93 protein-coding genes and 4 pseudogenes (1 of these 97 running past the window's edge) are annotated in these 115,343 nt (G+C 63.6%); 42 read left to right on the top strand and 55 right to left on the bottom strand.

What is annotated here, in order from left to right:
• Both BBG20_RS13210 and BBG20_RS13205 read left to right on the top strand, forming a co-directional pair.
• Positions 1-836, top strand: partial view of a LysR family transcriptional regulator gene (locus BBG20_RS13210; RefSeq protein WP_065904278.1) — the 3' portion only. 49 nt of this gene lie to the left of the window's left edge; 836 of the gene's 885 nt are visible here — the last part of the coding sequence; its start codon lies off the left edge, out of view; it ends in the stop codon at positions 834-836.
• 79 nt (positions 837-915) lie between these two features.
• Positions 916-1,848: a pyridoxamine 5'-phosphate oxidase family protein gene (locus BBG20_RS13205; protein ID WP_065904156.1), complete on the top strand. Its 933-nt coding sequence runs from the start codon at positions 916-918 to the stop codon at positions 1,846-1,848.
• Positions 1,849-1,873: 25 nt separating this feature from the next.
• On the opposite strand, the pseudogene BBG20_RS13200 reads toward BBG20_RS13205, so the two are convergent.
• Positions 1,874-2,299: pseudogene (locus tag BBG20_RS13200) on the bottom strand (Sbal_3080 family lipoprotein); the annotation flags it as partial.
• Positions 2,300-2,524: 225 nt separating this feature from the next.
• Here BBG20_RS13200 and BBG20_RS13195 point away from each other — a divergent pair.
• Positions 2,525-3,865 carry a PQQ-dependent sugar dehydrogenase gene (locus tag BBG20_RS13195; protein WP_065904145.1) on the top strand — a complete coding sequence of 447 codons (1,341 nt, stop codon included), beginning with the start codon at positions 2,525-2,527 and terminating at the stop codon, positions 3,863-3,865.
• Between the two features lie 20 nt (positions 3,866-3,885).
• Here BBG20_RS13195 and BBG20_RS13190 read toward each other — a convergent pair whose 3' ends face one another.
• Entirely contained in the window at positions 3,886-5,403 is a 1,518-nt protein-coding gene (locus tag BBG20_RS13190; RefSeq protein WP_065904142.1) for a DUF2357 domain-containing protein, read from the bottom strand.
• Positions 5,404-5,415: 12 nt separating this feature from the next.
• Entirely contained in the window at positions 5,416-7,665 is a 2,250-nt protein-coding gene (locus BBG20_RS13185; protein ID WP_065904139.1) for an McrB family protein, read from the bottom strand.
• 151 nt (positions 7,666-7,816) lie between these two features.
• Here BBG20_RS13185 and BBG20_RS13180 point away from each other — a divergent pair, with 151 nt between their 5' ends.
• Complete coding sequence (locus BBG20_RS13180; protein WP_065904137.1) at positions 7,817-8,221, top strand: RidA family protein; 405 nt, start codon at positions 7,817-7,819, stop codon at positions 8,219-8,221.
• A 92-nt stretch (positions 8,222-8,313) separates the two neighbouring features.
• Here BBG20_RS13180 and BBG20_RS32450 read toward each other — a convergent pair.
• A pseudogene (locus BBG20_RS32450) lies at positions 8,314-8,445 on the bottom strand (aldehyde dehydrogenase family protein); the annotation flags it as partial.
• On the opposite strand from BBG20_RS32450, the pseudogene BBG20_RS13175 reads away from it, so the two are divergent.
• A pseudogene (locus BBG20_RS13175) lies at positions 8,437-8,724 on the top strand (4-hydroxyphenylacetate catabolism regulatory protein HpaA); the annotation flags it as partial. The pseudogenes BBG20_RS32450 and BBG20_RS13175 overlap by 9 nt on opposite strands.
• Here the strand turns inward: BBG20_RS13175 and BBG20_RS13170 are convergent.
• Positions 8,654-10,105, bottom strand: a complete 1,452-nt coding sequence (locus tag BBG20_RS13170; RefSeq protein ID WP_065904132.1) for an efflux transporter outer membrane subunit — start codon at positions 10,103-10,105, stop codon at positions 8,654-8,656. The pseudogene BBG20_RS13175 and the gene BBG20_RS13170 sit on opposite strands and share 71 nt — an antisense overlap.
• Positions 10,105-10,899 carry a helix-turn-helix transcriptional regulator gene (locus BBG20_RS13165; protein ID WP_065904129.1) on the bottom strand — a complete coding sequence of 265 codons (795 nt, stop codon included), beginning with the start codon at positions 10,897-10,899 and terminating at the stop codon, positions 10,105-10,107. The genes BBG20_RS13170 and BBG20_RS13165 overlap by 1 nt, the downstream gene beginning before the upstream one ends.
• A 479-nt stretch (positions 10,900-11,378) precedes the next feature.
• Between BBG20_RS13165 and BBG20_RS13160 the strand changes: the two genes are divergently transcribed.
• Together BBG20_RS13160 and BBG20_RS13155 are read left to right on the top strand one after the other, a co-directional pair.
• Positions 11,379-17,636 (top strand): non-ribosomal peptide synthetase, encoded by a 6,258-nt coding sequence (locus BBG20_RS13160; protein WP_065904126.1) that lies wholly within the window; start codon positions 11,379-11,381, stop codon positions 17,634-17,636.
• Between the two features lie 288 nt (positions 17,637-17,924).
• Positions 17,925-18,389: a hypothetical protein gene (locus BBG20_RS13155; RefSeq protein WP_141697277.1), complete on the top strand. Its 465-nt coding sequence runs from the start codon at positions 17,925-17,927 to the stop codon at positions 18,387-18,389.
• A 7-nt stretch (positions 18,390-18,396) separates the two neighbouring features.
• Here BBG20_RS13155 and BBG20_RS13150 read toward each other — a convergent pair whose 3' ends face one another.
• The 7 genes from BBG20_RS13150 to BBG20_RS13120 are packed head-to-tail and all read right to left on the bottom strand — an operon-like array spanning position 18,397 to position 27,183.
• Entirely contained in the window at positions 18,397-19,524 is a 1,128-nt protein-coding gene (locus BBG20_RS13150) for an LLM class flavin-dependent oxidoreductase (RefSeq protein ID WP_065904119.1), read from the bottom strand.
• Positions 19,521-20,474: an LLM class flavin-dependent oxidoreductase gene (locus BBG20_RS13145; RefSeq protein WP_065904116.1), complete on the bottom strand. Its 954-nt coding sequence runs from the start codon at positions 20,472-20,474 to the stop codon at positions 19,521-19,523. Before BBG20_RS13145 ends, BBG20_RS13150 begins: the two co-directional genes overlap by 4 nt.
• A 16-nt stretch (positions 20,475-20,490) precedes the next feature.
• Positions 20,491-21,468, bottom strand: a complete 978-nt coding sequence (locus BBG20_RS13140) for an LLM class flavin-dependent oxidoreductase (protein WP_065904114.1) — start codon at positions 21,466-21,468, stop codon at positions 20,491-20,493.
• Entirely contained in the window at positions 21,465-22,445 is a 981-nt protein-coding gene (locus BBG20_RS13135) for an LLM class flavin-dependent oxidoreductase (RefSeq protein ID WP_065904111.1), read from the bottom strand. Before BBG20_RS13135 ends, BBG20_RS13140 begins: the two co-directional genes overlap by 4 nt.
• A complete protein-coding gene (locus BBG20_RS13130; protein WP_065904108.1) occupies positions 22,442-23,356 on the bottom strand; it encodes a 5'/3'-nucleotidase SurE in 915 nt (304 codons plus the stop codon). Before BBG20_RS13130 ends, BBG20_RS13135 begins: the two co-directional genes overlap by 4 nt.
• Positions 23,353-24,690, bottom strand: a complete 1,338-nt coding sequence (locus BBG20_RS13125; RefSeq protein ID WP_065904105.1) for an LLM class flavin-dependent oxidoreductase — start codon at positions 24,688-24,690, stop codon at positions 23,353-23,355. The genes BBG20_RS13130 and BBG20_RS13125 overlap by 4 nt, the downstream gene beginning before the upstream one ends.
• Before the next feature lie 57 nt (positions 24,691-24,747).
• Positions 24,748-27,183 (bottom strand): TonB-dependent receptor plug domain-containing protein, encoded by a 2,436-nt coding sequence (locus BBG20_RS13120; protein ID WP_065904104.1) that lies wholly within the window; start codon positions 27,181-27,183, stop codon positions 24,748-24,750.
• 287 nt (positions 27,184-27,470) lie between these two features.
• Between BBG20_RS13120 and BBG20_RS13115 the strand changes: the two genes are divergently transcribed.
• A complete protein-coding gene (locus BBG20_RS13115) occupies positions 27,471-28,466 on the top strand; it encodes a P1 family peptidase (protein WP_065904101.1) in 996 nt (331 codons plus the stop codon).
• A gap of 120 nt (positions 28,467-28,586) precedes the next feature.
• Here BBG20_RS13115 and BBG20_RS13110 read toward each other — a convergent pair whose 3' ends face one another.
• The gene (locus BBG20_RS13110; protein WP_065904098.1) at positions 28,587-29,933 is read right to left on the bottom strand and encodes a tetratricopeptide repeat protein; all 1,347 of its coding nucleotides are present in this window, start codon (positions 29,931-29,933) and stop codon (positions 28,587-28,589) included.
• A gap of 307 nt (positions 29,934-30,240) precedes the next feature.
• Between BBG20_RS13110 and BBG20_RS13105 the strand changes: the two genes are divergently transcribed.
• The 6 genes from BBG20_RS13105 (at position 30,241) to BBG20_RS13080 (ending at position 37,185) form a co-directional block, all read left to right on the top strand.
• Complete coding sequence (locus BBG20_RS13105; RefSeq protein ID WP_065904090.1) at positions 30,241-31,824, top strand: ABC transporter substrate-binding protein; 1,584 nt, start codon at positions 30,241-30,243, stop codon at positions 31,822-31,824.
• The gene (locus tag BBG20_RS13100) at positions 31,821-32,798 is read left to right on the top strand and encodes an ABC transporter permease (protein WP_065904086.1); all 978 of its coding nucleotides are present in this window, start codon (positions 31,821-31,823) and stop codon (positions 32,796-32,798) included. The genes BBG20_RS13105 and BBG20_RS13100 overlap by 4 nt, the downstream gene beginning before the upstream one ends.
• Entirely contained in the window at positions 32,798-33,625 is an 828-nt protein-coding gene (locus BBG20_RS13095; protein WP_065904082.1) for an ABC transporter permease, read from the top strand. The genes BBG20_RS13100 and BBG20_RS13095 overlap by 1 nt, the downstream gene beginning before the upstream one ends.
• Positions 33,622-35,286 carry an ABC transporter ATP-binding protein gene (locus BBG20_RS13090; protein WP_083221380.1) on the top strand — a complete coding sequence of 555 codons (1,665 nt, stop codon included), beginning with the start codon at positions 33,622-33,624 and terminating at the stop codon, positions 35,284-35,286. The genes BBG20_RS13095 and BBG20_RS13090 overlap by 4 nt, the downstream gene beginning before the upstream one ends.
• Positions 35,283-36,119 carry an alpha/beta fold hydrolase gene (locus BBG20_RS13085; RefSeq protein WP_065904079.1) on the top strand — a complete coding sequence of 279 codons (837 nt, stop codon included), beginning with the start codon at positions 35,283-35,285 and terminating at the stop codon, positions 36,117-36,119. Before BBG20_RS13090 ends, BBG20_RS13085 begins: the two co-directional genes overlap by 4 nt.
• Before the next feature lie 145 nt (positions 36,120-36,264).
• The gene (locus tag BBG20_RS13080) at positions 36,265-37,185 is read left to right on the top strand and encodes an ATP-binding cassette domain-containing protein (protein WP_065904067.1); all 921 of its coding nucleotides are present in this window, start codon (positions 36,265-36,267) and stop codon (positions 37,183-37,185) included.
• A 2-nt stretch (positions 37,186-37,187) separates the two neighbouring features.
• Here the strand turns inward: BBG20_RS13080 and arnT are convergent, their stop codons facing one another.
• Both arnT and pmrG read right to left on the bottom strand, forming a co-directional pair.
• Complete coding sequence (gene arnT, locus BBG20_RS13075) at positions 37,188-38,846, bottom strand: lipid IV(A) 4-amino-4-deoxy-L-arabinosyltransferase (RefSeq protein ID WP_065904064.1); 1,659 nt, start codon at positions 38,844-38,846, stop codon at positions 37,188-37,190.
• A 185-nt stretch (positions 38,847-39,031) separates the two neighbouring features.
• Positions 39,032-39,712, bottom strand: a complete 681-nt coding sequence (pmrG, locus tag BBG20_RS13070; protein WP_065904062.1) for a lipopolysaccharide core heptose(II)-phosphate phosphatase PmrG — start codon at positions 39,710-39,712, stop codon at positions 39,032-39,034.
• A gap of 271 nt (positions 39,713-39,983) precedes the next feature.
• Here pmrG and BBG20_RS13065 point away from each other — a divergent pair, with 271 nt between their 5' ends.
• The 4 genes from BBG20_RS13065 to BBG20_RS13050 all read left to right on the top strand — a co-directional run bounded on the left by BBG20_RS13065 (position 39,984) and on the right by BBG20_RS13050 (position 45,866).
• A complete protein-coding gene (locus tag BBG20_RS13065) occupies positions 39,984-40,643 on the top strand; it encodes an ABC transporter ATP-binding protein (protein ID WP_065904059.1) in 660 nt (219 codons plus the stop codon).
• Positions 40,640-43,102: an ABC transporter permease gene (locus tag BBG20_RS13060; protein ID WP_065904056.1), complete on the top strand. Its 2,463-nt coding sequence runs from the start codon at positions 40,640-40,642 to the stop codon at positions 43,100-43,102. The genes BBG20_RS13065 and BBG20_RS13060 overlap by 4 nt, the downstream gene beginning before the upstream one ends.
• A complete protein-coding gene (locus BBG20_RS13055; RefSeq protein ID WP_065904049.1) occupies positions 43,092-44,156 on the top strand; it encodes a lipocalin-like domain-containing protein in 1,065 nt (354 codons plus the stop codon). The genes BBG20_RS13060 and BBG20_RS13055 overlap by 11 nt, the downstream gene beginning before the upstream one ends.
• A gap of 195 nt (positions 44,157-44,351) precedes the next feature.
• Positions 44,352-45,866: a hypothetical protein gene (locus tag BBG20_RS13050; protein WP_065904046.1), complete on the top strand. Its 1,515-nt coding sequence runs from the start codon at positions 44,352-44,354 to the stop codon at positions 45,864-45,866.
• 59 nt (positions 45,867-45,925) lie between these two features.
• Here BBG20_RS13050 and BBG20_RS13045 read toward each other — a convergent pair whose 3' ends face one another.
• From BBG20_RS13045 to BBG20_RS12975, 15 genes are all read right to left on the bottom strand, one after another.
• A complete protein-coding gene (locus tag BBG20_RS13045; RefSeq protein WP_065904043.1) occupies positions 45,926-47,023 on the bottom strand; it encodes an SMP-30/gluconolactonase/LRE family protein in 1,098 nt (365 codons plus the stop codon).
• Complete coding sequence (locus BBG20_RS13040) at positions 47,020-47,697, bottom strand: sterol desaturase family protein (RefSeq protein ID WP_065904040.1); 678 nt, start codon at positions 47,695-47,697, stop codon at positions 47,020-47,022. Before BBG20_RS13040 ends, BBG20_RS13045 begins: the two co-directional genes overlap by 4 nt.
• An 82-nt stretch (positions 47,698-47,779) precedes the next feature.
• The gene (locus BBG20_RS13035; RefSeq protein WP_065904037.1) at positions 47,780-48,643 is read right to left on the bottom strand and encodes a LysR family transcriptional regulator; all 864 of its coding nucleotides are present in this window, start codon (positions 48,641-48,643) and stop codon (positions 47,780-47,782) included.
• Between the two features lie 974 nt (positions 48,644-49,617).
• Positions 49,618-51,015, bottom strand: a complete 1,398-nt coding sequence (locus BBG20_RS13030) for an amidase (RefSeq protein WP_065904034.1) — start codon at positions 51,013-51,015, stop codon at positions 49,618-49,620.
• A complete protein-coding gene (locus BBG20_RS13025; protein WP_065904030.1) occupies positions 51,012-52,280 on the bottom strand; it encodes a Zn-dependent hydrolase in 1,269 nt (422 codons plus the stop codon). Before BBG20_RS13025 ends, BBG20_RS13030 begins: the two co-directional genes overlap by 4 nt.
• 13 nt (positions 52,281-52,293) lie before the next feature.
• Positions 52,294-52,989, bottom strand: a complete 696-nt coding sequence (locus BBG20_RS13020; protein ID WP_065904026.1) for an ABC transporter ATP-binding protein — start codon at positions 52,987-52,989, stop codon at positions 52,294-52,296.
• Positions 52,989-53,738, bottom strand: a complete 750-nt coding sequence (locus tag BBG20_RS13015) for an ABC transporter ATP-binding protein (protein ID WP_015884778.1) — start codon at positions 53,736-53,738, stop codon at positions 52,989-52,991. The genes BBG20_RS13020 and BBG20_RS13015 overlap by 1 nt, the downstream gene beginning before the upstream one ends.
• Complete coding sequence (locus BBG20_RS13010; RefSeq protein WP_065904023.1) at positions 53,735-54,745, bottom strand: branched-chain amino acid ABC transporter permease; 1,011 nt, start codon at positions 54,743-54,745, stop codon at positions 53,735-53,737. The genes BBG20_RS13015 and BBG20_RS13010 overlap by 4 nt, the downstream gene beginning before the upstream one ends.
• Before the next feature lies 1 nt (position 54,746).
• Complete coding sequence (locus tag BBG20_RS13005; protein ID WP_015884776.1) at positions 54,747-55,607, bottom strand: branched-chain amino acid ABC transporter permease; 861 nt, start codon at positions 55,605-55,607, stop codon at positions 54,747-54,749.
• 61 nt (positions 55,608-55,668) lie between these two features.
• A complete protein-coding gene (locus BBG20_RS13000; protein ID WP_065904020.1) occupies positions 55,669-56,871 on the bottom strand; it encodes an ABC transporter substrate-binding protein in 1,203 nt (400 codons plus the stop codon).
• Positions 56,872-57,081: 210 nt separating this feature from the next.
• A complete protein-coding gene (locus tag BBG20_RS12995) occupies positions 57,082-57,849 on the bottom strand; it encodes a FadR/GntR family transcriptional regulator (protein ID WP_065904017.1) in 768 nt (255 codons plus the stop codon).
• 107 nt (positions 57,850-57,956) lie between these two features.
• Positions 57,957-58,706 carry an alpha/beta fold hydrolase gene (locus BBG20_RS12990; RefSeq protein WP_065904015.1) on the bottom strand — a complete coding sequence of 250 codons (750 nt, stop codon included), beginning with the start codon at positions 58,704-58,706 and terminating at the stop codon, positions 57,957-57,959.
• Between the two features lie 103 nt (positions 58,707-58,809).
• Positions 58,810-60,174: an efflux transporter outer membrane subunit gene (locus BBG20_RS12985; RefSeq protein WP_107338955.1), complete on the bottom strand. Its 1,365-nt coding sequence runs from the start codon at positions 60,172-60,174 to the stop codon at positions 58,810-58,812.
• Positions 60,175-60,217: 43 nt separating this feature from the next.
• The gene (locus BBG20_RS12980) at positions 60,218-62,191 is read right to left on the bottom strand and encodes a MacB family efflux pump subunit (protein WP_065904006.1); all 1,974 of its coding nucleotides are present in this window, start codon (positions 62,189-62,191) and stop codon (positions 60,218-60,220) included.
• Position 62,192: 1 nt separating this feature from the next.
• Entirely contained in the window at positions 62,193-63,362 is a 1,170-nt protein-coding gene (locus BBG20_RS12975; RefSeq protein WP_065904002.1) for an efflux RND transporter periplasmic adaptor subunit, read from the bottom strand.
• 256 nt (positions 63,363-63,618) lie between these two features.
• Between BBG20_RS12975 and BBG20_RS12970 the strand changes: the two genes are divergently transcribed.
• From BBG20_RS12970 to BBG20_RS12955, 4 genes are all read left to right on the top strand, one after another.
• Positions 63,619-64,101 carry a sigma-70 family RNA polymerase sigma factor gene (locus BBG20_RS12970; RefSeq protein ID WP_065904000.1) on the top strand — a complete coding sequence of 161 codons (483 nt, stop codon included), beginning with the start codon at positions 63,619-63,621 and terminating at the stop codon, positions 64,099-64,101.
• Positions 64,102-64,220: 119 nt separating this feature from the next.
• Positions 64,221-65,558 (top strand): lysine N(6)-hydroxylase/L-ornithine N(5)-oxygenase family protein, encoded by a 1,338-nt coding sequence (locus BBG20_RS12965; protein WP_065903997.1) that lies wholly within the window; start codon positions 64,221-64,223, stop codon positions 65,556-65,558.
• A 136-nt stretch (positions 65,559-65,694) separates the two neighbouring features.
• Positions 65,695-66,915, top strand: coding sequence for a putative DNA modification/repair radical SAM protein (locus BBG20_RS12960; RefSeq protein WP_065903995.1), 1,221 nt, complete (start codon positions 65,695-65,697; stop codon positions 66,913-66,915).
• Entirely contained in the window at positions 66,912-67,793 is an 882-nt protein-coding gene (locus BBG20_RS12955) for a TIGR03915 family putative DNA repair protein (RefSeq protein ID WP_065903994.1), read from the top strand. The genes BBG20_RS12960 and BBG20_RS12955 overlap by 4 nt, the downstream gene beginning before the upstream one ends.
• 1,043 nt (positions 67,794-68,836) lie before the next feature.
• On the opposite strand, the gene BBG20_RS12950 is transcribed toward BBG20_RS12955, so the two are convergent.
• From BBG20_RS12950 to ctlX, 7 genes are all read right to left on the bottom strand, one after another.
• Entirely contained in the window at positions 68,837-69,334 is a 498-nt protein-coding gene (locus tag BBG20_RS12950; RefSeq protein ID WP_065903991.1) for an Lrp/AsnC family transcriptional regulator, read from the bottom strand.
• A 5-nt stretch (positions 69,335-69,339) separates the two neighbouring features.
• On the bottom strand, positions 69,340-70,170 hold the full coding sequence (locus BBG20_RS12945; RefSeq protein WP_065903988.1) for an ABC transporter ATP-binding protein: 831 nt from the start codon (positions 70,168-70,170) through the stop codon (positions 69,340-69,342).
• Between the two features lie 3 nt (positions 70,171-70,173).
• Entirely contained in the window at positions 70,174-70,887 is a 714-nt protein-coding gene (locus BBG20_RS12940) for an ABC transporter permease (protein ID WP_065903984.1), read from the bottom strand.
• Entirely contained in the window at positions 70,884-71,585 is a 702-nt protein-coding gene (locus tag BBG20_RS12935; RefSeq protein ID WP_065903981.1) for an ABC transporter permease, read from the bottom strand. Before BBG20_RS12935 ends, BBG20_RS12940 begins: the two co-directional genes overlap by 4 nt.
• Before the next feature lie 169 nt (positions 71,586-71,754).
• Positions 71,755-72,534 (bottom strand): ABC transporter substrate-binding protein, encoded by a 780-nt coding sequence (locus BBG20_RS12930; protein WP_065903979.1) that lies wholly within the window; start codon positions 72,532-72,534, stop codon positions 71,755-71,757.
• A gap of 379 nt (positions 72,535-72,913) precedes the next feature.
• On the bottom strand, positions 72,914-73,960 hold the full coding sequence (locus BBG20_RS12925) for an ornithine cyclodeaminase (RefSeq protein WP_065903976.1): 1,047 nt from the start codon (positions 73,958-73,960) through the stop codon (positions 72,914-72,916).
• Between the two features lie 11 nt (positions 73,961-73,971).
• Positions 73,972-74,898, bottom strand: coding sequence for a citrulline utilization hydrolase CtlX (gene ctlX, locus BBG20_RS12920; RefSeq protein WP_065903973.1), 927 nt, complete (start codon positions 74,896-74,898; stop codon positions 73,972-73,974).
• A gap of 285 nt (positions 74,899-75,183) precedes the next feature.
• Here ctlX and BBG20_RS31790 point away from each other — a divergent pair, with 285 nt between their 5' ends.
• Positions 75,184-76,080, top strand: coding sequence for a GNAT family acetyltransferase (locus tag BBG20_RS31790; RefSeq protein ID WP_083221379.1), 897 nt, complete (start codon positions 75,184-75,186; stop codon positions 76,078-76,080).
• 117 nt (positions 76,081-76,197) lie between these two features.
• Here the strand turns inward: BBG20_RS31790 and BBG20_RS12910 are convergent, their stop codons facing one another.
• The 5 genes from BBG20_RS12910 to BBG20_RS12890 form a co-directional block, all read right to left on the bottom strand.
• Positions 76,198-77,217 carry a branched-chain amino acid aminotransferase gene (locus BBG20_RS12910; RefSeq protein WP_065903971.1) on the bottom strand — a complete coding sequence of 340 codons (1,020 nt, stop codon included), beginning with the start codon at positions 77,215-77,217 and terminating at the stop codon, positions 76,198-76,200.
• A 226-nt stretch (positions 77,218-77,443) separates the two neighbouring features.
• Positions 77,444-78,823 carry a dihydrolipoyl dehydrogenase gene (lpdA, locus tag BBG20_RS12905; RefSeq protein WP_065903968.1) on the bottom strand — a complete coding sequence of 460 codons (1,380 nt, stop codon included), beginning with the start codon at positions 78,821-78,823 and terminating at the stop codon, positions 77,444-77,446.
• 4 nt (positions 78,824-78,827) lie between these two features.
• Positions 78,828-80,084 carry a dihydrolipoamide acetyltransferase family protein gene (locus tag BBG20_RS12900; protein ID WP_065903965.1) on the bottom strand — a complete coding sequence of 419 codons (1,257 nt, stop codon included), beginning with the start codon at positions 80,082-80,084 and terminating at the stop codon, positions 78,828-78,830.
• Positions 80,085-81,143 (bottom strand): alpha-ketoacid dehydrogenase subunit beta, encoded by a 1,059-nt coding sequence (locus BBG20_RS12895; protein ID WP_065903963.1) that lies wholly within the window; start codon positions 81,141-81,143, stop codon positions 80,085-80,087.
• A gap of 1 nt (position 81,144) precedes the next feature.
• A complete protein-coding gene (locus BBG20_RS12890; protein WP_065903960.1) occupies positions 81,145-82,380 on the bottom strand; it encodes a 3-methyl-2-oxobutanoate dehydrogenase (2-methylpropanoyl-transferring) subunit alpha in 1,236 nt (411 codons plus the stop codon).
• Between the two features lie 195 nt (positions 82,381-82,575).
• Between BBG20_RS12890 and bkdR the strand changes: the two genes are divergently transcribed.
• Positions 82,576-83,064, top strand: a complete 489-nt coding sequence (bkdR, locus tag BBG20_RS12885) for a Bkd operon transcriptional regulator BkdR (protein WP_056861361.1) — start codon at positions 82,576-82,578, stop codon at positions 83,062-83,064.
• Between the two features lie 813 nt (positions 83,065-83,877).
• Here the strand turns inward: bkdR and BBG20_RS12880 are convergent.
• Positions 83,878-84,741 carry an MBL fold metallo-hydrolase gene (locus tag BBG20_RS12880; protein ID WP_065903957.1) on the bottom strand — a complete coding sequence of 288 codons (864 nt, stop codon included), beginning with the start codon at positions 84,739-84,741 and terminating at the stop codon, positions 83,878-83,880.
• A gap of 94 nt (positions 84,742-84,835) precedes the next feature.
• On the opposite strand from BBG20_RS12880, the gene BBG20_RS12875 reads away from it, so the two are divergent.
• From BBG20_RS12875 to BBG20_RS12855, 5 genes and pseudogenes are all read left to right on the top strand, one after another.
• Positions 84,836-85,171, top strand: a complete 336-nt coding sequence (locus tag BBG20_RS12875; RefSeq protein WP_053256978.1) for an ArsR/SmtB family transcription factor — start codon at positions 84,836-84,838, stop codon at positions 85,169-85,171.
• 50 nt (positions 85,172-85,221) lie between these two features.
• Positions 85,222-86,466: an NAD(P)/FAD-dependent oxidoreductase gene (locus tag BBG20_RS12870; RefSeq protein ID WP_065903955.1), complete on the top strand. Its 1,245-nt coding sequence runs from the start codon at positions 85,222-85,224 to the stop codon at positions 86,464-86,466.
• Positions 86,467-87,273, top strand: coding sequence for a sulfite exporter TauE/SafE family protein (locus BBG20_RS12865; RefSeq protein ID WP_065903952.1), 807 nt, complete (start codon positions 86,467-86,469; stop codon positions 87,271-87,273).
• A gap of 120 nt (positions 87,274-87,393) precedes the next feature.
• Positions 87,394-88,539: a nitric oxide-sensing protein NosP gene (gene nosP / locus BBG20_RS12860; protein WP_065903949.1), complete on the top strand. Its 1,146-nt coding sequence runs from the start codon at positions 87,394-87,396 to the stop codon at positions 88,537-88,539.
• A gap of 262 nt (positions 88,540-88,801) precedes the next feature.
• Positions 88,802-90,433, top strand: a pseudogene (locus tag BBG20_RS12855) (PAS domain-containing hybrid sensor histidine kinase/response regulator); the annotation flags it as partial.
• 19 nt (positions 90,434-90,452) lie between these two features.
• On the opposite strand, the gene BBG20_RS12850 reads toward BBG20_RS12855, so the two are convergent.
• Positions 90,453-91,118 (bottom strand): response regulator transcription factor, encoded by a 666-nt coding sequence (locus BBG20_RS12850; RefSeq protein WP_065903944.1) that lies wholly within the window; start codon positions 91,116-91,118, stop codon positions 90,453-90,455.
• A gap of 27 nt (positions 91,119-91,145) precedes the next feature.
• A complete protein-coding gene (locus BBG20_RS12845; RefSeq protein ID WP_065903941.1) occupies positions 91,146-91,685 on the bottom strand; it encodes a PQQ-dependent catabolism-associated CXXCW motif protein in 540 nt (179 codons plus the stop codon).
• Between the two features lie 153 nt (positions 91,686-91,838).
• Between BBG20_RS12845 and BBG20_RS12840 the strand changes: the two genes are divergently transcribed.
• The gene (locus tag BBG20_RS12840) at positions 91,839-92,465 is read left to right on the top strand and encodes a response regulator (RefSeq protein ID WP_065903938.1); all 627 of its coding nucleotides are present in this window, start codon (positions 91,839-91,841) and stop codon (positions 92,463-92,465) included.
• Positions 92,466-92,595: 130 nt separating this feature from the next.
• Here the strand turns inward: BBG20_RS12840 and BBG20_RS12835 are convergent, their stop codons facing one another.
• Positions 92,596-93,243 carry a pentapeptide repeat-containing protein gene (locus BBG20_RS12835; RefSeq protein ID WP_065903937.1) on the bottom strand — a complete coding sequence of 216 codons (648 nt, stop codon included), beginning with the start codon at positions 93,241-93,243 and terminating at the stop codon, positions 92,596-92,598.
• Positions 93,244-93,386: 143 nt separating this feature from the next.
• Positions 93,387-95,279, bottom strand: coding sequence for a quinoprotein ethanol dehydrogenase (exaA, locus tag BBG20_RS12830; protein ID WP_065903934.1), 1,893 nt, complete (start codon positions 95,277-95,279; stop codon positions 93,387-93,389).
• Positions 95,280-95,533: 254 nt separating this feature from the next.
• On the opposite strand from exaA, the gene pedF reads away from it, so the two are divergent.
• The 10 genes from pedF to BBG20_RS12780 all read left to right on the top strand — a co-directional run bounded on the left by pedF (position 95,534) and on the right by BBG20_RS12780 (position 106,598).
• Positions 95,534-95,995 (top strand): cytochrome c-550 PedF, encoded by a 462-nt coding sequence (gene pedF / locus BBG20_RS12825; RefSeq protein WP_065903930.1) that lies wholly within the window; start codon positions 95,534-95,536, stop codon positions 95,993-95,995.
• Positions 95,996-95,998: 3 nt separating this feature from the next.
• Positions 95,999-96,742 (top strand): quinoprotein dehydrogenase-associated SoxYZ-like carrier, encoded by a 744-nt coding sequence (locus tag BBG20_RS12820; RefSeq protein ID WP_065903927.1) that lies wholly within the window; start codon positions 95,999-96,001, stop codon positions 96,740-96,742.
• A gap of 2 nt (positions 96,743-96,744) precedes the next feature.
• Positions 96,745-97,671, top strand: a complete 927-nt coding sequence (locus BBG20_RS12815) for a quinoprotein relay system zinc metallohydrolase 1 (RefSeq protein ID WP_065904271.1) — start codon at positions 96,745-96,747, stop codon at positions 97,669-97,671.
• A gap of 29 nt (positions 97,672-97,700) precedes the next feature.
• Positions 97,701-99,221: an acetaldehyde dehydrogenase ExaC gene (exaC, locus tag BBG20_RS12810; RefSeq protein WP_065903924.1), complete on the top strand. Its 1,521-nt coding sequence runs from the start codon at positions 97,701-97,703 to the stop codon at positions 99,219-99,221.
• Between the two features lie 179 nt (positions 99,222-99,400).
• Positions 99,401-99,472 (top strand): pyrroloquinoline quinone precursor peptide PqqA, encoded by a 72-nt coding sequence (gene pqqA, locus BBG20_RS32445; protein WP_106805631.1) that lies wholly within the window; start codon positions 99,401-99,403, stop codon positions 99,470-99,472.
• 104 nt (positions 99,473-99,576) lie between these two features.
• Positions 99,577-100,740, top strand: coding sequence for an alcohol dehydrogenase-like regulatory protein ErcA (ercA, locus tag BBG20_RS12800; RefSeq protein ID WP_065903913.1), 1,164 nt, complete (start codon positions 99,577-99,579; stop codon positions 100,738-100,740).
• Positions 100,724-102,094: an ATP-binding response regulator gene (locus BBG20_RS12795; protein WP_065903909.1), complete on the top strand. Its 1,371-nt coding sequence runs from the start codon at positions 100,724-100,726 to the stop codon at positions 102,092-102,094. The genes ercA and BBG20_RS12795 overlap by 17 nt, the downstream gene beginning before the upstream one ends.
• A gap of 86 nt (positions 102,095-102,180) precedes the next feature.
• Positions 102,181-103,659, top strand: a complete 1,479-nt coding sequence (locus BBG20_RS12790) for a DASS family sodium-coupled anion symporter (protein ID WP_065903907.1) — start codon at positions 102,181-102,183, stop codon at positions 103,657-103,659.
• Positions 103,660-103,806: 147 nt separating this feature from the next.
• Complete coding sequence (locus tag BBG20_RS12785; protein WP_065903904.1) at positions 103,807-105,453, top strand: MFS transporter; 1,647 nt, start codon at positions 103,807-103,809, stop codon at positions 105,451-105,453.
• Positions 105,450-106,598: an HlyD family secretion protein gene (locus BBG20_RS12780; protein WP_065903900.1), complete on the top strand. Its 1,149-nt coding sequence runs from the start codon at positions 105,450-105,452 to the stop codon at positions 106,596-106,598. Before BBG20_RS12785 ends, BBG20_RS12780 begins: the two co-directional genes overlap by 4 nt.
• 39 nt (positions 106,599-106,637) lie before the next feature.
• Here the strand turns inward: BBG20_RS12780 and BBG20_RS12775 are convergent, their stop codons facing one another.
• The 7 genes from BBG20_RS12775 to BBG20_RS12745 all read right to left on the bottom strand — a co-directional run bounded on the left by BBG20_RS12775 (position 106,638) and on the right by BBG20_RS12745 (position 113,700).
• On the bottom strand, positions 106,638-107,495 hold the full coding sequence (locus BBG20_RS12775; RefSeq protein ID WP_065903897.1) for an aldose 1-epimerase: 858 nt from the start codon (positions 107,493-107,495) through the stop codon (positions 106,638-106,640).
• 127 nt (positions 107,496-107,622) lie between these two features.
• Positions 107,623-108,903, bottom strand: coding sequence for a TRAP transporter large permease (locus BBG20_RS12770; RefSeq protein ID WP_065903895.1), 1,281 nt, complete (start codon positions 108,901-108,903; stop codon positions 107,623-107,625).
• A gap of 1 nt (position 108,904) precedes the next feature.
• Positions 108,905-109,432: a TRAP transporter small permease gene (locus BBG20_RS12765; RefSeq protein WP_065903893.1), complete on the bottom strand. Its 528-nt coding sequence runs from the start codon at positions 109,430-109,432 to the stop codon at positions 108,905-108,907.
• A gap of 65 nt (positions 109,433-109,497) precedes the next feature.
• Complete coding sequence (locus tag BBG20_RS12760) at positions 109,498-110,469, bottom strand: TRAP transporter substrate-binding protein (RefSeq protein ID WP_065903890.1); 972 nt, start codon at positions 110,467-110,469, stop codon at positions 109,498-109,500.
• Between the two features lie 50 nt (positions 110,470-110,519).
• Entirely contained in the window at positions 110,520-111,395 is an 876-nt protein-coding gene (locus tag BBG20_RS12755) for an SMP-30/gluconolactonase/LRE family protein (protein WP_065903887.1), read from the bottom strand.
• 30 nt (positions 111,396-111,425) lie between these two features.
• Entirely contained in the window at positions 111,426-112,250 is an 825-nt protein-coding gene (locus BBG20_RS12750) for an NAD-dependent epimerase/dehydratase family protein (RefSeq protein WP_065903884.1), read from the bottom strand.
• Positions 112,251-112,437: 187 nt separating this feature from the next.
• Positions 112,438-113,700, bottom strand: a complete 1,263-nt coding sequence (locus BBG20_RS12745) for an OprD family porin (RefSeq protein ID WP_065903880.1) — start codon at positions 113,698-113,700, stop codon at positions 112,438-112,440.
• 470 nt (positions 113,701-114,170) lie between these two features.
• Between BBG20_RS12745 and BBG20_RS33145 the strand changes: the two genes are divergently transcribed.
• Positions 114,171-114,473 (top strand): IS3 family transposase, encoded by a 303-nt coding sequence (locus BBG20_RS33145; RefSeq protein ID WP_065899480.1) that lies wholly within the window; start codon positions 114,171-114,173, stop codon positions 114,471-114,473.
• Positions 114,470-115,306, top strand: a complete 837-nt coding sequence (locus BBG20_RS12735; protein WP_065899479.1) for an IS3 family transposase — start codon at positions 114,470-114,472, stop codon at positions 115,304-115,306. The genes BBG20_RS33145 and BBG20_RS12735 overlap by 4 nt, the downstream gene beginning before the upstream one ends.
• Positions 115,307-115,343 lie beyond the last annotated feature (37 nt).

The raw sequence follows: 115,343 nt of genomic DNA, 5'->3' as shown, positions 1-115,343 counted from the left end.
CGAGCCTGGCCTCGGCGGCGCGCAGTGTCGCGGTGTCCGGCCCGACCCTGATGCGCGCGGTCGCCCGCCTGGAAGCCCGCCTGCGCGTGGCGTTGCTGGAGCGCAGTACACGCGGCGTCAGCCTGACCGAGGCAGGCCAGGCCTACCTGGCCGACTGCGTGCGCCTGCTTGCCGCCGTGGACGCTGCACAGGCTTCGGCCAAGGGCATGCACGATCAGGCCCAGGGTTATTTGCGCGTGTTCCTGCCGCTGCTCTTCAGCCGTTATGTGATGGCGCCCGTGTTGGCCGGTTATATGGATCGCTACCCCGACGTGCACCTGGTGGCGCACTACCACGACTATTACCCCAACCTGCACGAAGAGGGGCTGGACGTGGCGATTTTGGTGGGCGAGCTGCCCAGTTCATCCCTGGTTGCGCGACCGGTCGGGCACGTGCGGCCGATCCTGTGTGCCAGCCCCGGCTACCTCGCTGCCCATGGCGAGCCGCGGCACCCGGACGCGCTGAAGCAGCATCGACTGATCGCCAGCACCGACCCGGTCGATTGGGCCTTCAAAGGCGGCCCGCTCAAGGCGCGTGCGCGCTTGAGGTGCACCACGGTGCAAGGCGCGATCAATGCGGCCGTGCAGGGGGCGGGGCTGATTCGCTGCCTGAGCTATCCCGTGCATGAGCACCTCCTCAGCGGCGAGCTGTGTCGTGTACTGCCGGACTATGAGCCGCCGCCGTTGCCGGTGCATGTGGTGTACCGCGACGGCCGCCATGCGCCGATGCGCGTGCGCAGTTTTGTCGACCATTGCGTGGCGGCGCTGCGGGGGCATCCGGCATTTCAGTTGGTGTAACAGTCGATTGCCCGGCGTGGGCATTCTCGTGTGGGGTGCCAGCGCGCACCATCGGCGTATCCACTCGGAGGTGAGCAGCATGAACCCCATCGAACATTCCCCCTGGCATGCCGGCGAACGGTATCTCCAGCACAACGCCGGCGCCGCCGAACGCATGGCCGTGGTCGGGCCCAAGGTGATCCGCGATCACTTGCCGGAGCAGCATCGGGACTTCTATCCCCTGTTGCCGTACCTGGTGCTCGGTGTGGTGGATGAACAAGGGCTTCCCTGGGCGACGATGATCGAAGCCGCGCCAGGGTTCGCGCATTCACCCGACCCGCAGACCTTGCAGATCGACAGCGTGCCGTCCGTGAGCGACCCCGCCCGTGCTGCGTTGCATCGCGGCGCCAGCGTGGGCGTGCTTGGCATCGACCTGAACACACGCCGACGCAACCGCCTGAATGGCCGGATCGGCAGCCTGGGGCACGAGGGTTTTTCGATCGAGGTGGTCCACACCTACGGCAACTGCCCCAAATACATCCAGCTACGGCCGGTGGTTGGCGTCGCACGTAGACCCGACACGCGGGTCGAGCGCCTCGACGGCCTGGATGCCGCGGCCCACGCAATGATCCGCAACGCCGACACGTTCTTCGTCGCCAGCTACGTCGACGTCGCCGGCGAACGCTCGGTGGACGTGTCCCATCGCGGCGGCTACCGCGGCTTTGTGCACGTGGAAGGTAATCGGCTGACCATCCCCGACTTCGCCGGCAACCTATTCTTCAATACCCTGGGCAACCTGCACGTGAACCCGGTGGCGGGGTTGTTGTTCATCGATTTCGAATCGGGGGACGTCCTGCAGGTCACCGGGCGCACCTCGCTGATCCTCGACGGACCGCAAGTCGCCCGCTTCGAAGGCGCGCAACGCTTGTGGACCGTCACCGTGGAGCATCTGGTGCGGCGTCCGGCAGCCCTCGCGTTGAGGTGGCGCTTCGTGGAGTTCTCGCCGCACAGCCTGGCTATGGGAAATGGGTAGCCTGGGGATTGGCATAGGAGGCTGCAGGGAACAACTGGTTGGTCATCTCGATGATCTTGTTCTGTGCGCTGATGAACTTGTCCGGACGCCCGCCACCCCAGGTCGCGTCATACAGCGCCTGGCCGACGCGGTGACCGTTTTCAAACACCTGGATGTCGGCAAAGGTCATGTACAGCGCAAAGTCCCAGCTCCAGGTGCCGATGTAGGTGGTCGACAGTGCACAGCTCGCGGGCGGACTGCCCGGCGGCAACTCGCGGGTCTGGAAACCCTTGCTGCGCAGTTGCGCGGTGTAGGTGCTGTTGAACCCGCTGCGCAGGCCTGCGGCGGGAATCATGCAGATTTCAGCGGATTGGGCAGGTGACAAGGCCACCGGGGTAACGGTCTGCGTAATGCTGCACCCCGAGAGGAAAAGGGCGGTCAGCACAACAGCGGAAGCAGATAGCGGGCGCATAGGGACTGTCCATGTCTTGAGTGGTGGCTTAATGATAGCTGATCCCTTGCAGGAGCCCGGCTTGCCGGCGAATGCATCAGGGTCGCTATCGCCAGCAAGCGCGATGGCCCTTCGTGGGCTCAAGGCATTCGTGCCCTGCGGTTAAAACTCAATTGCGCCATCGCCGGTGTTTACCCCCGGGTCATCAGGCAATACTCCGTCGGGATTTTTCCCGAGGTTTCAAGCATGAACAACCCGAGCCGACTGGCGCTCCTGATCACTGCTGCGGCGGTTCTGACTGCCTGTGGCGAATCGTCCAAGCTGCCCTTCCAGGCCGGTGTCGGCCCCACGCCCCAACTGCCGGAGCCCAGCACTTCGTTGATGCCCACGCTCAAGGTGTCCAAGGCCGTGGGCTGGCCCGAGCAGGTGCAGCCGCGTGCCCCCGAAGGCTTCACCGTCACCGCCCTGGCCGACCATCTCGACCACCCGCGTTGGGTCTACACCTTGCCCAACGGCGATGTGCTGGTCGCCGAAAGCAATCACCCGCCGATGCCAGAAGGCGCGACCGATGGAGGTAGCGGCTTGATCGCCTGGGCCCGCCGCACCGCGATGGGCATCGTCATGGGCCGCGTCGGCGCGGATACGCCGAGCGCCAACCGCATCACCCTGCTGCGCGATGCCGATCACGATGGGCATGCCGAGGTGCGCAGCGAGTTCCTCACCGGCCTCGCGTCGCCCTTCGGCATGGCACTGGTGGGCGATGAGTTGTACATCGCCAATGCCGACGCGGTGGTCAAGGTGCCCTATACCCCCGGCCAGACGCACATCGACGCCACCCCGGTGCACGTCACTGACCTGCCGGCCGGCATCAACCACCACTGGACCAAAAACCTGCTGGCCAACCCGGAAGGCACGCGGCTCTACGTGACCGTGGGGTCCAACAGCAATGTCGGCGAAAACGGCCTCGACGCCGAAGCAGGCCGCGCGGCCATCTGGGAACTGGACATCGCCAGCGGCGCGAAACGCCTGTTTGCCAGCGGCCTGCGCAACCCCAACGGCCTGGCGTGGAAACCCGGCTCCACGCAGCTGTGGACGGTGGTCAACGAACGCGACGAAATCGGCAGCGACCTCGTACCCGACTACCTCACCTCGGTGCAGGACGGCGCCTTCTACGGCTGGCCGTGGAGCTACTACGGTGCCCACGTCGACATCCGCGTGCAGCCGCCACGCCCGGACAAAGTCGCCCAGGCCATCGCCCCCGACTACGCCCTCGGCACCCACGTCGCGCCGCTGGGCCTGACCTTTTCCGACGCCCGCAGCATGCCGGCGGCGTTTGCCGATGGCGTGTTCGTCGGCGAGCACGGCTCGTGGAACCGCAACCCGCAGGCGGGCTACAAAGTGGTGTTTATTGCCTTCAAGGACGGCCAGCCAACGGGCACACCGGTGGACTTCCTCACCGGCTTCCTCAATGCCGAGGGCGAAGCCCAGGGCCGTCCGGTGGGCGTGACCCTGGACGCGCAAGGCGCATTGCTGGTGGCGGATGATGTGGGGAATACGGTGTGGCGGGTGGTGCGGGACAAGCCTTGAGGCTGGGGTAGTTGCCCTGCTTAAGAATCAAGCCAGTGCTGAATGTGCGTCGTTAGCCGTTCGACACCTATGCCGCCCTTTGAAAATTCGCTGATCGCACCCACCGCGTTCTCTCTTAAGTACTCCTCGGTCTCCAGCGCAGTGATGCATGCACGGCCCGGAAGCAGCAAAAGACAGGGGTTGGGAATATTGCCGTCCACCCTGAGGCTGTCGTGGTAAATGTGCGCAGACTCCATGGCCTCCAGTACGTTGCTGCGGCCACTGCGCCATTTGGCATCGAGGATCATGCTACGGGTTTTCAGGCTCTGCTTTTGGACGAGCAGGATATCGGGGTAGCGTTCGCGAGAAAGGCTGCGTGCGAACGGCTTATTGAGTTTTGCGATCGACCGGAATCGTGCTTGGAACAGCACCTCCAGAGTGGACGCATCGGGCAGTAGGAACAGGTACGCGAGTTGAGCGTGGGGTACGGGCTTGGAGATTGGCGTAGGCTCGGCGCCTGTTAACCGCGCAATAATTGCCAGCACCTCGATGTAGCACCACGTTTCGAAAATTCCCCACGTGGGCTGACTGTGTAGTCGATCCGCCGGGTTATCGCCAGCCACTCCGGTCATCAGCGCTGCGCAGCCAAGCCGGTAGGCCTTTTGGTATCGGGGGTGGGCAGCTATTTGTGTGAGGCCACTTGCACTGGCACCGCTATCCGACACTTGGCTGAGCGTTGGGCCTTGAAGAAGACTTTGGCTAAGAGAGAAAAAACCGTCGAGGAGCTCCAGGCGACGTTCGCTGCGTGCTGCCTGGTCTTCTTTGGACCCTGCCAATGAGTGGCTGCGAACCTTGATTGCCAGATTTGCGCAGGTGACAGAGAAGCGCTTGAGCAGCGCTCGCAAGGTACGGTTTGCAGGCGTGTCGCAGGTGTGTCTCGAACTGATGCCATGGATGAGCAGATCAGTGTCATGCGTGGGGCCGCTGCCATTGAGCAACGAGACAAGTCGACGGTCCCTCAACGCGTCAGTGGGCAGTCGTCTGATTTGAGCAAGCGGAACGGGTTGGCGGGAAGCACTGAGTCTTTGATGTGGCTCGTACAATGCACGCTCCGCTGCTGTTAGAAATGCCTTTGCATACTGACGCAATCTTGCCAACAGAATAGTGTCGGCCAGCAGAGTTTTTTGAGCCCCGTTGCCGAAGCCCAGCGTCGAGGCGCACTCTCCTAATAGCAGTGCCGGGTCAAAGGTGCGCAAGGCGCCAATCATCTCGTTGAAAACTTCGACAGTTGATTTTTGCGCTTTGGCGTCAACCTGCAGTCGACAAGTTTTGACAGTGCCGCATACGGCAATGACTTCGACCGTAACGTGACCGGCATAGAAACCGGGTTGCCACTCGAAAATACCGCCTTTGGAGAGCAATTCGAGATCATCGATAATCAACCTTGAACCTTGATCAATGCTGATTTGATACCGAAGGTATTCTTCATAGCCCTCCGACAGTTCATCCGCGCTAATCGTGTTCCAAGCTTCAGTACTGTGTAAGCGGATACGTAACATAGTCACGGACGCCTACCGCCAAAACCGTGCAGAACCCGTCACCTGCAAGTCGTCCTGCATACTGCTGACTTTTTCGGCACATCGTGCCAGACCATGGGAGGTGAGACAGTCCAACACTGCGGCCAGGGCTTTCTGAAATGGCGCAATCCCTTCACCGCGAATCTTCGGCAAGACTTTGGCGTAGATAACGTCATCAAGAGCGGTTTCCAGAGACATAGCGCCCTGGTGCTGGAACGTCAAATAGTTGATGACGTCATTGATGGTCCGCCAGCCAAAATGCAAGCGCACCGGCTCAAGCGCTTTGACCAGACTCACCGTTACTTGCTTGAGTTTTGCCAGGTGCTCTGGGGGGAGTGTCGAGGCACTCCAGCCAGGAAACGCGTCGACGTCAATCTTCCAGAATTCGAGGGTGTAGGCGCGGTCGAGCACTTTGTCCGAAAGGCCGTGGGTGGTCTCATCCATATTCACTGTGCCGATAATGGCCAGGTTGGCTGGATAACGCAGTAGTTCCGGGATATGCAGGGTATCGTCGCCCAATTGGTGCAGGTCCAGATCTCCCCCTGTTTCCATCGCCGACAGGATAGGCGCGAGGTATTGCTCGGGATGTGACAGGTTCATCTCATCGAGAATGACCACATAAGGCGTTTGCGGATCCTCGCAGGCTCGCATCAAGACGTCGAGGAACGGCGTACTGCGGTAGGCACTATCACTTAGAGGGTTGACGTAACCCAGAAGCGCACCCGCGTCGTACCATCCGGGCTGGACCGGAATGACTTTTATATTAAGGGACTGCCCTGACGCGCTGGCACACAGCGCATGGGCGTAGTGAAGAGCCAACTGGGTTTTGCCAGAGCCGGATATGCCGGTCAACACGGCGAAGTGTCGTAGCGGATGCGACCACAAACCCGCATGAAGTTGGGCGACAAGCTGTGGGTCAAAAGCCATTTGCTGCTGGGCGGTACGTGCTTGTAGTCGGGAAAGGAGGGCGGGCCAGGCAGGCAGTACCAGGTTTTCATGTTCGTTGGCCTGCGATGGTTCGGCCAGGATCACCAAGCCCTCGGACAGTTTTTCCGGCTTCCAGGTAATCATTTCTGCCCAGCGTCTACCGCGCTCGCTCAACAGTAAATGCTTGTCGCTGTCCTGTTGCACCACCTCCATGCTCGCCAGCCAGTTGAGAATCGAGTACGGAACTGCTGGGGATGTCCAGCCAGGATGCACTGTTTGCAATAGCGCGATCAGCTCAGGCTTGCTGCTGGGTTCTCTACTTAAATGATCAATAACGTGGTCAATACCGAGTATGCGTGTCAGCAGATGGTCCGCCAATTCATCCGGTTCCTGCGTTTCCAGCAAATTCAACCCGCGTGCGTTCAGAATGTAGAGATCACCTTCGCGCTTGCAGATATCCAGTTCGCGTACGATTACGTTTTTTGCTGAAAGTATCGCTCGGTCTCCGGCGTCGGGGCTCAGCACCCTGAGAATGTCCGAAAGCTCACTGCTGGTGACACCCTCATTCAGCTCTGCAAGGATTCCCAATACGCTGGGTAAACCTCCGCCGAAGGGTGTCAATCCTTTGCGGCGCAGTGTGGCCGGCAGGGGAGATAAACCCAGTTCCGTGGGCTCAATCTTGCCTTCCTCCACGGGGTCGGTGGTTGTGTTGAGTTTTTTGTACAACAGCCATGGCAGGCACAGACGCAGTGACCATGAAACGGGTGTGTCGGTCGATTCAAGTGCGCTATCGATGCGAGCCCGAATATGTTGGTGCATTTGCACCGGATGATCTTTCGCGTCTCCGCCCAATTCCCGGTGGAGTTCAGTCAACCTTCCGACGTCAGCGATCGTTGTGTAGTGGTTTGGAAAAAACGCACACATGATTCGGTTGATCTTGAGTCTGGGCGTTCGTTTGCACAGGGCGTGCATACGTTCGCTCATCTCGTTGTACAACGACATCAACGTGCGTTGAACCAACACAGGATCATCAGGTAGCGGGGCGGAAAATTGGGTGGCGAACCACTGCACGAAGTCCGGGTCTTCAAGTGCTGGTTCAATAGTGACGTGCCCGTTACCCGTCTTGCTGAGAGCTTGGGCGTTCCACAGATGACGCAGGAACGTGCGTTCAGTGAGTTGCTCGGGTTTGCCGGCTTCGGCCTTGGCGATAAACGCCTCGACGTTTGAAGCCCATTCCAGGTTGCCTGGCAACATGGCCGGGCCCGCTAGAATCGCCTGCAAGTGAGTATTCAAAACCGCATCGTTCTCGATCTTCACGCCAACATCCTCCCTGGTGGGTGTCGATAGTATCAAAGTGATATCTCGCGAGGCATCAAATAACGTCACAAGTGTTGCGGGATGTTGAACTGTCAGATTGACGACTATTGCTGGGTTAGCCTTGTTTTCCTACTGACAACAAGGATTAGTCATGCAACGAAAGGTCATCAATCCCACGACGGTATTCAACTCCTTGCAATATGGTTTCAGCCAGGCTCTCGAAGTCCCTGACGGCCGGCGCATTCTGCTTTCCGGCCAAGTGGGCGTAGATGCCGAGGAATGCACGATCGGCCTGGGCATTGCCGAGCAGACTGCGACCGCCTTGGACAATATCGAAAAAATCCTGGCCGAGGTCGGCGGCGGCCTGGCCCACGTGGTCATGCTGCGGTTATATATCGTCGAGTCCGCACGTGAGCAGCAGGAGCCGATAGCGCAAGCGTTGCGTGAGCGTTTCCCGCACAACCCGCCGCCCTCGTCGTGGATCATCGTCAGCGGGTTGTCGTTGCCGCAATGGTTGATCGAGATCGAGGCGGAGGCAGTGATTGCGCGCAGGTGAACAAAAAAGCCATGGCAGCGTCGGCTGTGTTCTGTAGTGAGCCCGCTTGCCACACAAAAGCTTTCTTGCCACAGGGGAGCAAGCGCCAGGCCTCAGTACCGAATCATCACCGACTTGAGCTCGGTGTAGTCCTCGATGACCGCACTGCCAAACTCCCGACCAATCCCCGCAGAACGGTTGCCGCCAAACGGTACTGCGGGGTCGAGCAGGATGTTGTGACTGACGCCGGTGCAGAAGGGCATGTGCTGACAGTGCGCCAGCAACGAATGTGGGCCTTGATCGACGCCGACCCCAGCCTGGCCACCGGTGCCGCGTGTGTGGCGCTGACCGCAGACGCCGAAGGCGTGGACGCGCTGTTCGAAGCGCTCAGCCGTGAGATCAACGGCGAGCAACCGGGGCGCGCCGCCGCGCTGGAGAGCCTGACGCGCTTGATCATGATTCGCCTGCTGCGCCTGTGTGCCCATTCGCTGCCGGCGCGCCCGACAAGGCAGTCGGAATTGCGCTGACGTCCCAAGCGCCGCCCAGTGCCGTGTACAGGTTCACTTCGGCCACCAACTGCGCGAGCCGATCGATGATCAGCGCCTGCTGCGAACTGAACAGCGAACGCTGGGCATCGAGGAACGTCAGGTTGCTGTCCACGCCACTGCGGTAACGGTGTTGGGCCAGGTCGTAATAAGCCTGGTTGGCCGCGACGAAGTCGCGTTGGGCCGCGAGCTGGTCGGTGAACGTCTGGCGGGCGGCGAGGCCATCGGCGACTTCCTGGAAGGCGCTCTGGATGGATTTTTCGTACTGCGCCACGCTGATGTCTTTTTGCAGCTTGGCGTAGTCGAGGCTGGCGCGCAGGCTGCCGGCGTTGAAGATCGGCAGGTTGACCTGCGGCTGGAACGTCCAGGTGCCCGAGCCGCCCTTGAACAGCCCCGACAGTTCAGTGCTGGTGCTGCCGGCGTTGGCCGTGAGGGTGACCGACGGAAAGAACGCCGCGCGGGCTGCGCCGATATTGGCGTTGGCCGCCTGCAGCTGGTATTCGGCCTGGAGGATATCCGGACGGCGTTGCAGCAGGTCGGACGGCAAGCCGGCGGGCAGGCGCGCCACCAGTTCGTCGGCGAGTGGGCGTGACGGCAGGTGTTCATCCACCGGGCTGCCCACCAGCAGCGTCAGGTTATTCAGGTCCTGGGCGACCTGGCGCGCGTAGCGGGCCACGCTGGCGCGGGTGCTGTCGACGCTGGTACGCGCCTGCACCACGTCCAGCGCCGAGGCCTTGCCGGCGATTTTACTGCGCCGGGTCAACTGCCAACTGTGCTCGTCGGCGGCCAGGGTTTGCTGGGCCAGGGCCAACAGTTCCTGGTCGGCGCGCCAGGTCAGGTAGGCATTCGCGACATTGGCCACCAGGCTCAGCTGCGTGCTGCGCCGCGCCTCTTCGGTGCCCAGGTAAGTCAGCATCGCCTGTTCGCTGAGGCTGCGCACACGGCCGAACAGATCCAGCTCGTAGGCGCTGAGGCCCAGGGTGGCGGAGTAGTTCGAAGTGATCGCGGACTTGCCCGTACCGGTCACATCCCCCGGCAGTTTCTGGCGCTTGCCGGCACCGGTGGCGGACACGGCGGGGAACAGGTCGGCACGCTGGATACGGTACTGCGCCTGGAAGGCTTCGACGTTCAGCGCGGCCACTCGCAGGTCGCGGTTATTGAGCAGCGCCGCGCCGATCAGTTGCTGCAGCGCCGGGTCGTGGAACATGCCGTGCCAGTCCGAGGTGGGCATGGCGCGGTAGACCCCACCCTGGGGGTACTGCGCCGGCACGGGGGACTCGGGCCGCTGGTACTCGGGGATCAGCGAGCAACCGCCCAGCATCCAGGCCAGCGCAAAGGGGATGAGCGCGGGTCGGTTCATCAGGCGCCGACCATCCATTTGGCCAGGCCGTGTCGGCCGCTCACACCAAGCTTGGCGGCGGCGCGCTTGAGGTAGGTTTCGATGGAGCTGTTTTTCACGCTGAGTTTTTCCGCCATCTGCGGCACGGTGCCGCCCGTCAACAGGCCGAGACACACCTCTTGCTCGCGCGCCGACAGGGTGATGTCGCCCAGGGACAGGCGTTTGTAGAACGCGTGCTGCAACTGCGACTGCTCCAGCAGGGTGTGGGCCGGCTCCAGCGCGGGAGACGGCGCCTGGCGCAGGCTCTGGGCGTGGCACTCGATCAGCGGCAGCAACGTGTCCGACAGGCACTTGAGAAACGACAGCTGCGCCAGGGAAAACCCGCGCTGGGTCGGTGGGCGGTAGAACGAAATCACGCAGCGTCGATTGCCCTGGCGTGACACCAGGTTGCACTGGTGGGAGGTGCCCCGTGGGTGCGCGCTGTCGGCCTTGGCCTTGAGCTGGATCAGCAACGGGTCCTGCATGCCGAGCATGTCGCGCAGCAGCGGGTGGTCGTTGATCGAGTGCAGGGTCAGGGGCGGCGGCAGGTCCTGGTTCTGGCCGGCACTGCCGAGCAATTTGATATCGAGCACGCGGTCGCGCAACTCGTCCAGGGTCCATTCACTGAGGTCCACCAGGTGGATCGGTACCCACTTGTCCACCAGGTGCAGCATGTGGGCAGCAAAATCCGCGTGCCCACAGTTGGCAATCAACTCGCCCATTTCGGCATAAAAATGCGTGCTTTGCGTGTTGGCAAAACTGCTCGTCAAACTCATAGCCATCTCATCCTTGATGTCGAAAACCGTCACAAACTCCCTGGGCCTCTACGGGGCGATCCGTTCTTCATGAAGCAGAGTCGGCACTCGAGCGTGTAGTTAGCCTGGGGATTCGTCCTACGTATGTAGCAGAAACGAGGGACACAACGTGCCATAAAAACATCGTCATTAATTCGACGTTTCTGACGGTCCATTCCGGCCGAGATAAATCGAAAATGGTTTTTAGAGTGAATTAACTAGCTGATAAATAAGATAAAAATAATTCTTAAAAATCATTCCTGAAAAAATGACATCGGCCGGATATAGCCAATTTCCTACAGCCCTTTAATCGTTTCAGCAGTGAGCCATCAGTCAAGCCCGTTTCGCGCCTTCCGGCTGTCCGGGTTTCGGGTGTCAGAGGGCCTGCGGACCCCATGCTCAAATCCGGCCATTTCGCCGTCCCCGAGTGGCCAGCGCCTGATACCCATGAGAAGGATCTTATGAAGCATTCTCCCAGCTTCCCCCTCACCGCCGCCCAGCAGGACATCTGGCTCGACCAACTGCGGGCGGGCGATTCGCCGCTGTACAACATCGGCGGCTATGTCGACTTCGCGGGTGCGGTGGAGCCCGCGCTGATGCAGCGCGCCATCGAGCAGTTGGTAGCGCTGCACAATGCCTTGCGCACCCAACTGCACAGCGACGCCGACGGCTTGCCGCGCCAGACCTTCGCCGCCAGCTTGACGGTGCACGTGCCCTTGCACGACCTGTGCGCCCATGCCGATCCGCAGGCGGCGGCCCAGGCCTTGATGCAGGCGCACATGGCCCGGCCCTATGCCTTGGACGGCGGGCCGCTGTGGCATTTTTTCCTGGTCAAGCTCGATGACCATCACTATCGCCTCGGTACCCAGGCCCACCACCTGATCCTCGACGGCTGGGGGTTCGGCCAGATGCTGCAATCGCTGGCGCAGCTGTACAGCGCGCTGGAGCAAGGCCGGCAGCCTGAGTGCCTGGCACCGTCCTATGGCGACTTTATCGAGGCCGACCAGCGCTACCACGCGTCCGCGCGCTACCCCCGCGACCGTGCCTATTGGCTTGACCGCTACCCGACCTTGCCCGAGCCATTGCTGGTGCCACGCCACGCCACGCCGACAGCCAGTCACACACTGGTCGAGCCGTTCCCGGTGGCGTTGCTGGACCGCATGGAGGCGGTGGCCAGCCGTTACCAGGCCTCGGCGTTCCATGTGCTGCTGGCGACGCTGTATGTGTATTTCACCCGCGCCTACCAGCGCGAGGAGTGGGTGGTGGGGCTGCCGATTCTCAACCGTTCCAACGCGGCTTTTCGCGCCACGGTCGGCTTGTTCACCCAAGTCAGCGCGGTGCGTTTCAGCTTCAGCGAACAGCTGACGTTCGGCGCGCTGGTGCGCGGTGTGCGGGATCAGCTCCAGCAGGATTTTCGCCACCAGCGTTTTCCCCTGAGCGAGATGAACCGCGAACTCGGCCTGCGCCGCAGCGATCGCGGCCAGCTGTTTGATCTGTCGGTATCGTTCGAACAGGACGACCACGATCTGCGCTTCGGCCAGGTCCAGGCGCGTGCCGTCAAAGTCTCCAACCACCATGAAGCGCTGCCCCTCGCCATCCACTTGCGCAGCAACCGCTGCCAGGCCACCGCGAGCCTGCATTGCGTGTACCACCAGGCGTACTTCCAGCACGACGAAGTGCAGGCGCTGGCACGACGGTTTAGCTGGCTGCTGGAACAAGGCCTGGCGGACACCGCGCAGCCGATCGGCGAGTTTTCCCTGCTCACGACTGCCGAGCACGCCCAGTTGCAACGCTTCAATGCCACCGCGCAGCCCAGTGCCGCACCGTACACCCTGCACACCCGTATCGAAGCGCAGGCCGCGCGCGCACCGAATGCCGTCGCCGTGGTGCAGCAGGGCCGGCAACTGACCTACGCCCAGCTCGATCAACAGGCCAACGCCCTGGCCCATCAGTTGCTCGAACATGGGGTGCAGCCGGATGATCGCGTGGCGATCCTGGCGCGGCGCAGCCCGGACACGCTGGTGGCACTCCTGGCGATCCTCAAGTCCGGCGCCTGCTACGTGCCGGTGGACCCCGCGCATCCGGCGGAACGCCTGCATTACCTGCTGCACGACAGCGCGCCGGTGGTGGTGCTGACCCAGCACGCGCTGCGGGCGCGCCTGCCGGCGCTGGACGTGCCGGTAGTCCTGCTGGATCGCCCGGCCTCTCACCGGGCCGGCAATCCGCGCGTAGCGATCAGCGCGGCGAACCTCGCCTATGTGATCTACACCTCCGGTTCCACCGGGTTGCCCAAGGGCGTGATGGTCGAGCACCGCACCGTGGCCAATCTGGTCGACTGGCACTGCCGGGCCTTCGACCTGCACGCCGGCAGCCACACCGCCAGCGTCGCCGGTTTCGGGTTTGATGCGATGGCCTGGGAAGTCTGGCCGGCCTTGTGCGTCGGCGCGACGCTGCACCTGCCACCGGCCCACGATGGCGCGGAGGACATCGACGCGCTGCTGCACTGGTGGCGCGCCCAGCCGTTGCAGGTGGGGTTTCTGCCGACGCCGGTGGCCGAATACGCCTTCAGCCAGCAGCAGGGCCATCCGACCCTGCGCACCTTGCTGGTCGGCGGCGACCGCCTGCGCAGCTTCAACCAGGCGCAGACCTTCGAGGTCATCAACAATTACGGCCCTACGGAAGCCACGGTGGTCGCGACGTCCGGCCGGGTGGAGGCGGGCCAGCCCGTGCATATCGGTGCGCCTGTCGCGAATGCCCGCGTCTACCTGCTGGACGCCCGCCAGCGCCCGGTGCCGATTGGCGCAGTGGGGGAGTTGTACGTCGGCGGCCGGGGCGTGGCGCGTGGTTACCTGAATCGGCCCGAACTGAACGCCGAGCGCTTTCTCGATGATCCTTTCAACGGTGGCCGGATGTACCGCACCGGTGACCTCGCGCGCTGGCTGCCCGACGGCAACCTTGAGTACCTGGGGCGCAATGACGACCAGGTGAAAATTCGCGGCGTGCGCATCGAACTGGGGGAAATCGAAGCGGCGCTGGTCACCCATCCGGCGGTCAAGGACGCGGTGGTGCAGTACCGTGAAGGGCAACTGCTGGCGTGGTTTATCCCGCAGCATGCGATTGCGCCCGAAGCCCTGCGCACCCATCTGCACGCCTCGCTGCCGGACTACATGTTGCCCGTGGCCTATGTGCAGTTGGACGCGCTGCCCCTGACCAACAACGGCAAGCTGGATCGCAAGGCGCTGCCGACACCGACCCAGGCCGCCTTTGTCACGCGCCTGTTCGAGGCCCCGCGTGCAGGCGTGGAAACCACCCTGGCGCAGCTCTGGGCCGAGCTGTTGCAGGTGCAGCAGGTGGGTCGGCATGACCACTTTTTTGAACTTGGCGGGCACTCGTTGCTGGCGGTGCAACTGGTGCAACGCATGCGCCAGGCGGGGCTGCAGGCCGATGTACAGGTGCTGTTCGGCCAGCCGACCCTGGCCGCGCTGGCGGCCGTGAGTGAAGGTCGCGATGAGCCGGTACCGGCCAATCGGGTGCCGGCGGATTGCCTGCGGATCACCCCGCAGTTACTGGTCCTGGCCGAGCTGGATCCGCCGAGCATCGAGCGTATTGTCGCCGGCGTCCCCGGTGGCGCCGCCAATGTGCAGGAGATCTACCCGCTGGCGCCGTTGCAGGAAGGCTTGCTCTACCACCACCTCACCGACGAGCGCGATCCCTATCAGCAACACGCGTTGTTCAGCTTCGCGCGCCGCGAGCAGTTGGACGCCTTCGCGCAGGCGCTGCAACAGGTGATCAACCGCCACGATATCCTGCGCACCAGCCTCGCGTGGGACGCCCTGGAGCAGCCGATGCAGGTGGTGTGGCGCCATGCGCAATTGCGCGTCGAACCGCTGCGCGGACCGGCTGAACCGCTCGACTTGCGCCAGGCCCCGCTGATGGCCCTGGACTACGCCGAAGAGTCCCAGCACCGGCGCTGGATCGCGCGCCTGCGGTTTCATCACCTGATCAACGACGCCACCTCGACCGCCGTGCTGGTGGATGAAATTCGCGCTCACTTGCTCGGTGAACAGGCCCAACTGCCGCCATCGGTACCGTATCGCAACGTGGTGGCGCAGGCCCGCTTGCCAGCGCGCCAGGCCGCCCACGAGGCGTTCTTTCGCGAGCGCCTGGCCGCTGTGGATGAACCGACCCTGGCCTTCGGTGTCCAGGCGCGCCAGGCGGATCGTACGCACATCGACGCCTTCGAACAGCCGGTCGGCGATGCCCTTAACCAGCGCCTCAGGGCCCAGGCGCGTGCGCTTGGGGTCAGCGCCGCCAGTCTGTTCCACCTGGCCTGGGCCCAGGTGCTCAGCCGCGTGGCCGGCCGCGAGGATGTGGTGTTCGGCACCGTCTTGCTCGGCCGCCTGCAAGCGGGCGAGGGCGCCGACCGCGCCCTGGGCATGTTCATCAATACCCTGCCGCTGCGCCTGCGCCTGGCCGGGCAGACAGTCATCGAGGCCGTGCACGACACCCATCGGCAACTCAGTGCCTTGCTGGCCCACGAACATGCCTCGCTCGCCCTGGCCCAGCGTTGCAGCGGTACGACACCGTTGTTCAACAGCTTGCTCAACTACCGCCACACCGGCGCCGACCCACAGCCGAAACTGGTCCCCGGCATCGCCTTGCTCAGCAGCGAAGACATCCTCAGCTACCCGTTGATGCTCACCGTGGACGATACCGCCAGTGGCTTCCAACTCAAGGCCAAGGCGCCGCGCCAGGTCGGCGCCGAGCGCTTGCTGGGCTACCTCGACAGCGCATTGGACGGCTTGGCAGCGGCGTTGGAGCACGCCCCGCAAACGCCGTTGCGCGAGGTGCAAGTGGTGCCCGCCCACGAGTTGCAGACATTGCTGGTGGGCTTCAATGCCACCGCCAGCGACTACCCCGACACCCTTACCGTGCAAGCATTGTTTGAAGCCCACGCGCGGCAAATCCCGCATGCCATTGCGGTGCAGGCCGGCGAGCAGCACCTGACTTATCGACAGCTCAACGAACGCGCCAACCAGCTTGCCTACGCTCTGCGCGAGCGCGGCGTGCAGCCGGACTCGCGGGTGGCGCTGTGCGTCGAGCGCGGGCTGGACCTGGTGGTCGGCTTGCTGGCGATCCTCAAGGCCGGTGGCGCCTACGTGCCGCTGGATCCGGGCTACCCGCGCGAGCGCCTGGCCTACATGCTGCACGACAGCCAGCCAGTGGCGTTGCTGGTGCACGCCGCCACACGCGAGGTGATGGGTGACGTGACAATCCCGGTGATCGACTTCGACCGCTGCGCCTGGAGCCAGGCGCCGGACGGCAATCCACGGGTACCGGGCCTGAGTGTCGCCAACCTCGCGTATGTGATGTACACCTCGGGCTCCACCGGTACGCCCAAGGGGGTGATGATCGAACACCGTGGCCTGGCCAACCTGCTGCACTGGGGCTCGCAGCTGTGCCCGAATGCCGAGGGCGGCGCGGTGTTGCAGCGCGCGCCCTTCAGCTTCGATGGCTCGGTGTGGGAGCTGTTCTGGCCGCTGGCCAACGGCATGCGCCTGGTGCTGGCGCGGCCCGATGGGCATCGCGAGCCGGCGTACCTGGCGCAGGTGATTCGCGAGCAGCGGATCACCGTGATCAAGTTCGTGCCGGCGATGCTGCAGCAGTTCCTCGAACTGCAAGAGTCGGCCCTGTGCACCAGCCTCACCGACGTGCTGTGTGGCGGCGGCGAACTCACTGAAGCCCTGGCGCGTGGCGTGCAGGCGCGTTTGCCCCAGGTGCGCTTGCATAACGTCTACGGCCCCACCGAAGCCACGGTGGACAGCAGCGCGTGGACCCTGGCCCCCGGCGCACCTGTGCCCGCGCGGCAACTGCCGATCGGCCGCGCGATCAGCAACACCCGCCTGTATGTGCTGGACGAGCACGATGCGCCGGTGCCGCTGGGCGTCAGTGGCCAGTTGCATATTGGCGGCGTCGGTGTTGCGCGCGGCTACCTGGGCCTGGAGCAAATGACCGCCGAGCGTTTTATCGACAGCCCGTTCGTGGCCGGTGACCGCTTGTATCGCACCGGCGACCTGGTGCGCTATTTGCCCGATGGCAACCTTGAATTCCTCGGGCGCAATGACTTCCAGGTCAAGCTGCGCGGCGTGCGCCTGGAGCTGGGGGAGATCGAATCGCGCCTGCTGGCGCACCCGGCGTTGCGCGAAGTGGCGGTGTTGATCCGGGATGAACGCTTGGTGGCGTACTTCACCGTGCGCGCCGAGCCGCCGAGCCTGGAGGCATTGCGCGCGCATATGCTGGAGCAATTGCCGGAGGTCATGGTGCCGGCTGCGTTTGTGCAACTCGACACCTTGCCACTCAACCCGGCCGGCAAACTCGACCGCAAGGCGCTGCCGGAGCCAGGGATGGAGGCGGTGGTCAGTCGCGCTTACGAGGCTCCACTGGGCGAGGTGGAAACCTTAATGTCGGGCATCTGGGCCGAGGTCTTGAAGCTGGAGCGGGTAGGGCGCCACGATCATTTCTTCGAGCTGGGCGGGCATTCATTGCTGGCGGTGAACCTGGTGGCGCGCCTGCGCAAGGCCGGGTTGGCAGTCGATGCGCGGACGCTGTTCAGCCACCCAACCCTGGCGCAGCTGGCCGCCGCCACCGTGATCCCGGTGCAACGCGTGGAAGCGCCGCCCACCGCCATCCCCCACCTCAACCGCCGCCGCCGACTCTGACCCAACGACCTGTGGGCGCCGGCTTGCCGGCGATGGCGGTCTATCAGCAGCGAGTAAAGTCGATGACCCGCCGCCATCGCCAACCCACCACCTCCGGCAGGTTGGCCACGGTCGAACGCACCAATACACGCGGCCTGCCTACAGGTCCTATACGTACGAGGATAACTGCCTACGGCGCGCTGAAAGAAATTCGCTTAAAGAACGACAGCTGTCTCACATTCCCGGGAACTATTTCGTCGCCGTCACCAATAACGTGAGCGTCCCTGATGCATTCAGGGGGACGTTCCAGTGCAATTGAACCTTGAAAACAAGGTAGCCATGAGCTTTTATATTAACGATAACCCTGCAATTTCCCCGTTTTCTCAAGTCGCCCAAAACACGCAACCCGGCATCACAAATAATCAGGATAATCCCGACGGTGAAGCGCGCTTGCAGCAGGTCCTCAAGGACAACCCTATTCTGAACCGGGGAATCCTGTCGAATGACGATGCTTTCAGGCCTGACAAGAAAAAGTTGTTTGAGGGTCTAAAAAGCCACGTAGGTGATTTCACCGACGCCAATAAAGATCCAAACAAGCGTGCCGATGCGTTGCAGAAGTTAGCCGATAAAGCCAATGAAATTGATAAAGACTCAAGTCTTTACAGGCATTCGGGCAGCACACCCGGGGATGGTTTTTTGGATCAGAAATCCGAGGTAGACGCACTGCGCAAGTACAGCGAAGAACCCGTGCCGGCCCAGAAACAGTCACAGTAACCCGGTTCTACTGGCGGTCGCCCTGACCGCCAGTGTTGCGCAGCAGCGGCAACACCTCCGCCCCCACATGAATCGCCTCTTCCAGGTGCGGAAAACCGGACAGGATAAAGCTGTCCACGCCCAACTGGTGATACTCCTCGATCCGCTCCGCCACCCGTGCATAACTGCCCACCAGCGCGGTGCCGGCGCCACCCCGCACCAGGCCGACCCCGGCCCACAGGTTGGCTGACACTTCCAGTTCCCGCGCCCCACGGCCACGGCCTTGCATCAACTGGGTCTGCCGGCTCTGGCCGACGGACTCATACGTCGCCATCTGCCGTTGCGCCTGGTCGATGGCGTCCTTGGGGATTTCTTCCAGCAAGCGCTCCACATGCGCCCATGCCGCCTCATCGGTAGGCGCGGCGAACACGTGCAGGCGCAGGCCGAAGCGCAGGGTACGGCCCTGGGCGGCAGCGAGGTCGCGCATGCGCTGGATGCGTTCGGCGATCATCGCAGGCGGCTCGCACCACATCAGGTAGGTTTGCCCATGGGCCGCGCCGACGCGTTCGGCGGCTTCGGACGCGCCGCCGAAGTAGATCGGCGGCGCAGTCGCCCCCGGCGCCATGGGCGTGTGGATGCCGCTGCGGTAATAACGGCCGGGGTGCGTTGGTGGCTGGCCGGCCCAGACGGCCTGGAACACTTGCAGGAACTCGGCGGTGCGCGCGTAGCGTTCGTCGTGCTCGAGAAAGTCGCCGAGGGAGCGCTGCTCGAAGCGGCTGGAACCGGTCACCACGTGCAATGCCAGGCGGTTTTCGCTGAGCAGTTGCAAGGTCGCCGCGCGGTGCGCGGTGTAGGCGGGCAGCTCCAGGCCAGGACGCAGGGTCAGCAGGAATTTCAGGCGACGCACTTCCTGGGCCAGCACGGCGGTGATCAGCCAGGGGTCTTCAAAGCCGCTGGCGGTCGGCACCATGATGCCGTCGAAGCCGGCCTGTTCGGTGGCGCGCACGATCTGGCGCAGGTAATCCAGGGTCGGCGCGCGTTCGCCTTGCTGGAACAGCCCGACTTTGGGCAAGCCGCTGCTGGTGAGGTGGCGCCCGTCGCCATTGGTGGGCAGGAACCAGTCCAGCTGGATCGGTGGGCGTGCATCAGTGTTCATGAGCGCTCCTTGCGCAAGAGAGGGACAACCTGTTCGCCAAAGCGCAGCACTTCGCTGACCGCCGGGCCGCCTTCCAGGATCAATTGGCTCAAACCCAGCCCGTGCAGTTCCTGCAGGCGCGTAGCGATCTGTTGCGCCGTGCCGACCAGGATCAGCGGCTGGCCCGGCGCCAACTGCAGCAGGTTCGGGTGCACTTCCCATTGGCGCAGCGGGTGACGGGCGCGGGGCAGGGTGGCCAGCAGCTCGTCGGGCAACGCCGGCACCGGCAGCAGCGTGGCGGCGGTTTCCCAGGCGAGGTCTTCGCTGTCGCCGAGGATCAGGCCAAAGGTGCAGGCAAATTTGAGCGACGGTTGAATCGCGCGCCAGCCCTGGATTTCCTTGGCCAGCGCCTTGGGAGGGCCGGGCGCAAGCAGGCAGGTCTGGGCATGCGCGGCGAGCAGCGTGTGGCTCTGGCTGTCGTCCAGCACCAGCGCGGGCGCGGGCAACTCACGGCGGGCGACGCCGGCGTTTTCCAGCTGGAAGTAACGGCCTTGGTAGTCGAGGCCGGTGTCATTGGGCGCGAGCAGTTGCTGGAGGATGTCCAGGTATTCGCCGATGCGTTCGCTGCGCTGGTCGCGGTTGAGCCACTCGCCAAACGCGCTGCGCTCACTGTTGGGCAGGTGCAACTGCACACGGTGGTTGCTGATCGATTGCAGGCTTTGCAAGGTCGTGGCCAACGCCGCCGGCAGCATCACCTCGGGCGGCACGCTCACCGACAATTGCACCCGCCGGGTGTGTGCGCACAACGCCGCCGCCACGCCCAGGCTGTCGGCACACAAGGCCCCGCCGGGGATCCACAGGCCGTCGAGGCCGGCGTATTCCACGGCTTGGGCCAGCTGAATCCACTGCCCCGGCCGTGCCGCCCAGTCAGGGGTACACAAGGGCATCAGCCAGCTGAATGCTAAGGGCATGCACACGCTCCACTCTTCATGGTCTTTTCCAACCCAAGGCCGGGGCAATGTCCCTGGCGAGGATTTCCAGGCGCTTGAGAATCTGCGCCTGGGTCGAACTTTCGGCCTGGACGACAGCGATCAGGTCATCAGCATAAGGCAGCAGCGAGGGATCGTGCTGCATGCTTTCAATCACTTCATCGGGATGGCCGTGGTGCACATTCATCAGGCGCAGGTGTTCCTGCAGGTCGACGGCCTGGTCGATCAGGCCTTCGCGTTGCAGGCGCGGGATGTGCCGCTCGATATCCACCGCCAGCTCCGCCTGGGCGCTGGCGCGGTCCGCCGCCGGGAACACCGCGCGGACCACGCCGATACGCGGCGCGCGGCCTGGGTGGGACCAGGCCTTGAGGTACGCATCGGCCAAGGGCTTTTGCACGGTCAGCGGATCATGGGTCGCGGTGCCCAGCAACAGGCCGTTGCCCTGTTCGGCGGTGTAGGTGGCGCCGTCGATGCTGGCGTGGGAGTGCCACAGGCGCTGGCGCAAACCGCGCGCGGGCGGCTGCAGTGTGAGCCCACCCGTCAGTGGCTCGCCCTCCAGCAGCCGTTGAAGCGTTTGCTGGCGCTCGGCGAACTCCGCCTGGCGTCGACTCGGGTCGCGCTCGAACGCGCTGAAATTGTCCAGGTTGGCGCCGCCGCTGCCCAGGCCCAGTTGCACACGGCCGCCGCTCAAGGCGTCGAGCACGCTGGCGTCCTCGGCCAGGCGGATCGGGTCTTCGAACGGCAATACGATCACGCCGGTACCCAGCTCGATACGCTGCGTGCGCTCGGCCACCGCCGCCAGCAACACCAAGGGTGACGGCAGGCGCCCGAAGCCGTTGCTGAGGTGGTGCTGGGCAATCCAGCCGCTGTCGAAACCGAGGGCTTCGGCCACTTCGAATTGTTCGATCAGGTCGCGGTAGACCTGCTGTGGATCATCGCCAAAAGCGTGGCTGAGAAAGCCCAGTTTGAACGTCATGACGGGGTTCCTGTGGGCTGCCAGCCCAGGGCTGGGGCAATGTGTTCGCGGATGATTTCCAGCGCGCGAATGGCATCGCGCAACGGCGTGCTGACGGTCTGCACCTGCAGGATCAGCTGGTCGTGGGCGGTCAGCGCCGGGCCTTGCTGCAACTGCTCGACCATCTGCTGTACCGGGCCGTGCAGGACGCCGAGGCGCTTGAGGGTCGTGTCGAAATCGTCATTGATCGCGCCCTTGAACACGCCAATGCGTTGCTGGCGCTGCACATAGGCGCGGATGTCGTTGCGGGTGGCGTCGTCCGGTGCCGGGAACAGCGCCTGCACCCGCGCGACCCGCGCCGGGGTGCCGTTGTCGCCGGTCCAGGCATTGCGGTAGCGGTTCACCAGGTCTGTGCCGGCGTCGGCGGGCTGGTGCGGGTTGGGCGCCATGATCAGGCCGTGGCCGCGTTCGGCGACAAGCTCCACGCGGGAGGTCGCCTCCCATAACCGATGGCTCAAGCCGTTGGCGCGTGGCAGCAGGCGCGAGCCGCTGTCGGTCAAGGGCGCGTTGCCGAGTGCGTTGAGCAACTGGTGCAGGTGTTGTTCGTAGTCACGGTGGCGCGCGTCATGTTCGCGGCCGAAGGCGAGGAACGTCTCGGGGTCGAAACCTGCGCCGAGGCCCAACTCCAGGCGGCCATTGCTCAGCAGGTCGAGCACCGCCGCGTCTTCCGCCAGGCGCAGCGGGGGTTCCTGGGGCAGCACGATAATCCCGGTGCCGAGGCTGATGTGCCGCGTGCGCTGGGCCACGGCGGCAAGCAATACCAGCGGCGCAGGCAGGCGTCCGTGCTCACTGGCGAAGTGGTGCTGCGCCACCCAGCCGCTGTCGAAGCCCAGCGCCTCGGCGACCTTGAACAGTTCCAGGGTGTCGCGGTAGACCTTGGGGTCAGCGCTGGGGCTGTAGACCCGGCTGAGGAACCCCAGGGAAAAGCCGCCACTCATGGGTTCACCTCCTGCGCCAATTGCTTTTGCAGCGCCGGGCCGGCGCTGACCGATTCCGGCAGGCCACTGAAGGGGCTGATGGTCAGGTAACCCTTGTTCAGCCAAACGGCTTCGTCGTTCTGTTGCGCAGCCGTCGCGGCAGGGCTGTACTGGAAACCGATACCCGGCTTGCCCGGCAGGTTGAACTGCTTGAGGTCGTCGGTGTAGAGCGCCTCGAAACCCACATAGCTGCCGACCCGGGTGAGTTTCACGCCTTTGATCTGCGCGTCCTTGGGCAAGTTAATGTTCAGGCCCAGGCCCGGCGGCAACAGCGCGCCGTTGGGCTGGCGATGTTGATCGAGGGCCTTCACCAGTTTCGCCACCAGCAGGGCGGCGCGCTGCGGGTCTTTTTCCTTCAGGTCGGTACTCACCGCCAACGCCGGGATCCCGGCCTGCAACGCCACGCTGGCAGCATTGAAGGTGCCGGAGGCCATATTGATCGCGCCCAGGTTGTTGCCGGGGTTGGGACCGACGATCACCAGGTCGGGGTGCGGCAGGATTTTATTCAGGCCCATCAGCAGCGCCATCACTGGTGTGCCGCTGATTTCGATCTGCACTTCCTTGCCGGCGCAGTCGGCGCTCTGGCACACGCCTTTTTCAAGGGTGCTGAGGTAATAGCTGTCCGGATAGGCCGGGTCGCTGTCGTGGCCAACGGTCACTTCGCGGCCGAAAAAGAACGCGCCGCCACGTGCACTCTGGTCACTTTGCGGCGCGGCAATCTTGACGTTGTGGCCCTGGGCCTTGAGCTCGGTGTACAGGGCGCGAATATTGGGGTGTTGATAACCGTCGTCGTTGCTCAGCAAAATGTTCAAGGCAAACGCCTTGGAGGCGATCAGGCTGCCAAAGGCGAGCATCCATGCGCTGCGTTTCATGCGGTGGCTCCTTGGGTAAAGCGGTTGGGCGGGCGCGGCAGGCCGAGGTTGTCGCGCAGGGTGGTGCCTTCGTATTCGAGACGGAACAGGCCGCGCGCCTGCAGCAGCGGGATCACCTGCTCGACGAACAGGTCGATGGCGCCGGGAAAGTACGGGAAGAACACATTGAAGCCATCGCAGGCTCGAGCCTGGAACCATCGCTCGAAGTAATCGGCGACGTCCTCGGCGGTCCCGATCACCGGGTTGCCGCCAGCCAGGCGCAGGTACAACTGGCGGATGCTGAGGTTTTCACTGCGCGCCAGTTCCAGCACTTTGTCGCGACGGCTGCCACGCTGGCCCACCGGGGTGTCTGGCAGCGGGCCGTCGAGGTCATGGCCGGACAGGTCGATGTCATCGCCCAGGGTGTCGGCCAGCAGGCGCAGGCCCAGCACCGGGTCGATCAGCGCCTGGAATTCCTCGAACAGCGCCTGGGCCTGCTCGCGGGTGTCGGCGATGAACGGGGTGACACCGGGCAGGATTTTGACGTGGTCCGGGTCGCGCCCGAGGGCGGCGGCGCGTTGCTTGATGTCCTGGTAGAACGCCTGGGCGCTTTCAAGGCTATGGGCGTGGGCAAAGATCAGTTCGGCGACGCGCGCGGCCAGTTGCTTGCCCGGCTCCGAAGCACCGGCCTGTACCAGCACCGGGTGGCCCTGGGGTGGACGTGCCACGTTGAGCGGCCCCCGGACGGCAAAGTGTTCGCCTCGGTGATTGAGGGTGTGCAACTTGGCCGGGTCGAAGTATTCGCCGCTGGCCTTGTCGCGGGTGAAGGCGTCGTCGTCCCAGCTGTCCCACAGGTCCTTGACCACGTCGTGGAATTCTTCGGCGCGCTGGTAGCGGTCGCCATGGTCCACATGGTTTTCCCGGCCGAAATTCCAGGCTTCGTCGGAGACCACCGAGGTCACCAGGTTCCAGGCGGCACGGCCCTTGGACAGGTGGTCGAGGGAGGCGAACTTGCGCGCGATATGGTACGGCTCGTTGTAGGTGGTGGTGGCGGTGGCGATCAGGCCGATATTGCGGGTCACGGCGGCCAGGGCCGACATCAGCGTCAGCGGCTCGAAGTGTTCGGCGCGGGCGGTGCGGCTGAGGGCGTCGTGGTGATGGCCCCACAGCGCGACCACATCGGCGATGAACAGCGCGTCGAACTTGCCGCGCTCGGCGGTCTGCGCGATGTGCTTGAAGTGCTCGAAATCCAGGCTCGCATCGGCCTGTGCGAGGGGGTGACGCCAGGCAGCCACGTGGTGGCCGCTGTTGGCGAGGAAGGCCCCCAGTTTGAGTTGATCGGTGCGGCGGGTCATGAACAGGCTCCCATCGAGGTCAGGCACGGAGCCGGCGAACCGGCCCCGTGGGCTGGGTCAGAAGTTGTAGGTCACGCCGGTGTACCAGTAGCCGCCGGTGGTGCCGTAGGGCGAGAAGTTGCCGTAGGGGAAGCCGCCCGAGCTGCTGGCCAGGTCGGTGCGTTCCGGGTACTTGTTGAACAGGTTGTTGGCGCCGGCATTCAGGGTGATTGCCGGGGTCAGGTGGTAGTCGATATTGAGGTCGGTGATCCACGCCGGCGAGAAGGTGCGGTCGTAGATTTCAGCCGTACCGTACTGGGTGTATTCGCCGTAGCGGGTCAGGTTGAGGCCGACTTCCAGCTTGTCGTAGGTCCAGGTGGTGCCCAGCAGCAGCTTGGATTGCGGCAGGCCGTACTTGAGGTTGCCCTGGCGCTGACGGTCGTAGCCACCGTCCGGGCCAAGGGCCTGGGCAGCGACGGCGGACGCGTGGATGTCGTCGATCTGCGTGGTGTTCCAGTTGAAGCCCGCAGAGTATTTCAGGCTGCCCCAGGCGCCGATGTCCTGGCGATAGTCGCCGACCAGGTCGATACCTCGGGTGGTGGTGTCCAGGGCGTTGGTGAAGTAGGTGACGGCCTGGTTCGGGTTGAGCCCGGCGGCGGCGAGAATCGCGCTGATCTGCGGGGTGCCGCCGAGGTAGCCGGTCTGGGCGATCCGGTCCTTGATTTTGATCTGGTACGCATCGAGGGTGATGTTGGTGGCGTCCGTGGGCTGCAGGGTGATGCCAAGGCTGAAGTTGGTGGATTTTTCCGGCTTGAGCTTGCTCGCGCCCAGTGCCTTGGCCACGTCAGAGTCGACCGCCACGTTGCGGTAGTCGAACAGCTGGCCATTCACGCTGGTCTGCGAGGTGGCGCTGTAGATCTGCTGGGCCAGCGATGGTGCGCGAAAGCCGGTGCTGACGGTGCCGCGCACGGCCAGGATCGGGGTCAACTGGTAGCGCGTGGAGAGCTTGCCGTTGGTGGTGTTGCCGGAGCCATCGTCGTAATGCTCGTAGCGCCCGGCCAGGTCGACGTGCCATTTATCGGTGAAGTCCTGGCCGATTTCGCCGTAGGCGGCCAGGCTGTCGCGGCTTTTCTCGGCGGCGTCGGCGGGCGTGGTGCCGGCACCGGAAATGGTCCCAGGCGGGATCAGCGCGCCGTTGGCACCGGTGCTGAAAGGCCCGCTGGCGTAGGAGGCTACGTCACCCTTGCCGATCTTGTAATCCTCGTAGCGATGTTCCAGGCCCCAGGAAATCTGCGTGGGCTTGTACAGGCCGAGGTCGAAGGCGCGGGTCAGGTCGAGGTTGTTGGTCCACTGGCTGAAGGTTTTTACCCCGGTGTCCACCGAGGTCGGCGACGTCGGGCCGTAGCTAAGGTTGTAGGTGTCGGTGAGGGTGGCGCGCGCGTGATCCTGGCCGAACGTGCTGGACAGGTCATAGTCCCAGCCGGCGGCCTTGCCCTTGCCGCCGAACGCGACCTGGAAGTCTTCTTCGATAAAGCGCAGGTTGTCTTCAATCCCTTCCGGATAGGGCGTCTGGATGCCGTTGAAGCTCGACGGCTGGTGGAAGGCCAGGGGCTTTTCCGAGTTGCGGTGGGTGTAGGTGGAAAACGAATACAAGGTCAGCGCATCGTCCACCGGCAGCTCGGCGTTGTAGCCCAGGCTGAAGTTCTTCGCCTCGGGCAGGCCGGTGCCGTAGTAGGTGTGCTGCAGACTGGTGTTGCCGGCAGAGTCGGTGTACGGCGCGTTGTCGGAACGGTCGGAGATGTTTTGTTTTTTCACGTCCAGCGCCAGGTTGATAAACCCGTCGTTGGGCAGGGCCAGGCCGATATTGCCGGTCTGGCGCGCGGTTTCGCCGTCGCCGTTTTCATAATTCTGGCCGTAGCTGGTGGACAGGCTGCCGCCGTGGTCGGTCTGCTTGAGTACCACGTTGACCACGCCGCCGATCGCATCCGAGCCGTACTGGGCCGAGGCGCCATCGCGCAGCACTTCCACGTGATCCACCAGGGCGGTGGGGATCATGTCCAGGTCCACCGGTTGCGAGCCGGAGTTGAGGTAAGTGCCGTTGTTGAGCAGCGCGCTGTTGTGGCGGCGCTTGCCGTTGACCAGCACCAGCACCTGGTCGCCGTTGAGACCGCGCAGGCTGATCGGGCGGACCACCGAGGTGGAACCGAAGCCGGAGGACGCCGGCTGATTGAGCGACGGCAGCACCTTGCTCAAGGCGCGGGTCAGGTCGCCCTGGCCGGTGGCGAGCAGTTGCTTGGAGGAGATCACATCCACCGGCGCCGGGCTTTCGGCGAGGGTGCGCGCCTGGCCACGGTTGCCGATCACCACCACGGTGTCCAGGGGGTTGTCGCTGGCCGGGGCGTCGGCGGCGAGGGTCAGGCTGCTGTAACTGGCGGCCTCGCACAGGGCGAGGAATAACAGCGTGTGGGCGAAGGCCTTGCGGGGCCTGCGGCCGGCGGCGCGGGATGCATTCATGATGGGCAACACTCCAATGGGTAGGGTGGCTTGTTGAGTTCAAGCTCTGGTGGGAGCCTTGAGAGCAAGGCCTGTGCCATGTGGAAAAGTCATTTAAAAACAATGATTTGATGATCTGTTGAGCAGGGCGCTGGTGTTTTTCTAACAGGCGCGAAAGCAGGGTGTTGGTTTTTGTGCAGGGGTTTTTCCGGGCCATCCGGTTTTGCCTCGCGAGACCGGGGCGCCGATGCTTGGCACACCCCTTGCTCTCCCCACGCCATACCTAAACCCAAGGAAGCTTTTTCTGTATGCCTAGACCCGGCCCGCGCAACGCCCTCACTGATATCCCAGGCCTTACGGTCGGCCACGCCACGGACCTGCACGTCGACACCGGCGTCACGGTGATCCGCCCCGATGGTTTCTGGACCGCCAGTATCGACATCCGCGGCGGCGGCCCCGGCGGGCGCGAGACGGCCGCCCTGGAGCCGGAAAACATGGTCGGCCAGCTGCATGCGCTGGTCTTCGCCGGCGGCTCGGTGTTTGGCCTCGGCGCCGCGGATGCCGTGGCCGCGAAGCTGTCCCAGGACCAGGTCGGGTTGCACCTGAAACCGGGCGCCCCGGCGATCCCCATCGTGCCCGCTGCGGTGTTGCATGACCTGGCCAATGGCGGCGACAAAGCCTGGGGCCTGGAACCGCCTTATCGGCGCCTGGGCTTTGAAGCGCTGGCAAATGCCGCCGAGGACTTCGAGCTGGGCTCGGTCGGCGCCGGCCGTGGCGCCATGGCCGGGGTGTTGAAAGGCGGGCTGGGCACGGCCTCGCTGGACCTGGGCGACGGGCTGATCGTCGCGGCCCTGGTGGTCGCTAACCCGATCGGCTCGGTGTACATGCCCGACGGCAAGACCTTCTGGGCCTGGCCCTGGGAAGTCGCCGGTGAGTTCGGTGGCCAGCGGCCCGAGGGCGTGATGGACTGCAGCGACCCGATCCCCGAGCTGTCGCGCCTGGATTCCATGGGCCGCCTGCAAGCCGGGGCGAACACCACGTTGGTGGTGGTCGCCAGCACTGCGCGCCTCAGTGTTGCCGAGTGCAAGCGCGTGGCGATCATGGCCCAGGACGGCATCGCCCGCGCCGTGCGCCCGGCGCATTTGCCGTTCGATGGCGACACGGTCTTTGCGCTGGCGTCGGCGGCAGTGGAGTTGACCGACGGACCACGGCGGCAGGTGGAGATTGGCTGTATTGGTTCGGCGGCGGCCGATTGTGTGGCGCGGGCGATTGCCCGGGGGGTGTTTGCCGCGCGAAGCCAATGAGCAGCACGGATTCCTGTAGGGGCTGGCTTGCCGGCGATGGCAATCTGTCAGTTGGGCCACATGCCGCTGACCGACCGCTATCGCAGGCAAGCCAGCGCCTACTGTTTGGATCTGTGAACATCAGGCAAAGCGTGCAAGCCGCTCCTGGGCTTTTGCTGCCTGCTCCGGCAATCCCAGCGCCTCATATACCCGCACCAGGCTGCGATTGGTCGGCACGTCCCAGCCGTCATACCGGCGGCGCAACTCCAGCGCCTGCTGGGCGCTGAACCAATCCCCGGCTTGCAAGCGCGCATCCAGCTCGACCTGGGCGAACAAGTCGCGCTGGGCGTGGCTGCCGCCAATTTCGTTCAGGCGCGGCAGGGCAATGCCCAGTTGTTCAAGCGCGACGTGGGCATCGCCGCGTGCATGGGCGAGCAGGCCACGCGCCAACGGCAGCGTCACTTCGCCCCACACCGGCCGTGCGTGAAGGCTGTGGTGCTGCAGCGCCGCCAGCAGGGTGTCTGCCTCCGGCTGGCCCGCGCGAGCCAGGCCATACAGGTACTGCACGCTCAAAAACGGCTGCACGGTGTCTGCGGTACGGCGTTGCAGGTAGGGCGCCAAGGCCTGCCAGCGCTGGCCCACGTCGATGCCGGCCAATTCCAGGCGCGCCAGCAGGGACACGGCGCCGACCTGGTCCTGGGAGTACTCCGGGAGGATGCCCCATACATGCTGGTCGTAAATCGCCAATACGCGTTGATCCTCGCCCCGGGCCAGGTAAAACAGCGCGAGGTGCCACCAGTTGTGGGTGTACATGAAGGAGTTCAGGCCGTCCCAGTGGTGCTTGACGCTTTCCAGGAACGCGGTGCCTTCCTCGATGCGCCCGTGGGTCAGCAGCACGTGGGCGAGGGCGTGTTGGGCCCAGGGCTCCGACGGTTGCAGGCGCAGGGCTTCGCGGGCGCTGGCTTCGGCTTCTTCGAGCAGGTGGCACTGCTCGTAGGCGAAGGCGAGCAGGCCGTGGCTGTGGGCAATGTCGGGCGCGCCGGCACGGGCCTTGAGCCCGATGTGCAACAGCGCCGGCCAGTTGCCGCGGTTGAACTCCAGGTACTGGTTGAGCTTGGCGGCGAACAGGTCGCGAGGGTAGCGGTCGAGCAGGTTTTCGCTCGACTGCAGGACCTGATCGAGGTCGTCCTTGATCCAGGCATGCAGCACGTCAAGGTACAACTGGGCGCGCGGGTGGTCGGTGTTCACGGCTACGCCGCGCTGGCGGTATTGTTCCGCCAGCGCCGGGCCTTGCGGGGACTCGATGAACATCAGCAGCAAGCCGGCAAACGCATTGGCCAGCGCCGAGTCCGGGTTGGCATCGGCGGCGGCAAGGATGCCTTCGGCGCGTGGCTGGTAGCCGAGGAAGCCGCCGATGAAATCGTCCAACCCTTGGCGGGTGATGGGGTCGGTGGTGTCGATGGGGTTGCCCAGGTAATCCAGTGGCATGGTGAAGAGGCTCTTGGTTTCAGATGGGTTTGGAGGGGCAAACCTTGTGCCAGCTGACACCGTGGCGCTCATGTGGGCGCTGGCGTGCCGGCGAGAGCGGTGGGTCGGCGATGGATTTGTTGGCTGAGACACCACCATCGCCGGCAAGCTGGCTCCTGCAGGGGCTGTTGCTTTTTGCACACTCACGCAGGCCGCTGTGGTTTTTTCATCACCTTGCCGGGCCTTTGGCTCAGCAATCCCCCGCCAATACCCCCATGGCACAGCCCTTGCAAAATCCCTCGCCTGTCTTTCCAGTCGAGGAGCCTTCATGCGCCCATTTTCTTTCCGCCGTGCCCTCACCTCCGTGGCACTGTGCACCGCGTTGCTGGCCGGCCAGGCACTGGCGCAACCCCAGGACGGCGGGGTGCTGAACCTTGTGGCCCAGCCGGAGCCGCCATCGCTGATGCACGGCGTGGTCAGCCACGTGTCCACCCAATACGTGAGCGGCAAGGTGCTGCAGGGCCTGTTGACCTTCGACACCGACCTCAACCCCAAGCCGGTACTGGCCAAGGCCTGGACGATTTCCCCCGACGGCCTCACCTACACCTTCGACCTGCAGGACGGCGTGCATTGGCACGACGGCCCGGCGTTGACCGCCGATGACGTGGTGTTCAGCTTCCAGACCTTCTACCCCGAGGTCGACAAGCGCCTCGGCGGGATCATCACCGAGTACGTCGACAGCATCACCGCCAAGGGCCCGCTGCAAGTGGTCTTCCACCTGAAGAAACCCTTCGCGCCATTGCTCTCGGCCCTGGGCAGCGGCCTGCGCCCGGTGGTGCCCAAGCACCTCTATGAGCACACCGATTTTCGCAACAACCCCTACAACCTCAAGCCGGTGGGCACCGGGCCGTTTGTATTCGTGGAGTGGAAACGCGGCGCCTACATCAAGCTGGCCAAGAACCCCAATTACTGGAAAAAAGGCCTGCCGCACCTCGACAGCATCATCTTTCACGTGATCCCCGATGGCTCTTCGCGCGCCGCCGCGTTCGAGCGCAATGACGTGCAAGTGCTGCGCAGCGGTGATGCGGATTACGCCGACCTCAAGCGGCTCAGCGCCTTGCCGAATGTGCAGTCCTCGGAGAAAGGCTGGGAGCTGTATGCCGGCCTGGCCTTCCTGCAGATCAACACACGCAAGCCACCGCTGAACAACCCCAAGGTGCGCCAGGCGATCCTGTATGCGCTGAATCGCCAGTTCATCGTCGACAATATCTTCTTCGGTTCGGGCAAGGTCGCCCAGGGTGAGTTTGTCTCGACCACGCCGTACCACGACCCGCAGTTGCCGCAGTACACCTATGACGTGAAAAAGGCCAAGGCGCTGATTGCCGAATCCGGCGTGGACGTCGGCGCGGTGCGCATCCGCCTGCTCAATGGCGAGAAGGGCGGTGCCTGGGAGCGCCTGGCCGAATACACCAAGCAGGCCCTGCAGCCGTTGGGCTTCAAGGTGCAGGTGGTGACGTCCGATGCGGCGACCTGGTTCCAGCGCGTGAGTGATTGGGACTTTGACCTGACCTACAACTTTATCTTCCAGATCGGCGACCCGTACCTGACCAGCGCCTACCTGTTCCGCTCCGACTACATCCTCAAGACCTCGCCGTTCGCCAACGTCAGCGGCTACAACAGCCCCGAGGCGGATGCGCTGTGGAGCAAAATCGCGGATACCCCGGAAGGCCCCGAGCGCAAGCAGCTCTTCAGCCAACTGGAGAACGTGCTGAACACCGACCTGCCCATCGCGCCGATCTTCGAAATGCGCTACCCGACGCTGTTCCACACCCAGGTGAAAAACCTGCTGCAGACCGCCACCAGCCTTAACGAAGACTACGAAAGCGTTTACCTCGAGGCGCCGGCACCATGAATGGCGTGCTGTATATCGGTGGGCGCCTGGGCAAGGCGCTGCTGATGGTGGTGGCCGTGCTGGTGTTGAGCTTTTTGTTGATTCACCTCGCGCCGGGTGACCCGGCGCTGCTGCTGGCCGGCGAGGCCGGGGTGGATGATGTGCAGTTCATCGAGCAATTGCGCCAGACCATGGGTTTGGACAAACCGCTGCTCCAGCAACTGCTGATTTACCTGGGCAATATCGCGCACCTCGACCTCGGTTACTCCTACCGCAACCAGACCCCGGTGTGGTCGCTGATCGCCGAGCGCTTGCCGGCGACCCTGGCGTTGATGGGCTCGGCGTTCGTGCTGTCGTCGGTGCTGGGGGTGACCCTTGGCGTGCTCGCGGCGCGCGCGCGGCAGAAGCGCCATTGGCTCGATGGCCTGATCTCCCACGGCGCCTTGCTGCTGTATGCAATGCCGTCGTTCTGGCTGGCGATGCTGCTGATCCTGCTGTTCTCGGTGAGCCTGGACTGGTTGCCGGCGTTTGGCATGGAGACCGTGGGCCGCGACTTTTCGCTGCTTGATCGCCTGCAGCACTTGCTGTTGCCGTGTCTGTCGCTGAGCGTGATGTTCCTCGCGTTGTACATCCACCTGACCCGCGCCGCCGTGCTCGATGCCCTTGCCCAGGAGTACGTGCGCACCGCGCACGCCAAGGGCTTGCACCCACGGCGGATTCTCTGGGTGCATGTGCTGCGCAACGCGTTGTTGCCGGTGGTGACCTTTGCCGGCTTGCAACTCGGCCAACTGGCCAGCGTCGCCTTGCTGGTGGAGGTGGTCTATTCCTGGCCCGGCATCGGGCGCTTGATGTATGACTCGCTGGCCCAGCGCGACTATGGCGTGTTGATGGGCGGCTTCCTGGTGATCTCGATGCTGGTGGTCGGTTTCAACGTGTTGACGGACGTGCTCTGCCGCGTGCTCGACCCGCGTATTGGCGCTGGAGGGCAGGGCTGATGCGGTTGTTGAAGCGCTTTGTGCGCCAACCATCGGCGCTGATCGGCGCGGTGTTTTTGCTGGTGCTCGCCGCCTTGGCGATTGCTGCACCGTGGCTGACCAGCAGCTCGCCATGGGAAATGAACAGCCAGCCGATGCTGGCGCCGTTCCATGATCCGGCCCATTGGCTGGGCAGCGACCTGCTTGGCCGCGACCTCGGCATCGGCTTGCTGTATGGCGCGCGAGTGTCACTGGCAGTGGGCGTGCTGACCAGCCTGGCGACTTTGCTGATGGGCCTGCTCGTGGGCGCCATCGCCGGCTACTTCGGCGGTTGGGTCGACGGCGTGCTGATGCGCATCGCCGAGTTCTTCCAGATCATCCCGCAACTGGTGCTGGCGGTGATCCTGGTGGCGGTGCTGGAGCCGTCCCTGGGCACCATCGTGCTGGCGATTGCACTGGTGGCTTGGCCGGCCGTCGCGCGGTTGGTGCGCAGTGAATTCCTCACCCTGCGCCAGCGCGAATTCGTGCAGGCGGCGCGGGTGTTGGGCCAGTCGCCGTGGGGGATCATCAGCCAACAGATCCTGCCGAATGCGCTGGCGCCGTTGCTGGTGGTCATGACCTTTGTGATGGCCACGGCGATCCTCACCGAATCCGCCCTGGCATTCCTCGGCCTCAGCGACCCCGAGGCGATGAGCTGGGGCTACATGATCAACGCCTCCCGTGGCCTGCTGCGCGATGCGTGGTGGATGAGCTTCCTGCCGGGGCTGGCAATTGCATTGTGCGTGCTGGCGGTAAATCAGGTCGGCGAAGGCCTGCGCGTGGCATTTGAACCAGAGAGGTCGCTATGACGTTATTGAGTGTCGAGCACCTGCGCATCGCCTTGCCGCCGGGAGCCGACCGCAGCCATGCGCTGTATGACCTGTCGCTGCAGGTGCGCAGCGGCGAATGCCTGTGTGTGGTGGGCGAGTCCGGGTCGGGCAAGTCGATGTTGGCCAAGGCGCTGTTGCGCCAGTTGCCGCGCCCGTTGAGCGTGCAAAGCGGGCGACTCCTGTTTCGCGGCGAAGACCTGGCGGCGCGCAGCGAAGCGGCCATGCGCGAACTGCGCGGGCGCCACATCAGCATGGTCTTTCAGGAGCCGATGAGCGCGCTGAACCCGCTGTTGCGGGTGGGCGAGCAGATCGATGAAACCCTGCGCGCCCACGGGGTGAAATCCGCCAGTGCACGGCGCGCCCGGGTGGTGGAGTTGCTCGGTTATGTCGGCCTGCCGGACCCTGAGCGCCTGCGCCTGGCCTATCCGTTCGAGCTTTCCGGCGGCCAGCGCCAGCGCGTGGTGATCGCCATGGCCCTGGCGTTCGATCCGGCGCTGTTGATTGCCGATGAACCGACCTCGGCCCTGGACGTGACCACCCAGGCGCAGATCCTCGAGCTGTTGCGCCGCATCCAGCAGGACAAGGGCATGGCACTGCTGTTTATCACGCATGATTTTGCCGTGGTCGAGGCGATTGCCGACCGCGTGCTGGTGCTGGAAAAGGGCCAGGTGGTGGAGCAGGGCGGCGCCCGGCAGGTATTGCGCGAGCCGCAGGCCGCCTACACGCGGCAATTGCTTGCGGCAGTGTCGGCCCAACCCTTGGCACCGCGCACCACGGTGGACGGTGTGGTGGTGCTCAAGGCCGAGCGACTGGGCAAGGTGTTCAGTCGCCGCACGGGCTGGTGGAGCAAGCACACCACGCGGGCGCTGGACGCCGTGGGGTTGCAGGTCCGTGAAGGCGAGACCCTCGGCATTGTCGGTGAGTCGGGCTCGGGCAAATCCACCCTGGGCCGCTGCCTGGTGCGCTTGCTGCGCGCCGACAGCGGCCAGATCGAATGGCTGGGCCAGGACGTTGCAGGGTTGTCCGAAGCCCGCCTGCGCCCGTTGCGCAGCGAAGTGCAGATGATCTTCCAGGACCCGTTTGCCTCGCTCAACCCACGCCAGACCGTCGGGCGCATCATCATGACCGGACCGTTGGTGCAGGGGCGCACCCGCGCCGACGCCGAACAGCGGGCGCGGGCCTTGCTGGAACTGGTAGGCCTGCCCGCCACGGCGTTCGAACGCTACCCCCATGAGTTCTCCGGCGGCCAGCGCCAGCGTATCGGCATCGCCCGCGCCTTGGCGGTGGAGCCCAAGGTGCTGATCGCCGATGAGTGCGTTTCGGCCCTGGATGCGTTGATCCAGGTGCAGATCCTGGAACTGCTGGAGTCGCTGCAACGGCGGCTGAAATTAAGCATCATTTTTATCACCCATGACCTGCGTGTCGCGGCGCGCCTGTGCGACCGCATTGCGGTGATGCAGAACGGCCGGGTGGTCGAGCAGGGCGACACGGCGACGCTGTTTGCCGATGCGCGCCATCCCTATACCCGGACCTTGTTGCACTGTGGCGGTCGGCTTGCTGGCGATAGCGCCCTGTCGAGCGCTGCCACGTCCGAATCTTTCATCGCCGGCACACCGGCGCCTACCCAAGGCTGTGTATGACGTTCTCTTTTGCCGATCTACCCGTGGTGCGCGGCGAGTTGCTGGAAATCCGCCCCCATCGCACCTTGAGCATTGCCCACCACGTGGGCACCACCCAGGCCGACACCGTGGTGTTTTTCTGCCATGGCGCCGGCGGCAACAAGGACCAATGGCGCCTGCAATGGCCGGCGCTCAAGGCCGCAGGCTACAGCCTGGTGGCCTGGGACCTGCTGGGCCATGGCGACAGTGGCCGGCCGCGCAATGCCCAGGCCTACGCCTGGTCCGAGCTGGTGGCCGACTACCTGGCGATCCTGCAGCGCTACGCCGGCACGCGTAACCTGCTTGTCGCGCACTCCTTCGGCACCGGCCTGAGCCTCAGTGCGTTGCTGGCCAAGCCCACCGCGCGCATCGACGCGGCATTGCTGTTGGGTGCGCGCCTTCACCGCCCTGTGGTCAACGGCGGGTTGATGGCCTTGCCGGCGTGGCTCCTGGAATGGCTGCGCCCGGTCTTGGCCAAGGGCTTTCGCAAGCATGCCTGGCATGCCTCGGTCGACCCGGCGCTGCTGGCTTACGAAGAGAAACTCACCGAGCGCAACCGCCTGCACATGTTCAAGGCCCTGACCAGTAAGGCCCAATGGCCGGATGCGCAACAGATCCCCGGCCTGACATTGCCGGTCAGTGTGCTGGCCGGTGACAGCGATGGCCTGACCCCTGCCAGCGGTGGCCAGGCGCTGGCTGAACAGTTACCGAACGCTGACTTCCAGCTGCTGGATGCCTGTGGTCATCAATTGATGCTGGAGAAGCCTGCCTTGGTGCTGAAAGCATTCAACAAACTGTTGGCAAGGGGCTTATAACTCAAAATCTTTTTGCTATGCGATTCAGCTATTGGATTGTTCATAAGGTAATGCATTTAATCCGAGGCCTAACTCATTGTTGTGCGGAATAAATCAGCGCCCTCGTGCGCTGCAATGAGCCATCGTTACGCCTTAGAGATTCGCCATGAGCAACCTCGTTGCCCCCGTGCCCCTGGTCCGCCTGCTGGACCTGAGCAAGTCCTTTGGTGCCCAGCGGGCGCTGGATCAGGTCAATCTGGATATTTATCCGGGGGAAGGGGTGGCGGTTTTGGGGGCCAGCGGCGCGGGCAAGTCGACCCTGGTGAAAATCCTCAGCGGCAGCCTCGCGCCGGACACTGGCGAAGTGTGGGTGGCGGGGCAGCGCCAACGTTTCACCTCGCCGCTATCGGCGCGCCGCGTTGGCATTGTGGCGGTGCACCAATGTCCCGATGATGCCATCGCGCCGGGGCTGAGCGTGGCCGAAAACCTGTTGCTCGACGAACTGGGCCAGCCTGACGCCGACTTCCTGCTCAACCGCAAAAGCCTGTTGCAACGTGCCGAAGCCATCGCCGCCGGGCTGGGCCTGGAGCTGCCGTTGCAACTCCCGGTAGAGCGCCTGGGCCAGGCAGACCGCCAACTGCTGGTGCTGGCGCGCGCGTTTGCCCTGCACCCCAAGCTGCTGATTCTCGACGAACCCACCGCTGCCCTCTCGGCCGCCGACGCCGAACGCCTGCTCGGGCTGATCGACAGCCAGCGCGCGCGTGGCGTGGCGATCCTGTGCATCTCGCAACGCTTGTCCGACCTGCAACGGGTGACCAACCGTGCGATTGTGCTGCAGCAAGGGCGCCTCACCGGCGACCTCAATACCCGGCATCTGCCGAGCGCGGCTTACACCCTGTTTGGCGACACGGCCGAACATCCGCCCATCACCGCGGACAAAGCCTTGCCGGTGCCATTCCTGGAACGCTTTACCCGCGCCGGGTTTATCCGCAATCGGGCGGAGGGGCGGGCGGTGCAGGAGCAGGTGCTGGGCAGCGGCGTCGCGCCGACCGAAGAGGTCAGCCCTGCAACGTCCAAACCGCGCTGACCTCACTGCAACGGCGGATACACAATCAATTCCAGATAGCCTTTGTGATAACGCTTGCCGCCCGGCGGCAGTTGCCCGGCCTCACGCATTTCACTGGTGCTGTTGACGCGCATCAGCACACCGACCGAACCGTGCTGGCGGGCCTCGCTGATCCAGGCCTGGACCTGTTCCAGTTCCACCTTGCGGTGCATCGAGCCCGCGTACTGCAAGCCGTAGCGCAGTTCACCTTCGGTGTCGTACAGCGACACTTGCGTGCGCTTGAGGCGCCAGGCCAGGGCGCTGGCGTTTTCCAGGGAGTTGGCGAGCAACGCCTGGGTTTGCTGCAGTTCGTTCATATGCTCCAGCACGAACTGGTCGGGCATTTCGTTATCGGCGATCTGTGCCGGCATGCTCGCCGGCAACAGGATCACCAGCAAGCCAATGCCCAGGGTCGGCATCGCCCACAGCGTCAACGGGCGGAAGGCTTGCAGCAGGTTGCTGAGGATCCACACCAGCAGCACGATAAAGGCCAGGGACAGGCCGAACATTTCGGCATGGCTGTGGCCATACAGCGGCCGGGCGATTTGCAGGTAGATCAGGCCGATCATCGCGGCCATGCCGATTGCGAAGTTGAGCAGGCCATTGAGGCTGATCGTGCGTGCGCGGCCGTTGTCGAGCAGGTCGACCAGCGTGTGCCCCATCAACAGCGCCAGGGGCAGCAGGCACGGCATGATATAGGTCGGCAGCTTGCCGTTGCTCAGGCTGAAGAACCCCAGCGGCAACAGCAGCCACAGGGCCAGGAAGGCGATCGCCGGCTGGCGTTTTTCGCGCCAGGTGGTGCGCAGGGTCGAGGGCAGCAGGCCGGCCCAGGGCAGGCAGGACACGGCGATGATCGGCAGGAAAAACCACCACGGGCGTACGTGCTGCGCATTGTCGGCGCTGAAGCGGCGAATGTGTTCATTCCAGAAAAAGAAGCGCCAGAAGTCTGGTTCCTGCAGATGGATCGCCACCACCCAAGGCAAGCACACCAGTACCGCCACGCCCACGGCCAACGGGCCATAGCGCAGCAATTCGCCCAGGCGCCGTTGCCAGAGCATGTAGGGCACGGCAATCAGCACCGGCAACGCCCAAGCGAGGAACCCCTTGGTCATGAAGCCCATCGCGCAGGCCAGGCCCACCACGGCCCAGGCTAGCAGGCGGCCACGGGTGCTGGTGCCGTCGAGGGCAAACCACAGGGCAACCAGGCTGAGGTTGACCCACAGGGTAAATTGCGGATCGAGGTTGGAATACCCGGCTTGCCCGGCCACCAGGCCAAAGCTCAGGTACAGCAGGGCGCAGGCGAAAGACTTGCGCGGGGTGTTCCACAGGCGGCGGGCGATCACATAAGCCAGCAGCACACTCAAGCCGGTGGTCAGGGCCGAGGCGATGCGCACACCGAACAGGTTCTGGCCAAACACGGCCTGGCCCAGGGCGATCAGCCAATAGCCGCCGGCGGGTTTTTCGAAATAGCGAATGCCCATGTAATGCGGCGCGACCCAGTTGCCGCTCAGCAGCATTTCCTGGCTGACCTGGGCGTAGCGGGTTTCGTCCGGGGTCCACAGGCCGTGCAGGCCCAGCGGCAATAGGTAAAAGGCGGCGAAGGCCAATAACAACAACGGCAGGGGTTTGAATCGGATCGTCACAACGTCGCTCCTTGACGTGTACTGGCAAATATTTGCAGTAAGAAAGTAATAGCGAAAAACATCAAAGCGTTCACTGAGTGACAGAAGATATTCATGACGTCCTTAATTAAAAGGCGCAACTAAACATGCCAGAACATGGCTGTCTTTTTGCTGAACATAGAGGGTGGCGGCGGGCAGGAAAGTACTTACAGTTGTTTTAACGCGGCTGGCCAGTCCTGATTATTGACCAGGCCCAGGGACTTGAATTTGCCGTTGGGCAAGACCTGCACGAACAGCGCGCTGCCGTACTCGGGGAAGGTGGCGTGGGGGAAACCCAGGGTGCTTTCGAAGTCGGCGATGCAGCCGCTGTGGGTGACGAACACCAGGTTGCGCCCCGGGGTCTTGTGGCTGAGCAACTCTTCGCCCATGGCCGCACCGCAGACGGCTTGCTGGCCGGAGGTCAGCTCGTTTTTACCGAACATGAACCGCAGCGTCTGGGCGGTCCGAATGGCCGGACTGGCGAGCACATCGCTGCCGTCCATGCCCAGTGTCTTGAAGGCCTTGCCGAGGTTTTCGGCTTGTTGGCTGCCTTTGATCGTCAGGCCTTCCACCGGCCCCAGGCAAGCATTCGACGAGCGGTCGCAGCGCTCTTCATGACGCACCAGCACGATCAGGTCGCCGTCGCGCCAAAGCGGCAGTACCTGGGAGGTCAACAGGCGGTTGCCCACCCCCAGGTCACGCGGTGACGCCGGCCACAGCAGGCCGGCGGTGAGCAACAGGCTGATCACTACAATCCCCAGCCACAGCGGTTGCAGCCGCTTGATGACGGCCCGGCGCGAGCGTGGTTTGGTCAGGGTCAGGTCAACCACTTCATTCACCTTGGGCACTGTTGGCAGTGTTGTATTAGTTAGCTGACGCAACGTGTTGGCGAATGCCTGCAGTATGACTTGAGGCTGGCACAGGACGGCTGTCTTTTCGCTGAACACGTGGCGGGTAAAAGTTGTCAGGCGTGGCAACTAACAAGTTGCCGATACCTGACGCTTGGCCGGTAATTTAAAGTGCGGTGGGTGGGCAACCGGTGAAATCCATGTGAAAAATTTGCGTGGCCGCCATCACCAGCCGTTATTCTCGATGGCCACCCCTCACACGAGTGTTCCCATGCTGCAGGTGCAAGGTGTTTTCAAAAGCTATGCCACGCCCCAAGGCCCGTTGGCGGTGTTGGCCGGTGTCGACCTGCACCTGGCCGCGCGCAGCAGCCTGGCGCTGATGGGCGAATCCGGCAGCGGCAAGAGCACGCTGCTGCACCTGGTGGCCGGGCTCGACCGGGTGGACGGCGGCAGCATCCAGGTGGGCGAGCAGCGGCTCGACCAACTCGGCGAAGCGCAACTGGCGCATTGGCGACGCACTGAAATCGGCCTGGTGTTCCAGCAGTTCAACCTGATCGGCAGTTTGCGCGTCGACGACAACCTGGCATTCCAGGCGCGCCTGGCGGGGCGCTTCGATGCCCGGTGGCAGGCGCAACTGGTGGAGCGCCTGGGCCTGGGTGACTTGCTCAAGCGTTATCCGGAACAACTCTCGGGTGGCCAACAGCAACGGGTGGCGGTGGGACGCGCCCTGGCTTCGCGCCCGGGGTTGCTGTTGGCCGACGAGCCCACCGGCAACCTCGACGAAGCCACCAGCGACGAAGTCCTGCAACTGTTGCTGGACCTGCTGCGTGACAGCCCCACCAGCCTGTTGATGGTCACCCACAGCCCGCGGATCGCTGCGCGACTGGACCGCCAGGTGGTGTTGCATCGCGGACAGGTGGTGCCGACGTGAGTGTGTTTTATTGGACGGTGCGCGCCTTGCTCAGCCATTGGCGGCGCCATCCGGTGCAGTTCTTCAGCGTGCTCACCGGCTTGTGGCTGGCCACCGCCCTGTTGACCGGCGTGCAGGCCCTCAACAGCCAGGCGCGCGACAGTTATGCGCGCGCCAGCCAGTTGATCGGCGGTGAGCCCCAGGCCAGCCTCAGTACGCCGGACGGCGCGAGTTTCCCGCAGGTGCTGTTTGCCCAATTGCGCCGCGCCGGGTGGCCGGTGTCGCCGGTGGTACAGGGGCGGGTGCAGCTCCAGGGCCACGAGGACATGCGCCTGCAACTGATGGGCATCGACCCGGTGTCACTGCCCGGCAGTGGCGCAGTGGCGGGGCAGCGTCTGAGCCAGGCGCAAATGCTGGCGTTCTTCGATCCGCCCGGGCGTACCTGGATCGCGCCGCAGACCTTGCAGGCCCTAGGGCTGCGCGCCGGTGAGCAGCCGCTCACGCTGAACGGGCAGCGCCTGCCACCGTTGCAAGTCCAGCCGGACATGGCGCCGGGGTTGTTGCTTACCGATATCGGCTTCGCCCAGCCGCTCCTGGCGATGCCCGACCGACTGTCACGACTGCTGGTAGACAAGGCGTTTGCCGCCGGCCATCCCACGCCGCCTGCCGAACTGCAACTCAAGCAGGGCGAGGACAACAACCTCGCGCGCCTCACCGAGAGCTTTCACCTGAACCTCGACGCGCTGGGCTTCCTGTCCTTCGTGGTCGGGCTGTTTATCGTGCACGCGGCCATCGGCCTGGCCCTTGAGCAACGGCGCGGGCTGCTGCGCACCCTGCGTGCCTGTGGGGTGAGCGCACGCATGTTGATCCTCGGCCTGGGCGTCGAGCTGGGCGCCTTGTCGTTGCTTGGCGGTGTGCTCGGCGTCGCCAGTGGCTACCTGCTCGCGAGCTTGCTGCTGCCGGACGTGGCGGCCAGCCTGCGCGGCCTGTATGGCGCCGAGGTGCCAGGGCAATTGAGCTTGAGCCCAGGGTGGTGGCTGGCCGGACTCGGCTTGAGCCTGCTCGGTGCCTTGCTCGCCGGTGCCAGCAGCCTGTGGCGGGCGGCGCGCCTGCCGTTGCTGGCGCTGGCCAATGCCCAGGCCTGGCACGAGGCCCACGGGCGCTGGTTGCGACGCCAGGGTTGGGTCGCGGGCACGGCCTTGCTGATCGCGGTGCTGGCGCTGTGGCTGGGCAATAGCCTGGCGGCCGGTTTTGTGCTGATGGCCGCGCTGCTGCTCGGCGCCGCCCTGGGTTTGCCGGTACTGCTCAATGCCTTGCTCAAAGCGGTACTGGGACGCAGCCGCTCGGTGCTCGGCCAATGGTTTCTCGCCGACTGTCGCCAGCAATTGCCGGCCTTGAGCCTGGCGCTGATGGCCCTGCTGTTGGCGCTGGCAGCGAATATCGGCGCGGGCTCGATGACCTCGGGTTTTCGTCACACCTTCAATAACTGGCTGGAGCAGCGCCTCACCGCCGAGCTGTACCTCAATCCCCAGACCCCGGCCCAGGCCGAACAACTCAACACTTGGCTCAAGCAACAACCGCTCGTGCAGACCGTGCTGCCGACCTGGCAGGTCGCCGTGCAATTGCAGGGCTGGCCGGCGGATCTGTTTGGCGTGGTCGATGACCCGACCTATCGCCAGCACTGGCCATTGCTGGAGGCGGTGAGTGAACCTTGGGATCAGTTGCAGCACCACGACACGTTGATGCTCAGCGAGCAATTGGCGCGGCGGCTGGCGATCAAGCTGGGCGACACGCTGAGCATTCCCACGCCGCAGGGCGTGTGGTCACCGACGCTGGTGGGGATCTACGCCGATTATGGCAACCCCAAGGGCCACATGCTGGTCAATGTTGCACACCTGCTGGCCCACTGGCCGACCCTATCACCGGCGCGGTTCAACCTGCGGGTGTTGCCGGCGGATGTGGCGCCGTTGGTCCAGGCGGTGCAACGGGCCTTTGCCCTGGAAGACAGCCGCATCGTCGATCAACAGCAGCTCAAAGGCTGGTCGAGCCAGGTGTTCGAGCGCACCTTTGCCGCCACCGCGGCGCTGAACAGCCTCACCCTCGGCGTGGCCGGGGTGGCACTGTTCATCAGCCTGCTGACCCAGAGTCAAAGCCGCCTGGGCCAACTTGCGCCGCTGTGGGCGTTGGGGGTGACGCGCCGCCAATTGATGCTGCTGAACCTGGGCCAGACCTGGCTGCTGGCGGTGCTCACGCTGATCCTGGCATTGCCCCTGGGCTTGCTGCTGGCGTGGTGCCTGGATGCGGTAATCAACGTGCAAGCGTTTGGCTGGCGCCTGCCCCTGCAGGTGTTTCCTTGGCAACTGGCGCAATTGCTCGGGCTGGCATTGCTCGCCACGTTGCTGGCCTCGGCCTGGCCGTTGTGGCAGTTGTACCGCAGCCGTCCGGCGGACCTGTTGAGGACGTTTGCGCATGAAGATTAAATCCTTGCTGTGGCTGGCGCTGTTACTGGTGAGCGCGTGCGACCAGGCGCCCGCACCACCGGAAAGTTTCGCCGGCCTGGGCAGCGATGCGGCGGACTTCAGCCAGGTAGGGCCGGGCAAGGTCTTCAGTTTTCCCGAGGACCATGGGCCGCATGCTGGCTTTCGTATTGAATGGTGGTACGTCACCGCCAACCTCAAGGATGCGCAGGGCAACGTGTTCGGCGTGCAATGGACGCTGTTTCGCAACGCCCTCAAGGCCGGGCCGACGCAAACCGGCTGGCAGGACGCGACAGTCTGGCTCGGCCACGCCGCCGTCACCTCAGCCACCCGCCATTACGCCGCCGAACGCTACGCGCGCGGCGGCGTCGGCCAGGCTGGCGCCCAGGCCGTGCCGTTCAACGCCTGGATCGACGACTGGAACTTCGCCAGCCGTCCCGGTGCCGTGAGCCCCTTGGCCGATATGCAACTCAAGGCGAGCGGTGCGCACTTTGCCTATGACCTGCACCTGACTTCCAGCCGCCCGCTGGTGCTGCAGGGTAATAACGGCTACAGCCGCAAATCCGACCAGGGCCAGGCCTCGTACTACTACAGCCAGCCGTTTTTCAGTGCCAGCGGCAGCGTGAGCATCGACGGCCAGGTGTATCAAGTCACGGGCCCGGCGTGGCTGGATCGCGAATGGAGCAGTCAACCCCTGAGCGCGAGCCAGACCGGCTGGGACTGGTTCTCCCTGCACCTGGACCGTGGCGAGCAGTTGATGCTGTTTCGGGTGCGGCAAACCGATGGTGGGTCCTACCTGACCGGCACCTGGATCGACCACGAAGGTCACACCCAAACCCTGCACAACGCCGATATCCAACTGACCCCGTTGGACACCACGACGCTCGACGGGCGCAAGCTGCCTACGCGCTGGTCCCTGAAAATTCCCGGCAAGCACCTCGACATCACCCCTGAGGCCGTCAACCCCAACGCCTGGATGAACCTGAGCATTCCGTACTGGGAAGGACCCGTGCGGTTCGACGGTGGGGTGGGTTACCTGGAAATGACCGGTTATTAGGGTGTTTCTGTAGGGGCTGTTTCTTCTTCAGGTAGGCAGCTTCCTAAATGCAATTCGATCGCCCTGGGCTGGTGTCCGGGGCGGGGTCGTTTTTTTCGAAAAAATACTGTACATCCATCCAGTCTTATCCTACATTCCATCCCAGGTGACCGGATGTCACCTGAGCTTCACTTTTTAACTATGGATGGATAAAAAATGAAATCGAAAAAAGCTCTCATGCTGGGCGCGGCCATGGCGGCTACCTGCTTTGTCTCGGCCTTTGCCCTCGCTGAACAATACCCTCAGCTGGCTGCGCAAGCGGCGTCTCCCACGGTCAAGCACGGCTTGAAAAGCGCTGTGAAGATCAACGCCAACAAGGCGACGGCTGCCCTCAAGCAGCAACTGCTGGCGGGGGCCCAGCAGAAGAAACCATTGTTTGCCGCCAAGGCGAAAGCCGATTCGGTGGTCGAAGACAACACCGCGCCGGCCAGGGTGACCAAGGTACAAAAAGCCACGGCCCAGTCTGCGCCCGCCGTACAGGCCGCGCTAGTCCAGGGTTGTGAACAGACGCTGGATATCAACTCTCTCTACACGATCAATGGCGTACAAACCGGCGACCTGCTGTGCTACCACTTCAACCTGCCGCAGAAAGCGCGGATCAACGTTCTGCTGGTCAACCAGACCGCAGGCACCGATATGTCGTTGTCGCTGTTCCAGGACGATGGCCAGGGCAATCCGCTACCCCTGGGCACTTCCAATAACCCCGGCACCGGCGATGAAAGCCTTGGCGGCGTGGTTCCGGCCGGTGACTACTACTGGTTCATGGAGGCCAACGCGGCGGTCCAGGGGTCGAGCTTTCAGTTCGGGGTTGCGGTCGATACCAACCTCGACGCCTATGAGCCCAATGACACCCCGGACACGGCCTTCCAACTGCCGGACACTCTGAACTACATCAACGGCAATGCCGACAGCCTGGATGACGTCGATTACTTCGATTTCACCGCCGTCCGTGGGCAGAGTGTCGGTATTGCGCTGACGGCCGATGCGGCCAGTGGCAGCACGCGTAACAAGTGGATCCTCGAGCGTTTCGATGGCGGCCAGTGGGTCACCGTGGGTGCCAACGTCGTGTCGACATCGATCCCCAGCCCGGGCGTCGGTGGCGTAGTCAAGGTGCGTGTGCGGCCGAACCAGCACCCCAATGAGCCGTGGAGCGCGACGGGCAAGTACAACCTGTCGTTTGGTTCCAACCCGCGGGTCAACAGCCCGGATGTGAAGGGCGAGGCGAACGTGTTGCGCATCCCGTATTCGGCCTCCAACGTGGGCTATGGCTACATGACCACCCAAGCCTATCGGGACCTGACCTGGACCATGGGCCTGTCGGACAGCACCGGTGCACCGCTGGTGGGCCTGCACCCGATCGTCTATCTCGACCAGCGGATCGACCCGGCCAACGGCGACATCGTCTACAAGGCGTATTCGGCAGCGACCGACAGCTCGGGGCAAGCCTCTGGCACGATCAATGTGGGCGCGTGCAGCGGCGGTGATTTCCAGACCACCTTTGTCGATTACTCCCAGGGCTACAACAACACCTGGCGTACCGACTTCAACTACGGCGTGTGGCGCATGGAAGTGCTGGAATACCCGGGCATCGGTGTCGGTGGCGAGAATACCCAGTTCGTCAGTTTTGGCCACCTGTGCAAGCAGACCCTGCTGAGCAGCACCAAGAGCTGACATGATTGACCCGTAGTACCCAGGGCATACAGGCCAGGCGCCTGTATGCCCTTTTTGCGTTATGGCGCCAACGCCAGCTTCAACGGCAGGCGCGCCATGCTCGTGCTCTTCAGCGAACCCAGGTACAGCCACTCGCCATACTCCCGGGCGGTGGTGATCGGCGAGTAATTGCCGGTGCTGCCATCCTGCAGGTTGGCGATGACCTTACCATCGGTGTCCAGCCCCAGCACGAAGGCTTTGCGCTCGATCGGCTTGGGCACCACCATCAGCGCCCGCACCATGACTTTGCGCAGCAGTGGGTAGCCGGCAAAACTGTCCAGCAGTGGGTTGCGCGGCGAGTAAAGTGCCACCCAGAAGCGGTCCTGGCCGTTGAAGCTGAGGTTGTCCGGCAGACCGGGCAGGTTGTCGATAAACAGGTCGTGCTGCCCAGCGCGCTCGCCCTTGAGCCAATAGCGGCTGATGCGATAGGCGCCGGTTTCATTCACCAGTACATAGTTTTCCTCCGGCCCCAGGGCCACGCCGTTGGCGAATTGCAACTGGTCGAGCAATACCTCGGTGTTGCCGTTGCTGAAGTCATAGCGCAGCAGCCGGCCGTCGCCGCCGTGCTCGATCACTGCCTCGCCGTCCTGGCCATAACCCCAGCGGCTTGAAGCATCGCTGAAGTAGGCATAACGCCCGCTGGCATCCACCGTGACGTCATCGGTAAAGCCAAAGGGCACGCCATTGGCGGCGGTGCTCAGCGACGTCAGTTGGCGATGGGCGTCGAGTGCGAGCAAGCCCTTGATCCCGTCGGCAATGATCAAGCGCCCATCCGGGTGCAGCGCCATGCCCAGCGGGCGCCCGCCGGTATTGGCCAGCACTTCCAGGCTGCGGCTGTCGGGCGAGGTACGGATGATGCGCCCGTCGTGCAGCCCGCTGATCAGCAATCCCTGGGCATCCATCAGCAACGCCTCGGGCCCGTCGATGCCCTGGGCACCGACTTTCTGTACGCCCTTGAGGCGTTGGTTTTCCGCGTAGGCGCCGTCCTGCATGGAGGGCGCCTTGGGCGGTGTCCAGTTCACCGGTTGCACCTTGGTGGGCATCAGCAGCAGAAACGCGATCACGACCAGCAGCAACACAAACAGCAGATGACGCAGTTTTCTGGGACGGGTACTCATGACGATTCCTGGTTGTCGTGGGGGCCGGGCTCCCAGTACAGGGTGCCGAACAGGTAATCCATCAGCGGCATGACGATATTGAAGTTGCGCCCCTGCATCAGCTCGCGGCGGTGATGCAGCGCGTGCAGGCGGTGCATCTGGCGAATCCACGGCAGGCGCGCGAGCGGGTGCTCGACAGGCAAGTGCTCGCAGGCGTGGAACACTTCGTACAGCAAGTAGCCGAGAATCATGCAGCCGGCAAACAGCCCGGCGACGTTGGGACTCAGTTGCTTGAGTAGCCACCAGGCGGGCAGCGTGATTGCCAGACTGTGCAGCACGATCAGCCAGGCCGGGAACAGGATCACGCGCCAGTCCCTGGGGCTGTCGTAGGTCATGTGCCCGGGGGTGAAGAAACTGTGGTGATCGCCGGTGTGGCGGGCGTAGAACAAGCGGGCGAGGGCGTGTTTGTGGTGGCCGAGGTGACGGTGCACGAGGTAGATGCACAGGTTGAAAAACACCAGGGTCAGGGGAACGGTCAGCCACTGGGGCGCGGTGATGTTTTCCGTGGAGGACCAGGCCAGGGTGATGCACAACGCCCCATAACCGAGGACGAAGCTGGCGTGCAGCCAGGGGTTGTAAAGAGGGCTGACGGCCGCGCGGTAACGTGCGCGGAAGGTCTCGGTGGGATGGGGCATGAGGGGCAGCTCAGGGTTTTTTTATTGGAAACTGAGCTTAGTTGGTGCGCGCAATTGTGCGAGTTTTTGCCCCGTGCGCGGGTTAAATCAAGGGGTCCCAGCGTTGCGACCAGTCACTCTCGGCCTTGACCACGTCGCGCAGTAACGCCAGGGCCTGTTGCAGCACTGCCGAGTCGCGCGCCCGCGAATACACCACGAAGGTCGGGAAGTTGAATTCCGGGGCCTTGGGCACGCGCTGCATCACGCCGCTGTCCAGGTAGCTTTGCACCACCCGCGTGCGGAAGTAGCCGGCGCCGCCATTCTCCAGGATGTACTGCAACGCCAGCGGCCCGAGGTTGAAACTCAGCGCGGCACGGGCCCGGTCGGGCAGGGCGGCGTCATGCTGCTGGCGAAAGCCCGGGCCCCAGTCGATGTAGACGTACGGGTCCGGCTTGCTCACCAACTGCACCAGGATGAGTTTTTCTTCCAGCACCTGCTCGACCTGCAGCCCAGGCCAATATTGGGGTTGGAACACCAGCGCGGCATCGAGCACACCGAGTTCGAGTTGGCGCAGCAGGTATTCTCCCTCACGCACTTCGGTGCGCAGCGCATGCCCAGGGATCTGCTCGCGCAGGGCCTGGGCCCAACCGAGCATCAGTGGGTTGCACAGGCTCACTTCACCGCCGATATGCAGCACGTTGCGATAGCCATCGGGCAACGGCAGGTCACGCCGCGCGGCTTCCCAGGTTTGCAGCAACTGGTTGGCGTACACCACAAAGGCCTCGCCGTCGGCGGTCAGGCGCGCACCGGCGCGGTTGCGGATAAACAGCGTGCTGCCCAACTGGCTTTCCAGGCTCTTGACCCGCGCGGTGATGGCGGTCTGGGTAACGTGCAGCTTCTCGGCCGCGGCGGCGAGACTGCCGCAGCGGGTGATTTCGAGGAAAGTGCGTGCCAGTTCGATGTCCATGAAACCCCCGGGAATGAATGGGGCACAGTGTAATGGAATGCGATCAAGACCGGGGGCGGCTGCCCACTACAGCTTCCACAGGGGATTGGCGGTGTGGCCCTTATTTCAATCCCCTGCGGCATCGCAGTAGCCGGCGCGACGCAGCCCAAGTGTGGGAGTTGTCGAGCCCGAGCGAGGCTGCGAAGGCGGCGGCATTGCTGGCATTTTCTGCGCCTGAGACACCGCTTTCGCAGCCTCGCTAAAGCTCGACAACTCCCACAGGGGATTTGCGGAGTCGCGCTTATTTCAATCCGCTGTGGCATCGCAGTAGCCGGCGCGACACAGCCCAAGTGTGGGAGTTGTCGAGCCCCGGCGAGGCTGCGAAGGCGGCGGTATTGCTGGCATTTTCTGCGCCTGAGACACCGCTTTCGCAGCCTCGCTAAAGCTCGACAACTCCCACAGGGGATTGGCGGTGTCGGCCTGATTTCAATCTCCTGTGGCATCGCAGTAGTCGGCGCGGCGCAGCCCAAGTGTGGGAGTTGTCGAGCCCTGGCGAGGCTGCGAAGGCGGCGGTATTGCTGGCGTTTTCTGCGCCTGAGACACCGCTTTCGCAGCCTCGCTAAAGCTCGACAACTCCCACAGGGGATTGGCGGAGTCGCGCTTATTTCAATTGCCTGTGGCATCGCAGTAGTTGGCGCGACGCAGCTCAAGTGTGGGAGTTGTCGAGCCCCAGCGAGGCTGCGAAGGCGGCGGTATTGCTGGCATTTTCTTCGTCTGAGACACCGCTTTCGCAGCCTCGCTAAAGCTCGACAACTCCCACAGGGGATTGGCGGTGTCGGCCTGATTTCAATCCCTTGTGTAATCGCCATGTAAGACGCGACGAAGCCCAAGTGTGGGAGTTGTCGAGCCTTGGCGAGGCTACGAAGGCGGCGGCATGGGCGATAGGGGGGGTGGCTGACCTGCCACCCCCGAAAGCCCCCCCAGTTGAGTCCACTTCAGGTCTGCGGCGCTTGCAAGTGCGGTGTGGGGAACGCTTTGGCGTACACCTGGCAGACCTTCAGCACCTGTTCATCGGCAAACCGCGCGCCCACCACATGCAACCCTACCGGCAGACCATTCGCCGCCAGCCCGCATGGCACCGATGCCGCCGGTTGCTGGGTCAGGTTGAACGGGTAGGTAAACGGCGTCCACTCCATCCATGCCTGCATCCCGGAACCCGGCGGCACGTTGTGCCCGGCGTCGAACGCGGTGATCGGCAGCATCGGCGACACCAATATGTCGTAATGCTCATGGAACGCCGCCATCTTCGCCACCAGCGCCGCGCGGGCTTCGAGGGCGTCGTTGAAGTCGCCAAGGGTGAGCTGTTCACCGCGTTGTGCGATGCGCAACAGACCGGGGTCCAGCAGCTGTTTTTGCGCATCACTCATGGCGCCGGTCAGGCGCGCGGCACCGGCGGCCCACAGGGTATTGAACACTTCCAGTGGATCGCTGAAGCCTGGATCGATTTGCTCGACATGGGCGCCCAATTGCACCAATCCCTCGACTGCCTGGGCCACGACCTTGGCAACCTGCGGATCGACCTTCACATAGCCGAACGTCGGGCTATAGGCCACGCGCAACCCTTTGAGGTCCGCAGCGCCCGTCAACCAGGGCGTGGTCCGCGGCGCGCCGATCAGGCCGTCCCGCGCGTCCGGCTGGGCGATGGTCTGCAGCATCAACACGCTGTCTTCCACGGTGCGGGTCATCGGCCCCAGGTGCGACAGAATCGTCATGGAACTGGCCGGCCACTGCGGCACATAACCGAACGTCGGCTTGATCCCGAAAGTGCCGGTAAACGCGCACGGAATCCGGATCGAGCCGCCGGCATCGCTGCCCTGGTGCAATACGCCGAGGTTCAACGCCGCCGCTGCACCGGCGCCGCCGGACGAACCGCCCGCCGTGGTGCGTGTGTCCCAAGGGTTGCGCGTGATGCCGTACAGCGGGTTGTCGGTCACGCCTTTCCAGCCGAACTCCGGGGTGGTGGTCTTGCCCAGCAGCACGGCGCCGGCCTTGCGCATCAAGGCGGAAAACGGCGCGTCGACGTCCCACGGCCCTTCGGCGGATGAGGTGCGCGAGCCCTTGCGGGTGGGCATGCCGATTGTCAGCGTGAGGTCCTTGATCGACGCCGGTACACCGTCCAGCGCGCCGCAGGGCTGGCCCTTGAACCAACGCTGCTCCGAGACTCGCGCAGCCTGCAGCGCGCCTTCGGGGTCGACGTGGCAGTAGGCGTTCACCACCGGGTTGTAGCGTTCGATACGCAGCAGGGCGTCCTCGGTGACGTCCACCGGTGACAAGGTCTTGTCGCGAAAATGCTGCAGCAGTTGCACCGCCGTCAGTTGGCCCATCTCACTCATGCCCGGTCCCCCTGTGCCGCATTGACTATGGCGCGCAACAGCACCGCGCAGCCTGCCGCGAGGTCATCCGGCGCGGCGTTTTCGATTTCGTTGTGGCTGATGCCGCCTTCGCACGGCACGAAAATCATCCCGGCCGGGCCGAGTTCGGCGACGAAAATCGCGTCATGCCCGGCACCGCTGACGATGTCCATATGGCTCAAACCCAGCGCGCCTGCCGCGTCGCGCACGGCATTGACGCACGCCGGGGCGAAGTCCAGGGGCGGGAAGTCGGCGGTCGGCGTCAGCTCGAACGTCAACCCATGCCGGGCCGCGCTGGCTTCGATCACGCTGCGCACTTCATCGACCATCGCTTGCAGCTTGTCCGCATGCAGGTGGCGCAAGTCGAGGGTCATGTGCACCTGGCCGGGAATCACATTGCGCGAGCCGGGGTGCAGGCTCAGGCAGCCGACGGTGCCACAGGCGTGAGGTTGCTGCTGGTGAGCGATGCGGTTGACCGCGCTGACCACCTCGGCGGCGCCGACCAGGGCGTCCTTGCGCAGGTGCATCGGCGTCGGGCCGGCGTGGGCTTCGACGCCGGTGAGGGTCAGGTCGAACCACTTCTGGCCCAGGCAACCCATCACCACACCAATCGTGGTGGCCTGGTCTTCCAGCACCGGACCCTGTTCGATATGCGCCTCGAAATACGCCCCCACGGGATGGCCGAGCACCGCACGGGAACCGGCATAGCCGATGCGCTGCAGCTCGGCGCCCACCGACAGGCCCTGGTCGTCGAGCTTGTCGAGCGTGTCCTGCAGGTCGAATTTCCCGGCAAACACCCCGGAGCCCATCATGCAGGGCGGAAAGCGCGAGCCTTCCTCGTTGGTCCAGACCACCACCTCGATCGGCGCCTGGGTTTCGATGTTGAGGTCATTGAGGGTGCGGATCACTTCCAGCCCGGCCATCACCCCGTAGCAGCCGTCGAACTTGCCACCGGTAGGCTGGGTGTCGATATGGCTGCCAGTCATCACCGGCGCCAGGGCCGGGTTGCGCCCAGGGCGACGCGCAAAAATATTGCCGATGGCGTCGACACTCACGCTGCACCCGGCGGCCTCGCACCACTGCACAAACAAATCTCGGGCCTGGCGATCGAGATCGGTGAGGGCCAGGCGGCACACGCCGCCCTTGACCGTGGCGCCGAGCTGGGCGAGGTCCATCAGCGATTGCCACAGGCGGTCGCGATTGATCAGTGGGGCATTGCTCTGGAGCGGTTGCGCAAAGCTATTCATCAGTGTTCTCCGGTCAGGCGCTCAGGGCCAGGTAGCGGTTCTTGATGGTCGGGTCGGCGCGGAAGGCGGCGGCGCTGCCCTCGTAGACCACGCGGCCCTGTTCGAGCACGTAATGGCGGTCAGCGAGCTTGTCGCAGACCATCAGGTTCTGTTCCACCAGCAGCACGGGGAGGCCGTCGTCCTTGACCTTGCGCAGGATCTTCACCAACTCGTCGACGATCACCGGGGCGAGGCCTTCGGTGGGTTCGTCGAGGATCAGCAGCTTGGGATCGTTGAGCAGGGCGCGGGCGATGGCGAGCATCTGCTGCTCGCCGCCGGACAGCGCGCGGCCGGCGTTTTTGCGCCGCTCCTTGAGGCGCGGGAACATGCCGTAGACGTCTTCCAGCTGCCAGCGGCTGGTCTTGCGCGCGGCGATGCGCAGGTTTTCCTCGACGGTGAGCAGGCGGAAAATCCCGCGGTTCTCCGGCACCAGCGCCAGGCCCTGGCGCGCGATTTCAAAGATTTTCTGGCCCACCAGTGCCTGGCCATTGAAGTGAATCTGGCCCTGGCGCGGGCAGATGATCCCGAGAATGCTGCGCAGCGTGGTGGTCTTGCCGGCGCCGTTGCGCCCCAGCAGCGTCACCAGCTCGCCGGGGTTGACGGTCAGCGACACGCCTTCGAGCACGTGGCTCTTGTCGTAGTAGGAATGGATATTGTCGACGATCAGCATCAGGCAGCCTCCCCAAGATAAGCCGTGCGCACACGTTCATCGGCCCGCACGAATTCCGGTGTGCCTTCCACCAGGATCTGCCCATGGCTCATCACCGTGATGCGTTGGCTGATCGACATGACGATGCTCATGTTGTGTTCGATCAGCAGCACCGTGTGGTCGCGGCCGAGGTCGCTGATCAGCTGGGTCATGATCGGAATGTCATCGATGCCCATGCCCGAGGTGGGCTCGTCGAGCATCAACAGTTTCGGTTTCGAGCAGATCGACATGCCCACCTCCAGCACGCGTTGCTGGCCATGGGAAAGCTCGCCGGCCAAGGTGTCGGCACGCGCGCTGAGCTGCAGGCGTTCAAGCACCTGGTCGGCCATCTCCAGGTGTTCGCGCTTGCTGTCGACCCGGCGCCAGAAGTTCAGCGCGCGGGCACCGTCGCGGCCTTGGGCGGCCAGGCGCAGGTTCTCGCGCACGCTGAGGTTCTGGAACAGGCTGGTGAGCTGGAACGAGCGCGCCATGCCCAGGCCGACGCGGCCGTGGGCGGGCTTGCGCATCAGGTTCTTGCCGTCGAAATGGATCGCCCCGGCAGTGGCCTGGCGCTCACCGGTCAGGCAATGAAACAGGCTGGTCTTGCCCGCGCCATTGGGGCCGATGATGGTGTGGATGGTGCCGGCTTCGACCTTGAGGTTCACGCCATTCACCGCATGGAACGCGCCGTAGGCCAGTTCCAGGTCTTTGGTTTCCAGCAGGATGCTCATAGCACTTCCTCCTTGGTGATGACAGCGGCCTTGCGCGGGCCTCGCACCTTCTCGAACAGCGACGCCAGGCCTCCCCACAACCCGCCGCGCATGAAGATCACCACCAGGATCAGGATCACCCCCAGCAACATCAGCCAGCGCGGCCACAGGTCGGAGAGAAAATCCCCCAGCAGCACGATGGAACCGGCCCCCAGCAATGAGCCGAACAGCGAGCCGGTGCCGCCGACGATGGTCATGATCAGGATGTTCTCGGACATCGCCAGGTCGATATTCGACAGCGGCACGAAGTGCAGCAGCATCGCGTACAGCGCGCCGGCGATGCCGGTGACCGCGCCGGACAGCACGAACACCAGGATCTTGAAGTGGCGGGTGTCGTAGCCGATGGCCGAGGCGCGGGTTTCATTTTCGCGGATCGCCATCAGCGTGCTGCCGAATGGCGAAGCGATCACCCGGCGTGCGCCGATGAAGATCAGCAGGAACAGCACCGCGACAAACCCATAGAACGCACGGGCGTCGGCCAGCGACAGCAGCACGGTGTCGCCGAGGCGGATTTCCGGGCGCGGCACGCTGAGCAGGCCGTTGTCGCCACCGGTCCAGTCACTCAAGGTGTAGGCCACGAAGTAGGCCATCTGGCTGAACGCCAAGGTCAGCATCACGAAGTAGATGCCAGTGCGCCGGATCGCCAGGGCGCCCACCAGCAAGGCCAGGAAGCCACCGGCCACGGCAGCGCCGAGCAACGCGGTGAACAGGCCCAGTTGCAGATGAATCATCAGCAGCGCCGCGCAATAGGCGCCGGCGCCGAAGAAGATGCCTTGGCCGAACGACAGCAGCCCGGTGTAGCCGAGCAACAGGTTGCAGGCGAGGGCGGCCATGGCAAAGATCAGGATCTCGGTGGCCAGGGTCGCCGAGGGCAGCACCAAGGGCAGGCCGATCAGCACCGCGAGTACCCACAGCAACATGGCTTTGGATTGGGTCTTGGCAAACGGCAGCGGATTTTTCTCGCTCATCTCAGGCTCTCCCGAACAGGCCGTAAGGGCGTACCAGAATCACCACGGCCATTGCGCCGTAGATCATCAGGCTCGCGCCTTGGGGCCAGAGTGTGGTCATCAGGCTCTGCACCACGCCGACCAGCAAACCGCCGACCAGCGCACCGCTGAACGAGCCCATGCCGCCGATCACCACGACCACGAAGGCCACGCCGAGGATCTCCGGGCCGACAAAGGGCTGCGCGCCGCGCAACGGCGCAAACAGCACGCCGGCGACACCGGCCAGCGCCACGCCGAGGGCGAAGGTCATGGAAAACAGGCGGAAGATATTCGTGCCCAGCAGCGACACGGTTTCGGTGCTTTCACTGCCGGCGCGCACCAGTGCGCCGAAGCGCGTGCGTTCCAGCAGCAGCCACAGGCCCAGGCCGACCAGCCCGGAAAACACGATGAGGAACAGGCGGTAGTAGGGGTAGACGAAGTCGCCGACCACCAGCACCCCGCGCAGCAGTTCCGGCACGGCGACGCTCTTGCCCACCGGGCCCCAGATCATCACGCTGGCTTCCTGGATGATCAGCGCGATCCCCAGGGTGACGAGGATCTGGAACATGTGTGGCAGGTGGTAAATCCGTTGGATTAACAGGCGCTCGATCACCCACGCCAACGCAGCCACCACCAGCGGCGCGATCAGCAGGGCCAGCCAGAAGTTGCCGGTGAGGCTCACGGCGGTGTAGCAGATGTAGGCGCCCAGCAGGAAGAACGCACCGTGGGCGAAGTTGACGAAGTTGAGCAGGCCGAAAATGATCGTCAGCCCGACCGCGATCAGGAAGTAGATCATCCCCAATCCCAGGCCGTTGAGTATCTGGAACAGATAAAGATTAAGCATGCAGAAACCCTCGGACAGGCGGCCGCGAACGCGGCCCTGTCGTGTTTAGCGAGTCAGCGGGTCAGGCGAGCGTGCAGCCCGTGGCGTCCACCGGCGGGAAGGACTGGCCGGCGCTGAGCACCTTGGCCAGGTCGTCCTTGTCGGCCATGTCGCCGGCGGCCTTGCCGATCAGCAGGTAGTAGTCCTTGATCACCTGGTGGTCGCCGGCGCGGATCGATTCCTTGCCGGTCGGGCCTTCGTAGCTCAGGCCCTGCATGGCCTTGGCCACGGTCGGCCCGTCGAAGCTGCCGGTGGCGATGATGGTTTCGAGCATGACCTTGGTGCTGATGTAGTCAGCGGCCAGCGGGTAGGTGGGGTTGATGCCGTACTTGGCCTGGGTCAGCTTGACCAGCTCGCGGTTGAGCGGGGTGTCGACCTGGTGCCAGTACTGCGCGCCGAGGTACACGCCTTCGAGCACATCGCTGCCCAGTTCCTGGAATTGATCGAGACCGGCAGACCACACCAGCAGCACTTTCATGCGCTCCTTGATGCCGAAGTTCACCGCCTGGCGCAGGGTGTTGGACGACTGGCTGCCGAAATTCAGCAGCACCAGCACGTCGGGCTTGGTGGAGATGGCGTTGGTCAGGTAGCCGGAGAATTCCTGTTCCTGCAACGAGTGATAGCTGTTGCCCACGTGCTCCAGGCCGTGTTCCTTGAGGACATTTTTGGCGCCTTCGAGCAGGGCTTCACCGAACACGTATTGCGGGGTGATGGTGTACCAGCGCTTGGCGTCCGGCAGCAGCTTGATCAGCGGCACCATGGTTTCGCGGATCGCGCCGTAGGTCGGCACCGACCAGCGGAACGTCGCCTTGTTACAGTCCTTGCCGGTGACTTCGTCGGCACCCACCGGGGTCATGAACACGCCGCCGACCTTGTCCACTTCCTTGGCCACGGCCAGCGCCGACGACGACAGCGTGCACCCCTGGAAGAACCGCGCGCCGTCCTGCTGGATGGCTTCCTGGACCTTGCGCACTGCCTTGCCGGCGTTGCCTTCGGTGTCGATCACCTTGTAGTTCAGCGGGCGACCGAGCACTTCGGGGTGCTGCTCCACCGCCAGCCGCGAACCCATGTCGGCAAACTTGCCATAGCTGGCAAAGGCGCCGGACATGGACTTGAGGCCGTAAAAGGTAAAGGGCTCGGCGGCGAATGCCGAACGCACGCTCAGCGGAAGGCTGAGGGCGGCGGCGGCGGTGAGACTGGCTTTCAACAACGTACGACGCTGCATGGGGTGACTCCCTGGTTTAGTTATTGGCAGGAGTAGCAATGGCGATACGGTGGAGCAGGGCCTGTGGGCAGGCCTTTTTATTGAGGCGAAACGCGGTCATAAAATGTGCGGGCGGGCTTGCTCGCGAATGCAGTGCATCAGTCTCCGGATGCTTTGCTGACCAACCGCATTCGCGAGCAAGCCCGCTCCCACACTGGGTCTGTAGTGTTTTTAAGAGTGATCGAACTCCAGTAGAAAATGCGGGCTGACCTGGCCTTCCAGCGCGGTCATGTGGTGTTCGGCGTCGCACATGTGTTCGTGCATCAGGCTGCGCACGGCTTTTTCATCGCCGGCGCGAAACGCGCTCAGCAACTGTTTGTGATAGTCGAGGTTGGCCGCGTCGAACTGCTTGCGCTTGGGCTTGTAGGCCTTTTTCAGCACCACCAGGTCACGCAGCAGGTCATTGAGGAACTGCGCCATGAAGCTCAGCAACGGGTTGGGGCACGCCTTGGCCAGCAGGTTGTGGAACTCCAGTTCCGCCAGGCGCTGCTCACGCTGGCCGGCCTCGCTGTCTTCCGGTGCGCTGCAGAAATCCACATTGTCCTGCAGGGCCTGGTAGTCGTCCTCACTCAGGCGCCCGAGTACCGAGACGGCCAGTTCCACTTCGATGACCTTGCGCAACTGGTAGACCTGCTCGCCATCCAGGTGCTGGAAGTGCAGGTAGTTGCGCAAGGCGCGGCTGGCCGGCTCGGTGCCCGCCTGGTTGAGGTAGGCGCCGCCGCTGGGGCCGGTGCGCGTGCTCACCAGGCCCTCGACTTCCAGCGCCTTGAGTGCCTCGCGGGCCGAGCCCTTGGAGCACTGGAAGCTTTCCATCAGCTCGCGCTCGGTGGGCAGGCGATCGCCGGGCTTGAGTGCATCGGTGACGATAGAGCGTTTGACCGACTCGACAATCACATCGGACAGCTTCTGGCGTTTGCGTCGTAGCGGGCGGCTTAGCATGGGTTCGATTTATCGTATTAATGCGGATAAATAGCACTTAATAACGATTGGGTCGCAGCGTCAACGCAGGGTGTCGTTTTCGGCCGCAACAGGTCGCAAACGGCGCGCTACTCCCAAGCGCCTGAATCCAGGCAGCGCGTCGACGCCGGCGGCTGCTTGCCATAGGCAAGGAAGTCGCCCACCCATTGGTTGACGCAGCCGCTGGGGCCTGGCGTGGCGGTGTCCTTGAGGTGCAATTGTGCAACCCGGGGCGCGGCCTTTTCGCCGGGCTCGGCATTCACCAGCACCATGCGCGCGACGCGGTCGGGAAACAGCGCGCCGTAGCGGCTGCCCAAGCGCGTGGCGCCGGCGTTACCGAGGTAGTGCAGCTGCGCGTCACCGAGTTGGGCCCGCACGAATTCCATGTCGCGCACGGCCTGCTCAAGGCCATTCTTGTGCTTGAGGTCGCGCGGGCTGAGTTCGATCACGTCATAGCGATTGAGCAGCGTGCGGTAAGCCTGGTTGGAATAGGCACCCCAGCGGCTGGCCAGTTGCACGGCGAAGGTGCCGGCGCGGTTGCGCCGGGTGGTGTCGCCAGCCTGGGCGAACACCACGCCTTCACGGCTCAGCGGATCGCGCGCGCCGACACGGGTGACATACAGGCGCAGGTTGCCTTGGCGCGGCGCGGCGTAGTTGCGCGGGACACTGACGACGCCGCATTGGGTGCGTGCCAGCACTTCGGGGTCCAGGTGTTCGACCTGGGGGATGGGGCAGTCGAGCAGCCAGTCGATGGCGCTTTCGGTGATCAGTGGCTGGGCCAGGGCGGTGCTTGCCATCAGCCAGATACCGCCACAAGCGAGGTGTTTTGCAACAGTCATCAGGAGGTCCTGGGCAGCCGTGTGATGGCGGCTTTTTTACCAAGGACCTGGGTTGAAGAATGTAGGTCGAGAAAACAGCTCGTGTACGAAAGTGGAGTTTTGTTTAGCGGATATCAGTCTCCCAGCCGCCCCCCAGCGCTTTGTACAAGGCGATGCTTGCCTGCAGGCGCGACAGCCGCAGCTGCACGTTCAAGTCCTGGGCCGCGTACAGCGTGCTTTGGGTCTCCAGCACTGTCAGCAAGTCCTCGGCGCCTGCCTGGTAGCGACTCTCGGCGATCTGGAAGGCGGTCTGCGCCTGTTGCAGTTCTTCGCTTTGCCACTCGCGCTGCTGGTCGAGGCGGGTGATGCTGCTGAGGGCTTTTTCCACATCGGCAAAGCCGTTGATGATCGCGCCACGGTAGGTTTGCAGCAGCTCATCCTGGCGGGCGCGGGCCTTGTCGCGCTCGGCGCTTAAACGGCCGTTGTTGAAGATCGGTCCGACCAGCCCGGCGGTCAGCGTGTAGTACGGGCTGCGCAGCATTTCTGCGGCTTTGTAGGCGTCCGAGCCAAGGGTCGCACCGAGAGTCACGGCCGGCAGCATGGCCGCCCGCGCCACGGTGACGTCGGCTTGTGCCGCCGCCAGCTGCGCCTCGGCCTTGGCGATGTCGGGGCGCCGACTGAGCAATTGGCTGGGCAGGCCAGCGCCGATGGTCGGCCAGCTCAGCGCCTGGAATGGTTCGGCGCCCAGGTCGAGGGCCTGCACCGGTTGGCCGAGGAGCGCCGCGAGGGTGATCCGCGACTCTTCGGCCAATTGCTCGATCAGCGGCAATTGCCGTTGTTGGCTGGCCACCAGGCTTTTCTGCTGGGCCAGTTCCAGGGCCGTGGCGGAGCCGGCGTCGTAGCGCGTCTGCACCAGGTCGAGCACGTTGCGCGCGTTCGCCAGGTTGAGCTGGGCAATCTGTTTGCGCTCAACGGCTGCCAGGGTTTGCGCGTAGCGGTCGGCCACATTGGCGAGCAAGGTCAGTTCCACCGTCGCCTGGTCAAACTCGCTGGCCCGCAGGCTGTGCAGGGCGCTGTCGCGGGCAGCCGCGCGGCCACCCCAGAAATCCACTTCGTAACTGGCGGTGAGGTTGGCGCCGAAGTTGTCGACAACCTCATCGCTTTGCGATGCGTCCAGGCTCGGTCCGCCTTTGCCGCGCAGCAGTTTCTGGCGGCTGGTGTCGAGATTCAGCTTGACCTCGGGCAACAGCGGCGCGCCGGCAATCACTGCGCTGGCCTGGGCCTGGCGGACCCTGGCCATGGCGGCGGCGACGTCGAAACTGTCACGCCGCGCCTGGTCGACCAGGCGATTGAGTTGCGGGCTGCCAAAGTGCGTCCACCAGCGCTGGTTGGTGGCCTGGGTCGCGTCGCGCTCGGCAAAATGCCAGGCGGCCGGCGGCGCAATACCGCTGTCGATGGCGCCAGGACTGCCGGTGCAGGCGCTCAACATGAGGTACAGGCTGAGCAGGGACAGGTGCGTGGGCAGGGATGGTTTATTCACTGGTCAATGCCTTAACCGGATCGAGCCGGGCAGCTTTACGGGCCGGCATAAAGCCGAATACGACGCCGGTGACCAGCGCGCAACCAAATGCGCCAAGGACCGCCACCAGGGAAAACTGGACCGCCACCTTGGCCAGCACCAGCACGCCGCCCACCAGCAGGGCCAGGGCGATGCCGCAGAGGCCGCCGACCACCGAGAGCATCACCGCCTCGGTGAGGAACTGGCGCAGGATGTCGCGCTGGCGCGCGCCGGTGGCCATGCGGATGCCGATTTCGCGGGTCCGCTCGCGCACTGTCATGAGCATGATGTTCATCACGCCGATGCCGCCGACCAACAGCGAAATCGCCGCAATCGAGCCGAGCATCAGCGAGAGGGTATTCTGGGTGCGCGCCTCGGCCTGGATCATCGCGGCGTTGTTGGTCAACTCGTAGTCACGCTTGCCGTTGTGCAGCTTTTGCATCAGTGCGTCGATGGCCACCTCGGCCTCGTGGACCTTGCGCGCATCGGCGGCGGCAATCACCACGTATTCGGGGTTGTAGCTGCCAAACAGGCGCACGCTGGCGGCGGTGTAGGGGATGGCGATGCGGTCGTCGCTGTCCTTGTTGCCGGAACTGGCGCCTTTTTCCGCGAGCACGCCGATCACCTGGAACGGCACGTTCTCGATCAGGATGTACTGGCCGATCGGGTTGACCTGGCCCTTGAACAGCTTTTCGCGGATGCGGTGGCCAATCACCGCCACCGTGGCACCGGCGCGCTCATCGGCGGCGGTGAAATAACTGCCCTCAACCACCGGCCAGTTGAAAATGTCCGGGAAGTTGGTGTCATTGCCGCCCACATAGGCCATGTAGTCGACATTGCCAAAACGCACTCCGGCCTCGGTGCCGTTGACCGGCATGATGCGCTTGACCTGCGGCAGTGCCGCCAGCGCCGCGACGTCATTGAGGGTGACGATACCCAGCGGCGTGCGCGGGTTGGGCGACGAACCGCTGAGGTAAAGAATGTTGGAGCCGAACGCGCCCATCTGTGCCATGACCTGGCGCTTGCTGCCTTCACCGACCGCCAGCATCACCACCACCGACGCCACGCCGATGATGATGCCCAGCAGGGTCAGCGCCGTGCGGAAACGGTTGATCCACATCACCCGCCAGGCGGCCTGCACCGCGTCGATCAATTCGGCTTTCCAGGCGCCGTTGTGTTCGGCGCCGTCGGCCAGGCGCTGGCGCAGGTCCACGGCCTGCAAGGCGCCGTTGCTGGCGGGGGCGGGGACGTAGCTGTCGGCCTCGGCCGAATCGCTGATGATCAGGCCGTCGCGAATCTCGATGATGCGATTGGCCCGCGCCGCGACTTCGCGGTCATGGGTGATCAGGATCACCACGTGGCCCTGGCTCGCCAGCTCATCGAGCAAGGTCATCACCTCGGCGCCGCTGTGGCTGTCGAGGGCGCCGGTGGGTTCATCTGCGAGGATGATGTGCCCGCCATTCATCAAGGCGCGGGCAATCGACACGCGCTGCTGCTGGCCGCCGGACAACTGGTGCGGACGGTTGCCGGTGCGGTCGGCCAGGCCCAGGCGGGTGAGCAGGGCCTTGGCGCGGGCGTGCCGTTCGGCGGCGCTGATGCCGGCATAAATCGCCGGCATCTCGACGTTTTCCTGGGCCGAACCCGACGGGATCAGGTGGTAGCCCTGGAACACGAAGCCGAACGCTTCACGGCGCAGCCAGGCCAGCTCATCGCTGTCCAGGTGCGCGACATTTTCGCCGGCGAACAGGTAGTCGCCGGTTGTGGGCCGGTCGAGGCAGCCGAGGATATTCATTAAGGTGGACTTGCCGGAGCCGGACGCGCCGACAATCGCGACGAATTCCCCGGCGTGGATCGACAGGTCGATGCCGCGCAATACGTCGACCTGCGGGCTGTCGCCGCCGCCGTAGGATTTGCGGATGTGCTTGAGTTCGATCAGGGGCGTGGTCACCTCAACCCCCGTTGCCGTCAGCCGGGCCGATCAGCAGGTGATCGCCTTCATGCAGGCCGTCGAGCACTTCGACGCGCAGGCGATCACTGATGCCCAGGCGCACTTCGCGCTCCTCGATGCGCCCGTTTGCCGCCACTACGCGGGCAATCTGCCTATCGGCGCTCGAGGTGCCCTGCAACGCAGCGACCGGCACGGTGAGCGCGTCCTTCACGGCGCCCGCGACAAAGAACACCTGGGTGGTCATTTCGGCCATCAAGGCATTGTCGCTGTTGTCCACATCCAGCAGCACGGTGTAGAGCACCACGCGGCCGCTGCCGCTTTTGTTGGAACTGTTGGGGCTGCCGCTGCCCTGGGTTTCATTCAACGGCTTGGGCGGGATCGGCAGGATTTGCCGCACGGTGCTGGTCCAGCGCCGGTTGCCGCCGCTCAGGGTGGTGAAATAGGCGGTCATGCCGGGTTTGACGTGGCCAATATCGGCTTCCGAGACTTCCGCCCATACGGTCATCGGCGACAACTTGGCGATACGCAGGATCAACGGGGTCTGCTGCTGGGCGTTGAGAGTCTGGCCGACCCGCGCGTCCACCGCCACCACGGTGCCGGTCATCGGCGCATAAATGCGCGTATAGCCCAGTTCCGCTTCGTCGCTGCGCAGGCTGGCCTGGGCCTGGAGGATCTGCGCCTGGAACATGTCCATCCGCGCCTGGGTCGCGCTCAATTCGGCCTTGGCGGTTTGCACATCTTCTTCACGGGTCGCGTTGCCGGCCGCCAGGCGCTGCTGGCGCTGGTATTTCTGGCGCGCCAGTTCGTGCTGGGCTTTCTGCTCCTGCAACTGGGCCTTGAGGTTTTCGATGGCGTAGCGGCTGGCGTCGAGCTTGGCTTTTTGCGTGGACGGGTCGATTTCCACCAGCAACTGGCCTTCCTGGACCTGATCGCCGGCTTCGACGTGAATCTTGCGGATCTGCCCGGAGGCCTGGGCGCCCACGTCCACATATCGACGCGGTTGCAGGGTGCCGAGGGCCGTGACGCTGTTTTCGATATTGCCGCGGCTGACGGTGACGGTGGTGAGCGTGTCACGCCCCGGCGGCAACACCTGCCAGGCGGCAACGGCGATGAGGGGGAGCAGGCACGCGATAACAAGCAAGGCGCGTCGGGCAGGGCGAGGGCGTTTCATGCTTAGGTTCCAGCCAGGAAAGTTCGGAGCGCAGTTGCGCAGAGCTGACAGTTAAACGAGAGAATTGCCCGGGGATTTAGGCTGTTACACAAGCGGTTACAGGTCCTTTGAAGAAAAATAATCGTCCATCGGTGCAAGTCTGCTTTAAAAGTAGATGAGAATTACTATAAATTGCACGCACCCAAACTGCCATTACCTCATACGCTGTCTTTTTCGCACTCAAGGACCTAATGCCGCCACCCGGCGGTCGGGAGTCATGTTGGAAAACTACTATCGCGAGCTGGTGTGTTTCCTCAACGCCAAGCTGGGCAACCGCCAGGTTGCCGAGGATGTGGTGCATGACGCTTATGTCCGGGTGCTGGAACGTTCCAGCGACACCCCCATCGAACAACCCCGCGCCTTTTTATACCGCACCGCCCTGAACCTGGTGATCGACGGTCACCGGCGCAACGCCTTGCGCCAGGTCGAGCCGCTGGATGTGCTGGACAGCGAAGAACGCTTCGCCCCCTGTTCGCCCCACGCCACCCACGACCACGGCCAGCGCCTGGAACTGCTCGAACGCGCCCTCGCCGAGCTGCCGGCAGCGTGCCGCGACAGTTTCATGCTGCGCAAGCTCGACGGATTGACCCACGTGCAGATCGCCGAGCGCCTGTGCATTTCCCGCGCGCTGGTGGAAAAACACATCGTCAACGCGATGAAGCACTGCCGGGTGCGGATGCGCGAGTGGGACGCGCACTGATCACCGATCAGTTAAATTTTATTTCACTGTCCTCGTTTCCTATCAACACATGACCTGTTGTGCAGGTCTTGAAGGTATTCCCGCCCCACCGCCAAGGGGCTTATCCAGAGGACACTGGAATGACACAGGCAATTGCTTCGCCCGCGGTTCACGACCTGATCGGTATCGGTTTCGGCCCTTCGAACCTGGCGCTGGCCATCGCCCTGCAGGAGCGCGAAAAGGCCCAGGGCAAACTGGACGTGCTGTTTCTCGACAAACAGGCTGACTACCGCTGGCACGGCAATACCCTCGTGACCCAGAGCGAGCTGCAGATTTCCTTCCTCAAGGACCTGGTAACCCTGCGCAACCCCACCAGCCCGTACTCCTTCGTCAATTACCTGAAAGCCCACGACCGTCTGGTGGATTTCATCAACCTGGGCACCTTCTACCCGTGCCGCATGGAGTACAACGACTACCTGCGCTGGGTCGCGGGGCAGTTCCAGGCCCAGGCGCGCTACGGTGAGGAAGTGCTGGCGATCGAGCCGATCCTGCACCAGCAGCACGTCGAGGCGCTGCGCGTGATCTCCCGCGATGCGCTGGGCGAGCAGCATGTGCGCACCACCCGTTCGGTGGTGGTCAGCGCCGGCGGCACGCCGCGTATTCCCGACGCGTTCAAGGCGCTCAAGGGCGACAGCCGGGTGTTCCATCACTCCCAGTACCTGGAGCGCATGGCCTCGCAGCCTTGCGTCGACGGCAAGGCCATGCGCATTGCGATCATCGGCGGTGGCCAGAGCGCGGCCGAAGCCTTTATCGACCTCAACGACAGCTTCCCGTCGGTGCAGGTCGACATGATCCTGCGCGGCTCGGCGCTGAAGCCAGCGGACGACAGCCCGTTCGTCAACGAAGTGTTCTCGCCGGCCTTTACCGACCTGGTGTTCCAGCAAGTCGGCGCGGAGCGTGAGCGACTGGTCGCCGAGTACCAGAACACCAACTATTCGGTGGTGGACCTGGACCTGATCGAGCGCATCTACGGGATTTTCTACCGCCAGAAAGTCTCCGGCATCGCCCGCCAGGCCTTCCGCACCATGACCGTGGTCGAGAAGGCCACGCCGGGTCCGCTGGGCATCGAACTGGCCTTGCGCAACAACGCCAACGGCGAAACCAGCGTCCACCATTACGACGCCGTGATCCTGGCCACCGGCTATGAGCGCCAGATGCACCGCGAACTGCTGGCACCGCTGGAAGCCTATATGGGCGACTTCGAAGTCAGCCGCGATTACCGTATCGTCACCGACGAGCGCTGCAAGGCCGGCATCTACATCCAGGGCTTCAGCCAGGCCAGCCACGGCTTGAGCGATACCTTGCTGTCGGTGCTGCCGATCCGCGCGGACGAGATCGCGGCGTCGCTGCATGCGCTGGACCGGCATCGCGGCAACGCGCGTTCGGTGCAGGACCTGTTGCTCGCCACCGCCAGCTGACACTTTAGAAGCCTGGCTTGTCGAATCGCCGCGGTGCGACGATACGACGAGCCCCGCGCCTACCAGTCATCATTCCAGGCTGGTATTCGGGATTGCTCGCTGATACTGTACAAAAAACCAGTATCGGTAGCCCTCCATGCAGTTGATCGAAAAACTCAGCATCCTCGCCGACGCCGCCAAGTACGACGCCTCCTGCGCGAGCAGCGGCGCGCCCAAGCGCAGCTCGGAGGGCAAGGCGGGGCTGGGTTCCACCGACGGCATGGGCATCTGCCACAGCTATACCCCGGACGGGCGCTGTGTGTCGCTGCTCAAGGTGCTGCTCACCAACTTCTGTCTCTACGACTGCCAATACTGCGTCAACCGCCGTTCCAGCGATGTGCCCCGCGCGCGTTTCAGCCCGGAGGAGATGGTGACCCTGACCCTGGATTTCTACCGGCGCAATTGCGTCAGCGGGCTGTTTCTCAGCTCGGGCATCATCCGTTCGGCCGACTACACCATGGAGCAGCTCGTCCGCGTGGCCAAATTGCTGCGCGAAGAGCATGATTTTCGCGGCTACATCCACCTCAAGACCATCCCCGAGGCAGATCCGGCGCTGATCGCCGAGGCCGGGCGCTACGCCGATCGGCTGAGTGTGAATATCGAGTTGCCCACCGATGCCAGCCTGCAGACGCTGGCGCCGGAGAAACAGATCGGCTCGATCAAGCAGGCCATGCAGACCATCTACACCGGCGAACAGACGGTGCTCAACGAACCGCGCGCCCCGCGTTTTGCCCCGGCCGGGCAGAGCACGCAGATGATCGTCGGCGCCGATGATACCGACGACAGCACCATCCTCCACGGGGCCGAGGCGCTGTACGGCAACTTCAAGCTGCGCCGCGTGTATTACTCGGCTTTCAGCCCGATCCCCAACAGCCCGAAAAGCGTGCCGCTGGCCGCACCGCCATTGATGCGCGAGCACCGCTTGTACCAGGCGGACTTCCTGCTGCGCAGCTACGGCTTCAGTGCCGGTGAGTTGTTCCAGGGCCCCGGTCACCTGGCCCTGGACATCGACCCCAAGTTGGCCTGGGCGCTGGAACATCGCGAGGTGTTCCCGCTGGACCTCAACCGCGCCGAGCCGACGCTCATCGCCCGTATCCCTGGCATTGGCCTGCGCACCACCCAACGCCTGGTCGACCTGCGGCGTGAGCGCAAGATCCGCTTCGAAGACCTGGCGCGCATGCGCTGCGTGCTGGCCAAGGCCAAGCCGTTTTTCATCACCAGCGATTACCACCCGCAGCAGGCCGACAGCACCAGCGTGCTGCTGCGCGAACAATTGCGCGACCGCCCGCAGCCGCAACAGATGGGGCTGTGGGGATGATCAGCCTCGAATGCGACAACCTCTTCAGCACCTGGCGCGAGCAGGCGCGCTGGTTGCTCAGCCATCAGGTCGACCCCAGCCAGGTGAGCTGGGGCGAGGCCGAGGTGGCGGACCTGTTTGCCACCGACGAGCCGATTCCGGCGGGGCTTGGTCCGTTCCAGGCGCGGATTCCCAAGGCACTCCTGGAGTTGCTCGAATCGGCTGCCTGTTACCACGGCGATCAGCGCTGGAGCCTGTTGTATGAGGTGTTATGGCGCGTCAGCCATGGCGACCGCACCGCGATGCTGGCGGGGGACAAGCTCGGTAGCGAGCTGCAGCGGCGAATCAAGCAGGTGAGTCGCGAGGCCCATCACTTGCACGCGTTTGTGCGCTTTATCGCCGTGCCAGCAGAGGCGGGGCCGGAGTTGCCGGAGTACGTCGCCTGGCATGAGCCGGCCCATGACATCCTGAAAAGCGCGAGCCAGCATTTTATCGGGCGTATGGGACGCCATCGCTGGATGATCGCCACGCCGCTGGATGGGGTGTATTACGACGGCGAACAGTTGATTCATCAGCGCGAGTGCCCCGAGGCCTGGCAGCAACTGGCGCAGAATATCGAAGACCCGCACAGTGCCATGTGGTTGACCTACTACAGCCACATCTTCAACCCGGCGCGCTTGAACCCCAAGGTCATGGAAGGCCACTTGCCCAGCCGGTTCTGGAAGAACCTGCCGGAGGGCAAGTTGATCCCGGGATTGATCAGCGAAGCGCGCACGGGCAAGCAGAAGGATGGGCAGGCAAAGCTGATTGGAGCCCGACCCGGAAAGAGAATTGCCAATCCGATCAATGGCGGCGCTGGCTTGCCGGCGATGGCGGCGGGCCAGTTGGATCAACGTTGACGGGTGCACCGCTATCGCAGGCAAGCCAGCTCCCACATTGGGTTGTATTCCAAGGTTGGAACCGAGTTGTATCGCCCGCTCGGATATTGGCAAGCCCCCAGTCCCCAGCCCGAACAGTGATCAAAACTGTGGGAGCGGGCTTGCTCGCGAAAGCGGTGTGTCAGTCGCCGAAAATGGTGGCTGATCTACCGCCTTCGCGAGCAAGCCCGCTCCCACCTTTAGTTGTGTTCCAAGGTTGGAACCGAGTTGTATCGCACGCTCGGATATTGGCAAGCCCCCAATCCCCAGCCCGAACAGCGATCAAAACTGTGGGAGCGGGCTTGCCCGCGAAAGCGGTGTATCAGTCGATGAAGAGGGTGGCTGATCTACCGCCTTCGCGAGCAAGCCCGCTCCCACCTTTAGTTGTATTCCAAGGTCAGAACCGGGTTGTGTCGCCAGCTCGGATGTAGCCCCAATCCCCAGCCCGAACAGTGATCAAAACTGTGGGAGCGGGCTTGCCCGCGAAAGCGGTGTATCAGTCGCTGAAGAAGGTGGCTGATCTACCGCCTTCGCGAGCAAGCCCGCTCCCACCTTTGGTTGTATTCCAAGGTTGGAACCGGGTTGTATCACCAGCTCGGATATTGGCATGCCCCCAATTCCCAGCCCGAACAGTGATCAAAACTGTGGGAGCGGGCTTGCCCGCGAAGGCGGTGTATCAGTCGCTGAAGAAGGTGGCTGATCTACCGCCTTCGCGAGCAAGCCCGCTCCCACCTTTGGTTGTATTCCAAGTTTGAAACCGGGTTGTGTCGCCAGCTCGGATATTGGCATGCCCCCAATCCCCAGCCCAAACAGTGATCAAAACTGTGGGAGCGGGCTTGCTCGCGAAAGCGGTGTATCAGTCGCTGAAGAGGGTGGGTGATCTACCGCTTTCGCGAGCAAGCCCGCTCCCACATTGGGTTGTATTCCAGGGTCAGAACCGAGTTGTATCGCCCGCTCGGATATTGGTCGGCACCCAATCCCACACACACACATACGGGATCTTCATGGTCCTGGCAGGTGGGGCCTCAGGTCAGTTCGGTGGCGGTGTTCTTGACCACCGCCAACTCCGGGTGCGCGACCAGCTTGTCGATGTGCAATTCATCATTGTTCAACCAGGTCTCGGTCAGCACCCGGTAGTGTTCCATGTCGCGGCAGCGCATGCGCAGGCTGTAGTCGAACGGCCCGCTGATCAACTGGCATTCGAACACCTGCGGACAGGCCTTGATGCAAGCTTCGAAGGCCTTTTGCGCCGAGCGGCCACTCTGGTTGGACAAGGCCACCAGCACCAGCAGCGACAGCCCCGGTGAGACCATCTGCACATCGATGATCGCCCCATACCCACGGATCACCCCGCGTCGCTCCAGCTTGCGCACCCGTTCCAGGCAGGGCCTGGGCGTGAGGTGCACCAGCGACGAGAGCTTTTCGTAGGTGATACGCCCCTGATGGCGCAGTACGTCGATGATTGCCTCGTCGATGCGGTCCAGCGCAGGGGAAGAATGGGGTCCGTTGGCCTTGGTATCCATGGGTTTCACTTCAAACGGTTGGAAAGAAATTGCTGCAAGCGCTCGCTGCTGGGGTGGTCGAGAATCTCGGCGCCGCCTTGTTCCTCGACCCGGCCCTGGTGCAAAAACAACACTTGGCTGGACACCTGGCGGGCAAAGCCCATCTCGTGGGTGACCATCAGCATGGTACGACCTTCCTCGGCCAACGTCTGTATGACTTTGAGGACTTCTCCTACAAGTTCCGGGTCGAGTGCCGACGTCGGCTCATCGAACAGAATGATTTCCGGCTCCATCGCCAATGCGCGTGCGATAGCCACGCGCTGCTGCTGGCCACCGGACAGGAACGCCGGGTATTGATCCGCCACACGGCCGGGCAGACCGACCTTGTCGAGGTACATGCGTGCACGTTTTTCCGCGTCGGCGGCACTCACGCCAAGTACCCGGCGCGGCGCCATGGTGATGTTTTCCAGCACGGTCATGTGGCTCCACAGGTTGAAGTGCTGGAACACCATGGCCAGGCGCGTGCGCAGATTCTGCAGTTGCTCCTGGTGCGGCGCGCGGGTGCCGGCGCGGCCCTGGCGCATTTCGATGCTGATGCCGTCCAGGGTGATCACCCCGGCATCGGGTTGTTCGAGAAAGTTGATGCAGCGCAGCATCGTGCTCTTGCCCGAGCCACTGGCGCCGATCAGGCTGATCACATCGCCGTTGCGTGCGTTGAGGGACACGCCCTTGAGCACTTCGTGTTCGCCGTAGCGTTTATGGATGCCTTCGACTTGCAGCTTGACGGCCGCCGTTGCAGTTTTGCTGACGGGTATGTCGACCGGATAAGTGGCCAGGGCCTGCGCGGACTGATTCATGGGTTAGCCTCGGGTAGGAACAAGAAAACGCATCCAGCGACGTTCGGCCAGTCGGAACAGGCCCACCAGTGCAAAGGACAGCAGCATGTAGAGCAGGGCGGCGATGCCGAAGGCCTGGAACGTCAGGAACGTCTCGGCGTTGGCATCGCGGGCCACCTTGAGGATGTCGGCGACGGTGGCGGTAAACGCCAGCGACGTGGCGTGCAGCATCAGGATCATTTCGTTGCTGTAGGCTGGCAACGCACGGCGCAAGGCGGCGGGGACCACCACAAACAGGTTGAGACGCCAGCCGTGCAGGCCGTAGGCGCGTGCGGCTTCGATTTCGCCATGGGGAATGTTGCGGATCGCGCCGGCGAAGATTTCCACGGTGTAGGCGCAGGTATTCAGCACGAACGCCAGCAAGGTGCAGTTGAGTGCGTTGCGGAAAAACTGGTTGAGCAGGGCGTTGTCCTGCACCACCTCCAGGCTGTACAGCCCGGTGTAGCAAATCAGCAGTTGGATATACAGCGGCGTGCCGCGAAACAGGTAGGTATAGACCTCCACCGGCCAGCGCAGCCAGAAGTGCTCCGAGACGCGCGCGAGTGCCAGCGGGATCGACAGGACGAAGCCAAACACCACTGAGATAATGAACAGCCACAGGGTCATGGCGACGCCGGACAGCCCCGCGCCATCGCTGAACAGATAGGCCAGGCCGTATTGCTGGAACAGTTCGATCATCGCGCCATCCCCTTGATGCCGAGGTTGTAGCGCCGCTCAAGGCGCTTGAAGATGCGGTTGGACAGGGTGGTGATCACCAGGTACACGAGGCCGGCGAGGATCAGGAAATACAGCGGCTCGTTGGTGGTCTTGCCAGCGTTTTGCGCGGCCTTGACCAGGTCTGACAGGCCGATGATCGACACCAGCGCGGTGGACTTGAGCAGCACCAGCCAGTTATTGCCCAGGCCCGGCAGGGCAAAGCGCATCAGTTGCGGGAACAGCACCAGGTGAAAGCGCTGCCAGCGGCTCAGGCCGTAGGCGGTGGCCGCTTCGAGTTGGCCGACCGGCACGCTGAGGATCGCACCGCGAAAGTTCTCGGTGAAATACGCGCCGTAGATAAAGCCCAGGGTGATCACCCCGGCGGTGAATGGGTCGATTTCAAAGTAATCCCAGCCGAACACTTCGCTGAGGTCGTTGAGCCACAGTTGCAGGCTGTAGAAGATCAGCAGGATCAGCACCAGGTCCGGCACGCTGCGGATCAGCGTGGTGTAAAGCGTGGCCGGCACCCTTAGCCATTTGGCGCTGGAGAGTTTGGCGCCAGCCGCGATCAGGCCGAGGGAGAGGCTCAGGGCCAGCGCGAGGAACGCCAGCTTGAGTGTCATCCAGGCGCCCTGGGCCAGCATCGGGCCGTAGCCTTGCAGGTTGAGGAATTCGTTCATGGGAGAGTCTCTAAAGGGCGCAGACGACCCGTGTAGCAGCCGGCTGATGGGGGAGGGGCTTGCCCCCGATAGCAGTGGGTCAGTCCATACCAGTGTCGACTGACACGCCGTCATCGGCGGTAAACCCCCTTGCGCACAAGCCAGGTCCTACAGGGGTGAGGCGTTGGCATCACTCGTTGTAGATGTCCTGGTCGCCGAAGTACTTCTTCTGGATCTTGGCGTAGGTGCCATCGGCCTGGACGGCGGCGATGCCTTTGTTGATCAGCTCGCGCAACGCCTGGTCGTTCTTGCGCAGGCCCATGGCGATGTCCAGCGGCAGGGTCGGGTCCTTGAAGGCCGGGCCGGTCTTGAAGTCGGCGCCTTCAGGCTTGGACAGGAAGTTGAGCTGGGCTTCGAGCTTGTCGGTCAGGGTGGCATCGAGGCGGCCGTTCTGCAGGTCGGCGTAGTTTTGCTCCTGGGACTGGTACGCCTTGATCTGCGCACCCAGCTTGGCCAGGTGCGCGCGGGCATAGGCTTCCTGCAGCGAGCCTTGCAGCACACCGACCTGCTTGCCTTTGAGGGATTGCGGGGTGTCGCCAAAGTCGGCGTTTTTGCGGGTGATCACCGACGTTGGGCTGAGGAACAGCCGGTCGCTGAAGTCGATGACTTTCTCGCGTGCCGGGGTCACGGCCATGGACGACATGATGGCGTCGAATTTGCGCGCGCGCAGGGCCGGGATCATGCCGTCGAATTCGTTGTGCACCCAGGTGCATTTGACCTCGAGCTTGGCGCAGATGGCGTTGCCCAATTCGATATCGAAGCCTTGCAGGCTGCCATCGGCGGCCACGGATTCGAAGGGGGGATACTCGGGGAATACGCCGAAGCGGATTTCTTGCCAATCCTGGGCGTGGGCAGCGGTTGCACACAGTGGCAACAGCAATGCAGCGAAAAGTGATCGCAGTGGAGTCATGTGTATTCCCTATATTTTGTAATTGATGTCAGGGCAGTAAACGGATCAAGCAATGTTTTCCAGGGTGCAGGGCTCTTTTTGGCGAGGGGGCTTGCCCCCCTTGGACTGCGCAGCAGTCCTGAATCCTGTCACCGCGTCTTTTGAGTCGTTCGTGTTGCATGTACGGGGCAGCTTCAAAGCCCGTCGCGGGCAACCCCGCTCGGCACAGAGAATGCTTCATAGTGGTGCGTTTTTTGTGTCGTTTGGTTGGGGGTTAAAGCGCAAATTGCGCTGTTAAAACTGCCAATGCAGCGGAATCGGCTGCCGCACCCGCTGAATCGGCTTTTGACCCCCTCAATTCTGGCCTGCCCCCGGCGCAAAGCGGCAGGCCAGAGCGGTCTCAGGCGCGCTTTTTCTGCTGTACGCGGGGTTGCTGGGCCAGGCGCGCAAACAGGTCTTTCGGGTCGGCGAGGTCCGGTACCAGTTCCAGTTCGCTGCCCACGTCCAGCGCCTTGGCCACGTCCAGGACGTAGCGCAGGGCCGAGTAGTCTTCGATGGCAAAACCGACCGAATCGAACAGGGTTACCTGGCGCGCATTCTCGCGGCCGGGCTGTTGGCCGTTGATCACCTGCCACAGCTCGGTCACCGGCGAATCTTCCGGCATGTGCTGGATTTCACCTTCGATACGACTTTGCGGTTCGTACTCGACGATCACGCGGGCGCGCTCGACGATACGTCGGTCCAGCTCGGTCTTGCCCGGGCAGTCGCCGCCCACGGCGTTGAGGTGCATGCCGGGTTCGATCATGTCATCGGTGAGGATGGTGGCGTAGGCCTTGTCGGCAGTGACGGTGGTGACGATGTCCGCACCCTTGACCGCTTCCGCCACGCTGCCGGCGAGGATCACTTTGATTGCCGGGAAGGCCTTGAGGTTGGCCGCCAGCTTGGCGGTGGCCTTGGGGTCGATATCGAACAGGCGGATTTCGTTGATGCCGAGCATGGCGTGGAAGGCCAGGGCCTGGAACTCACTTTGCGAGCCATTGCCGATCAACGCCATGCTGCGGCTGTTGTCGCGGGCCAGGTAGCGGGCGACCAGCGCCGACGTCGCGGCGGTACGGATTGCCGTGGTCAGGGTCATCTCCGCCAGCAGCACCGGCTTGCCGGTGTCGACGTCACCCAGGGCGCCGAAGGCCATGACGGTGAGCATTCCGGCCAGGGTGTTCTTCGGGTGGCCGTTGACGTACTTGAAGGCATACAGCGAGGCGTCCGAGACCGGCATCAGCTCGATCACACCGTCCGGTGAGTGGTTGGCCAGGCGCGCGCACTTCTCGAAATCCTGCCAGCGCAGGTAGTCGGCGCGGATGTACTCGGCCATCTCGGTGATGCAGGTTTGCAGGCCTTTTTGCGAGACCAGGTAGCTGAGATCGTTGACGTCGATATAACGGGTCATGGCAAGACTCCTTATTGAAATGAGGGACGGGCCGGCAGATGCACTTCGGCCAGCATGCAGCGGGCACTGCCGCCGCCGATGCGTTCGATGTTGTCGATGTTCACCACCACCGGCCGGGTGTGGCGTTCCACGTGCGCACGCTGGGCCGGTTGCAGGGCACCCCAGGCGCTGGCCGACATCACCAGCAGCGGCTGGCCGTCGCGGTCGTGGACTTCAAGCATGTTGCCGGCGAAGGCTTCGAGCTGGTCGAAGTCGAGGGCGAGGATGTCTTTGCCGGTGTCACGCAGGGAGCGTTCCAGGGCCTGGCGCTCGTCGGCATGGGGCAGGGCTTGCAGGCACACCACCGAGAGGTCGCGGCCGACGCTCATCATCACGTTGCTGTGGTAGATCGGCGCGTGGTGGCGGTCGACGGCGTGGAACACGCACAGTTGGTAGTCGAGGCGTTCGGCGAACTGGCGCAGGGCGTCGTGATGGGTGCGCCCGGAGTGGCAGGCGTAGCTGATGCGATGCTGGCGGTCGAGCACCATGCTGCCGGTGCCTTCGAGGAAGATGTTCTGTTGTTCGAGGTGACTCAGGTCGATGGTGTGCTTGATCGCAAAGCGCTGTTCCAGCACTTGCAGCACGCCTTTGTTGCGCTCCAGTCGTCGGTTCTGGCCTTCCATCGGGTACAGCACCAGGCTGCCGTCGGCGTGGCTGCTCCACCAGTTGTTGGGGAAAATCGAATCGGGAGTGTGGGGCGCCGGCGTGTCCTGCACCACCAGGACTTCCACGCCATGCTGGCGCAGGGTGTCGACATAGCCGTCGAACTCTTCCAGCGCTTTGTGCTGTGCACTGAGCGGGTCAAGGGGCGGGCGCTGGAAACGGTTGTTGATCGCGGTGTCCGGGTTGAAGGCAAAGCGCGCCGGGCGAATCATCAGGACGGTGTTGGTGGTTTGCATGGGTGCACGGATCCATGGGGTTGAGCAGTGGCGCTATTTTGTCGCTTGTGCGGGATGAATCCCGGCTGAAACGCAGGGGTGGCTCAGCCGGGAAAGCTGAAAAGGTGGGTAAGGCAGCCGAATCGGCTGTAAGGGTTGGAGCAGGGGCGAAAGGTGGGAGCGAGCTTGCTCGCGAATCGGGTCTGTCAGCACTGGATTGGCTGACTGACACTGCGCATTCGCGAGCAAGCCCGCTCCCACATTGGTATGGTGGCGTCTGCCAAACCGCCGCAGCAAGGAGCAATTATGTCGACCGCTGTCCGTACTGCCCAACCCGCCGATGCCGAGGGAATCAGCCAGGTCATCCTGGCGGCCTTGCACAGCAGCAATGCGCGGGATTACCCCGCGGATGTGATTGCCCGGGTAGCGGCTAACTTCACCCCCGATGCAGTGCTGGCATTGCTGACGCGCCGGGTGGTGCTGGTGGCGGTGCAGGAACAGGTGATTGTCGCCACGGCCGCCCTGGACGCCAATGTGGTGCGCTCGGTGTTCGTCAATCCGGCGCTGCAAGGGCAGGGCATTGGCCGGCTGTTGATGATTGAAATCGAAGTGCGCGCCCGCGAGGCCGGGGTGACGGTGTTGAGTGTGCCGTCTTCGCTGACCGCCGAACCGTTCTATACCAAGCTGGGGTTTCAAACGGTCCGCGATGTTTACCACGGCAACGAGCGCACCTTGGTGATGGAGAAGACGCTGTTGTCGCGCCATCCCATCGGGCTTTATCGCGACCGCCAGCACCGGGCGCAGGTGGTGGCGTTGTGGCAGGAGGCATTCGGGTATGACACCGCGCACAACCTGCCAACCCTGGCCATTGATAAGAAGCTGGCCGTCAACGATGGGCTGTTTTTCGTGGCAACGGACAAGAAGGTGGTGATCGGCACGATTCTGGCCGGCTATGACGGCCATCGCGGCTGGCTGTATTCGGTGGCCGTGCACGCTGACTATCGGCGTCATGGCCTGGGTTCCTCGCTGGTGCGCTATGCCGAGCAGGCATTGACGGCCCTGGGCTGCATGAAGATCAATCTGCAGGTCACCAGTGGCAACGAGGCGGTGGCGGGGTTCTACGAGGCGTTGGGGTATGGGGTGGAGGCGAGGATCAGCATGGGCAAGAAGATTGCCGCGAACATCCCCAAGAGCGGGGCATAAACCGGTAGGAGCCGGCTTGCCGGCGATGAGGCCCTTGAATCCAATGCAGTATTCAGGGTAGCCATCGCCGGCAAGCCGGCTCCTACAGGGTCGTGTGGCTTAGCCGGGTGTGGGCTGTCAGACCTTGACGATCCAGCCCGCAGGGGCTTCGATGTCGCCGGTTTGCACGCCGGTCAGCTCTTTGTAGAGCTGCTGGGTGATCGGGCCAACTTCGGTTTCGCTGTGGAACACGTGCAGCTTGCCGTTGTACTGGATGCCGCCGATTGGCGAGATCACGGCGGCAGTGCCGCAGGCGCCGGCTTCCTTGAAGTCCGCCAGTTTGTCGATGAACACTTCGCCCTCGATCACTTCCAGGCCCAGGCGGGTCTTGGCCAGTTCGATCAACGACAGGCGGGTGATGCCTGGCAGTACCGAAGGCGACTTCGGCGTGATGAACTTGTTGTCGTGGGTGATCCCGAAGAAGTTCGCCGAGCCGACTTCCTCGATCTTCGAGTGGGTCATCGGGTCCAGGTAGATCGCGTCGGCGAAACCGGATTTCTTCGCTTCGGAACCCGGCATCAGGCTGGCGGCGTAGTTGCCACCGACCTTGGCGGCACCTGTGCCCTGTGGCGCAGCGCGGTCGAAGGTGGAGATCTGGAAGTTGTGCGGCACCAGGCCGCCCTTGAAGTAGGCGCCGACCGGGATCGCGAACACCGAGAAGATGAACTCCGGCGCGGTACGCACGCCGATGTTGTCACCGGTGCCGATCACGAACGGGCGCAGGTACAGCGCGCCGCCACTGCCGTACGGCGGGATGAAGCGCTCGTTGGCCTTGACCACTTGTTTGCAGGCTTCAATGAAGTCTTCGGTCGACACATGTGGCATCAGCAGGCGGGCGCAGCTGCGTTGCATGCGGGCGGCGTTCTGGTCCGGGCGGAACAGGTTGATCGAGCCGTCCTTGCAACGGTAGGCCTTGAGGCCTTCGAAGCACTGCTGGCCATAGTGCAGGGCGGTGGAGCCCTCGCTGATGTGCAGCACGTTGTCGTCGGTCAGGGTGCCTTTTTGCCACTCACCGTCTTTCCAGACCTGGAGAAACCGTTTGTCGGTCTTGATGTAGTCAAAACCCAGCTTGTCCCAATTGATGCTTTCGTTACCCATGACACCCTCTATCTCTGGTCAACCGCCTGGTCGAAGGCAGGCTTGTCGGTTTTTTTCTGGATGGGCGCAACAATACTTCATTCTTGGCCGGTGTGGGAGCGGGTGGGCGGGCCATTCAGCAGCTGTATTGGCAGATTCACCGCTATCGCAGGCAAGCCAGCGCCCCCATTTGCAATGCATTTTACCTGTGGGAGCAGGCTTGCCTGCGATGGCCTCACCGCGGTTGTTAAAGGTGCAGCGCGTGGCCCAGGGCCCTTAAAGCGGCTTCCTGCACGGCTTCGCCGAGCGTCGGATGGGCGTGGATGGTGCCGGCCACGTCTTCCAGGCGCGCGCCCATTTCCAGGCTCAGGCCGAAGGCGGTGGACAGCTCGGACACGCCGACGCCCACGGCCTGCCAGCCGACGATCAGGTGATTGTCACGCCGCGCCACCACCCGCACGAAGCCGGTTTTCGACTCCAGGGTCATGGCCCGGCCATTCGCCGCGAACGGGAAACTCGACACGATGCAATCCAGTCCGGCCGCCTTGGCCTCGTCCGGGGTCTTGCCGACCACCACCAGCTCGGGGTCGGTGAAACACACAGCCGGGATGGCGGCCGGGTTGAATTCGCGGGACTTGCCGCTGATCAGTTCGGCGACCATTTCACCCTGGGCCATGGCGCGGTGCGCGAGCATCGGTTCGCCGCTGAGGTCGCCGATCGCCCACACATTGCGCATGCTGGTCTGGCAACGGCTGTCGATCTTGATCGCGGCGCCGTTCATTTCCAGGTTCAGTGCCTCGAGGTTCCAGCCCTGGGTGTTGGGTCTGCGACCCACGGCAACCAGTACCTGATCGGCGTCCAGCGACACGGTGTCGCCATTCGGATCACGGACCTGCAGGCTATTGTTGTCGAACCCGGTGACGCTGTGCTTGAGGTACAGCTTCACGCCCAGGTGCTTGAGGGATTCAGCCACCGGCTGGGTCAGTTCGGCGTCGTAGGCGGGCAGGATGCGGTCCTGGGCTTCGACGACGCTGACTTGCGCGCCAAGCTTGCGATAGGCAATCCCCAGTTCCAGGCCGATATAACCGCCACCGACCACGATCAGGCGCTTGGGCACGCGAGTTGGCGCCAGTGCTTCGGTGGAGGAAATGATCGGCCCGCCAATCGGCAACATCGGCAGGTTGACGCTTTTCGAACCGGTGGCCAGCAGCAGGTGCTCACACTGGATGCGCTGGTCGCCGACGTCGACGGTCTTGCCGTCCACCACTTTGGCCCAGCCGTGGATCACCTGCACCTTGTGCTTCTTCAGCAGCGCGGCAACGCCGGTGGTCAGGCGGTCGACGATGCCATCTTTCCATTCCACGCTCTTGCGGATGTCCAGGGTTGGCACGTCCACTTCGATGCCCAGTTGCGAGCCCTGGCTGTGGTGGATGGTTTGCTGGAACTGTTCGGCCACATGGATCAGGGCCTTGGACGGGATGCAGCCGATGTTCAGGCAGGTGCCGCCCAGCGCCTGGCCTTCCACCAGGATGGTCGGGATGCCCAGCTGGCCAGCCCGGATCGCTGCCACATAACCGCCAGGTCCGCCGCCGATGATCAGCAGCGTGGTATTCAATGTCTGAGTCATGCCCTTACTCCAGGAACAGGCTGGCGGGTTGTTCGAGCAGGCCACGGATGGCCTGGATGAATTGCGCCGCGTCCATGCCATCGACCACGCGGTGATCGAAGGAGCTGGAGAGGTTCATCATCTTGCGCACCACGATCTGGCCCTTGATCACCATCGGTCGCTCAACGATACGGTTGACGCCGACGATGGCCACTTCGGGCAAGTTCAGCACCGGGGTGCTGACGATGCCGCCGAGCGCACCCAGGCTGGTCAGGGTAATGGTCGATCCCGACAATTCATCGCGGCTGGCCTTGCCAGTGCGTGCGGCCGTGGCCAGGCGTGCGATTTCCTCGGCGTTGCCCCACAGGCTGCGGGCTTCGGCGTGTCGCACCACCGGTACCATCAGGCCGACGTCGCTCTGGGTGGCGACACCCACATGCACCGCGCCGAGCCGGGTGATGACCTGGGCTTCGTCGTCATAGCGCGCGTTGATCTGCGGGAAGTCGCGCAACGCCACGACCATCGCCCGCACGATAAACGGCAGCAGGGTCAGCTTGCCGCGGGTGGCGCCATGCTTCTCGTTGAGGTGCACGCGCAGCTCGTCGAGGGCGGTGACGTCGATCTCTTCCACGTAGCTGAAATGCGCGGCGCGCCGGGTAGCATCCTGCATGCGCTGGGCGATCTTGCGGCGCATGCCGATCACCGGGATCTGTTCTTCGCTGGTGCGTTCGGCGTAGGGGTTGGCAGCGCTGTGATTGTGCGCCGGGCGCTGCTGCAAGTAAGCTTCCAGGTCTTCGTGCAGAATGCGCCCCGCCGGGCCGGAGCCCTGGACCAGGCGCAGCTGGATCCCGGCATCCAGCGCATGCTTGCGCACGGCGGGGGAGGCCAGCGGGCGTTCGTCGGCTTCACGCGCCACCGGCGCCTGGGCCTTGATGACTGCCGGTGCCGGCTTGCTTTCAACCGGCGCCGGTTTGGCTTCGACCACCGCAGCGGCTTGCACCGGTTCACTTACCGCAGGCGCTTCCTTGGCGTTACCGGCGCCTTCGACTTCAATACTGATCAAGATACTGCCCACGGCCATGACTTCACCCGGCTCGCCGCCGAGGGCAATCACCTTGCCGTGCACCGGCGAGGGAATGTCCACCATCGCCTTGTCGGTCATTACATCTGCCAGCACCTGGTCTTCGACGACCATGTCGCCGACCTTCACGTGCCATACCGACAGTTCAACTTCCGCGATGCCTTCGCCAATGTCCGGCATCTTGATAACGTGCGTGCCCATTCAGACCTCCATGACCCGTTTCAACGCCGCGCCCACTCGGGACGGCCCTGGGAAATACGCCCACTCCTGCGCGTGCGGGTAGGGGGTGTCCCAACCGGTGACGCGTTCGATCGGCGCTTCCAGGTGATGGAAGCAATGCTCCTGCACCAGCGACACCAACTCGGCACCAAAGCCGCAGGTGCGGGTGGCTTCATGCACCACCACGCAACGGCCGGTCTTTTTCACCGACTTGACGATGGTTTCCAGGTCCAGTGGCCACAGGCTGCGCAGGTCGATGACTTCGGCATCGATACCGGTTTCCTCGGCGGCGACTTGCGACACATACACCGTGGTGCCGTAGGTCAGCACCGTGACGGCCGAGCCCGGACGCACGATGGCGGCCACGTCCAGCGGCACGGTGTAGTAACCGTCCGGCACTTGCGCTTGCGGGTGCTTGGACCACGGCGTCACCGGGCGGTCGTGGTGGCCGTCGAACGGGCCGTTGTACAGGCGCTTGGGCTCGAGGAAGATCACCGGATCATCGTTTTCGATCGAGGCGATCAGCAGGCCCTTGGCGTCATACGGGTTGGACGGCATCACGGTGCGCAGGCCGCAGACCTGGGTGAAGACCGCTTCGATACTCTGGCTGTGGGTCTGGCCGCCGTAGATGCCGCCGCCGCAAGGCATGCGCATGGTCAGCGGCGCAGTGAACTGGCCGGCCGAGCGATAACGCAGGCGCGCGGCTTCGGAGATGATCTGGTCGGTCGCCGGGTAGACGTAGTCGGCGAACTGGATTTCTGCCACCGGACGCAGGCCATAGGCGCCCATGCCCACGGCCACGCCGATAATGCCGCTTTCGGAGATGGGCGCGTCGAACACCCGCGAACTGCCGTACTTGGTCTGCAAGCCTTCGGTGCAACGGAATACGCCGCCGAAGTAACCGACGTCCTGGCCGAATACCACCACATTGTCGTCACGCTCAAGCATCACATCCATGGCCGAGCGCAGGGCCTGGATCATGGTCATGGTGGTGGTGGTCATGGCGGTTTCCAATTCGATGCTGTTGTTGTGATCGTTCATGTCAGATCCCCAACTCTTGACGCTGGCGCTTCAAGTGCTCCGGCATCTCTTTATAGACGTCTTCGAACATGGTCGCGGCGCTTGGAATCTGGCCACCGGCCAGGGTGCCGTACTGTTCGGCTTCTTTCTGGGCCGCAATCACTTCGGCTTCCAGTTCAGCGCTGACCGCCGCGTGCTCCTCTTCGGACCACTGGCCAATCTTGATCAGGTGCTGCTTGAGACGGGCAATCGGGTCGCCCAGCGGGAAGTGACTCCAGTCGTCGGCAGGCCGGTATTTGGACGGATCATCGGAGGTTGAGTGCGGACCGGCGCGGTAGGTGACCCATTCGATCAGGGTCGGGCCGAGGTTGCGGCGCGCACGCTCGGCAGCCCAGGCGGAGGCGGCGTACACCGCGATGAAATCGTTGCCGTCGACCCGCAGGGAAGCGATGCCGCAGCCCACGCCGCGTCCGGCGAAGGTGGTGGCTTCACCGCCGGCGATAGCCTGGAAGGTGGAGATTGCCCATTGGTTGTTGACCACGTTGAGGATCACCGGCGCGCGGTAGACGTGGGCGAAGGTGAGGGCGGTGTGGAAGTCCGATTCGGCCGTGGCGCCGTCGCCGATCCAGGCGGAGGCGATCTTGGTATCGCCCTTGATCGCCGAGGCCATGCCCCAGCCCACACCTTGCACGAATTGGGTGGCGAGGTTGCCGGAAATGGTGAAGAAACCCGCGTCCTTGACCGAGTACATGATCGGCAACTGGCGGCCCTTGAGCGGGTCGCGCTCGTTGGACAGCAGTTGGCAGATCAGGTCCACCAGCGGCACGTCGCGGGCCATCAGGATGCTTTGCTGGCGGTAGGTGGGGAAGCACATATCGTCGATGTTCAAGGCCAGGGCCTGGGCGCTGCCGATGGCTTCTTCGCCAAGGCTTTGCATGTAGAACGACATTTTTTTCTGACGCTGGGCGACGACCATGCGGTTGTCGAAGATGCGCGTCTTGAGCATCGCGCGCATGCCTTTGCGCAGGATCTCCACCGGCACACCTTCGGCCCACGGGCCCAGGGCCTGGCCCTGGTCGTCGAGGACGCGGATCAGGCCCTTGGCCAGGTCGGCGGTGTCGGCGGGTTCTACGTCGATGGCGGGTTTGCGCACCAGGCCGGCGTCGGTCAGGCGCAGGTAGGTAAAGTCGGTCTTGCAGCCGGGGCGGCCTGAGGGTTCAGGCACGTGCAGGCGCAGTGGTTCGTACTGCTGGGTCATGGCTTTCTACGCTCTATCTTGTGAATTTCTTGTAGTGGGCGCGCTAGCTGACAGTCAGTCTTCGGGTAGAAGAAATCTTGTCCTACAACAATCATAGGCGTGGCGTAGAAGAATTTTTATCTGTGTTTCATTGCGCTCGGGATCATTTGCGGATAAAAAAACTGCATAAACATAATAAACAGGTGATTTTGTCTCATGCGCAAACTGGACCGTACCGATATCGGCATTCTCAACGCCCTGCAAGAGAATGCGCGGATCACCAACGCCGACCTCGCCCGCTCGGTCAACCTGTCACCGACGCCGTGTTTCAACCGGGTCAAGGCGATGGAGGAACTTGGGCTGATTCGTGATCAGGTCACGCTGCTCGATGCCGACCTGCTGGGGCTGCACGTCAACGTGTTCATCCATGTGAGCCTGGAAAAGCAGAACGAACTGGCGTTGCAGCAGTTCGAGGGGGCGATTTCCGACCGTCCCGAGGTGATGGAGTGCTACCTGATGGCCGGCGACCCGGACTACCTGATCCGCGTGCTGGTGCCGACGATCCAGTCGCTGGAGCGCTTCATGATGGATTTCCTGACCAAGGTGCCGGGCGTGGCCAACATCCGCTCCAGCTTTGCGCTCAAGCAAGTGCGCTACAAAACCGCGCTGCCGCTGCCGGCCAATGGCATCAGCCTGGGCAATTGATTGACACCGCTCTCACAGATCCAAACACAGCCCAACATGTGGAACCTGGCTTGCCTGCGAAAGCGGTGGGCCAGCCAGCTTATCTGCATCTGATACACCGCCATCGCAGGCAAGCCAGCTCCCACACGGGATCGATGTTTTTACAGTGGGTTGAGGGCGATCTTCAGGTACGTCACGCCATTCTCCTCAGCCGGCAATAACCTCGACATCCCTAACCCTGACACAACCGAGGACAAATGTGGGAGCTGGCTTGCCGCGAAAGCGGTGGGCCAGCCAGCTTATCTGCACCTGATACACCGCCTTCGCGAGCAAGCCCGCTCCCACAGGGGATTGGGGGTGAGGCCTAGGTCCCCGGGTGCATGGAGATCGAATGTGGGAGCTGGCTTGCCTGCGAAAGCGCTGGGCCAGCCAGCTTATCTGCACCTGATACACCGCCATCGCAGGCAAACCAGCTCCCACACGGGATCAATGTTTTTACAGTTGGTTGAGGGGGATCTTCAGGTACGTCACGCCATTCTCCTCAGCTGGCCACAGCGTCGACATCCCCACCCCTGACACAGCCGAGGACAAATGTGGGAGCTGGCTTGCCTGCGAAAGCGGTGGGCCAGCCAGCTTATCTGCACCTGATACACCGCCTTCGCGAGCAAGCCCGCTCCTACAGGGGATTGGGGGTGAGGCCTAGGTCCCCGGGTGCATGGAGATCGAATGTGGGAGCTGGCTTGCCTGCGAAAGCGCTGGGCCAGCCAGCTTATCTGCACCTGATACACCGCCATCGCAGGCAAGCCAGCTTGCTCCCACTCGGGATCGATGTTTTTACAGTTGGTTGAGGGGGATCTTCAGGTACGTCACGCCATTCTCCTCAGCCGGCGGCAGATTGCCCGCGCGCACGTTCACCTGGATCGCCGGCAGCAGCAATGTCGGCATCCCCAGCCCGGCATCGCGCGTGGTGCGCATCTCGACAAACGCATTCTCATCGACCCCGTCATGCACATGAATATTGCCCGCGCGCTGCTCGGCCACGGTCGTCAGGCACTTGGCCTCGCGGCCCTCGGGCGGATAGTCATGGCACACATACAGCTGGGTCTGCGGGGGAAACGCCAAGAGCTTGCGCATCGACGCATACAACTGCCGCGCATCGCCGCCGGGGAAGTCGCAGCGCGCCGTGCCCACGTCCGGCATGAACAACGTGTCGCCCACCAGGATCAACCGGTCGTCGATCAGGTAAGCCATGTCCGCCGGCGTATGTCCCGGCACGTGCAGCGCCTGGGCCTTGAGGTTACCGATATGAAACACCTCGTCCGGCGCAAACAGGTGGTCGAACTGCGAGCCGTCCACGCGAAACTCCGGCTCCAGGTTGAACAGGTGCTTGAAGACGCCCTGCACCTTGCTGATGGACGCGCCGATGGCAATCTTGCCGCCCAGGAGGCGGCGCAGGTACGGCGCCGCGGACAGGTGATCGGCATGCGCGTGGGTTTCGAGCAGCCATTGCACGTGCAGGTCGTGCTCGCGGACGAAGGCGATGACCTTGTCGGCCTGGGCCGTGTCGGTGCGCCCCGAAGCCGGGTCGTAGTTGAGCACCGAGTCAACGATGGCGCAGGGGCCACCGTCGGTTTCATGCACGACGTAGGTGTAGGTCGACGATGCCTCGTCCAGAAAGGCTTGAATCAACGCTGGCATGGCGGCGGTCCCTGGTGAAGAAAAAAGTGGTTACAATCAGTTTACAATTACACATAATGTTTTGAGCTTAAGTGACAGAAAGGACCCGAGGCAAATGGAATCTACTCTGAGTGAGGGCGAAGTCGCCCAGTTGCGCGCATCGGCGTCCAAGGCCTGTTCCTTGCTCAAGGCGCTGGCCAACGAAGACCGTTTGTTGATCCTCTGCCAGCTGACCCAGGGCGAGCGCAACGTCGGCGAGCTGGAAACCATGACCGGCGTGCGCCAACCGACGCTGTCACAACAGTTGGGCATCTTGCGCGATGAGGGGTTGGTCGCCACCCGTCGGGAAGGCAAATACATCTTCTACGGGCTGGCCAGCCACGAAGTGATCCAAGTGATGAAGACCTTGTCCGGGCTGTACTGCGGCGCGGTCATGAAAAGCTGGGCGTGACGCCATCCGGCAGCGACCCTTGTGTGCATGTATAAGAAAGGCGATCGACCATGAATGACCAACACTGGGGCCCTACCATCAGTGGCGATATCGTAGTCATCGGCGGCGGTTCGGCAGGCATCGGCCTGCTGGCCAGCCTGCTCAAGCGCGACCCCCACCTGAACATCACCCTGATCGAACCCAGCGACCACCATTGCTACCAGCCGGCCTGGACGTTGGTGGGCGGTGGTGCCTATGACCTGGAAAAGACCCGCCGCCCGCTGGCCGATGTGCTGCCCAATGGCGTGACCTGGGTGCAGGCTGCGGTCACCGAGCTGTTGCCCGACGAACAGACCCTGATACTCGACAACGGCCAGCGTGTGACTTGGCAAAACCTCATCGTCTGCCCCGGCCTGCGCCTGGCCTGGGAGACGATCGAGGGGCTGCAGGACACGCTGGGCCGCAATGGCGTGACCTCCAACTACAGCTATCAGTACGCGGCCTACACCTGGCAGTTGGTGCAGCAATTGAAGGGCGGCAAGGCGATCTTTACCCAGCCGGCCATGCCGATCAAATGCGCGGGCGCACCGCAGAAGGCCCTGTACCTGTCCTGCGACCATTGGCTCAAGCAAGGCCATCTGAACAATATCGACGTCGAATTCAACCTCGCCGGCGCGGCGCTGTTTGGGGTCGCGACCTTCGTGCCGCCGCTGATGAAATACGTGGAGAAGTACAACGCCCGCCTGGCATTCAATGCCAACCTGGTGAAAGTCGACGGCCCGGCCCGCAAGGCCTGGTTCGACGTGAAGGATGCCGAGGGCAACGTCACCGTGGTCGAGAAAACCTTCGACCTGCTGCACGTGGTGCCACCCCAGGTCGCGCCGGAGTTTATCCACCAGAGCGCACTGGCCGACGCCGCCGGTTGGTGCGAAGTGAATCCCCATAGCCTGCAACACCTGCGCTACCCGCACATCTTCGGGCTGGGCGATGTGTGCGGCACCACCAACGCCAAGACCGCTGCCGCGGTGCGCAAGCAAATCGTGGTGGTCGCCGAAAACCTGCTGGCCCTGCGCAAACAGGCGCCATTGCCGCTCAAATACGACGGCTACGGCTCCTGCCCGCTGACGGTGGAGAGGGGCAAGGTGGTGCTGGCCGAGTTCGGTTACGGCGGCAAGCTGTTGCCGACCTTTCCCCTCGACCCGACCCGCGCGCGGCGTTCGATGTGGTTCCTCAAGGCGACGTTGCTGCCGTGGTTCTACTGGAACGGCATGCTCAAGGGGCGCGAGTGGCTGACCCGCTTGAGCAAGGTGGACTGAATGCTGCTGGCGAGTGTTTTAGGCATCTTGATGGGCCTGGTCATGGGCTTGACCGGCGCGGGCGGCGGCATCCTTGGCGTGCCGGCGTTGGTGCTCGGGTTGGGCCTGAGCATGACCCAGGCCGCGCCCGTGTCCTTGCTGGCGGTGGGCGCAGCGGCGGCGGTGGGCGCGATTGACGGCCTGCGCCATGGCCTGGTGCGGTACCGTGCCGCGCTGTTGATCGCCTTGCTCGGCGCGCTGTTCTCGCCGCTGGGGGTGTTCCTTGCCCACCAGATGCCGGAAGCCCTGCTGATGGACCTGTTCAGCGCGCTGATGGTGCTGGTGGCCTGGCGCATGTTGCAGCGCGAAAAGGTCGAAGCCGGGCCGAGTGACCATGGCGCCGCGTCCTGGGGCCAGAAGAACTGCATGCTCGACCAGCAGACCGGGCGCCTGGCCTGGACCGCCAAGTGCAGCGCGACACTCGCCGCCCTTGGTGCGGTCACGGGCGCCGTGTCCGGCCTGCTCGGGGTCGGCGGTGGCTTCCTGATCGTGCCGGCGTTCAAGCAACTCACCGATGTGCAGATGCGCGGCATCGTCGCCACTTCGCTGATGGTGATCAGCCTGATCTCGCTGATCGGCGTGGTCGGCGCGTTCCACGCCGGTGTGCGTATCGAGCCGATGGGCTGGGTGTTCATCGCCACGAGCATTGTCGGCATGTTGATCGGCCGGCGCCTGTGCTCGGTGATCCCCGCGCGGACCCTGCAGGTCGGGTTTGCCAGCCTGTGCGTGCTGGTGGCGGCCGGCATGTTGGTCAAGGCGGCGGTCTGATGTGAAACGCCTGCGACGCCACGCCAATTCATCCCATCGCATCCCCCCACCCAGTACCCAAGTAGCATAGGTCCCACCCCCGGGCCTTCGTACACTCATGCTTCAGAGGGGGAACCAGCGATGCACAACAGTGAAGGCGTAGTCAGTGCCATGTCCCAGGCCGCCGATGCCGGGCAGGCGGCCGAGGAGTTGGCGCGGCAACTGCTGCATCCGTACCTGGGGTTCGTGCTGTTTTTCTGTTCCGCTTCCTACGACCTCCAGGCACTCGGCCAGGCCCTGCAACAGTGCTTTGGCAGTGTGCGTGTGGTGGGTTGCACCAGTGCCGGCGAGATCACGCCCCAAGGTTATGGCCGCAATTGCATCACGGCGGTGGGGTTCAATCACGCGCATTTCTCCATTGCCACCGAACTCATCGACCAGGTTGAACACTTCAGCCTGATCAACGCCCAGGACATGGTCGAGCGGCTGGTCGGCGGCTGTCGCAGCAATACCCTGGCGCCGATCAAAGGCAATACCTTCGCCCTGACCTTGCTCGATGGCCTGTCCAGCCGTGAAGAAATGGTGCTCGCCGCCCTCAGCGCGGCGCTCGGCGACATCCCGCACTTCGGCGGTTCGGCCGGCGATGACAACTTCCTCACCGACACCCACGTGTACTTCAACGGCGCTTTCCACAGCGGCGCGGCGGTGGTGGTGCTGGTCAACACCTGGCTGGACTTCGAGGTCTTCACCACCCACCACATCCTGCCGCGCACCGAGAAGCTGGTGGTGACCGGCGCCGACAGCCCGTCACGTCGCGTGTTCGAGCTCAACGCCGAACCCGCCGCCGAGGAGTATGCGCGGCACATCGGCGTGGCCGTGGCCGACCTCGACCACCGCCTCTTCGCCGCCCACCCCCTCGCGGTGCGCATCCACGACCAGTACTACGTGCGCGCGATCCAGCAAGTGCACGCCGACCTGAGCCTGAGTTTCTACTGCGCGGTGGAAAACGGCATCGTCCTCACCGTGATGAAGCCCGGGCCGATCCTGCCGAACCTGCAAGGCCTGTTCGATGGCCTGCACGCGCGCCTCGGCGACCTGCTGCTGACCATCGGCTGCGACTGCTTCCTGCGCCGCCTGGAGCTGGAAGACACCGGCACCCTGGAACAGATCGGTGGCTTGCTGCGTGACCAGCGGGTGATGGGGTTCAACACCTACGGAGAACAGTTCAATGGCATGCACATCAACCAGACCTTCACCGGGGTCGCCATTGCCCGTGGCCGGCGCTGAGCTGCTCGCCGAGGTCGCCCGGCTGCAACAGGACAACCACAAGCTGGCACGGATCAATGCGGCGTTGATCGAGCGCATCGAGTCCGGCATGACCCAGGGCAACAACCCCTACACCACCTTTCAGCATTCGGTGGTGCTGGCCGAGCAAGTCCGCGAACGCACCGACGCGCTGAACCAGGCGATGGCCGAACTCAAGGCCAGCAACCACCTGCTGATCAACGCCCGGCTGCGTGCCGAAGCCCTGCGCGGCGAACAGATAGCGGCGCAGCAGGCCCAGGCCAGCGAGCGCTGGATTCGCCTGATCACCGACAACGTGCCGGCCCTGATCGGCTACCTGAATGCCGACCTTGTCTACGAGTTCACCAATAAAGTCTACGAAGAATGGTACTGCTGGCCGCGCGGGATGATGCTTGGCCAGAGCCTGCGCGAAGTCCACAGCGAGCAGCATTGCCAGCGCCTGGATGCCTACGTCGCCCGCGCCCTGGCCGGGGAAAGCGTGACCTTTGAGTTCGCCGAGACCAACATCAATAACCAGGAGCGCTACATGCTGCGCTCCTATGTGCCGAACATGCTCGCCAACGGTGAAGTGGTGGGGATTTTCGTGCTGATCCGCGACATCACCGAACGCCGGCGCACCGCCGAAGCCCTGCACCAGGCCTATCAGCACCTGGAGCAGCGCGTGGCCCAGCGCACCTCGGAACTGACCTCGCTCAACGGCCAGTTATTGAAGGAAATCGAGGAGCGCCGGCGCATGGAAGCACGCCTGCGCGAGGCCAAGCGCGAGGCCGAGCAGGCCAACCTGTCGAAAACCAAATTCCTCGCTGCCGTCAGCCACGACCTCCTGCAACCGCTGAACGCGGCGCGGCTGTTTACCAGTGCATTACTGGAACGCCCCAGCGAAACCCTGGTGCGCAACGTGAGCAATTCCCTGGAAGATGTGGAAAACCTGCTGGGCACCCTGGTGGATATTTCCAAGCTGGATGCCGGGGTGATCAAGGCCGATATCGCCCCGTTCGCCCTGAGTGAATTGCTCGATAACCTGGCGGCGGAGTACACCGAGCTGGCCCGCAGCGAAGGCCTGCAGCTGCATTTTGTCGGCTGCTCGGTGCTGGTGCACAGTGACATCCAGCTGCTCGCGCGGATCCTGCGCAACCTGCTCAGCAACGCGATTCGCTACACCTACAAGGGCCGCGTGGTGCTGGGCTGCCGGCGCCAGCACCAGCGCGTGTTGATCCAGGTGTGGGACAGCGGCATGGGCATTGCCGAGGAGCGGCTGGAGGAGATTTTCCAGGAGTTCAAGCGCGGTGATGTGCAGCGCCCGGACCAGGATCGCGGCTTGGGCCTGGGGCTGGCGATCGTGGAGAAAATCGCCGGGATACTTGGCCATCGTATCAGCGTCAGGTCCTGGCCGGGCCAGGGCTCGATGTTTTCGGTGGAGGTGCCGTTGAGCACCACCGCGCCCAGGTCCTTGCCGATGCCGTGCATGAGCGAGCCGCTGCTGGAGCGCCTGCAGGGCGCGCGGGTGTGGGTGCTGGATAACGATGCGGCGATCTGCGCGGGAATGCGCACCTTGCTCGAAGGCTGGGGCTGTTGCGTGGTGACGGCGTTGTCAGAGCAGGACCTGGCGCGGCAAGTGGACAACTACCATGCCGAGGCGGACCTGCTGATCGCCGACTACCACCTCGACCACGACCAGAACGGCGTGGACGCCGTCGCCCGCATCAACGCCCGGCGCGGTCGTGCGATCCCGGCGATGATGATCACCGCCAACTACAGCAATGAGTTGAAGCTGCAGATCCGCGAGCTGGGGCACACGCTGATGCACAAGCCGGTGCGGCCGATGAAGCTCAAGACGGCGATGAGTCACTTGCTCGGCCAACACGTCGCCCTGTAGGCCGGGGAGTTGGGCAGGATCAACGGCGCAGGTAGGAGCCGAAATCAATGTCCCCGGCACTGAGGATCGCCTGCACCCGGTTATGCACATTCAATTTGCGCAGGATCGCCGACACGTGAGCCTTCACCGTGGTCTCGGCAATCTCCAGGGTGTAGGCGATCTGCTTGTTCGACTCGCCCTTGGTCATGCGCTCCAGCACCAGCAGCTGCTTGCGGGTCAGGGCTTGCAGCAGCTCGGGGGCGAAGCCGGGGTTTTCGTTGAGGCGCCGGTGCGTGCCGGGCTTCTGGGTGCGGATGATGTCCGGCGGCAGGTACACATTGCCGTTGAGAATCTGCTGGATCGCCTCGGTCATTTGCAGGCGCGGCGAAGACTTGGTGATAAACCCCACGGCGCCATAGGTGATGGCCTGCAGCACGATCTGCTTGTCCTGCTCGGCGGAGACAATCACCACCGGGATGGTCGGCGATTCGTTGCGCAGGTTGATCAGGCCATTGAGGCCGTGCATGCCGGGCATGTTCAGGTCGAGCAGGATCAGGTCGAGGTCGTCGTGTTCCTGGGTCAGCGCGAGGGCACTGTCCAGGTCGGCGGTTTCCATCACGTCGCTGCCGGGGAACCCGTCGCTGATGACGTTATGGATCGCCTCGCGAAACAGCGGGTGATCGTCGGCAATCAGAATTTTGTACATGGCCGTTCACCTTCTTGTTGTGGATTTTTATTCAAAGGGTTCGGGTGCTGCAGCCGTCACTGGCAGTTTCGCCGCTTCCCATGCGTCCAAGCCATCGCGGTACCAATACACAGCGGTATAGCCCAGGTTGGCGGCTCGTTTTACCGCGTTCCAACTCAGCCAGCAATCGGCGCGGCAATAGAACACCAGCGGCCGGCTCAGGTCGCCGTGGGTGTATTTGTACAGGTGCCGCACGAAATAACCCTGCCATTCCGGCGTGAGGTCGCCGTCGCCGGTATTGGCCAGCCAGTGGCTGCCGGGCAGGTTGGCATGCGGCTGGTCCTCGATGAAGCGGCCTTGCAGCCATTGGCGGCGGTACACATCGACCAGCACCGGCGCGGGCGTCTGGCGCAGCAGGGTTTGCAGGGCCTGGGTGTCGACAATCGTCGCGCCTGGCAATTGCTCGGGCGTAGGGCTGCGGTACAGGCTGAGACGGTAGCCTTCGGCGGAAAACAGCGGGGTGTCGGCGCAGGTGTAGCCGACGAACAGGCACAGCAGTGCCACGAGGGGCAGTCGAGCGGGCAGCATGGCAAGGCAATCCTTATCGTTATGCGCCCATTACACGTGAGTCGCGCTGCCTTGGGAATGCGACGATAGACAGCAAAACCAGTACCAAAGTAGTAGGTCGCGGCAGACCCCGGGGTTCTAGCATGGGGAAGATACGCTGCCATTGGAGGCACTATGAACATCCTGCTGGTCGATGATCACGCCGTGGTCCGCCTGGGGTATGCCGGCCTGCTGCGCCACGGGCTGCCGGGCGTGGTGGTCCGTGAAGCGGCGAGCGGCGAGGAGGCCCTGGCGCGGGTGCACGAGGCAGTGCCCGCGCTGGTGATCATCGGCTTCGGCCTACCGGGGATCAGCGGCCTGGAAACCACTCGCCGCCTGCGCCAACGCCTGCCGCAGTTGCGCGTATTGTTCTTCAGCCAGCATGCGGAACTGCCGGTGGTGCGCCAGGCCCTGGACGCCGGCGCCGCCGGTTACCTGACCAAAAACGCCTCGCCGGCGGTGATGCTTGAGGCGGTGCAGCGCATCCTCGACGGCCACACCTACATCGAACAGGACCTGGCCACGCAACTGGCCTATCACCCCACCGACCGTCGCCTGCAGGGCATGACCCAGCGCGAGCTGGAGATTTTCCTCATGCTCGCCAAAGGCACCCCGGCACGCTCGATCGCGGCCCAGCTGAGTATCAGCAGCAAGACCGTGTCCAACCACCTGACCTTGCTCAAGAGTAAATTGCAGGTGAGTTCCCATGCCGAACTGGTCCACCTGGGCATCGATATGGGCGTAGTGCGAGTGGCGGGCTGATCTCTACCTGATGCACGCGGACCCTGTGGGAGTGGGCTTGCTCGCGAATACGCGGTGTCAGTTTCAGGTGTACTGACTGACCCGACGCTTTCGCGAGCAAGCCCGCTCCCACATGTTGATCCACGGCGTGCTAGCGATCCCAGGTGGTGGGGCAGTCCTTGCAGCCTTCCATGTTCGCGTCCTGGAAATTCCCGTAATGCTGGCGCGCACCGGTCAGGGTGGCGTTTTCCAGATTGCTTTCACCGAACTTGGCTTCCTGCAGATTTGCATCGCGCAGGTCCGCCCCTTGCAGGTCGGCCTTGCTCAGCCAGGTCATTTCCAGGTCCGCCGCGCGCAGGTTGGCCTTGTGCAGCTTGGCCCCGGACAGCCGCGCAAATTGCAGGTAGGCCGCACTGAGGTTGGCATTCTCGAATTGCGCCCCCTGGGCGAAGAGGCCCCAGCCCTGGATCGCCATCAACGTCGCGTCGGTGAAATTGGCCAGGCGCAGGTTGCTCTGCTGCAGGCTCGCGCGGGTCAGGTTGGCGCCTTGCAGCTGGGCTTTTTCCAGGTTGGCCAGGTCGAGGTTGGCGTGGCGCAGATCGGCCTCGCGCAAGTCAGCGCCGGCCAGGTTCATCTTGCTCAGGTTCTGATTGCTCAGGTTGGCGCCCTTGAGATTGGCGCCAGGGCACTGGCTGTGTTCGGCGATGGTGCAGCCGTTGATCACCAAGGGCGCGTCGTCGCCATCGTCGGCGTGGGCCAGGGGCAGGGACAGCAGGAGTAACAAGGGCAGGTATTTCATGACGAGACCTCGAAGGTGGCGGGGTACCTGTCGCACCGACTGCGCAGCAGCCGATGCGACAGGAAGAATGCCGCGGCCGCTTCGCAGCCCAGCGCGGGGCATGCCCGCTCGCCACAAAAGGCGACCCCGCATTCTCGGAGAGGTTACTTCTGGGCAGTTTTCAGGTCCCAGCTCGGGATCTTGAACACCCAGAACGAACCCCCTTGTGCCACCGGCTTGGTCAGCTCGGCCATGTCGCCCCCCCACAACGGCACCGCGCCGCCATAACCGACGGTGACGCCGATGTACTGCTCGCCATCCTGTTCCCAGGTGATCGGCGGCGAGACGATGCCGCTGCCGGTCTGGAACTTCCACAGCTCCTTGCCGGTTTTCGCGTCGAAGGCCTTGAAGAAGCCGTCGCCGGTGCCGGTGAATACCAGGTTGCCCTTGGTTGCCAGTACGCCGGCCCACAGTGGCAGGTGTTCCTTGTGTTCCCACACGACTTTGCCGGTGGTCGGGTTCATCGCGCGCAAAGTGCCGACGTGGTCGTCATACATGCGCTTGATGCGAAAACCCATGCCCAGGTACGCCGAGCCTTTCTTGTAGTTGACCTCTTCGGTCCAGTATTCCTCTTTCCACTGGTTGCCCGGGATGTAGAACAGGCCAGTGTCCTGGCTGTAGGCCATGGGGTTCCAGTTCTTGCCGCCCAGGAACGGCGGCGAGACTTCCACCGGCTTGCCCTTGGTTTCACCCGGCAGCGGTTTGGCCGGACGCTGGCCTTCGTTTTCCACCGGACGCCCGGTCTTCAGGTCGATATGGCTGGCCCAGGTGATGTTGTCGACGAACGGGAAAGCGTTCTGCAGCTTGCCGTTGGTGCGGTCGACCACATAGAAAAAGCCGTTGCGGTCGGCGTGGCCGGTAGCCTTGGTGACTTTGCCGTCCTTGTCCTTGTAGTCGAACAGCACCAGTTCGTTGTTGCCGGAGAAGTCCCAGGCATCGTTCGGGGTGTGCTGGTAGAACCACTTCACTTCGCCGGTGCTCGGGTCGACGCCGACCTGGCCGGAGGTGTAGAGGCTGTCGAAATCGTGTGGGTTGCCGTCCTTGGAGGTGCGCGCCCAGGTGTTCCACGGGCCCGGGTTGCCGGCGCCGACGATGATGGTGTTGGTCTCGGCATCGAAGCTCGCGCTCTGCCAAGGTGCGCCGCCGCCGTGGCTCCAGGCCTCGACCTTGCCGGTTTCGGTGGTCGGGTCATCCGGCCACGACGGCGCCTTGACGTCGCCGGTCGGGGTGCTGTCCTTGCCGTTCAGGCGGCCCATGTGGCCTTCCACGAACGGGCGCATCCACACTTCTTCGCCGGTGTCCGGGTCGCGCGCATACAGCTGGCCGACCACGCCGAACTCATCGCCGGAGCTGCCGTGGATCAGCAGCACCTTGCCGCTGACCTTGTCCTTGATCAGCACCGGGGCGCCGGTCATGGTGTAGCCGGCGGCGTGGTCGCCGAATTTCTTGTTCCACACCACTTTGCCGGTGTTCTTGTCGAGGGCGATCAGGCGCGCATCGAGGGTGCCGAAGTAGATCTTGTCGCCGAAGATCGCCGCGCCACGGTTGACCACGTCACAGCACGGGCGAATGTTGTCGGGCAGGCGGTGGTTGTAGGTCCACAGGCGTTTGCCGGTCTTCGCGTCGAGGGCGAACACGCGGGAGTAGGAACCGGTGACGTAGACCACGCCGTCGCTGACGATGGCCTGGGATTCCTGGCCGCGCTGTTTCTCGTCGCCGAACGAGTAGGACCAGGCAGGCGTGAGCTTGAACACGTTCTTGTCGTTGACCTGGGCCAGCGGGCTCCAGCGCTGGGCGTTGGTGCCCATGCCGTATTGCAGCACGTCCTTTGTGGTCAGGTGGTCGTTGGCGATGTCTTCCCAGGTGACGTTACGCGTCTGCTTCGCAGGTTCGGCAGCGGCATGGCTGGCAGCACTGAGGGACAGGCTGCCCACCAGCAGAAAGGCTTGCAGGGCAAGGCTCAAGGGTGAGAGGGCGGGTAGCGATCTTATTGTCATGGTTGCAGTTCCCAGTGGAGGTTTTGGCCTGCACAGGGTGCGACGTCCATGGGCGTGCGAATACGGAAAAAGTCCCGGTGTTGCCGGGACAATTTCCCGAACCGCCTCTGATTTAGCAGTGCCCCACAAGGCCTGCTACCAACGGATGAGAACCCGACCACCAAAGCAGCATACGGGTGCCGCCGAGCGCTTCCTAAGATGGTTGCCATAGCCTCTGCCAAGAGGTTTTGCGTGCACTCCTGAGGGAAAAAATAATGACAACAAAACGCAACGCCTGGATGACCGCCTGCCTGTTTGCCGGGGTACTCGGTGCCGGTGCCGTCATGGCCCACGGCAACGTCACACCGACCGCCGTGGAAACCAAGGGCCTGACCCCGATCAAGGACGCCGGCGTGCCGCTGGACGCCGATGGCTGGGCCGCGACCAACCCCTATCGCACTTCGCCCGAGCACGACAAGGCGGTGGAAGTCGGTGCCTCGGCCTATAACCAGAACTGCGCCGCCTGCCATGGCCTGGAAGCCAAGTCCGGCGGGATCGCACCCGACCTGCGCATGCTCGATGTGGGCGACGCCGGCGATGAATGGTTTGTCGAACGGGTGCGCCACGGTGCGGTGCGCGATGGCCGGGTCTACATGCCGAAAATGGCCGACTACCTGAGCCAGGAAGCCCTGTGGGCAGTGCGCACTTACCTCGACAGCGTGCACGTCGAGGAGTAGGGCATGCGCCTGCGCGGGGTGTGGATCTGCTGGTTGCCGATGCTGGCCTGGGGCGCGCCCGTGGACCCGGTGCCGTCGGTGATGTGGGATTACTACCACCAGCGTTTTCTCGACAATGCGCCCTTCGTGTTCGACGCGCGCGTCAAGCTGCTGGCCCCGCCGTTCGCCGAAGATGCGCGCCAGGTGCCGCTGGAAATCGACGCCCGCGCGTTCAAGGGCGAGGTGGTGAAAATCCTCGCCTGGGCCGAGTTGAACCCGTTGCCGAAAATCGTCGACTTCCAGCCCCGCGAGGGTGTGCTGCCGTGGCTGTCGATCCGGATTCGCATCGAACAGGCCACGCCGTTGCGCGCGGCGGTGCTGACCAGGGACGGCCTCTGGCATGTCGGCTCGACCCTGATCGATGCAGCCGGCGGCGGCTGCACCGCACCCAGCGTGGTGCGCACCCAGGCGGGTTGGGAAGAGCACCTCGGCGAAGTGTTCGGCGGACGCTACCCGCGCGCCGAATTCAGCCGCGTCAAGTTGCAAGTCGCGCACCCGATGGATAACGGCATGGTCAGCGGCATTCCCGAATTCTTTATCAACACGGCCGAACTCCGCGGCGCCGACGGTCAGTTATTGGCGACGCTGGAGCTGTTTCCCGCGGTCAGCGAAAACCCCAGCCTGGCCTTTGATATCCAGGCGACCGGCCCCACGCGCCTGACCCTGCGCGACACCAGCGGCAGCCAGTTCGAGGCGGCCATCCCATGACCCTGCGCTGGACGCTCTTGTGGCTGATCCTGTTCAGCCTGCCGGTGCTGGCCGAGCTGGATTACGCCCTCAAGCCGCGGCTGATCGCCGACAACACCTGGTTGCTCGAAGGCAGCACCGACAATTTCGCCAAGGACAATGGCGGCAACATCGTCAATGTCGGGTTCATCGTCACCGAGCCCGGCGTGGTGGTGATCGACACCGGGCCGTCCCGGCGCTACGGCGAAGCGTTGCGCCAGGCCATCGCCCGGGTCACCGACAAACCGGTGATCCAGGTGCTGTTGACTCACCACCACCCCGACCATGCCCTGGGCAACCAGGCGTTCAAGGACGTGCCGATTGGCGCACTCGCCGGCACCACCACGTTACTGCATGAACAGGGCGACAGCCTGGCCGAGAACCTCTACCGCCTGGTCGGTGACTGGATGCGCGGCACCGAAGTGGTGCTGCCCGGTGAAACCCTGCAGCCGGGTGTGAAGACCTTCGGCAGTCACGATCTGCAACTGCTGCAGCTACGCGGCCATACCGGCGCGGACCTGGCGATCCTCGACCGGAAGACGGGGGTGTTGTTCGCCGGTGACCTGGTGTTCTACCAGCGTGCGCTCACCACCCCGCACTCACCGGGCCTGGCCGTGTGGCTGGCCGATATCGCCACCCTGCAAGGCTTGCCCTGGACCCTGATCGTGCCTGGCCACGGCCCTGTGGCGACCGACGCCAAACCGCTGGAGCAGATGCGCGACTACCTCACCTGGCTCGATCAATTGCTGCGCGACGCCGCTGCACAGGGCAGTGATATGCCGGAGCTGATCCGCAGCCCGATCCCTGCACGTTTCGCGGCGATCAACCTCAGCCGCTACGAATTGATCCGCAGCGTGACCCATCTGTACCCGCAATACGAACGCACGCAGATGCAACGCATCAACCCCTGACAATACCCACAACAGACAGAGGCCTCACCATGATCTACGCACAACCTGGCACCCCCGGCGCCGTCGTCAGCTTCAAGCCGCGCTATGGCAATTACATCGGCGGTGAGTTCGTCGCGCCGGTCAATGGCGAGTACTTCACCAACACTTCGCCGGTCACCGGTGAGGCGATCGCCGACTTCCCGCGCTCGACCGCCGCCGATATCGACAAGGCCCTCGACGCTGCGCATGCCGCCGCCGACGCCTGGGGCAAGACCTCGGCCCAGGACCGTGCCCTGGTGCTGCTGAAGATCGCCGACCGCATCGAGCAGCACCTCGAAGTGCTGGCCGTGACCGAAACCTGGGACAACGGCAAGGCCGTGCGCGAAACCCTCAACGCCGATGTGCCGCTGGCCGCTGACCATTTTCGCTATTTCGCCGGCTGCATCCGCGCCCAGGAAGGCGGTGCCGCCGAGATCAACGAGCTGACTGCCGCTTATCACTTCCACGAGCCGCTGGGCGTGGTCGGGCAGATCATTCCGTGGAACTTCCCGCTGCTGATGGCCGCGTGGAAACTCGCCCCGGCGCTGGCTGCCGGCAACTGCATCGTGCTCAAGCCGGCCGAGCAGACGCCCCTGTCGATCATGGTGTTTGCCGAACTGGTCGGCGACCTGCTGCCGCCGGGCGTGCTGAACATCGTCCAGGGCTTTGGCCGCGAGGCGGGCGAGGCACTGGCCACCAGCAAGCGCATCGCCAAGATCGCCTTTACCGGCTCGACTCCGGTGGGCGCGCACATCATGCATGCCGCCGCCGAGAACATCATTCCGTCCACCGTGGAGCTGGGCGGCAAGTCGCCGAATATTTTCTTCGAAGACATCATGCAGGCCGAGCCGCAATTCATCGAAAAAGCCGCCGAAGGGCTGGTGCTGGCGTTCTTCAACCAGGGCGAAGTGTGCACCTGCCCGTCGCGGGCGCTGGTGCAGGAGTCGATCTACGAAGCGTTCATGGCCGAGGTCATGAAGAAGATCGTCAAGATCAAGCGTGGCAACCCGCTGGACACCGAGACCATGGTCGGCGCGCAGGCGTCCGAGCAGCAATTCGACAAGATCCTCTCCTACCTGAAAATCGCCCAGGAGGAGGGCGCGGTGCTGCTCACCGGCGGCGCGGCCGAGCGCTTGGAGGGGGATTTGTCCAGCGGCTATTACATCCAGCCGACACTGCTCAAGGGCCACAACAAGATGCGCGTGTTCCAGGAAGAAATCTTCGGCCCGGTGGTGGGCGTGACCACCTTCAAGGACGAGGCCGAGGCACTCGCGATTGCCAACGACAGTGAGTTCGGCCTGGGCGCCGGGTTGTGGACCCGCGACATCAACCGGGCCTACCGCATGGGCCGGGCGATCAAGGCGGGTCGGGTGTGGACCAACTGCTATCACCTGTACCCGGCGCACGCGGCCTTCGGCGGCTACAAGAAGTCGGGTGTGGGGCGTGAGAACCACAAGATGATGCTGGACCACTATCAGCAGACCAAGAACCTGCTGGTGAGCTACGACATCAACCCGCTGGGTTTCTTCTGACCCTGACCTGAAGGGCAAGCACCTGTGGGAGCCGGCTTGCCGGCTCCTACCATTCGATCGTTGTACCTGCGCGACTAATGCAGGGTGAGGGTTGCTTCGAAAGTAGCATTCGCCTCGCCGATCCTGCGTGCATTAATGGATTCACCGGAATCTTCCGGCACAACAAGAGGACGCTCCCCATGTGGATCAAACCCGCTTTCACTGACCTGCGTATCGGCTTCGAAGTGACGATGTACTTCGCCAGCCGCTGATCTGGCGTGCTGCAGGGAAGATGCCTCTTTGGTCTGATTGCTTTCGCGGCCGGATCGGTTAGTGTGGAGCGCATCTTCCAAAATAATAAGAAACAGGCTTAACAATGAGCCCAAACCTGAGCCTCCTGCGTAAATTCGTCTCGCCTGAAATCATCTTCGGCGCCGGCTGCCGGCATAACGTCGGCAATTACGCCAAGACCTTCGGCGCGCGCAAGGTGCTGGTGGTCAGCGACCCCGGCGTGATTGCCGCCGGCTGGGTCGCCGATGTCGAAGCCAGCCTGCAAGCCCTCGGTATCGACTACTGCCTGTACACCGCCGTATCGCCCAACCCGCGCGTCGAAGAAGTGATGCTCGGCGCCGAGGTGTACCGCGAAAACCATTGCGACGTGATCGTGGCCATCGGCGGCGGCAGCCCGATGGACTGCGGCAAGGCCATCGGCATTGTGGTCGCCCATGGGCGCAGCATCCTCGAGTTCGAAGGCGTGGACACCATTCGCGTGCCCAGCCCGCCCTTGATCCTCATTCCCACCACGGCCGGCACCTCGGCGGACGTGTCGCAATTCGTGATCATCTCCAACCAACAGGAACGCATGAAGTTCTCCATCGTCAGCAAGGCGGTGGTGCCGGACGTGTCGCTGATCGACCCGGAAACCACCGCGAGCATGGACCCGTTCCTGTCCGCGTGTACCGGCATCGACGCGCTGGTGCATGCCATCGAGGCGTTCGTCTCCACCGGGCATGGCCCGCTTACCGACCCTCACGCGCTCGAGGCCATGCGCCTGATCAACGGCAACCTGGTGCAGATGATCGCCAACCCCGGCGACATTGCCCTGCGCGAGAAAATCATGCTCGGCAGCATGCAGGCCGGGCTGGCGTTTTCGAATGCGATCCTCGGCGCGGTGCACGCCATGTCCCACAGCCTGGGCGGCTTCCTCGACTTGCCCCACGGCCTGTGCAACGCGGTATTGGTGGAGCACGTCGTTGCATTCAACTACAGCTCGGCGCCGGAGCGGTTCAAGGTAATTGCCGAGACCTTCGGCATCGACTGCCGTGGCCTCAACCATCGGCAGATCTGCGCGCGGCTGGTAGAGCACCTGATTGCGCTCAAGCACGCGATCGGTTTCAACGAGACGCTCGGCCTGCACGGCGTGCGCATGGCCGACATCCCGTTTCTGTCCCAGCATGCGATGCATGACCCGTGCATCCTCACCAACCCGCGCGAGTCCAGCCAGCGTGATGTCGAGGTCGTCTATGGCGAAGCTCTCTGACGCGCAACAGCGCGCCCTGGCCGGGCTGCTGGGGCTGGGCGACCAGTCGGCGCGCAAGAGCCATTACCCGGAACTCACCGCGCGGCTCGACGAGCTGGAGGCCGAGCGCAATCGCTACATCCGCCTCAACGACGAACTGGAGCAGCGGGTCGCCGCGCGCACCGACGAGCTGCTGGAGGCCAACCTCAACCTGCAACAGCAGATTGCCCAGCGCGAGCAGATCGAACAGGACCTGCGCGACGCCCGTGACGCCGCCCAGGCCGCCAATCGCAGCAAGGACAAATACCTCGCCGCCGCCAGCCATGACCTGCTGCAACCGCTGAACGCCGCGCGGCTGCTGATCTCGACCTTGCGCGAGCGCAACTTGCCGAGCGTCGAGCAGGTACTGGTGGAACGCACCCACCAGGCCCTGGAGGGCGCCGAGGACTTGCTCACCGACCTGCTGGATATCTCGCGGCTCGACCAGGCGGCGGTCAAGCCGGACGTGGCGCTGTATCGCCTGGATGAGTTATTTGCGCCGCTGGTCTCGGAGTTCCAGTCGGTGGCCCAGGCAGCCGGCCTCAACCTGCGCGCGCGTACCGGCGGGTATGCGATCCGTACCGACTTGCGGCTGTTGACGCGGATTCTGCGCAACTTCCTCAGCAATGCCTGCCGCTATACCGATGAGGGCTGCATCCTCCTTGGCGCGCGCCGGCGCGGTGATCGCCTGCGCCTGGAGGTGTGGGACACCGGGCGCGGGATTGCGGCGGATCGGTTGGGTTCGATCTTTCTGGAATTCAACCAGCTCGACGTCGGCCGCGCGTCGGACCGCAAGGGGGTAGGGCTGGGCCTGGCGATTGTCGAGCGTATCGCCGATATTCTTGGCTACCCGGTGGCGGTGCGGTCCTGGCCGGGGCGCGGTTCGATGTTCAGTATCGAGGTGCCGCTGAGCGACGAAATGCCACTGGCGATCAGCCAACTGCCCGTCGCGCCTACCACCGGTAACCCGCTGCCGGGACGGCGCTTGCTGGTGATCGACAACGAAGTGAGCATCCTCGAAAGCATGCGCGCGCTGCTCGGCCAGTGGGGCTGCGAGGTGGTCACCGCCACTGATCAGGCGGGGGCCTTGCTGGCGCTGCAGGGCAGGGCGCCGGAGTTGATCCTGGCCGACTATCACCTTGACCATGGGGTGGTCGGCTGTGCAGTGGTCAAGCATCTGCGTGAGCACTTCGAGCAGAAGATCCCGGCGGTGATCATCACCGCCGATCGCACCGACCAGTGCCGCCGCGCGCTGCGCCGCCTGGAAGCGCCGCTGCTGAACAAACCGGTCAAGCCCGGCAAGTTGCGCGCGGTATTGAGCCAATTACTCGCCTGACGCCCGGCGCGTTGATACCCGTCAACACACCCTGCGACCTTATGCGCCATGCTCCCGGCCTGAATGGAAGGCCTACGGAGTACCGCATGAACGCCCCCGCAACAACCGCTGCATCCTTCAAGTTGCCCCTGGGCCTGGTGGTCGCCGTGCTGGTGATGGTCGGCGTGCTGCTGTTGCCGTTGCCGGCGGACTTGCCGGTGGCCGGGCACCGGATGCTGGCGATCCTCGCCTTTGCCGTGGTGGTGTGGATTACCGAGGCAGTGTCCTATGAAGCCAGCGCGATCATGATCACTTCGCTGATGGCGTTTTTGCTCGGCACCGCGCCGTCGCTGCAGGACCCAGCGCACCTGATCGGCTCCAGCCCGGCGATCAGCATGGCGCTGACCGGCTTCGCCAACCCGGCGCTGGCGCTGGTGGCGGGGGCGCTGTTCATTGCCGCAGCGATGACCCACACCGGCCTGGATCGGCGTATCGCGCTGGTCACCCTCAGCCGCATCGGCACCAGTACCCGGCGCATCCTGTTGGGGGCGATTGCGGTGACCATTTTGCTCAGCCTGGTGGTGCCCAGCGCCACCGCGCGCAGTGCCTGTGTGGTGCCGATCATGATGGGCGTGATTGCCGCCTTCGGCGTCGACAAGCGTTCGAACATTGCCGCCGGGATCATGATCGTGGTTGCGCAGGGCACCAGCATCTGGAACGTCGGCATCCAGACCGCCGCGGCACAGAACCTGCTGACGGTCGGCTTCATGGACAAGATGCTCGGCCAGCGCGTGTCGTGGCTCGACTGGCTGATCGCCGGCGCGCCGTGGGCGGTGATCATGTCGGCGGTGCTGCTGTTTTTGGTGCTCAAGTTGCTGCCACCGGAAACCGACAGCATCCCCGGCGGCCAGGAGGCCGTGGCACAGTCGCTGGTGGACATCGGGCCGATGACCGGGCCGCAGAAGCGCCTGTTGAGTGTCTCGGTGCTGCTGTTGCTGGCGTGGGCCACCGAGGGCCGGTTGCACAGTTTCGACACCACCTCGACCACCTATGCAGGCCTGGTGTTCCTGCTGTTGCCGGGGCTGGGCGTGATGACCTGGAAGGACGTGCAGTCGCGTATTCCGTGGGGCACGGTGATTGTGTTTGGCGTCGGCATCAGCCTCGGTACGGCGCTGCTGACCACCCAGGCCGGGCAGTGGCTGGGCGCGCAGGTGGTGACGCACACCGGGTTGGATCAGCTCGGGCCGCTGGGCGTATTCGCCATCCTCGGGGCCTTCCTGATTGTGATCCACCTGGGCTTTGCCAGTGCCACGGCCTTGACCTCGGCGTTGTTGCCGATCCTGATCGCGGTGTTGCAGACCTTGCCGGGCGAGTTCAGCCGCCTGGGGATGACCCTGCTGCTCGGGTTTGTGATGAGCTACGGGTTTATCCTGCCGATCAATGCGCCGCAGAACATGGTGTGCCTGGGGACCGGCACGTTCACGGCGCGCCAGTTTGCCAAGGTGGGGATTCTGGTCACGCTGCTCGGTTACGGCCTCATGCTGATCTTCGCCGCCACGTACTGGAGTTGGCTCGGCTGGATCTGAGCTGGAATCTGCGCCGGCATTTGTCTGGCGGGCGCGCTGCTGGGATCAATTGCACCCTCGAGATGGCAAGATGAACTCCGCTCAGGTTTACTACTCCCTGAGTAATGGTTTTACCGGCGTCCCCCGCCGGGTCATCTAGGTCACCGAATGGATAAATACACCCCCCACACCTGGCAGCCCCACGAGCGACCGAGCCTGCCTGGCTCGCCGTCGACGCCGCTGCACCCCACGCACAAACGCTGGCTGTTTGCGCTGGTCGGCGTGCTGGTGGCGATTACCGGCGGGCTCGGCAATGCGCTGGTCATCGCCAACCTGCAATACCTGCAAGGCGCCCTGGGCGCGACAACGGCGGAAATGGCCTGGCTGCCCGCCGCCTATGTGATGACCAACGTGTGCATGAACCTGCTGCTGGTGAAGTTTCGCCAGCAGTTCGGCCTGCGCGCGTTCACCGAAGTGTTCCTGGTGCTGTATGCGCTGGTGACCTTCGGCCATTTGTTCGTCAACGACCTCAGCTCGGCCATCGCGGTGCGGGCGGCCCACGGGATGGTCGGCGCGGCGCTCAGTTCGCTGGGGTTGTACTACATGATCCAGGCGTTCCCGGCCAAATGGCGGATGAAAGCCCTGGTGCTGGGGCTGGGCACCGCGCAACTGGCGCTGCCGTTGGCGCGGCTGTTCTCCGAGGATTTGCTGCAAATCGCCGAGTGGCGTGGCCTGTACCTGTTCGAACTGGGCATGGCCCTGATCTGCCTGGGGTGCGTGTTCCTGCTCAAGTTGCCGCCTGGCGACCGCTTCAAGACCTTTGAAAAACTCGACTTCCTGACCTTCGGCATCCTCGCCACCGGGGTCGCCTTGCTCTGCGCGGTGTTGTCGCTGGGGCGCATCGACTGGTGGCTGGAAGCACCGTGGATCGGCGTCGCCTCGGCCTGTTCGCTGGTGCTGATCATGGCCGGCCTGGCGATCGAACATAACCGCGCCAACCCGTTGCTGATGACCCGTTGGCTCGGCAGTGGGGTGATGATCCGCCTGGCGCTGGCCGTGGTGTTGATTCGCATGGTGCTGTCGGAGCAGTCCACCGGCGCCGTGGGGTTCATGCAGATGTTGAACATGAGCTACGAGCAGATGCACACCCTGTACGTGGTGATGCTGGCCGGGGCGATTGCCGGGCTGGTGGTCAGTGCGCTGACGATCAATCCGGCGCACCTGCTGATGCCGCTGATCATCTCGCTGGCGCTGATGGCCGTGGGGTCGGTGATGGACAGTTTCTCCAGCAACCTGACCCGGCCGCAGAACATGTACATCAGCCAGTTCCTGCTAGGCTTTGGCGGCACGTTCTTCCTGGGCCCGACCATGGTGCTGGGCACCCGCAACGTGCTGACCAACCCGCGCAACCTGGTGAGTTTCTCGGTGATGTTCGGGATCTGCCAGAACCTCGGCGGCCTGATTGGCGCAGCGTTGCTCGGCACCTTCCAGATCGTGCGCGAAAAGTTCCACTCGAGCATGATCGTCGAGCACCTGACCCTGCTCGACCCGCGTGTGGCCGCGCGGGTGCAGAGCGGTGGCTCGGCCTACGGCGGGGTGATCGCCGACCCGGAATTGCGCAACCTCATGGGCATTCGCAGCCTGGCCACGGCGGCCACGCGTGAGGCGAATGTGATGGCTTACAACGATGTGTTCATGCTGATCGCGATCATCGCTATCCTCACCATGATCTGGATCTTTATCCGCAGTCTGTGGCTGATGAGCACCACCAAGGCAGCAGCCCCTCCCGTTCAACCCAGCGGCGCCACTTCATGACCGAAACGACCACCACCACGACCACCAATGCCATTGCCTCCACCCCGGAAGGCACCGCGCCGCCCGGCGCGAGCGTGACTGAACCGCGCTCGCTGCGGGTGCGCATCATCTCGTCGCTGGGCTTCGCCGCGATTGCCATCGTCGGCGTGCTGATCGTGTTGTATGCCTGGCAATTGCCGCCGTTCAGCAGCGCCGTGGAAACCACCGAGAACGCCCTGGTGCGCGGCCAGGTGACGATCATCGGCCCGCAGCTCAGCGGGTATGTGTTCGAAGTGCCGGTGCAGGACTTCCAGTACGTCAAGGCCGGCGACCTGCTGGTGCGCCTCGATGACCGCATCTACAAGCAGCGCCTCGACCAGGCGCTGGCGCAACTGGCGGTGCAGAAGGCTTCGCTGGCCAATGTGGTGCAGCAACGCAACAGTGCCGAAGCGACCATCAAGCTGCGCCAGGCCGCCTTGGTGGACAGCCAGGCCCAGGCGCGCAAGAGCACTGCCGACCTGCGCCGCAATGAAGAACTGATCAGCGACGGTTCGGTGTCCAAGCGCGAGCTGGACGTGACCCGTGCCGCGAATGCGCAGACCATCGCCGCCGTGGCCCAGGCCCAGGCCAGCCTGGAGATCGCGCGGCAGGACCTGCAGACGGTGATCGTCAATCGCGGCTCCCTGGAAGCGGCGGTGGCCAGTGCCGAGGCGGCCGTGGAGCTGGCGCGGATTGATTTGTCCAACACCCGCATCACCGCGCCGCGTGACGGCCAGCTGGGGCAGATTGGCGTGCGCCTAGGCGCCTTCGTCAATTCCGGCGCGCAGTTGATGGCGCTGGTGCCCCACCAGTTGTGGGTGATCGCCAATATGAAAGAAACCCAGATGGACAATGTGCAGGTCGGCCAGCCGGTGACCTTCACCGTGGATGCGCTCAACCACCGCAAGTTTCGCGGCACGGTGCAGCATATTTCCCCGGCGACCGGTTCGGAGTTCAGCCTGTTGCAGGCGGACAACGCCACCGGCAACTTCGTGAAGATCGCCCAGCGTGTGCCGGTGCGGATTACCGTGGACCCGGATCAGGCCGAGAGCGAGCGGCTGCGGCCGGGGCTGTCGGTGGTGGTGAGTATCGACACGGCAGGGCGCCTGAAAAACAGCCCGCCCTGACCACCCCAGCCACCCTGTAGGAGCCGGCAAGCCGGGCGCCTACAGGGGAAGGTATTTCAGGGTGAAATCGAGTTGAGTCGATTGGCCTTGTTCCAACAGTTTCAACCCGGGCCGTCCCGGCAGGTGATGCGCATTCACCGGATGGCTTACCGGTTCGATGCAGAAAAATCCAAGCCCCGGTGGGCAGAACAGCAGGAAGTAGTCGGCGCCGGTGGCTCGGCATTCCAGCGCATAGCCCAGCTCCGGCTGCTCGATCCGGCACTGCCCATCCCATTGGCAAAAGCCATTGTCCACCAGGCGCTCCGGCAGCGCCTTGAGCTGGCGGAAATCCCAGTCCGCCGGCAGCGGAGCGAGCCCCGTCGGCAGCTTGGATGCATCACTCATCCACACCTGCCCGGCGTTGGCCTGCAAGCGCGTGGCCGGCCGGCGCGGTAAGTAGGGGTGCAAGCCCAACCCATGCCACGCGGCCTTGTCGGCCAGATGCGTGACGCGCAGTTCGATGCTCAATTCGCCGCCGCCCAGGCGAAACCGCTGCTCGGCGCGATAGGCAAACGGTGTGTCGCACTCCACCGCCAGCACCACCTCATCCGCCGACTGGCTGACCACCTGCCACACCTGCTGCCAGGCCGAACCATGAATCGGCAGCGGGTCGAGCGGGCTGTTCGGTGTCAGCGCCAGCCAGCCATCCGGGGTGTCAAAACCGCCTTCAGCAATCCGATTGGACCAGGGCGCCAACGGATAGCACCCCAGCTTGCCCGGCAACCCGGTAGCGATCGCCTGCTCATCGCTATGCCGCAGCAGCGGCTGCCCGCTGGCGCGCACGCTCCAGTTGACGATGCTGCCCCCTACGGCGGGCGCCAGGGTCAGCACGGTCAGGTCATCTCTGAGTTCCAGCATCACAGGTTCACCTTGAAATGAAAGCTGCCTGCAGGCGCTGGCTTGCCGGCGATGGCGACCTCAGGGCCGCATCGACGGCAAGCCGCCTCCTACAGGGGAGGGGCAGGCTGTATTCGTACGCAATGCGTTATAGCACTACGCTTGGCAGCCACAGCGACAACGCCGGAATGTAGGTCACCGCCATCAACACCAGGAACAGTACGGCATAGAACGGCAGCAGCGCCTTCACGGTTTTCTCGATGCTGACCTTGCCCACCGCCGCACCCACGAACAGCACCGCGCCCACCGGCGGGGTGATCAGGCCGATGCCGAGGTTGACCAGCATGATCATGCCAAAGTGCACCGGGTCGACACCGATGCCGAGGATCACCGGCAACAGGATCGGCGTAAGGATCAGGATCAGCGGTGCCATGTCCATCACCGTGCCGAGCAACAGCAGCATCATGTTGATGCACATCAGGATCACGTAGCGGTTGTCCGACAGGGTCAGGAACATCGTGGTGATCTTCGCCGGGATCTGCATCAGGGTCATGATGTAGCCGAAGCTGGCGGCGAAGGCGATCAGGATCATCACGATGGAAATGGTGCGCACCGTACGGTGCATCAGCTTGGGCAGCTCGCTCCATTTGTAGTCGCGGTAGATGAACATGGTCACGAAGAACGCCCACAGCACCGCGATTGCGGCGGACTCGGTGGCAGTGAATATACCCGAGAGGATGCCGCCGAGGATGATCACCATGGCCATCAGGCCCCACAGCGCATCGGCACAGATTTTCAGTGCCTGCTTCAAGGGAATGACTTCGCCCTTGGGGTAATCGCGTTTCTTCGCGAAGATCAGGCACAGCACCATCAGGCACGCGCTCATCAGCAAGCCCGGGACCACCCCGGCCATGAACAGCGAGGCGATGGAAACGGTGCCGCCGGCGGCCAGCGAGTAGAGCACCGAGTTATGGCTGGGCGGGGTCAGCAGCGCTTGTACCGAGCCGCTGATGGTCACCGCGGTGGCGAATTCGCGTGGATAGCCACGGCGCTCCATTTCCGGGATCAGCACCGAGCCGACCGACGCCGTGTCGGCCACCGACGAACCGGAGATCGCGCCGAAGAACGTCGAGGCCATGATGTTCACCAGGGACAGGCCACCGCGCACAAACCCCACCAGCACGCCGGCAAACGCCACCAGCCGCCGCGACATGCCGCCCTCGGCCATGATCGCCCCGGCCAGGACGAAGAACGGGATCGCCATCAGCGAGAATTTATTCACTCCGCCCGCCACCTGGATCATCAGGGCCTGGAACGGAATGTCGATCCACCACGCGCCAATCAGCGCCGACAGCCCGAGGGCGTAGGCCACCGGCATGCCGATCAGGATCAAGGCGATAAAGCTGCCCAACAGAATCAACGCATCCATATCAAGCCGCCCCTTCGCTTTCTTCTACCAGGTCAAAGCGCACCACGCGCCGCTGGCTCTGGTCGCCCAACAGGAGTTTTTCCAGCACGAACACCAGGGTCAGCAGCCCGCCAATCGGGATCGGCATATAGGTGATGCCCACGCGCAGGGTCGGGATGGCGCTCATGAACTGGTTCCAGGTGGACAGGCACAGCTTGCTGCCCCAGATCGTCATGAACAGGCAGATCGTCGCCATCAACAGTTGCGAGACGATGCCGACTACCTGGCGTTGGCGCGGCGGCAGGCGGTCGGTAATCATCGCCACCGACATGTGCGCGCCGGCGCGGTAGCTGGCAGCGGCGCCGATGAAGGTGAACACCAGCATCAACAGGATGGCGGTGGGTTCCGGCCAGCTGGAGCCGGTGCCGAGGATGTAGCGGGCGAAGATGCCCCAGGGAATGATCAGTGCCACTCCCAATACCGAGAGGCCGGCGACCCAGATGCAGGTCATGTAGAGGCGATCGTTGATGCGCAGCAGAAAATTCTTCATGGCGTTCACCGTAACCGGGCGCGTCGATGCCGACCGCGCCTGGCCTTGCTGGAGGAGGAGGGTGATTACTCGACGGCGTCGATGCGCTTGATGATGTCGGCGTACGCCTGGCCGTACTTGGCGCGCACGGGAGCGGTCGCGTCATAGAACGGTTTTTTGTCGACGGTGATGAATTCGACGCCGGCGGCCTTGAGTTTTTCCTCACTGCTGGCGGACTTCTTGTCCCACAGCACGCGCTCGTCGGCCTGGGCGACCTTGGCGGCGTTTTTCACCATGACCTGCTGCGCGGGGGTGAGCTTGTTCCAGGTGATTTTCGACATCACGATGGGCTCGGGCAAAATCAGGTGCTCGGTGAGGGTGTAGTACTTGGCGTTCTGGAAGTGGTTGTGTTCCAGCAGGGTCGGCGGGTTGTTTTCCGCGCCGTCGATCACCCCGGTCTGCAGGGCACTGAAAATCTCGCCGGTGTCCATGGCGATGCCGTTGGCCCCCATTTCATTGAAGGCGTCGATGAACAGCGGGTTGCCCTGCACGCGAATCTTCATGCCCTTGAGGTCTTCGATCTTGCGCACCGGTTTCTTGGTGTAGAGGTTGCGCGTGCCGCCGTCCATCCAGGCCAGGGCGACCAGGCCGAACTCGGAGTCGGTGATCTTGGCAAGGATCTCGTCGCCAATCTCGCCATCGATGACCTTGCGCATGTGCGCCTGGTCGCGGAACACGAACGGCAGGTTGAACACGTTCACGTCCGGCACCACCGGGCCGACGATGCCGAGGCTGACGCGGGTCATCTGGATCGCCCCGACCTGGGCCTGTTCGACCACTTCCTTCTCGGAACCCAGGACGCCGCCCGGGAAGTACTTGAAGGTCAGTTCGCCGTTGCTTTCCTTGGTCAGGGCCTTGCCCATGTTTTCTTCGGCAACCACGGTGGGGTAGCCGGCGGGGTGGATGTCGGCGAATTTGATTTCCAGCGCGTGGGCCGCGCCGGTGAAGAGGAACGTCAGGGGAAGTGCAGCGACGAGCAAAGTGCGTTTGAAGTCCATGGGGTGTGTCTCCGTCTTGTTATTGTTGTATTCAAGGCACAGCAATGCAGCTAGAGGGTGAAGGTGGGCTCCGGCAATCCGGTAACGCCGGGGTTGAGGGCGAACACGCCGCCTGACAGTGACTGCTCACTCTGGTCGTCACGGATCGAGGTGACGAACAGGGTGTCCAGGCGACTGCCGCCGAAGGCGCACATGGTGGGTTTTTTCACCGGCACGCTCAGGGAGCGGTCCAGGCGACCATCGGGGGTAAAGCGGTGAACCAGCCCGGCGTCGTTGGCGCAGATCCAGTAGCAGCCCTCGGCATCCACTGCCGCGCCGTCGGGGCGGCCGGGGTGCTGGTGCATGTCGACGAACAGGCGGCGATTGGACGGTGTGCCGGTCTCGGTGTCGTAGTCGAAGGCCCAGATCTGCTGCACCAGCGGGTGCGAGTCCGAGGCGTACATCGTGCGGCCATCGGGGCTGAAGGCCAGGCCGTTGAGGGTGATGAACCCATCCAGCAGCGCCTGCGGTGCGCTGCCGGTGGCGAAGCGGTAGAGGATGCCCTCGGCTGCGTTCAGGCTCATGTCCAGCACCATGCTGCCGGCCCAGAAGCGGCCCTGGCGATCACAGCGGCCATCGTTGAGGCGCATGTCGTCACGCGGGTGCTCGACACTGGCCAGGGGCGTGGTGTCGAGGCTGCCGTCGTTGTGCGGGGTAAGCTGGAAGAAGCCGCTTTGCAGGCCGGCGACCCAGTTGCCGGCGCTGGTGCGCGCGATGCAGGCAAGTGCCTGCGGAGCTTTCCACGCGGCGATATGCCCGGTCGCGGCGCTCCAGCGCTGCAGGCCGCCGTGGGGAATATCCACCCAGTACAGGGCGTTTTCTTCAGGCACCCACACCGGGCATTCGCCCACGGTATTGCGGGCGTCGACAATCAATTCTGCAGTCATGGCCACTCATTCCCTTGGGTTGGTCTGGCGTCAGTCACCGAACGGCCCCGCCGCGCAGAACGCGCCGCCCTGGTAGACCTTGGCCGGGTCATCGGCGGCTACCGGTGGCTGGGCTTCGACCTGGGCGCGAAACACTTCGGAGTTGTCCTTGGGGGCGAAACCCAGGTGCGCGGCGTAGCGATTGTCCCACCAGGTGTCGAGGTTATCCGACATGCCGTAGACCACGGTGTGGCCGACATTCGGCGTATACAGCGCGCGTTCGAGTAGTTGGGTCAGGTCATCGAAACTCAGCCAGGTGTGCATCATCCGGCGGTTCTGCGGTTCCGGGAACGAGGAGCCGATGCGGATGCTCACGGTCTCGATGCCGTAGCGGTCGAAGTAGAAACTGGCCATGTCTTCGCCGTAGGACTTGGACAAGCCGTAGTAGCTGTCCGGGCGACGCGGGGAATGCGCGTCGATTTTTTCGCCCTGCTTGTAGAAGCCGATTACATGGTTGGAACTGGCGAAGATCACGCGCTTCACGCCGTGGCGACGCGCGGCTTCGTACACATGGAAAATCCCGCTGATATTCGCCCCGAGCACTTCCTCGAACGAGCGCTCTACCGACACCCCGCCAAAATGCAGGATGGCATCGACGCCTTCCACCAGGTGGTGCACCGCTTGTTTGTCGGAGAGGTCACAAAGTTGCACTTCTTCGCTAGCATCCGCGGCCGGAGCCATCTCGGCGATGTCCGACAGGCGCAGCACCTTGGCGTACGGACGCAGGCGTTCGCGCAAGACTTTGCCCAGGCCGCCAGCGGCACCGATGAGCAGCAGGCGGTTGAATGGAACGGGTGTGGAGGTGGTCGTGGTCATGGGGGTTCCATTGTTGTTGTAGGTTGTCGTATGACTAGGTGGAAGTATCGTGATTGATTCCCTGGCTTGTCAACACACGCCTTCCTTGCCGGTGCTGGCTTGCCAGCGAGGGTAGCCCCACGGTCGGTGGTGACTATTGAGCTGCCATCGCCGGCAAGCCCGCGCCTACCTAAAGTGTATCCGCGGGTTACAACAGGGAGATCGGGTAGCTGATGAAGATCCGGTTTTCATCGAACTCGTTGTTGCTGAAGTCCCGACGCATGGTCGCATTGCGCCACCGCAGATTCAGGTCCTTCAGCGCACCGCTTTGCACGGTGTAGGCCAGTTCCGATTCGCGGCCCCATTCCTTGCCGTCGGTGATCGCCCCGGTGTGTACGTTACTGCCGCTGATGTAGCGGTTCATCATGGTCAGCCCGGGAATGCCGAGGACCACGAAGTTGAAATCATGGCGCACCTGCCAGGATTTTTCCTTCACGTTGTCGTAGCTCGCGTTGTAGCTGTCGTTGGCCAGGGTACCGCCGCTGGTGCCGTTGACCTTCATCCACACACTGTCGCCGGTGAGCTTCTGCAGGCCCACGTAGAAGGTGTTGCCCAGGTACTTGGCCGAGAGCAGGGCGAAGGCGGTCTTGTTGTCGAGGTCGCCGGCGAGGGCGCTGCCGTCTTCTTTGCCGTTGAAGAAGCCGAGGTTGGCGCCCAGGGTCCAGTCGCCGACCGGCTGGCTATGGGTCAGGTTGATGTACTGCTGCTGGTAGATATCGCTGAGTTCGGCGTACCACACGCCGACCTGGGTGCGTTTGTCATTGAAGGTGTATTCGCCGCCGCCGAAGTTGAAACGGTCCGAAGTGAACGCCGCTTTGCCGTTCATGAACATGTCTTCCATGCTCGCGTCGTTGCGCGGGCTGTTGCCGCGAAATTGCCCGCCGTAGAGGGTCAGGCCGGCGATTTCATTCGAGGTGACCTGGCCGCCACGAAAGGTCTGGGGCAGCGAGCGGCCGTCGTCGGAGCGCAGGATCGGCAGCACCGGCATCCATTCGCCGACTTTCAATTCGGTCTTCGACAGCTTGGTTTTCAGCGCTACGCCCAGGCGCCCGAAGTTGTCGGCGGGGCGGCCATCGTCGTGCGTTGGCAACAGTTGGGTGCCGGCGGTGCCTTTACCGCCATCGAGCTTCTGCGAGTACAGGCCCAGCACGTCAATCCCGAAGCCGACAGCGCCCTGGGTGTAGCCGGACTTGGCGTCGAGAATGAAGTTCTGCGTCCACTCTTCGGCCTTGGCCTGGGGGTTGGTCGGATTGGTGAAGTTGCGGTTGAAGTAGGCGTTGCGCAGGTTGAGCGTGGCCTTGGCGTCGTCGAGAAAACCTTCTGCCTGGGCACCGAGGGGCAGGGTCAATGCCAGGCTGCCAAGACCGATCAGGCCGATACGCGCGGAGGAATTGCGGGCGAATTGACTCACAGTGAAGCTCCCTTTTTGTTGTTTTTATTATTTGTCGTACGTCGTCGTACAACATTGGAGCGAATATTTGCGAGGTTTTCGAGGGGTGTCAAGCAGAAGTTATACGATGACTACGTGATTGAGCCGAGACACACACTGGCCGGGGTGGGATCGGGGTTGCTCGCGAAGGCGGTGTGTCAGTCACCGGAAATAGCGACTGAAGCACCGCTTTCGCGGGCAAGCCCGCTCCCACAGGGGGGAATGGGTCGTCCATGTTTACGGCGCAAGACCCGGCGATTTCAACCGCGCAACCACACCCCGAGCCCCACACCGATCAAAAATGTGGGAGCGGGCTTGCTCGCGAAGGCGGTGTATCAGTCACCGGAAATATCGACTGAACCAGCGCTTTCGCGGGCAAGCTGAACTGGCCTAATGATTTTGGACACCTCAATCGGGCGCTATGATGGCGTCCAAATCTGAGGTGTTTGGATATGCGTAAATCTTATTCATGTGAGTTCAAACTCAAGGCTGCCAGCATGGTGCTGGACGAGGGGCAGTCGGTTCCCGAGGTCTGTGCCAGCTTGGATATTGGCCCTACGGCCTTGCGCCGCTGGGTCGATCAAGTTCGCAAGGAACGCTTGGGCTCGACTCCGGTGGGAGCCAAGGCGATTACCGCGGATCAGCGAGAGATCCAGGAACTTAAAGCCTTGCTCAGGCAAAGAGACCGGGATATCGAAATCCTAAAAAAGGCCAGTGCTCTCCTGCTTTTGGACGCCAAAGATCACTCTCGTTGATCTGTGAGCTGGGCGAGCAGTACGGCGTTAACGATTGCTGTCGTGTGTTCGGAATAAACCGCAGTAGCTTTTACGCATGGCGTCAGCGCCAAGGCAAGGTGAGCCCTAAGCGAGAGAAACTCAAGGCTATGCTGGTCAAGCACCACAGGGCGTCGAGAGAGTCTGCGGGCGCTCGTACCTTGGCTAAACAGCTGCAAGCCGGCGGGCATGATGTCGGGCGGTTCATGGCTCGCAGCTTGATGCGAGAAGCAGGCATTGTCAGCCGTCAACGCCGGCGCCATAAGTACAAGTCACCTGGCGTGGAGGCTTTGGTGGCACCGCATGTGCTCAAACGCAAGTTTGATGTTGCGACGGTCAATCAGGTGTGGTGTGGGGACGTGACGTACATCAAAGTCGGCAAGCGTTGGCTGTATTTTGCGGCGGTTCTGGACTTGTTCGCTCGCCGGATTGTGGGCTGGTCGTTTTCGATGATCTCTGATGCCACGCTGACCTGCGAAGCCCTGCGCATGGCGATTGAACTGCGCGGTCGCCCAAAAGACGTACTGTTTCACTCCGACCAAGGTTGCCAGTACACCAGCCATAAATTCAGAAATGAACTGCTGGAACATGGACTCCGACAAAGCATGAGCCGTAAAGGCGAATGCTGGGATAACGCTCCGATGGAGCGTTTCTTTGGAAGTTTGAAATCAGAGTGGGTGCCAGAAGCAGGCTACGGGTCGGAACATGAGGCCCGAGCGGATGTGCAGCGCTATGTATCGCGCTACAACATCACCAGGCCGCATAGCTACAACGACTATCGGTCACCAGTCGCCAGGGAGAAGCTGGTGGCGTGAAACCTTAATCGGTGTCCAAGATTACTTGACCAGTTCA

Source organism: Pseudomonas aylmerensis (assembly GCF_001702265.1).
GTDB lineage: Bacteria > Pseudomonadota > Gammaproteobacteria > Pseudomonadales > Pseudomonadaceae > Aquipseudomonas > Aquipseudomonas aylmerensis.
This window is presented reverse-complemented; position numbering and strand designations above follow the sequence as displayed.

Coding starts and splice junctions, on each gene's coding strand:
- BBG20_RS13205 (WP_065904156.1), top strand. CDS start 916: ATGAACCCCATCGAACATTCCCCCTGGCATGCCGGCGAACGGTATCTC.
- BBG20_RS13195 (WP_065904145.1), top strand. CDS start 2,525: ATGAACAACCCGAGCCGACTGGCGCTCCTGATCACTGCTGCGGCGGTT.
- BBG20_RS13190 (WP_065904142.1), bottom strand. CDS start 5,403: ATGTTACGTATCCGCTTACACAGTACTGAAGCTTGGAACACGATTAGC.
- BBG20_RS13180 (WP_065904137.1), top strand. CDS start 7,817: ATGCAACGAAAGGTCATCAATCCCACGACGGTATTCAACTCCTTGCAA.
- BBG20_RS13170 (WP_065904132.1), bottom strand. CDS start 10,105: ATGAACCGACCCGCGCTCATCCCCTTTGCGCTGGCCTGGATGCTGGGC.
- BBG20_RS13165 (WP_065904129.1), bottom strand. CDS start 10,899: ATGAGTTTGACGAGCAGTTTTGCCAACACGCAAAGCACGCATTTTTAT.
- BBG20_RS13160 (WP_065904126.1), top strand. CDS start 11,379: ATGAAGCATTCTCCCAGCTTCCCCCTCACCGCCGCCCAGCAGGACATC.
- BBG20_RS13150 (WP_065904119.1), bottom strand. CDS start 19,524: ATGAACACTGATGCACGCCCACCGATCCAGCTGGACTGGTTCCTGCCC.
- BBG20_RS13145 (WP_065904116.1), bottom strand. CDS start 20,474: ATGCCCTTAGCATTCAGCTGGCTGATGCCCTTGTGTACCCCTGACTGG.
- BBG20_RS13140 (WP_065904114.1), bottom strand. CDS start 21,468: ATGACGTTCAAACTGGGCTTTCTCAGCCACGCTTTTGGCGATGATCCA.
- BBG20_RS13135 (WP_065904111.1), bottom strand. CDS start 22,445: ATGAGTGGCGGCTTTTCCCTGGGGTTCCTCAGCCGGGTCTACAGCCCC.
- BBG20_RS13130 (WP_065904108.1), bottom strand. CDS start 23,356: ATGAAACGCAGCGCATGGATGCTCGCCTTTGGCAGCCTGATCGCCTCC.
- BBG20_RS13125 (WP_065904105.1), bottom strand. CDS start 24,690: ATGACCCGCCGCACCGATCAACTCAAACTGGGGGCCTTCCTCGCCAAC.
- BBG20_RS13120 (WP_065904104.1), bottom strand. CDS start 27,183: ATGAATGCATCCCGCGCCGCCGGCCGCAGGCCCCGCAAGGCCTTCGCC.
- BBG20_RS13115 (WP_065904101.1), top strand. CDS start 27,471: ATGCCTAGACCCGGCCCGCGCAACGCCCTCACTGATATCCCAGGCCTT.
- BBG20_RS13110 (WP_065904098.1), bottom strand. CDS start 29,933: ATGCCACTGGATTACCTGGGCAACCCCATCGACACCACCGACCCCATC.
- BBG20_RS13105 (WP_065904090.1), top strand. CDS start 30,241: ATGCGCCCATTTTCTTTCCGCCGTGCCCTCACCTCCGTGGCACTGTGC.
- BBG20_RS13100 (WP_065904086.1), top strand. CDS start 31,821: ATGAATGGCGTGCTGTATATCGGTGGGCGCCTGGGCAAGGCGCTGCTG.
- BBG20_RS13095 (WP_065904082.1), top strand. CDS start 32,798: ATGCGGTTGTTGAAGCGCTTTGTGCGCCAACCATCGGCGCTGATCGGC.
- BBG20_RS13090 (WP_083221380.1), top strand. CDS start 33,622: ATGACGTTATTGAGTGTCGAGCACCTGCGCATCGCCTTGCCGCCGGGA.
- BBG20_RS13085 (WP_065904079.1), top strand. CDS start 35,283: ATGACGTTCTCTTTTGCCGATCTACCCGTGGTGCGCGGCGAGTTGCTG.
- BBG20_RS13080 (WP_065904067.1), top strand. CDS start 36,265: ATGAGCAACCTCGTTGCCCCCGTGCCCCTGGTCCGCCTGCTGGACCTG.
- BBG20_RS13065 (WP_065904059.1), top strand. CDS start 39,984: ATGCTGCAGGTGCAAGGTGTTTTCAAAAGCTATGCCACGCCCCAAGGC.
- BBG20_RS13055 (WP_065904049.1), top strand. CDS start 43,092: ATGAAGATTAAATCCTTGCTGTGGCTGGCGCTGTTACTGGTGAGCGCG.
- BBG20_RS13050 (WP_065904046.1), top strand. CDS start 44,352: ATGAAATCGAAAAAAGCTCTCATGCTGGGCGCGGCCATGGCGGCTACC.
- BBG20_RS13045 (WP_065904043.1), bottom strand. CDS start 47,023: ATGAGTACCCGTCCCAGAAAACTGCGTCATCTGCTGTTTGTGTTGCTG.
- BBG20_RS13040 (WP_065904040.1), bottom strand. CDS start 47,697: ATGCCCCATCCCACCGAGACCTTCCGCGCACGTTACCGCGCGGCCGTC.
- BBG20_RS13035 (WP_065904037.1), bottom strand. CDS start 48,643: ATGGACATCGAACTGGCACGCACTTTCCTCGAAATCACCCGCTGCGGC.
- BBG20_RS13030 (WP_065904034.1), bottom strand. CDS start 51,015: ATGAGTGAGATGGGCCAACTGACGGCGGTGCAACTGCTGCAGCATTTT.
- BBG20_RS13025 (WP_065904030.1), bottom strand. CDS start 52,280: ATGAATAGCTTTGCGCAACCGCTCCAGAGCAATGCCCCACTGATCAAT.
- BBG20_RS13020 (WP_065904026.1), bottom strand. CDS start 52,989: ATGCTGATCGTCGACAATATCCATTCCTACTACGACAAGAGCCACGTG.
- BBG20_RS13015 (WP_015884778.1), bottom strand. CDS start 53,738: ATGAGCATCCTGCTGGAAACCAAAGACCTGGAACTGGCCTACGGCGCG.
- BBG20_RS13010 (WP_065904023.1), bottom strand. CDS start 54,745: ATGAGCGAGAAAAATCCGCTGCCGTTTGCCAAGACCCAATCCAAAGCC.
- BBG20_RS13005 (WP_015884776.1), bottom strand. CDS start 55,607: ATGCTTAATCTTTATCTGTTCCAGATACTCAACGGCCTGGGATTGGGG.
- BBG20_RS13000 (WP_065904020.1), bottom strand. CDS start 56,871: ATGCAGCGTCGTACGTTGTTGAAAGCCAGTCTCACCGCCGCCGCCGCC.
- BBG20_RS12995 (WP_065904017.1), bottom strand. CDS start 57,849: ATGCTAAGCCGCCCGCTACGACGCAAACGCCAGAAGCTGTCCGATGTG.
- BBG20_RS12990 (WP_065904015.1), bottom strand. CDS start 58,706: ATGACTGTTGCAAAACACCTCGCTTGTGGCGGTATCTGGCTGATGGCA.
- BBG20_RS12985 (WP_107338955.1), bottom strand. CDS start 60,174: ATGTTGAGCGCCTGCACCGGCAGTCCTGGCGCCATCGACAGCGGTATT.
- BBG20_RS12975 (WP_065904002.1), bottom strand. CDS start 63,362: ATGAAACGCCCTCGCCCTGCCCGACGCGCCTTGCTTGTTATCGCGTGC.
- BBG20_RS12970 (WP_065904000.1), top strand. CDS start 63,619: ATGTTGGAAAACTACTATCGCGAGCTGGTGTGTTTCCTCAACGCCAAG.
- BBG20_RS12965 (WP_065903997.1), top strand. CDS start 64,221: ATGACACAGGCAATTGCTTCGCCCGCGGTTCACGACCTGATCGGTATC.
- BBG20_RS12960 (WP_065903995.1), top strand. CDS start 65,695: ATGCAGTTGATCGAAAAACTCAGCATCCTCGCCGACGCCGCCAAGTAC.
- BBG20_RS12955 (WP_065903994.1), top strand. CDS start 66,912: ATGATCAGCCTCGAATGCGACAACCTCTTCAGCACCTGGCGCGAGCAG.
- BBG20_RS12950 (WP_065903991.1), bottom strand. CDS start 69,334: ATGGATACCAAGGCCAACGGACCCCATTCTTCCCCTGCGCTGGACCGC.
- BBG20_RS12945 (WP_065903988.1), bottom strand. CDS start 70,170: ATGAATCAGTCCGCGCAGGCCCTGGCCACTTATCCGGTCGACATACCC.
- BBG20_RS12940 (WP_065903984.1), bottom strand. CDS start 70,887: ATGATCGAACTGTTCCAGCAATACGGCCTGGCCTATCTGTTCAGCGAT.
- BBG20_RS12935 (WP_065903981.1), bottom strand. CDS start 71,585: ATGAACGAATTCCTCAACCTGCAAGGCTACGGCCCGATGCTGGCCCAG.
- BBG20_RS12930 (WP_065903979.1), bottom strand. CDS start 72,534: ATGACTCCACTGCGATCACTTTTCGCTGCATTGCTGTTGCCACTGTGT.
- BBG20_RS12925 (WP_065903976.1), bottom strand. CDS start 73,960: ATGACCCGTTATATCGACGTCAACGATCTCAGCTACCTGGTCTCGCAA.
- ctlX (WP_065903973.1), bottom strand. CDS start 74,898: ATGCAAACCACCAACACCGTCCTGATGATTCGCCCGGCGCGCTTTGCC.
- BBG20_RS31790 (WP_083221379.1), top strand. CDS start 75,184: ATGTCGACCGCTGTCCGTACTGCCCAACCCGCCGATGCCGAGGGAATC.
- BBG20_RS12910 (WP_065903971.1), bottom strand. CDS start 77,217: ATGGGTAACGAAAGCATCAATTGGGACAAGCTGGGTTTTGACTACATC.
- lpdA (WP_065903968.1), bottom strand. CDS start 78,823: ATGACTCAGACATTGAATACCACGCTGCTGATCATCGGCGGCGGACCT.
- BBG20_RS12900 (WP_065903965.1), bottom strand. CDS start 80,084: ATGGGCACGCACGTTATCAAGATGCCGGACATTGGCGAAGGCATCGCG.
- BBG20_RS12895 (WP_065903963.1), bottom strand. CDS start 81,143: ATGAACGATCACAACAACAGCATCGAATTGGAAACCGCCATGACCACC.
- BBG20_RS12890 (WP_065903960.1), bottom strand. CDS start 82,380: ATGACCCAGCAGTACGAACCACTGCGCCTGCACGTGCCTGAACCCTCA.
- bkdR (WP_056861361.1), top strand. CDS start 82,576: ATGCGCAAACTGGACCGTACCGATATCGGCATTCTCAACGCCCTGCAA.
- BBG20_RS12880 (WP_065903957.1), bottom strand. CDS start 84,741: ATGCCAGCGTTGATTCAAGCCTTTCTGGACGAGGCATCGTCGACCTAC.
- BBG20_RS12875 (WP_053256978.1), top strand. CDS start 84,836: ATGGAATCTACTCTGAGTGAGGGCGAAGTCGCCCAGTTGCGCGCATCG.
- BBG20_RS12870 (WP_065903955.1), top strand. CDS start 85,222: ATGAATGACCAACACTGGGGCCCTACCATCAGTGGCGATATCGTAGTC.
- BBG20_RS12865 (WP_065903952.1), top strand. CDS start 86,467: ATGCTGCTGGCGAGTGTTTTAGGCATCTTGATGGGCCTGGTCATGGGC.
- nosP (WP_065903949.1), top strand. CDS start 87,394: ATGCACAACAGTGAAGGCGTAGTCAGTGCCATGTCCCAGGCCGCCGAT.
- BBG20_RS12850 (WP_065903944.1), bottom strand. CDS start 91,118: ATGTACAAAATTCTGATTGCCGACGATCACCCGCTGTTTCGCGAGGCG.
- BBG20_RS12845 (WP_065903941.1), bottom strand. CDS start 91,685: ATGCTGCCCGCTCGACTGCCCCTCGTGGCACTGCTGTGCCTGTTCGTC.
- BBG20_RS12840 (WP_065903938.1), top strand. CDS start 91,839: ATGAACATCCTGCTGGTCGATGATCACGCCGTGGTCCGCCTGGGGTAT.
- BBG20_RS12835 (WP_065903937.1), bottom strand. CDS start 93,243: ATGAAATACCTGCCCTTGTTACTCCTGCTGTCCCTGCCCCTGGCCCAC.
- exaA (WP_065903934.1), bottom strand. CDS start 95,279: ATGACAATAAGATCGCTACCCGCCCTCTCACCCTTGAGCCTTGCCCTG.
- pedF (WP_065903930.1), top strand. CDS start 95,534: ATGACAACAAAACGCAACGCCTGGATGACCGCCTGCCTGTTTGCCGGG.
- BBG20_RS12820 (WP_065903927.1), top strand. CDS start 95,999: ATGCGCCTGCGCGGGGTGTGGATCTGCTGGTTGCCGATGCTGGCCTGG.
- exaC (WP_065903924.1), top strand. CDS start 97,701: ATGATCTACGCACAACCTGGCACCCCCGGCGCCGTCGTCAGCTTCAAG.
- ercA (WP_065903913.1), top strand. CDS start 99,577: ATGAGCCCAAACCTGAGCCTCCTGCGTAAATTCGTCTCGCCTGAAATC.
- BBG20_RS12795 (WP_065903909.1), top strand. CDS start 100,724: ATGGCGAAGCTCTCTGACGCGCAACAGCGCGCCCTGGCCGGGCTGCTG.
- BBG20_RS12790 (WP_065903907.1), top strand. CDS start 102,181: ATGAACGCCCCCGCAACAACCGCTGCATCCTTCAAGTTGCCCCTGGGC.
- BBG20_RS12785 (WP_065903904.1), top strand. CDS start 103,807: ATGGATAAATACACCCCCCACACCTGGCAGCCCCACGAGCGACCGAGC.
- BBG20_RS12780 (WP_065903900.1), top strand. CDS start 105,450: ATGACCGAAACGACCACCACCACGACCACCAATGCCATTGCCTCCACC.
- BBG20_RS12775 (WP_065903897.1), bottom strand. CDS start 107,495: ATGCTGGAACTCAGAGATGACCTGACCGTGCTGACCCTGGCGCCCGCC.
- BBG20_RS12770 (WP_065903895.1), bottom strand. CDS start 108,903: ATGGATGCGTTGATTCTGTTGGGCAGCTTTATCGCCTTGATCCTGATC.
- BBG20_RS12765 (WP_065903893.1), bottom strand. CDS start 109,432: ATGAAGAATTTTCTGCTGCGCATCAACGATCGCCTCTACATGACCTGC.
- BBG20_RS12760 (WP_065903890.1), bottom strand. CDS start 110,469: ATGGACTTCAAACGCACTTTGCTCGTCGCTGCACTTCCCCTGACGTTC.
- BBG20_RS12755 (WP_065903887.1), bottom strand. CDS start 111,395: ATGACTGCAGAATTGATTGTCGACGCCCGCAATACCGTGGGCGAATGC.
- BBG20_RS12750 (WP_065903884.1), bottom strand. CDS start 112,250: ATGACCACGACCACCTCCACACCCGTTCCATTCAACCGCCTGCTGCTC.
- BBG20_RS33145 (WP_065899480.1), top strand. CDS start 114,171: ATGCGTAAATCTTATTCATGTGAGTTCAAACTCAAGGCTGCCAGCATG.